This window comes from Streptomyces cadmiisoli, from assembly GCF_003261055.1.
Lineage (GTDB): Bacteria > Actinomycetota > Actinomycetes > Streptomycetales > Streptomycetaceae > Streptomyces > Streptomyces cadmiisoli.
In genome coordinates, this window is record NZ_CP030073.1 from 7,676,276 (window position 1) to 7,791,333 (window position 115,058).

At 72.6% G+C, this 115,058-nt stretch carries 100 protein-coding genes and 2 pseudogenes (2 of these 102 running past the window's edge); 69 read left to right on the plus strand and 33 right to left on the minus strand.

Translation table 11 applies throughout. From position 1 onward, the window contains the following. Window positions 1–1,242, minus strand: the 5' portion of a protein-coding gene (locus tag DN051_RS33845; protein WP_112442598.1) for an acetyl/propionyl/methylcrotonyl-CoA carboxylase subunit alpha. 531 nt of this gene lie to the left of the window's left edge; 1,242 of the gene's 1,773 nt are visible here — the first part of the coding sequence; it begins with the start codon at window positions 1,240–1,242; its stop codon lies off the left edge, out of view. 129 nt (window positions 1,243–1,371) lie between these two features. Next, on the minus strand, window positions 1,372–2,946 hold the full coding sequence (locus DN051_RS33850; protein WP_246040690.1) for an acyl-CoA carboxylase subunit beta: 1,575 nt from the start codon (window positions 2,944–2,946) through the stop codon (window positions 1,372–1,374). 190 nt (window positions 2,947–3,136) lie between these two features. On the opposite strand from DN051_RS33850, the gene DN051_RS33855 reads away from it, so the two are divergent. The 4 genes from DN051_RS33855 (at window position 3,137) to DN051_RS33870 (ending at window position 7,653) form a co-directional block, all read left to right on the plus strand. After that, window positions 3,137–3,820 (plus strand): TetR/AcrR family transcriptional regulator, encoded by a 684-nt coding sequence (locus tag DN051_RS33855; RefSeq protein WP_053761726.1) that lies wholly within the window; start codon window positions 3,137–3,139, stop codon window positions 3,818–3,820. 207 nt (window positions 3,821–4,027) lie between these two features. Continuing rightward, window positions 4,028–4,471: a helix-turn-helix transcriptional regulator gene (locus DN051_RS33860; protein ID WP_112440470.1), complete on the plus strand. Its 444-nt coding sequence runs from the start codon at window positions 4,028–4,030 to the stop codon at window positions 4,469–4,471. A 10-nt stretch (window positions 4,472–4,481) separates the two neighbouring features. Beyond that, window positions 4,482–4,892 (plus strand): VOC family protein, encoded by a 411-nt coding sequence (locus tag DN051_RS33865; RefSeq protein ID WP_053761896.1) that lies wholly within the window; start codon window positions 4,482–4,484, stop codon window positions 4,890–4,892. A 367-nt stretch (window positions 4,893–5,259) separates the two neighbouring features. Next, on the plus strand, window positions 5,260–7,653 hold the full coding sequence (locus DN051_RS33870) for an ATP-binding cassette domain-containing protein (RefSeq protein ID WP_112440472.1): 2,394 nt from the start codon (window positions 5,260–5,262) through the stop codon (window positions 7,651–7,653). 84 nt (window positions 7,654–7,737) lie between these two features. Here DN051_RS33870 and ppk2 read toward each other — a convergent pair whose 3' ends face one another. The 3 genes from ppk2 to DN051_RS33885 form a co-directional block, all read right to left on the minus strand. Then, the gene (ppk2, locus tag DN051_RS33875) at window positions 7,738–8,550 is read right to left on the minus strand and encodes a polyphosphate kinase 2 (protein WP_053761729.1); all 813 of its coding nucleotides are present in this window, start codon (window positions 8,548–8,550) and stop codon (window positions 7,738–7,740) included. A gap of 174 nt (window positions 8,551–8,724) precedes the next feature. Next, the gene (locus DN051_RS33880) at window positions 8,725–10,152 is read right to left on the minus strand and encodes a nitrosuccinate lyase (protein ID WP_112440474.1); all 1,428 of its coding nucleotides are present in this window, start codon (window positions 10,150–10,152) and stop codon (window positions 8,725–8,727) included. Further along, window positions 10,149–12,134: an FAD/NAD(P)-binding protein gene (locus DN051_RS33885; RefSeq protein ID WP_112440476.1), complete on the minus strand. Its 1,986-nt coding sequence runs from the start codon at window positions 12,132–12,134 to the stop codon at window positions 10,149–10,151. The genes DN051_RS33880 and DN051_RS33885 overlap by 4 nt, the downstream gene beginning before the upstream one ends. 577 nt (window positions 12,135–12,711) lie before the next feature. On the opposite strand from DN051_RS33885, the gene DN051_RS33890 reads away from it, so the two are divergent. The 22 genes from DN051_RS33890 (at window position 12,712) to DN051_RS33990 (ending at window position 35,894) form a co-directional block, all read left to right on the plus strand. Next, the gene (locus DN051_RS33890) at window positions 12,712–13,806 is read left to right on the plus strand and encodes a ParB/RepB/Spo0J family partition protein (protein ID WP_246040691.1); all 1,095 of its coding nucleotides are present in this window, start codon (window positions 12,712–12,714) and stop codon (window positions 13,804–13,806) included. Window positions 13,807–13,899: 93 nt separating this feature from the next. Further along, window positions 13,900–15,882, plus strand: coding sequence for an anthranilate synthase family protein (locus DN051_RS33895; RefSeq protein WP_112440478.1), 1,983 nt, complete (start codon window positions 13,900–13,902; stop codon window positions 15,880–15,882). Between the two features lie 181 nt (window positions 15,883–16,063). Next, on the plus strand, window positions 16,064–16,867 hold the full coding sequence (locus tag DN051_RS33900) for a 2,3-dihydro-2,3-dihydroxybenzoate dehydrogenase (RefSeq protein WP_246040692.1): 804 nt from the start codon (window positions 16,064–16,066) through the stop codon (window positions 16,865–16,867). Window positions 16,868–16,876: 9 nt separating this feature from the next. Further along, a complete protein-coding gene (locus DN051_RS33905) occupies window positions 16,877–17,527 on the plus strand; it encodes an isochorismatase family protein (protein ID WP_053761734.1) in 651 nt (216 codons plus the stop codon). A gap of 7 nt (window positions 17,528–17,534) precedes the next feature. After that, window positions 17,535–18,065, plus strand: coding sequence for an SRPBCC family protein (locus DN051_RS33910; RefSeq protein WP_112440480.1), 531 nt, complete (start codon window positions 17,535–17,537; stop codon window positions 18,063–18,065). 57 nt (window positions 18,066–18,122) lie between these two features. After that, window positions 18,123–19,706 (plus strand): class I adenylate-forming enzyme family protein, encoded by a 1,584-nt coding sequence (locus tag DN051_RS33915; protein ID WP_199314736.1) that lies wholly within the window; start codon window positions 18,123–18,125, stop codon window positions 19,704–19,706. Window positions 19,707–19,720: 14 nt separating this feature from the next. Further along, complete coding sequence (locus tag DN051_RS33920) at window positions 19,721–21,400, plus strand: AMP-binding protein (protein WP_053761736.1); 1,680 nt, start codon at window positions 19,721–19,723, stop codon at window positions 21,398–21,400. Then, window positions 21,397–22,623: an acyl-CoA dehydrogenase family protein gene (locus DN051_RS33925; RefSeq protein WP_053761737.1), complete on the plus strand. Its 1,227-nt coding sequence runs from the start codon at window positions 21,397–21,399 to the stop codon at window positions 22,621–22,623. Before DN051_RS33920 ends, DN051_RS33925 begins: the two co-directional genes overlap by 4 nt. Beyond that, a complete protein-coding gene (locus tag DN051_RS33930) occupies window positions 22,620–23,738 on the plus strand; it encodes an SDR family oxidoreductase (RefSeq protein ID WP_053761738.1) in 1,119 nt (372 codons plus the stop codon). Before DN051_RS33925 ends, DN051_RS33930 begins: the two co-directional genes overlap by 4 nt. Further along, window positions 23,735–24,718 carry an SDR family oxidoreductase gene (locus DN051_RS33935; RefSeq protein WP_162625023.1) on the plus strand — a complete coding sequence of 328 codons (984 nt, stop codon included), beginning with the start codon at window positions 23,735–23,737 and terminating at the stop codon, window positions 24,716–24,718. The genes DN051_RS33930 and DN051_RS33935 overlap by 4 nt, the downstream gene beginning before the upstream one ends. Continuing rightward, window positions 24,715–26,223: a PEP-utilizing enzyme gene (locus DN051_RS33940; RefSeq protein ID WP_112440482.1), complete on the plus strand. Its 1,509-nt coding sequence runs from the start codon at window positions 24,715–24,717 to the stop codon at window positions 26,221–26,223. Before DN051_RS33935 ends, DN051_RS33940 begins: the two co-directional genes overlap by 4 nt. Next, complete coding sequence (locus tag DN051_RS33945; RefSeq protein ID WP_053761741.1) at window positions 26,210–26,485, plus strand: acyl carrier protein; 276 nt, start codon at window positions 26,210–26,212, stop codon at window positions 26,483–26,485. The genes DN051_RS33940 and DN051_RS33945 overlap by 14 nt, the downstream gene beginning before the upstream one ends. A gap of 45 nt (window positions 26,486–26,530) precedes the next feature. Beyond that, window positions 26,531–27,157: a hypothetical protein gene (locus DN051_RS45230; RefSeq protein WP_053761742.1), complete on the plus strand. Its 627-nt coding sequence runs from the start codon at window positions 26,531–26,533 to the stop codon at window positions 27,155–27,157. Beyond that, window positions 27,154–28,215, plus strand: coding sequence for a PEP-utilizing enzyme (locus tag DN051_RS33950; RefSeq protein ID WP_053761743.1), 1,062 nt, complete (start codon window positions 27,154–27,156; stop codon window positions 28,213–28,215). The genes DN051_RS45230 and DN051_RS33950 overlap by 4 nt, the downstream gene beginning before the upstream one ends. Beyond that, complete coding sequence (locus DN051_RS33955; RefSeq protein WP_053761744.1) at window positions 28,212–28,964, plus strand: maleylpyruvate isomerase family mycothiol-dependent enzyme; 753 nt, start codon at window positions 28,212–28,214, stop codon at window positions 28,962–28,964. The genes DN051_RS33950 and DN051_RS33955 overlap by 4 nt, the downstream gene beginning before the upstream one ends. 58 nt (window positions 28,965–29,022) lie before the next feature. Beyond that, on the plus strand, window positions 29,023–29,493 hold the full coding sequence (locus DN051_RS33960; RefSeq protein ID WP_053761745.1) for an SRPBCC family protein: 471 nt from the start codon (window positions 29,023–29,025) through the stop codon (window positions 29,491–29,493). 45 nt (window positions 29,494–29,538) lie between these two features. Continuing rightward, window positions 29,539–31,041, plus strand: a complete 1,503-nt coding sequence (locus DN051_RS33965; protein ID WP_112440486.1) for a flavin-containing monooxygenase — start codon at window positions 29,539–29,541, stop codon at window positions 31,039–31,041. Then, complete coding sequence (locus tag DN051_RS33970; protein ID WP_112440488.1) at window positions 31,042–31,719, plus strand: methyltransferase domain-containing protein; 678 nt, start codon at window positions 31,042–31,044, stop codon at window positions 31,717–31,719. A 57-nt stretch (window positions 31,720–31,776) separates the two neighbouring features. Beyond that, window positions 31,777–33,324, plus strand: a complete 1,548-nt coding sequence (locus tag DN051_RS33975; RefSeq protein WP_112440490.1) for a class I adenylate-forming enzyme family protein — start codon at window positions 31,777–31,779, stop codon at window positions 33,322–33,324. A 12-nt stretch (window positions 33,325–33,336) separates the two neighbouring features. After that, the gene (locus DN051_RS33980) at window positions 33,337–34,287 is read left to right on the plus strand and encodes a UbiA family prenyltransferase (protein WP_112440492.1); all 951 of its coding nucleotides are present in this window, start codon (window positions 33,337–33,339) and stop codon (window positions 34,285–34,287) included. Further along, complete coding sequence (locus tag DN051_RS33985; RefSeq protein ID WP_246040693.1) at window positions 34,284–35,315, plus strand: NADPH:quinone reductase; 1,032 nt, start codon at window positions 34,284–34,286, stop codon at window positions 35,313–35,315. Before DN051_RS33980 ends, DN051_RS33985 begins: the two co-directional genes overlap by 4 nt. Window positions 35,316–35,360: 45 nt before the next feature. After that, a complete protein-coding gene (locus DN051_RS33990) occupies window positions 35,361–35,894 on the plus strand; it encodes a PPOX class F420-dependent oxidoreductase (protein WP_053761751.1) in 534 nt (177 codons plus the stop codon). A gap of 85 nt (window positions 35,895–35,979) precedes the next feature. Here the strand turns inward: DN051_RS33990 and DN051_RS33995 are convergent, their stop codons facing one another. Together DN051_RS33995 and DN051_RS34000 are read right to left on the minus strand one after the other, a co-directional pair. Next, window positions 35,980–38,178, minus strand: coding sequence for an MMPL family transporter (locus DN051_RS33995; protein ID WP_199314737.1), 2,199 nt, complete (start codon window positions 38,176–38,178; stop codon window positions 35,980–35,982). Window positions 38,179–38,183: 5 nt separating this feature from the next. Further along, complete coding sequence (locus DN051_RS34000) at window positions 38,184–39,611, minus strand: FAD-dependent oxidoreductase (protein ID WP_053761752.1); 1,428 nt, start codon at window positions 39,609–39,611, stop codon at window positions 38,184–38,186. 566 nt (window positions 39,612–40,177) lie between these two features. On the opposite strand from DN051_RS34000, the gene proP reads away from it, so the two are divergent. Continuing rightward, a complete protein-coding gene (gene proP, locus DN051_RS34005; RefSeq protein WP_112440496.1) occupies window positions 40,178–41,686 on the plus strand; it encodes a glycine betaine/L-proline transporter ProP in 1,509 nt (502 codons plus the stop codon). Window positions 41,687–41,791: 105 nt separating this feature from the next. On the opposite strand, the gene DN051_RS34010 is transcribed toward proP, so the two are convergent. Beyond that, complete coding sequence (locus tag DN051_RS34010) at window positions 41,792–43,456, minus strand: PucR family transcriptional regulator (RefSeq protein ID WP_112440498.1); 1,665 nt, start codon at window positions 43,454–43,456, stop codon at window positions 41,792–41,794. A 225-nt stretch (window positions 43,457–43,681) separates the two neighbouring features. On the opposite strand from DN051_RS34010, the gene DN051_RS34015 reads away from it, so the two are divergent. Beyond that, complete coding sequence (locus DN051_RS34015; RefSeq protein ID WP_112440500.1) at window positions 43,682–44,950, plus strand: aspartate aminotransferase family protein; 1,269 nt, start codon at window positions 43,682–43,684, stop codon at window positions 44,948–44,950. A gap of 169 nt (window positions 44,951–45,119) precedes the next feature. Continuing rightward, window positions 45,120–46,580 carry an NAD-dependent succinate-semialdehyde dehydrogenase gene (locus DN051_RS34020; protein WP_112442608.1) on the plus strand — a complete coding sequence of 487 codons (1,461 nt, stop codon included), beginning with the start codon at window positions 45,120–45,122 and terminating at the stop codon, window positions 46,578–46,580. Between the two features lie 27 nt (window positions 46,581–46,607). Here DN051_RS34020 and DN051_RS34025 read toward each other — a convergent pair whose 3' ends face one another. Beyond that, window positions 46,608–47,246, minus strand: coding sequence for a LysE family translocator (locus tag DN051_RS34025; protein ID WP_112442610.1), 639 nt, complete (start codon window positions 47,244–47,246; stop codon window positions 46,608–46,610). A 174-nt stretch (window positions 47,247–47,420) separates the two neighbouring features. Here DN051_RS34025 and DN051_RS34030 point away from each other — a divergent pair, with 174 nt between their 5' ends. Beyond that, window positions 47,421–47,825 (plus strand): SseB family protein, encoded by a 405-nt coding sequence (locus DN051_RS34030; protein WP_112440502.1) that lies wholly within the window; start codon window positions 47,421–47,423, stop codon window positions 47,823–47,825. A gap of 78 nt (window positions 47,826–47,903) precedes the next feature. Here the strand turns inward: DN051_RS34030 and DN051_RS34035 are convergent, their stop codons facing one another. Beyond that, window positions 47,904–48,293 (minus strand): MarR family winged helix-turn-helix transcriptional regulator, encoded by a 390-nt coding sequence (locus DN051_RS34035; RefSeq protein WP_053761758.1) that lies wholly within the window; start codon window positions 48,291–48,293, stop codon window positions 47,904–47,906. 320 nt (window positions 48,294–48,613) lie between these two features. On the opposite strand from DN051_RS34035, the gene DN051_RS34040 reads away from it, so the two are divergent. The 9 genes from DN051_RS34040 to DN051_RS46700 all read left to right on the plus strand — a co-directional run bounded on the left by DN051_RS34040 (window position 48,614) and on the right by DN051_RS46700 (window position 56,992). Then, window positions 48,614–48,901, plus strand: coding sequence for a helix-turn-helix domain-containing protein (locus DN051_RS34040; RefSeq protein ID WP_053761900.1), 288 nt, complete (start codon window positions 48,614–48,616; stop codon window positions 48,899–48,901). A gap of 66 nt (window positions 48,902–48,967) precedes the next feature. Then, the gene (locus tag DN051_RS34045; RefSeq protein WP_112442612.1) at window positions 48,968–49,951 is read left to right on the plus strand and encodes an SMP-30/gluconolactonase/LRE family protein; all 984 of its coding nucleotides are present in this window, start codon (window positions 48,968–48,970) and stop codon (window positions 49,949–49,951) included. Between the two features lie 166 nt (window positions 49,952–50,117). Beyond that, window positions 50,118–50,597, plus strand: coding sequence for a fluoride efflux transporter CrcB (crcB, locus tag DN051_RS34050; RefSeq protein ID WP_112440503.1), 480 nt, complete (start codon window positions 50,118–50,120; stop codon window positions 50,595–50,597). Continuing rightward, on the plus strand, window positions 50,594–50,965 hold the full coding sequence (gene crcB / locus DN051_RS34055; RefSeq protein WP_053761760.1) for a fluoride efflux transporter CrcB: 372 nt from the start codon (window positions 50,594–50,596) through the stop codon (window positions 50,963–50,965). Before crcB (DN051_RS34050) ends, crcB (DN051_RS34055) begins: the two co-directional genes overlap by 4 nt. 138 nt (window positions 50,966–51,103) lie before the next feature. Beyond that, a complete protein-coding gene (locus tag DN051_RS34060; RefSeq protein ID WP_053761761.1) occupies window positions 51,104–51,781 on the plus strand; it encodes a FadR/GntR family transcriptional regulator in 678 nt (225 codons plus the stop codon). 93 nt (window positions 51,782–51,874) lie between these two features. Beyond that, window positions 51,875–52,885: an asparaginase gene (locus tag DN051_RS34065; RefSeq protein WP_112440504.1), complete on the plus strand. Its 1,011-nt coding sequence runs from the start codon at window positions 51,875–51,877 to the stop codon at window positions 52,883–52,885. Window positions 52,886–53,222: 337 nt separating this feature from the next. Further along, entirely contained in the window at window positions 53,223–54,155 is a 933-nt protein-coding gene (locus DN051_RS34070; RefSeq protein WP_053761763.1) for a glutaminase, read from the plus strand. A gap of 90 nt (window positions 54,156–54,245) precedes the next feature. Further along, on the plus strand, window positions 54,246–55,640 hold the full coding sequence (mptB, locus tag DN051_RS34075) for a polyprenol phosphomannose-dependent alpha 1,6 mannosyltransferase MptB (RefSeq protein WP_112440505.1): 1,395 nt from the start codon (window positions 54,246–54,248) through the stop codon (window positions 55,638–55,640). After that, on the plus strand, window positions 55,637–56,992 hold the full coding sequence (locus tag DN051_RS46700) for a glycosyltransferase family 87 protein (protein WP_112440507.1): 1,356 nt from the start codon (window positions 55,637–55,639) through the stop codon (window positions 56,990–56,992). The genes mptB and DN051_RS46700 overlap by 4 nt, the downstream gene beginning before the upstream one ends. Window positions 56,993–57,075: 83 nt before the next feature. On the opposite strand, the pseudogene DN051_RS34085 reads toward DN051_RS46700, so the two are convergent. Beyond that, window positions 57,076–57,912, minus strand: a pseudogene (locus DN051_RS34085) (D-alanyl-D-alanine carboxypeptidase family protein); the annotation flags it as partial. 136 nt (window positions 57,913–58,048) lie between these two features. Further along, a complete protein-coding gene (rho, locus tag DN051_RS34090; RefSeq protein WP_053761766.1) occupies window positions 58,049–59,194 on the minus strand; it encodes a transcription termination factor Rho in 1,146 nt (381 codons plus the stop codon). 377 nt (window positions 59,195–59,571) lie between these two features. On the opposite strand from rho, the gene DN051_RS34095 reads away from it, so the two are divergent. Continuing rightward, window positions 59,572–60,297, plus strand: a complete 726-nt coding sequence (locus tag DN051_RS34095; RefSeq protein ID WP_053761902.1) for a class I SAM-dependent methyltransferase — start codon at window positions 59,572–59,574, stop codon at window positions 60,295–60,297. A gap of 16 nt (window positions 60,298–60,313) precedes the next feature. Here DN051_RS34095 and DN051_RS34100 read toward each other — a convergent pair whose 3' ends face one another. The 7 genes from DN051_RS34100 to DN051_RS34130 all read right to left on the minus strand — a co-directional run bounded on the left by DN051_RS34100 (window position 60,314) and on the right by DN051_RS34130 (window position 66,481). Next, a complete protein-coding gene (locus DN051_RS34100; protein WP_112440509.1) occupies window positions 60,314–61,063 on the minus strand; it encodes a GntR family transcriptional regulator in 750 nt (249 codons plus the stop codon). Window positions 61,064–61,194: 131 nt separating this feature from the next. Beyond that, window positions 61,195–62,361, minus strand: a complete 1,167-nt coding sequence (locus tag DN051_RS34105; protein WP_053761903.1) for a serine hydrolase domain-containing protein — start codon at window positions 62,359–62,361, stop codon at window positions 61,195–61,197. A gap of 125 nt (window positions 62,362–62,486) precedes the next feature. After that, window positions 62,487–63,455, minus strand: coding sequence for an acetylxylan esterase (locus DN051_RS34110; RefSeq protein ID WP_112440511.1), 969 nt, complete (start codon window positions 63,453–63,455; stop codon window positions 62,487–62,489). Window positions 63,456–63,793: 338 nt separating this feature from the next. Then, on the minus strand, window positions 63,794–64,378 hold the full coding sequence (locus DN051_RS34115) for an Rv1733c family protein (RefSeq protein WP_053761769.1): 585 nt from the start codon (window positions 64,376–64,378) through the stop codon (window positions 63,794–63,796). 160 nt (window positions 64,379–64,538) lie between these two features. Continuing rightward, window positions 64,539–65,294, minus strand: coding sequence for a ferredoxin reductase (locus DN051_RS34120; RefSeq protein WP_112440513.1), 756 nt, complete (start codon window positions 65,292–65,294; stop codon window positions 64,539–64,541). Beyond that, window positions 65,287–65,892: a sulfite oxidase-like oxidoreductase gene (locus DN051_RS34125; RefSeq protein ID WP_112440515.1), complete on the minus strand. Its 606-nt coding sequence runs from the start codon at window positions 65,890–65,892 to the stop codon at window positions 65,287–65,289. Before DN051_RS34125 ends, DN051_RS34120 begins: the two co-directional genes overlap by 8 nt. 97 nt (window positions 65,893–65,989) lie before the next feature. Then, window positions 65,990–66,481 carry a MarR family winged helix-turn-helix transcriptional regulator gene (locus DN051_RS34130; RefSeq protein ID WP_053761772.1) on the minus strand — a complete coding sequence of 164 codons (492 nt, stop codon included), beginning with the start codon at window positions 66,479–66,481 and terminating at the stop codon, window positions 65,990–65,992. Window positions 66,482–66,648: 167 nt separating this feature from the next. On the opposite strand from DN051_RS34130, the gene DN051_RS34135 reads away from it, so the two are divergent. Further along, the gene (locus DN051_RS34135; RefSeq protein WP_079001498.1) at window positions 66,649–67,530 is read left to right on the plus strand and encodes a putative protein N(5)-glutamine methyltransferase; all 882 of its coding nucleotides are present in this window, start codon (window positions 66,649–66,651) and stop codon (window positions 67,528–67,530) included. 133 nt (window positions 67,531–67,663) lie between these two features. Next, window positions 67,664–68,680, plus strand: coding sequence for a hypothetical protein (locus DN051_RS34140; protein ID WP_234388976.1), 1,017 nt, complete (start codon window positions 67,664–67,666; stop codon window positions 68,678–68,680). Window positions 68,681–68,693: 13 nt separating this feature from the next. Here DN051_RS34140 and DN051_RS34145 read toward each other — a convergent pair whose 3' ends face one another. Beyond that, window positions 68,694–70,772: a SpoIIE family protein phosphatase gene (locus DN051_RS34145; RefSeq protein WP_107094054.1), complete on the minus strand. Its 2,079-nt coding sequence runs from the start codon at window positions 70,770–70,772 to the stop codon at window positions 68,694–68,696. A gap of 389 nt (window positions 70,773–71,161) precedes the next feature. Here DN051_RS34145 and DN051_RS34150 point away from each other — a divergent pair, with 389 nt between their 5' ends. The 3 genes from DN051_RS34150 (at window position 71,162) to DN051_RS34160 (ending at window position 74,218) form a co-directional block, all read left to right on the plus strand. Further along, the gene (locus tag DN051_RS34150; RefSeq protein ID WP_053761774.1) at window positions 71,162–71,533 is read left to right on the plus strand and encodes a hypothetical protein; all 372 of its coding nucleotides are present in this window, start codon (window positions 71,162–71,164) and stop codon (window positions 71,531–71,533) included. Window positions 71,534–71,621: 88 nt separating this feature from the next. Further along, on the plus strand, window positions 71,622–73,637 hold the full coding sequence (locus DN051_RS34155) for an NADPH-dependent 2,4-dienoyl-CoA reductase (protein ID WP_112440517.1): 2,016 nt from the start codon (window positions 71,622–71,624) through the stop codon (window positions 73,635–73,637). Window positions 73,638–73,666: 29 nt separating this feature from the next. Beyond that, window positions 73,667–74,218: a PadR family transcriptional regulator gene (locus tag DN051_RS34160; protein ID WP_053761776.1), complete on the plus strand. Its 552-nt coding sequence runs from the start codon at window positions 73,667–73,669 to the stop codon at window positions 74,216–74,218. Window positions 74,219–74,243: 25 nt separating this feature from the next. On the opposite strand, the gene DN051_RS34165 is transcribed toward DN051_RS34160, so the two are convergent. Together DN051_RS34165 and DN051_RS34170 are read right to left on the minus strand one after the other, a co-directional pair. Then, entirely contained in the window at window positions 74,244–74,777 is a 534-nt protein-coding gene (locus tag DN051_RS34165; protein ID WP_053761777.1) for a hypothetical protein, read from the minus strand. A 168-nt stretch (window positions 74,778–74,945) separates the two neighbouring features. Further along, window positions 74,946–75,926, minus strand: a complete 981-nt coding sequence (locus tag DN051_RS34170) for a fibronectin type III domain-containing protein (RefSeq protein ID WP_112440519.1) — start codon at window positions 75,924–75,926, stop codon at window positions 74,946–74,948. Window positions 75,927–76,293: 367 nt separating this feature from the next. Here DN051_RS34170 and DN051_RS34175 point away from each other — a divergent pair, with 367 nt between their 5' ends. Further along, a complete protein-coding gene (locus DN051_RS34175; protein WP_053761779.1) occupies window positions 76,294–77,010 on the plus strand; it encodes a glycoside hydrolase family 75 protein in 717 nt (238 codons plus the stop codon). A gap of 84 nt (window positions 77,011–77,094) precedes the next feature. Here the strand turns inward: DN051_RS34175 and DN051_RS34180 are convergent, their stop codons facing one another. From DN051_RS34180 to DN051_RS34195, 4 genes are all read right to left on the minus strand, one after another. Continuing rightward, window positions 77,095–77,505: a PTS-dependent dihydroxyacetone kinase phosphotransferase subunit DhaM gene (locus DN051_RS34180; protein WP_053761780.1), complete on the minus strand. Its 411-nt coding sequence runs from the start codon at window positions 77,503–77,505 to the stop codon at window positions 77,095–77,097. Beyond that, a complete protein-coding gene (gene dhaL / locus DN051_RS34185; RefSeq protein ID WP_053761781.1) occupies window positions 77,498–78,097 on the minus strand; it encodes a dihydroxyacetone kinase subunit DhaL in 600 nt (199 codons plus the stop codon). The genes DN051_RS34180 and dhaL overlap by 8 nt, the downstream gene beginning before the upstream one ends. A gap of 45 nt (window positions 78,098–78,142) precedes the next feature. Further along, entirely contained in the window at window positions 78,143–79,135 is a 993-nt protein-coding gene (gene dhaK / locus DN051_RS34190; RefSeq protein ID WP_053761782.1) for a dihydroxyacetone kinase subunit DhaK, read from the minus strand. 137 nt (window positions 79,136–79,272) lie between these two features. Then, complete coding sequence (locus DN051_RS34195; protein WP_053761783.1) at window positions 79,273–79,665, minus strand: nuclear transport factor 2 family protein; 393 nt, start codon at window positions 79,663–79,665, stop codon at window positions 79,273–79,275. Window positions 79,666–79,822: 157 nt separating this feature from the next. Between DN051_RS34195 and DN051_RS34200 the strand changes: the two genes are divergently transcribed. Next, window positions 79,823–80,407 (plus strand): PadR family transcriptional regulator, encoded by a 585-nt coding sequence (locus DN051_RS34200; protein WP_112440521.1) that lies wholly within the window; start codon window positions 79,823–79,825, stop codon window positions 80,405–80,407. A 101-nt stretch (window positions 80,408–80,508) separates the two neighbouring features. Here the strand turns inward: DN051_RS34200 and DN051_RS34205 are convergent, their stop codons facing one another. Then, the gene (locus DN051_RS34205) at window positions 80,509–81,879 is read right to left on the minus strand and encodes a chloride channel protein (RefSeq protein ID WP_112440523.1); all 1,371 of its coding nucleotides are present in this window, start codon (window positions 81,877–81,879) and stop codon (window positions 80,509–80,511) included. Beyond that, window positions 81,869–82,375, minus strand: coding sequence for a DUF6069 family protein (locus DN051_RS34210; protein WP_199314738.1), 507 nt, complete (start codon window positions 82,373–82,375; stop codon window positions 81,869–81,871). The genes DN051_RS34205 and DN051_RS34210 overlap by 11 nt, the downstream gene beginning before the upstream one ends. Before the next feature lie 165 nt (window positions 82,376–82,540). Here DN051_RS34210 and DN051_RS34215 point away from each other — a divergent pair, with 165 nt between their 5' ends. From DN051_RS34215 to DN051_RS34245, 7 genes are all read left to right on the plus strand, one after another. Beyond that, a complete protein-coding gene (locus DN051_RS34215) occupies window positions 82,541–83,380 on the plus strand; it encodes an aldo/keto reductase (protein ID WP_112440525.1) in 840 nt (279 codons plus the stop codon). A 295-nt stretch (window positions 83,381–83,675) separates the two neighbouring features. Next, window positions 83,676–84,644, plus strand: a complete 969-nt coding sequence (locus tag DN051_RS34220; RefSeq protein ID WP_053761786.1) for an ATP-grasp domain-containing protein — start codon at window positions 83,676–83,678, stop codon at window positions 84,642–84,644. Between the two features lie 70 nt (window positions 84,645–84,714). Then, window positions 84,715–85,116, plus strand: a complete 402-nt coding sequence (locus DN051_RS34225) for a luciferase domain-containing protein (RefSeq protein WP_112440527.1) — start codon at window positions 84,715–84,717, stop codon at window positions 85,114–85,116. Between the two features lie 132 nt (window positions 85,117–85,248). Further along, window positions 85,249–87,618, plus strand: a complete 2,370-nt coding sequence (locus DN051_RS34230; protein ID WP_112440529.1) for a glycoside hydrolase family 65 protein — start codon at window positions 85,249–85,251, stop codon at window positions 87,616–87,618. A 64-nt stretch (window positions 87,619–87,682) separates the two neighbouring features. Beyond that, entirely contained in the window at window positions 87,683–88,201 is a 519-nt protein-coding gene (locus DN051_RS34235) for an SRPBCC family protein (protein WP_112440531.1), read from the plus strand. A gap of 147 nt (window positions 88,202–88,348) precedes the next feature. Continuing rightward, a complete protein-coding gene (locus DN051_RS34240; protein WP_112440533.1) occupies window positions 88,349–89,242 on the plus strand; it encodes an NAD(P)-dependent oxidoreductase in 894 nt (297 codons plus the stop codon). 15 nt (window positions 89,243–89,257) lie between these two features. Then, window positions 89,258–89,704 carry an RpiB/LacA/LacB family sugar-phosphate isomerase gene (locus DN051_RS34245; protein WP_053761791.1) on the plus strand — a complete coding sequence of 149 codons (447 nt, stop codon included), beginning with the start codon at window positions 89,258–89,260 and terminating at the stop codon, window positions 89,702–89,704. 48 nt (window positions 89,705–89,752) lie between these two features. On the opposite strand, the gene DN051_RS34250 is transcribed toward DN051_RS34245, so the two are convergent. Next, window positions 89,753–90,118 (minus strand): DUF6479 family protein, encoded by a 366-nt coding sequence (locus DN051_RS34250; RefSeq protein ID WP_199314739.1) that lies wholly within the window; start codon window positions 90,116–90,118, stop codon window positions 89,753–89,755. A gap of 146 nt (window positions 90,119–90,264) precedes the next feature. On the opposite strand from DN051_RS34250, the gene DN051_RS34255 reads away from it, so the two are divergent. From DN051_RS34255 to DN051_RS34270, 4 genes are all read left to right on the plus strand, one after another. Beyond that, window positions 90,265–90,633 carry a four-helix bundle copper-binding protein gene (locus tag DN051_RS34255; RefSeq protein ID WP_112440535.1) on the plus strand — a complete coding sequence of 123 codons (369 nt, stop codon included), beginning with the start codon at window positions 90,265–90,267 and terminating at the stop codon, window positions 90,631–90,633. Window positions 90,634–90,739: 106 nt separating this feature from the next. Next, the gene (locus DN051_RS34260) at window positions 90,740–91,927 is read left to right on the plus strand and encodes an acyl-CoA dehydrogenase family protein (protein ID WP_053761794.1); all 1,188 of its coding nucleotides are present in this window, start codon (window positions 90,740–90,742) and stop codon (window positions 91,925–91,927) included. A 9-nt stretch (window positions 91,928–91,936) separates the two neighbouring features. Further along, window positions 91,937–92,875, plus strand: a complete 939-nt coding sequence (locus DN051_RS34265; RefSeq protein WP_053761795.1) for an oxygenase MpaB family protein — start codon at window positions 91,937–91,939, stop codon at window positions 92,873–92,875. After that, on the plus strand, window positions 92,857–95,085 hold the full coding sequence (locus DN051_RS34270) for a serine/threonine-protein kinase (RefSeq protein ID WP_053761796.1): 2,229 nt from the start codon (window positions 92,857–92,859) through the stop codon (window positions 95,083–95,085). The genes DN051_RS34265 and DN051_RS34270 overlap by 19 nt, the downstream gene beginning before the upstream one ends. 164 nt (window positions 95,086–95,249) lie before the next feature. Here the strand turns inward: DN051_RS34270 and DN051_RS34275 are convergent, their stop codons facing one another. Further along, window positions 95,250–97,025: a serine hydrolase domain-containing protein gene (locus DN051_RS34275; RefSeq protein WP_112440537.1), complete on the minus strand. Its 1,776-nt coding sequence runs from the start codon at window positions 97,023–97,025 to the stop codon at window positions 95,250–95,252. Window positions 97,026–97,205: 180 nt separating this feature from the next. On the opposite strand from DN051_RS34275, the gene DN051_RS34280 reads away from it, so the two are divergent. The 3 genes from DN051_RS34280 (at window position 97,206) to DN051_RS34290 (ending at window position 101,218) form a co-directional block, all read left to right on the plus strand. Further along, window positions 97,206–98,318: an NAD(P)H-dependent flavin oxidoreductase gene (locus tag DN051_RS34280; protein ID WP_053761798.1), complete on the plus strand. Its 1,113-nt coding sequence runs from the start codon at window positions 97,206–97,208 to the stop codon at window positions 98,316–98,318. Further along, on the plus strand, window positions 98,315–99,856 hold the full coding sequence (locus DN051_RS34285; RefSeq protein ID WP_112440539.1) for an acyl-CoA synthetase: 1,542 nt from the start codon (window positions 98,315–98,317) through the stop codon (window positions 99,854–99,856). Before DN051_RS34280 ends, DN051_RS34285 begins: the two co-directional genes overlap by 4 nt. Window positions 99,857–99,970: 114 nt before the next feature. Next, window positions 99,971–101,218, plus strand: coding sequence for a DUF418 domain-containing protein (locus DN051_RS34290; protein ID WP_112442614.1), 1,248 nt, complete (start codon window positions 99,971–99,973; stop codon window positions 101,216–101,218). Window positions 101,219–101,365: 147 nt separating this feature from the next. Here the strand turns inward: DN051_RS34290 and DN051_RS34295 are convergent, their stop codons facing one another. Beyond that, a complete protein-coding gene (locus DN051_RS34295; RefSeq protein WP_112440541.1) occupies window positions 101,366–103,789 on the minus strand; it encodes a penicillin acylase family protein in 2,424 nt (807 codons plus the stop codon). A 54-nt stretch (window positions 103,790–103,843) separates the two neighbouring features. Here DN051_RS34295 and DN051_RS34300 point away from each other — a divergent pair, with 54 nt between their 5' ends. The 3 genes and pseudogenes from DN051_RS34300 to DN051_RS34310 all read left to right on the plus strand — a co-directional run. After that, window positions 103,844–105,019 carry an SNF2-related protein gene (locus DN051_RS34300; protein ID WP_053761801.1) on the plus strand — a complete coding sequence of 392 codons (1,176 nt, stop codon included), beginning with the start codon at window positions 103,844–103,846 and terminating at the stop codon, window positions 105,017–105,019. A 151-nt stretch (window positions 105,020–105,170) separates the two neighbouring features. Continuing rightward, complete coding sequence (locus DN051_RS34305) at window positions 105,171–107,117, plus strand: recombinase family protein (protein WP_246041151.1); 1,947 nt, start codon at window positions 105,171–105,173, stop codon at window positions 107,115–107,117. Continuing rightward, window positions 107,102–108,097 (plus strand): annotated as a pseudogene (locus tag DN051_RS34310) (AMP-binding protein); the annotation flags it as partial. The gene DN051_RS34305 and the pseudogene DN051_RS34310, both read left to right, overlap by 16 nt. Here the strand turns inward: DN051_RS34310 and paaK are convergent. Further along, window positions 108,066–109,400 (minus strand): phenylacetate--CoA ligase PaaK, encoded by a 1,335-nt coding sequence (gene paaK, locus DN051_RS34315; protein ID WP_112440544.1) that lies wholly within the window; start codon window positions 109,398–109,400, stop codon window positions 108,066–108,068. The pseudogene DN051_RS34310 and the gene paaK sit on opposite strands and share 32 nt — an antisense overlap. Window positions 109,401–109,574: 174 nt before the next feature. Here paaK and DN051_RS34320 point away from each other — a divergent pair, with 174 nt between their 5' ends. Continuing rightward, window positions 109,575–110,414 (plus strand): alpha/beta fold hydrolase, encoded by an 840-nt coding sequence (locus DN051_RS34320; RefSeq protein ID WP_112440546.1) that lies wholly within the window; start codon window positions 109,575–109,577, stop codon window positions 110,412–110,414. A gap of 4 nt (window positions 110,415–110,418) precedes the next feature. Here the strand turns inward: DN051_RS34320 and DN051_RS34325 are convergent, their stop codons facing one another. Then, a complete protein-coding gene (locus DN051_RS34325; RefSeq protein WP_112440548.1) occupies window positions 110,419–112,038 on the minus strand; it encodes an acyl-CoA synthetase in 1,620 nt (539 codons plus the stop codon). Between the two features lie 164 nt (window positions 112,039–112,202). On the opposite strand from DN051_RS34325, the gene DN051_RS34330 reads away from it, so the two are divergent. The 4 genes in view from DN051_RS34330 to DN051_RS34345 are tightly spaced (at most 56 nt apart) and all read left to right on the plus strand, a layout consistent with a single transcriptional unit that may run on beyond the window. Then, window positions 112,203–113,003 (plus strand): crotonase/enoyl-CoA hydratase family protein, encoded by an 801-nt coding sequence (locus DN051_RS34330; RefSeq protein WP_053761806.1) that lies wholly within the window; start codon window positions 112,203–112,205, stop codon window positions 113,001–113,003. A 56-nt stretch (window positions 113,004–113,059) separates the two neighbouring features. Beyond that, entirely contained in the window at window positions 113,060–114,001 is a 942-nt protein-coding gene (locus DN051_RS34335; protein WP_053761807.1) for a Zn-ribbon domain-containing OB-fold protein, read from the plus strand. Then, a complete protein-coding gene (locus tag DN051_RS34340; protein ID WP_053761808.1) occupies window positions 113,998–115,047 on the plus strand; it encodes a thiolase domain-containing protein in 1,050 nt (349 codons plus the stop codon). The genes DN051_RS34335 and DN051_RS34340 overlap by 4 nt, the downstream gene beginning before the upstream one ends. After that, window positions 115,044–115,058, plus strand: partial view of a thiolase domain-containing protein gene (locus DN051_RS34345; protein ID WP_053761809.1) — the 5' end (the start) only. It continues 1,152 nt past the right edge of the window; only the first 15 of its 1,167 coding nucleotides appear in the window; the start codon lies at window positions 115,044–115,046; the stop codon falls past the right edge of the window. The genes DN051_RS34340 and DN051_RS34345 overlap by 4 nt, the downstream gene beginning before the upstream one ends.

Sequence of the window (115,058 nt, forward strand, 5' to 3'; positions counted from 1 at the left end):
GGTGGCCATGCCCTCGACCTGGAACTCCGCGAGCGCCCGGGAGGCGCGCTGGAGTGCTTCGGCGCGGGTGCGGCCGGTCACGATCAGTTTGGCGAGCAGGGAGTCCCAGGCCGGGCCGATCACGCTGCCGGACTCGACTCCTGCGTCCAGGCGGACTCCGGGGCCGGTGGGCGGGGTGAAGGCGGTGACGGTGCCGGGGGCGGGCAGGAAGTTGCGGCCGGGGTCCTCGCCGTTGATGCGGAACTCGAAGGAGTGTCCGCGCAGCGGCGGGTCGTCGTAGCCGAGTTCCTCGCCGTCGGCGATCCGGAACATCTCACGGACCAGGTCGATCCCGGCGACTTCCTCGGTGACCGGGTGCTCGACCTGGAGGCGGGTGTTGACCTCGAGGAAGGAGATGGTGCCGTCGGTGCCGACGAGGAACTCCACGGTGCCGGCACCGACGTAGCCGGCCTCCTTCAGGATCGCCTTCGAGGCCCGGTACAGCTCCTGGACCTGCGCCGGCGACAGGAACGGCGCGGGGGCTTCCTCGACCAGTTTCTGGTGGCGGCGCTGCAGCGAGCAGTCACGCGTGGAGACCACCACGACGTTGCCGTGGCGGTCGGCCAGGCACTGGGTCTCCACGTGCCGGGGCTTGTCGAGGTACCGCTCGACGAAGCACTCGCCCCGGCCGAACGCGGCCACCGCCTCACGTACCGCCGACTCGTACAGCTCCGGCACTTCCTCCAGCGTGCGGGCCACCTTCAGACCGCGCCCGCCACCACCGAACGCCGCCTTGATCGCGATCGGCAGACCGTGCTCCTCGGCGAACGCCACCACCTCGGGCGCACCCGAGACCGGATCCGGCGTCCCCGCCACCAGCGGCGCCCCGGCCCGCTGCGCGATGTGCCGGGCGGCGACCTTGTCCCCCAGATCCCGGATCGCCTGCGGCGGCGGACCGATCCACACCAGCCCTGCGTCCAGCACCGCCTGCGCGAACTCCGCGTTCTCCGACAAGAAGCCGTACCCCGGATGGACCGCGTCCGCACCCGACTCCCGCGCCGCCCGCAACACCTTCTCGAAATCGAGGTAGCTGCTCGCCGGGGTGTCACCGCCCAGAGCGAACGCCTCATCCGCGGCGCGGACATGCAGAGCGTCCCGGTCCGGGTCGGCGTAGACGGCCACGCTCGCGATGCCGGCATCCCGGCACGCCCGGGCCACGCGGACAGCGATTTCGCCACGATTGGCGATGAGCACCTTGGTCAGCATGCCGACTCCCCGGCGTCAGGAAGCAGGGCCGCCTCGCGGACGGTGTTCATGGTCTCTCCGATCGGATCTTCGCGGTGCGGGTGCGCGGGAACGGGGGCCGGGCTCCGGTGATGGGTGGCTCCGGGGTCACAGGGGGATGTTGCCGTGTTTCTTCGGGGGCAGGGTGGCGCGTTTGGTGCGGAGTTGGCGTAGGCCGCGGACGATGTGGCGGCGGGTGTCGGAGGGCATGATGACGGCGTCGACGTAGCCGCGTTCGGCGGCGATGTAGGGGTTGAGGAGGGTGTCTTCGTATTCGGTGATGAGGCGGGTGCGGGTGGTGTCGGGGTCGTCGGCGTCGGTGATGGTGCGGCGGTGGAGGATGTTGACGGCGCCCTGGGCGCCCATGACGGCGATCTGGGCGGTGGGCCAGGCGAGGTTGAGGTCGGCGCCGAGGTGTTTGGAGCCCATGACGTCGTAGGCGCCGCCGAAGGCTTTGCGGGTGATGACGGTGATCAGGGGGACGGTGGCTTCGGCGTAGGCGTAGATGAGTTTGGCGCCGCGGCGGATGATGCCGTCGTGTTCCTGGCCGACGCCGGGCAGGAAGCCGGGGACGTCGACGAAGGTCAGGACGGGGACGTTGAAGGCGTCGCAGGTGCGGACGAAGCGTGCGGCTTTTTCGCTGGCGGTGATGTCGAGGCAGCCGGCGAACTGCATGGGCTGGTTGGCGACGATGCCGACGGGGCGGCCTTCGACGCGGCCGAAGCCGGTGAGGATGTTGGGGGCGAACAGGGGCTGGGTCTCGAAGAATTCGGTGTCGTCCAGGATGTGTTCGATCACCGTGTGCATGTCGTAGGGCTGGTTGGCGCTGTCGGGGACGAGGGTGTCGAGTGCGTGGTCCTCGTCGGTGGGGGTGAGGTCGGCTTCCTCGGGGAAGGCGGGGGGTTCGGTGAGGTTGTTGGACGGCAGGTAGGACAGGAGCTGTTTGACGTATTCGATGGCGTCCTTCTCGTCGCCGGCCATGTGGTGGGCGACGCCGGAGGTGGTGTTGTGGGTGCGGGCGCCGCCGAGTTCTTCGAAGCCGACGTCTTCGCCGGTGACGGTCTTGATGACGTCGGGGCCGGTGATGAACATGTGGGAGGTCTGGTCGACCATGACGGTGAAGTCGGTGATGGCGGGGGAGTAGACGGCTCCGCCGGCGCAGGGTCCGACGACGAGGCTGATCTGGGGGATGACGCCGGAGGCGTGGGTGTTGCGGCGGAAGATCTCGCCGTAGGCGCCGAGGGAGGCGACGCCTTCCTGGATGCGGGCGCCGCCGGAGTCGTTGATGCCGATGACGGGGCAGCCGGTCTTGAGGGCGAAGTCCATGACTTTGACGATCTTCTGGCCGTAGACCTCGCCGAGGGCGCCGCCGAAGACGGTGAAGTCCTGGGAGAAGACGGCGACGGGGCGGCCGTCGACGGTGCCGTAGCCGGTGACGACGCCGTCGCCGTAGGGGCGGTTGTGTTCCAGGCCGAAGTTGGTGGAGCGGTGCCGGGCGAACTCGTCGAGTTCGACGAAGGATCCCTCGTCCATCAGGAGATCGATCCGCTCACGGGCCGTCAGTTTGCCCTTGGCGTGCTGTTTGTCGACCGCGCGTTCCGAACCGGCGTGCGTCGCCTCCTGGATGCGGCGCTGAAGGTCCGCGAGCTTGCCCGCGGTCGTACGAATGTCGATCTCGGTCACTCGTCGCTCCACCCGGATGCGGTCCGTGGGAGCCGCCCGCCGTGGAGCGCCGGATCGTGGTCCGGACCCGCTCCGTGCCGCGGAATCCGCACGGACCTGCTCTGGTACTGAATCTCTGGCTTACGGTACTCAGTACCGTTGTAAGGAGCAAGTGTTTCCGGGTGGCCGGGACGGGAGAGGATGAGCGGTCATGAGCAAGACACCCGCGCGGATCCGACTGGCGGACGCCGCCTTCGCCCTCTTCGACGAGCGCGGATACGAGCAGACCACCGTCGACGACATCGCCGAACGGGCCGGTGTGGGGCGTACCACGTTCTTCCGGCACTACCGGTCCAAGGAAGCGGTCATCTTCCCCGACCACGACCGGCTGCTGGAACTGATCAGGGACCGGCTGGCGACCTCCAGCAACAGCACCGCCCTGGTCGCGGTGTCGGACGCGGTTCGCCTGGTGCTCCTGCACTACCTCGAAGAGGGCGACCTGGCGCGCCGGCGCTACGCCCTGACCAGCAAGGTGGCGGCCCTGCGGGATCGCGAGATCGCGAGCGGGGCGCGCTACCAGCGGCTGTTCCGCGAGTTCATCGCGGAGTGGATGGGCGATCCCACGCAGTCGGCGTCCCTGCGGGCCGAGCTGATGTCGGCGTCCGTCGTCGCCGCCCACAACCATGTGCTGCGCCGGTGGCTGCGGGGCGAGTCCTCGGACCCGGTGACGGAGGTCGACGAGGCGATGAGCGAGGTGCTCGCGCTGTTCCCGGCCCCCTCCGCCCAGCAGAGCACGGGCGACGGCACCACCGTGGTCGCCTTCCGGACGGGGCAGGACCTCGACGCGCTGCTGCCCTCCCTGCGGCGTCTGGTGGAGGGCGGCTCCGGGCGCTGAGCGGCTGCCCGGCCGCGGACCGCCGTGCCGGGAAGCCGTGGGAGGCGCGGGAGGCGCGGGAGGCGCGGGAGCCGCCCAGGACAACGCCACCCGGGCAACCGGTTCCGCACCGCGCGAGGACCCGCCCGACGTGCCGGCCGTACCCGACCGATGATCCCCGTGCCGGTACCCGACCGTCCGCCCGCGCGCTGTGGCACGATTTCACGGGTGACCAGCAGAACCTCCCCGGCCCGGAATCTGCGCGACCTGGCGCGGCTGCGCCGCGTGCGCGACCGGATCGACCGCGAGTACACGCAGCCGCTGGACGTCGAGGCGCTCGCCCGCGGGGTGAACATGTCGGCCGGGCACCTCAGCCGCCAGTTCCGGCTCGCCTACGGCGAGTCGCCGTACGCCTACCTCATGACCCGGCGCATCGAGCGGGCCATGGCCCTGCTGCGCCGGGGTGACCTCAGCGTCACCGAGGTCTGCTTCGAGGTCGGCTGCTCGTCGCTGGGCACCTTCAGCACGCGCTTCACCGAACTCGTCGGCATGCCGCCCAGCACCTATCGGCAGCAGGCGGCACAGGCGACGCAGGGCCTGCCGTCCTGTGTGGCGAAGCAGGTCACCAGACCGGTCAGGAATCGAGAAGCGCCGCTGCCGGGCCGCCCCTAGCGTGACGGCCATGAACCTCACCATCCACGCGAGCTTCCTCCCCCACGACGACCCCGAGGCCGCCCTGGCCTTCTACCGCGACGCCCTCGGCTTCGAGGTCCGCAACGACGTCGGATACGACGGGATGCGCTGGATCACCGTCGGCCCGTCCGGCCAGCCCGGCACATCGATCGTGCTGACCCCGCCCAGTGCCGACCCCGGCGTCACCGACGACGAGCGCCGCGTCATCACCGAGATGATGGCCAAGGGCACCTACGCCGGGATCGTCCTGGCCACCGCCGACCTGGACGGCGCCTTCGAGCGGCTTCAGGCCGGCGACGCCGAGGTCGTCCAGGAGCCGACCGATCAGCCCTACGGTGTGCGCGACTTCGCCGTGCGTGATCCGGCCGGGAACCTGATCCGCGTCCAGCAGCCGCGCTGAGCACTTCGGCGAGCGCGGCGCGGACCGCCCGCTGCGCGCGCCACCGACCGGACCCGCCCGGTACCGGTGCCTGCGGACCGGTGGCCGCCGCGTGCACGGCACCCACGGCGTCCCGCGTCGCAGCGGGGTTCGCCGGGAGACGAACAAGCTTGCCCGACCGCGGGCTAGTATGCGCCACGGTCGCCGACCGGTCCGACGCCGCGGCCGTGAGCGCCGCGCGGCCCCGCAGATCAGGCGGACGGCGGACCGTCGCCGTGACGGCGCCGACGAAGACAGACCAGCCCCACCGCGTGACGCCGCTCGCGACGAGCCGGGGCGACGCCGAGGAAGGCCGTGCAGGCGGCCCCGCGCAACAGATGGAGACACGATGAGCATGGCCACGACGCCGGAGCCGCAGCCGCCTGCGCCGCACGCTGCCGACAGCCACGACCTGATCCGTGTGCACGGCGCGCGCGAGAACAACCTCAAGGACGTCAGCATCGAGATCCCGAAGCGCCGGCTGACGGTGTTCACCGGCGTCTCCGGCTCGGGCAAGAGCTCCCTGGTGTTCGACACGATCGCCGCCGAGTCGCAGCGGCTGATCAACGAGACCTACAGCGCCTTCCTGCAGGGCTTCATGCCGAACCGGGCCCGGCCCGAGGTCGACGTGCTCGACGGTCTGACGACGGCGATCAGCGTCGACCAGCAGCGGATGGGCGGCGACCCCCGTTCCACCGTCGGTACCGCCACCGACGCCAACGCGATGCTGCGCATCCTGTTCAGCCGGCTCGGGCAGCCGCACATCGGCCCGCCCAGCGCGTACTCCTTCAACACGGCCACGGTCCGGGCGAGCGGCGCGATCACCGTGGAGCGCGGTGCCAAGACCAAGGCGGAGAAGGCGACCTTCACCCGCACCGGCGGCATGTGCACCCGCTGCGAAGGCCGCGGCAAGGTCTCCGACATCGACCTCACCCAGCTCTACGACGACTCCAAGTCGATCGCCGAGGGCGCGTTCACCATCCCCGGCTGGAAGTCGGACAACGTGTGGACGGTGGGGATCTACGCCGAGTCGGGCTTCCTCGACCCGAACAAGCCGATCCGCCGGTTCACCAAGAAGGAGATGCACGACTTCCTCTACCGTGAGCCGACCAAGGTGAAGGTCAACGGCGTCAACCTCACCTACGAAGGGCTGATCCCCAAGATCCAGAAGTCGTTCCTGTCCAAGGACAAGGAGGCGATGCAGCCGCACATCCGGGCGTTCGTGGAGCGGGCCGTGACCTTCACCACCTGCCCCGAGTGCGACGGCACCCGGCTCAGCGAGGGCGCCCGCTCGTCGAAGATCGCCGGGATCAGCATCGCCGACGCGTGCGGGATGGAGATCCGCGACCTGGCCGAGTGGGTCCGCGGGGTCCACGAGCCGTCGGTGACGCCGCTGCTCACCGCGCTCCAGGGCACCCTCGACTCGTTCACCGAGATCGGCCTCGGCTACCTCTCGCTCGACCGGTCGGCCGGCACCCTCTCCGGCGGCGAGGCCCAGCGCGTGAAGATGATCCGCCACCTCGGCTCCTCGCTCACCGATGTCACCTACGTCTTCGACGAGCCGACCATCGGTCTGCACCCGCACGACATCCAGCGGATGAACGACCTGCTGCTGCGGCTGCGCGACAAGGGCAACACGGTGCTGGTCGTGGAGCACAAGCCGGAGGCCATCGCGATCGCCGACCACGTCGTGGACCTCGGCCCCGGTGCCGGCACGGCGGGCGGCACCGTCTGCTTCGAGGGCACCGTCGACGGTCTGCGGGCCAGCGACACCGTCACCGGCCGCCATCTCGACGACCGGGCCACCGTCAAGGAGTCGGTGCGCAAGCCCACCGGCGCGCTGGAGATCCGCGGCGCGACCGCGAACAACCTCCAGGGCGTCGACGTCGACATCCCGCTCGGGGTGCTCTGCGTGATCACCGGCGTCGCGGGCTCCGGCAAGAGCTCGCTGGTGCACGGCTCCGTCCCCGCCGAAGAGGGCGTCGTGTCGGTCGACCAGAGCCCGATCCGCGGCTCGCGGCGCAGCAACCCGGCGACCTACACCGGACTGCTCGACCCGATCCGCAAGGCCTTCGCCAAGGCCAACGGGGTGAAGCCGGCCCTGTTCAGCGCCAACTCCGAGGGCGCATGCCCGACGTGCAACGGCGCCGGTGTGATCTACACCGACCTGGCGATGATGGCCGGCGTCGCCACCACCTGCGAGGACTGCGAGGGCAAGCGGTTCCAGGCCTCGGTGCTGGACTACCACCTCGGCGGACGCGACATCAGCGAGGTGCTCGCGATGTCGGTGACCGAGGCCGAGGAGTTCTTCGCCGACGGCGAGGCGCGCACCCCGGCCGCGCACAAGATCCTGGAACGGCTCATGGACGTCGGCCTCGGCTACCTGAGCCTCGGCCAGCCGCTGACCACGCTGTCCGGCGGTGAGCGGCAGCGCCTCAAGCTGGCCACGCACATGGCGGAGAAGGGCGGTGTCTACGTCCTGGACGAGCCGACCACGGGCCTCCACCTCGCCGACGTCGAGCAGCTGCTCGGCCTGCTCGACCGGCTCGTCGAATCCGGCAAGTCGGTGATCGTCATCGAGCACCACCAGGCCGTCATGGCCCACGCCGACTGGATCATCGACCTCGGCCCGGGCGCCGGCCACGACGGCGGCAGGATCGTCTTCGAGGGCACGCCCGCCGACCTGGTCGCCGACCGTTCGACCCTCACCGGGGAGCACCTCGCGGCCTACGTCGGAGCCTGACCGGGGCCCGCCCGCGTCCGAGCCGCTGCCCGGCACCGGGGAGCGGCTCGGACGTCGGCCCGGGGCTCCGGCGCACGGGGCCGCTCACAGACCGGCGGCGTGGTCGGGGACGTAGGTCTGCAGGTCCCGCGGCGGGCGCTGGTAGCCGGTGGAGGGCGGGCGCGGCGGCAGCGCGAGGATCGACGGCGCCTCCTCGGGCCGGCGGTAGGGCACCGAGTCCAGCAGGTGGGCGATCATGTTCACCCGGGCCCGCCGCTTGTCGTCGCTCTCCACGACGAACCAGGGCGCCTCGGTGATGTCGGTATGGACGAACATCTCGTCCTTGGCCCGCGAATACGCCTCCCAGCGGGTGACCGACTCCAGGTCCATCGGCGACAGCTTCCAGCGCCGCAGCGGGTCGTCCAGCCGGCGCCGGAACCGGTCGAGCTGCTCGTCGTCGCTGACCGAGAACCAGTACTTGCGCAGCAGGATCCCGTCCTCCACCAGCATCCGTTCGAAGATCGGGCACTGGCGCAGGAAGAGCCGGTACTCCTCATGCGTGCAGAAGCCCATCACGTGCTCGACACCGGCCCGGTTGTACCAGGACCGGTCGAACAGCACGATCTCCCCGCCCGCCGGCAGCTGCTCGACGTAGCGCTGGAAGTACCACTGGGTGCGTTCGCGCTCGGTCGGTGTGGGCAGCGCGGCGATCCGGGCGACACGGGGGTTGAGGTGCTCGGTGACCCGCTTGATGGTGCCGCCCTTGCCGGCCGCGTCCCGCCCCTCGAAGACGACGACCAGCCGGGCGCCCTCCGCCCGTACCCACTCCTGGAGCTTGACCAGTTCCGTCTGGAGGCGCAGCAACTCCTTCTCGTACGTCCTCCGGGGCAGCCTCCGCGCCTTGCCCTCCTCGGTCATGCCGCCTCCCCGCTCCACAGCGCGCCCGCACGCGCGGGTCCGAACACCCGGGACAGCACGCTAACGGGGACGGGGGAGTCGCGCACGGCATGCTCCGCCCGGCGCCGACGCCCCGGGCGGGGTGCGCCGCGCGCCGGACGGGCCGCGCACGGCCCCGGGCGCGTCGTCAGCGGGCTACGGCCGGCTCAACGCGCGGTCCACCAGCGCGCCGGCCGCACCCGTGTAGTGCGCCGGATCGCACAGGCGCGCCAGCTCGTCCGGATCGAACGCGCCGGTCAGCTCCGGCAGCTCCGCCAGCACCTTTGGCAGCGGGCGATCCGACCCGGCGGCCAGTTCCGTGGCCGAGGTCAGGAGTCGCTTCGCGGCCGCCTTGCCGAGCCGCGGCGCCAGTACGGCGGCCAGCCGCTCCGAGACCAGCGCGCTGCCGGTGAGGGCCACGTTGCGCCGCATCCGCTCCGGTCGCACCTGGAGGCCCGCGGCGAGTTCCACGGCGGTGTGCGCGGCGCCGCCGGTCAGCCGCAGGCACTCCCGCAGCAGCAGCCACTCCGCATGCCACGCGCCGGCGGACCTCTCGTCCTCCGCGACCAGGCACTGCGTCAGGCCCGCCGCCAGCACCGGCACCTGGAGCGCGGCACTGCGCATCAGCGTCGCCAGCACCGGATTCCGCTTCTGTGGCATGGCCGAGGAGGCGCCGCGGCCGGCGACGGTGGGTTCGGCGACCTCGCCGACCTCCGTCCGGGCCAGCGACTGCACGTCCACCGCCATCTTCCCCAGGGCGCCGGCGGTGAAGGCGAGTGCCGCCGCGAGGTCCGCGACCGGGCTGCGCAACGCGTGCCACGGCAGCGCCGGGCCGGCCGAGAGCCCGGTCTCCGCGGCGAACGCCTCCGTCAGCACGGCCACATGGCGGGCGGCGTCGACGTGCGTGTCCGTTCCGGCGCGGCCGTCGATCCTGGCGTACTCCAGGTAGCCGGCCAGTGTCCCGGCCGCGCCGCCGAGCGACACCGGGAGTCCGTCCAGCACCTGCCCCAGCCGGGCGTCGGCGTCCTGGAGCAACTGGCGCCAGCCCGCGGCCTTCAGCCCGAAGGTGGTCGGTACCGCGTGCAGCGTCAGCGTCCGGCCCGCCATCAGGGTGTCACGGTGGTCCCGGGCCAGCCCGGCCAGTGCGGCCGCCGCCCGCGCCAGATCGGAGCGGATGATGCGCAGGGTCCGGGCGGCCACCAGCATCGTCCCGGTGTCCAGTACGTCCTGGCTGGTCGAACCCCGGTGCACGTACTCCGCCGCGGCCGGGTCCTCCTTCTCCACCAGCCTGCTCAGCGCCTGCACCAGGCCGACCACCGGGTTGGCCGTCTCCCGGGCCGTCAGGGCGACGGCCCGCGGGTCCAGCAGCTCGCCGCGGGCCAGCCGGGTGATCGTCCGCGCGGCCTCCGGCGGTACCAGCCCGAGCCCCGCCTGCGCCCGCGTCAGCGCCGCTTCGGCGTCCAGCATGGCCTGGAGCCAGGCCTCGTCGGACACCGCCGCCTCCGCGGGCGTGCCGGCCCGTACCGGTGAGAGCAGACCGGTGTCCCGCAGCGGGCCCGCGGACCCGCCGTTCAGCACGCTCATACGATCACTCCCGTGAGGTCGGTGTCCGTGGTGGTCCGCCGTACCGAGGGCGGCACATGGGCCACCGGCCGCAGCCCCGTCACCGCCCGCGCGATGGCGTCCGAGTCGCTGATCGTCACCGAGTCCACGCCCGGCCGCACGCCCGCCGCGGTCACCCAGTGCACCCCCTCGGTCGGCACACCGAACGCGAACCGCCGCGGATGGGGACGGCCGCGCGCGTCCAGCAGGTGATAGGGCCGCTCGGTCACGGCCAGACCGCCGGTCTCGTAGGCGGCACCACGGCTGCTGCGGACCAGGTACGGCCCTATCTGCTCCGTGGCCAGCAGGTGCCGCAGCAGCGGGTCGTGGGTACGGCGCAGGTCGGGCTCGGGGAGACGGGCCTCGATCAGCACCCGGCTCCTGACCGGCGGCCCCGGTACGACGGCCGACTCCGCCACGAACGACGGGTTCGCGGTGTCGAAGCGGATCTCCGTTCCCGGCCCGGTCAGCTCCAGCAGCCCCGCCTCGATCAGCGCGATCATCTCCTCGACCCGTGAGGCGGGCGGACCGATGGACAGATACGCGTTCAGCGGGGTGTACCACCCCTCCAGGTCGTCGCGGTGCGAATCGCCCTCCAGGCCCGCGTGGTCCACGGCCAGCCGGATCTCGTTGCGCAGGTCCCGCAGGACGTCGAGGGCCGCCTTCAGGGGCCCTTGCACGTTCCCGGCCCGCGCCGCGGCGAGATCGTCGCGCAGGTGGTCCAGCAGCCAGCGGCGGAACTCCGTCCGGTCCGCGAACCGCTGTCCGCGGCACGGCTGGGCGATGCGCTCCCAGTCCCAGCGGTCCGCGGCGGAGAAGCGGAACTCGTCGAGCACGGCCGACGTGTCGCCGTCCCCGGGTACGGCCAGGAAGCGCTCGGTGAACGCGTCGCACTCCGCGCCCCGGCCGTGTGCGTGCAGGAGCGCGGCGTAGTAGACGCTCTCCACCTCGCGGCAGACCAGCGGCCACAGGTCGGTGCCGAAGTGCACCCGCCGCTCGTCCCCGTCGCGGGCCCGCAACTCGGCCGCGTGCTCGGCGGTCAGCAGCCGGGGCCGGTACCGGCCGAACGGTCCCTTCTGGTTCTCGCCCCGCGCGTGGTAGGGCACGCCGCGCCGCGAGCTGGCGTAGAGCGCGGGCTCCCGCCCGGACGGCCGGTACGCCAGCCGGCCGTCCTTCCGGTGGAAGGAACCGCCGCGCCCCAGCGTCAACAGCGCCATGTAGTCGCAGAAGTTGAGTCCCAGCCCGCGCAGGAGGACCGGTTCGCCCGGACCGATGCCGCGCAGGTCGACGTCCGCCGGATTGGCGGGGGTGACGTACGTCAGGTAGTGAATCCGCGCGAGTGTCGCGGTACGCTCCTGCCGCGGAGTGAGCCCGCTCGGCACATGTCCCTGCGCCAGCACGATGGCGTCCAGCTCGTTCAACCGCGTACCGTTCGCCAGTCGAACACCCTGAGGCCCACCGGGAATCCCGTGGGTGTCGGCCATCGCCACCGCTCGTGAGGTGTGCACCCGTACGCTGACGTGTTCCGGCGCGCCCGCGACGATGCGGCGGAAGCAGTCGTTGAGGTAGTGGCCGTAGAAGGCGCGGGTCGGGTAGGAGTCCGGGCCGAGCGTCCTCGCCTCCGCCAGTGTCTCCTCGCCGTAGCCCTCGCGGTCGTCGAGCGGTCCCAGCAGCGCCAGTTGCTTCGCCCACTCGTACAGGCCGGGGCCTGGCTCGACGGGACCGGCGATGCGGGTGCTCTCGTCGGAGTAGACGGTCACCTGCGAGGCCACCGTGTTCATCAGCAGATGGCGGGACTGGTCCGTCCGCCACACCTGTCCGGCGCCCGGCGGCCAGGGGTCGACGAGATGCACGAGAACGGCCGGCGACGACGGTGCCGCCCGCTCGTTCGCACACAGTCGCTCCAGCACCGACAATCCACGCGGGCCCGCACCGACAATGCAGACCTCCATGTCGCCGTTCATGCGGATTCTCCATCCTTGTTCCGGGACCGGGCGGGTGCCGTCCCGGACGCCGAGGGGGCGGGACGGATGAACGCGACGGTGGCGGAATTCAATGTTCCGCAAGCTGTTCAACACCTTCTCAGGTGTGGCGAACAAGCATTTCACATTTCGCGGGTATTCGGTGGGCGCCACCGGTCGCAGAAGAGTCCTGACATATCCTCGGGTGAGGTCTTGACAGCGATGGGGCAGTACCGGTTGGGTGCGGCGACCTCGCAGGGCGCCTGCGGTTCCGGGCAATGCAATGCGTTCATAACGTTTCGGTTGCGTGGCGTGTCCGGCGGCTGATAGGTTCCAAATGCCTTGGAACTGATGTTCACCACGATGCGAAATGTGGACTTTGACGGACGGCGCCGGCCGGGCGGGCGCGGGAAGCTCCGGAAGTCGTGTGCCGTATTCGTGCGGGTCGGCATTTCGCGAGGTAGAGGGTCAGGCGGAAGTCCACGGGGGTGGCCTTGAGTCCGAAGTTCATTCACCTGCGCGTCGGTGTGGTCGGGCCGGCCCGTCGGAGTCCGGCCCCGTACGGGTAGTACGCCTCCTTTTGTCGCTGTCTTCGCATGGAGCCACGAATCAACAGGGGGACACGCTCATGAAAGGTCAGCTGCTGGCTGACACCGGAGAACTCACCGAAGTACTCACCGAAGAAATCCTCGGACAACAACGCATTGAATTAGTGTCGCTCGGCGAATTAACGCATTTCGATTCTCCCCGGATTTCGGGTGCGGACCGGGAGCATGTACGTCTCCTGGCCGATTCGGATGCCGAACTCCCGCCCATTCTCGTGAACCGCAGGACGATGCATGTCATCGACGGTATGCATCGGGTGCACGCCGCGGAACTCCGCGGTCAGAGCAAAATCAAGGCGATCTTCTGCGATTGCGATGACGACGAAGCGTTTGTACTCGCGGTAAAGGCGAATGTCTCCCACGGTCTTCCGCTGCCGCGTTCCGACAGGAATGCCGCCGCCGAACGTATCATCAACACCCACCCGGAGTGGTCCGACCGGCGGATCGCCTCGATCACCGGCCTTTCCCACAAGACCGTCGGCGCGATCCGGCGCCGGGCAAGTGGGGAAATTCCCCAGTCGCCCACCCGGCTCGGGCGCGACGGCCGGGAACGCCCGGTCGACGCCGCGGAGGGGCGCGTCCTGGCCGGCCGCATCCTCACCGAGCGTCCCGGCGTCTCGCTGCGCGCCGTCGCCCGGGAGGCGGGGGTCAGCCCGGCGACCGTGCGCGACGTCCGGGACCGGATGCGGCGCGGCGAGGCGCTCGCCGGACCCGCACGGCCCGACCCGGCCCCCGCCGACACGCTCCCGGGCGACACGGTGAGCGGGGCGCCGCCGGAACCGCGGCAGGTGTCCCGGATCGACCCCGGCCCCCACCAGGGCCCCGACCTCGCCGAACTGGTCAACAGCCTGCGCAAGGACCCCTCCCTGCGGTTCTCCGAGTCCGGCCGCACCTTGCTGCGTCTGCTGGACGCCTGCACGGTGGGGCCGCAAGAGTGGACCCGGATCAGCGACAACGTCCCGCTGCACCGGGTGGAGTGCATCGCCATCGCCGCTCGTGAGTGCAGCCGGGCGTGGCAGGGCTTCGTGACGGAACTGGAGCAGCGCACCCGCGATCAGGCGTCGGGCTGACGCCGCGACCGTCCGACACCCGCTCGCCCCGTGCCACTCGCCCGTGTCCATCGCCTCGTGCGGTCAACGTCTCGGCGCCCAGGGAAGGCAGGAATGACGATCAGCATCGTGAGGGGCTCCCGTGAGCCGGACGCCCAGGACCTCCTCGAATCCCTGCTGACGCCCGACCCACCCCCGTTCGCCCTGCTGCGCAGAGCGGGGGAGGGCCCGTCCCAGGTGGAGGTGCTGACCGGACCGGTGTCCGAAGTCGGGTCGCTGGCCGACCTGCCGTCCCCCGGGCACGGGGGACGGGGACCGGCCGGCGTCCTGGCGGTCATCCCCTTCCGGCAGGTCACCGAACGCGGTTACGCGTGCAACGACGACGGGGAACCGATCCTCGCGCTGACCGTGGACCGGCATGCCGCGCTGTCCGCCGAGGATGCGGCGAAGCTGCTGCCGGACACCGAGGTCGACCTGTGCGACGGCGCGTTCGACATCGGTGACGACGACTACGAGAAGGTCGTCCAGCAGATCATCGACGAGGAGATCCGGTCCGGCGAGGGATCCAACTTCGTCATCCGGCGGTCCTTCCGGGCGACCCTGCGCGACTACCGGCCCGAGGCCGCCCTGACCGTCTTCCGGCGGCTGCTCGCCATGGAACCGGGCGCCTACTGGACGTTCGTGGTGCACACCGGCGACCGCACCTTCGTCGGCGCCTCGCCGGAACTGCACGTCCGGGTGGCCGACGGCACCGCGCGGATGAACCCCATCAGCGGCACCTACCGCTACCCGCCCACCGGCCCGGACCTGACGGGCGTCATGGAGTTCCTCGGCGACCAGAAGGAGACCGACGAACTGTTCATGGTCGTGGACGAGGAGCTGAAGATGCTCGCCCGCGTCTGTGAGGGCGGGGCCCGCGCACACGGCCCCTACCTGCGGGAGATGGCGAGGCTGGCACACACCGAGTACCTGCTGGAGGGGCCCAGTTCGCTGGACGTCCGCGAGGTGCTGCGCGAGACCATGTTCGCGCCCACCGTCACCGGCAGCCCCCTGGAGAACGCGTGCAGGGTGATCGCCCGGCACGAGCAGACCGGCCGCGGGTACTACGGCGGCGCCCTGGCCCTGCTCGGCCGGGACCCGGCCGGCCGGGCCACCCTGGACTCCGCGATCCTGATCCGCACCGCCGAGATCCGCCCGGAGGGCACCGTGCGGATCGATGTGGGCGCCACCCTGGTACGGGACTCCGAGCCCGCCGCCGAGGTCGCCGAGACCTGGGCCAAGGTGGACGCGCTGCTGTCCGCCACCGGCCTGGAGCGGCACCCGGGACACGTCCCGCCGCCCGGCCCGGCGGCAGGTGAACCGCGCTTGTCGCACACCCCGGAGGTGTCCGCCGCGCTCGAACGCCGCAACACGGGACTGTCCGCCTTCTGGCTCGGCAAGGAGGACGAGGACCACGCAGCGACCCGCGCACCGGCGGACGCGGGACGGGTGCTCATCGTGGACGCGGAGGACATGTTCACCGGCATGCTCGGCCACCAGGCCCGGGCCCTCGGCCTGGACGCCGTCGTCCGCTCCTGGCACTCGGTGCGCCCCGGCGACCTCGGCGCGTACGACTGCGTCCTGCTGGGCCCCGGCCCGGGCGACCCCCGGGCGGCCGACGACCCCAAGGTCCGCAGGATCGCCGACCTGATCACCCGTCTGCTGGCCGACGACATCCCCTTCGTCGGGGAATGCCTCAGCCATCAGGTGCTGTGCGCCCTGCTCGGGCTGCCGCTGCACCGCCGCGAGCGGCCCAACCAGGGCACCCGACGCCGGATCGACCTGTTCGGGCACCCGGAGCAGGTCGGCTTCTACAACTCCTACGCGGCCGGCCACCACCAGGACCTGCTGCGTTCGCCGTCGGCCGGCGGACCCGTGGAGCTGTGCCGTGACCCCGCGACCGGTGAGGTGCACGCGCTGCGCGGACCGCGGTTCGCCGCCACCCAGTTCCATGTGGAGTCGGTGCTGACCGAACACGGCACCGACCTGCTGTCCGGTCTGCTGGGCTGGGCGCTGCGGGGCCCGGCGCTGCCGGGCGGTGGCGCGGCCGACCGCTGACCGCGGCCGGGGCCGAAACCGCTGATCGGGAGAGCGGCGTCGTACGGTCTCGGCGCCGCATGCCTGAATTCCGTTCGGGTCGTGCGGAATACCGGCGCCTGGATTCAGGCGTGGGAATCCGTAGACTCGGTGGCACCCCCGCCGCTGTCATTCGCCGATCTCCGGCGGCCACCCTTCTTCAGTGGAAGGTGAGAACGTGATCGAGGACAAGGAATTCGGTTGCCGGGTAGCCCTGGTGACCGGCGCGGCCGGCGGGATAGGAAGCGCGGTGGTCCGGGCCCTCGCCGAGCGGGGAACGACGGTGGCGGCCGTGGACAAGGATCCGCGGCGATTGACCGGTCTGGTGGAGGAACTCGCCGAGGACGGCCTGAAAGCCGTCGCATTCCCGGCCGATGTCACCGACAGCGTGCTGGTCGAAGAGATCGTCGACCGCACGGAGAACGAACTCGGCGCCGTCGACCTGCTGGTGAACGCCGCCGGAGTGATCCGCTCGGGATCCATGCTGGGAATGTCCGACGTCGACTGGCGGGCCGTGTTCTCGGTCAATCTCGACGGGGTCTTCCACTGTTCCCGGGCCGTCGCCGCACGCATGCGGGAACGCCGCGCGGGAACCATTGTGACGATCTCCTCCAACGCGGCCCGGATTCCCCGCATGCAGATGGGGGCATACGGTGCCTCCAAAGCCGCGGCCACCCTCTACACCAAGTCCCTCGGGCTGGAACTCGCCGAACACGGAATCCGGTGCAACGTCGTATCGCCCGGCTCGACGGAGACCGACATGCTGCGCTCCCTCTGGTCGGCGGAGAACGACCGGCAAGTGACGATCGACGGTTCTCCGGCCGCTTACCGGACCGGAATTCCGCTGCGCCGCATAGCCGAGCCCCAGGACATCGCGGACGCCGTGCTCTTCCTCGCCTCCGACCGGGCCCGGCACATCACCATGCAGGACCTGTGCGTCGACGGCGGCGCCATTCTGGGAGTGTGAGGAGACACCATGGGCATACCCCCCATCGCCCCCTATCCGATGCCCACCGCCTCCGAACTGCCGAAGAACCGCGTCGACTGGCTGCCCGACCCGGACCGCTGCGTCCTGTTCCTGCACGACATGCAGGCCTACTTCCTCGCGGCCTACGACACGGACAGCGCCCCGTACGGTGAGCTGCTGGCCAACACCCGTGCCCTGCGGGAACGCGCGGTGGCGCTCGGGATGCCGGTGGTCTACTCGGCCCAGCCCGGCGACATGGACCGCGAACAGCGGGGCCTGCTGCACGACTTCTGGGGTCCCGGCATGTCGGCTCGGGCGCACGACACCGCGATCGTCGAGGAACTGCGGCCGGCCGACGGCGATCTGGTGCTCACCAAATGGCGCTACAGCGCATTCGTCCGGTCCGAACTCAGGGACGTCATCCGGAATTCGGGACGGGATCAGCTGATCATCGGTGGTGTGTACGCCCACGTGGGCTGTCTGATGACCGCGGTCGACGCCTTCAGTCTCGACATCGAGCCGTTCCTCGTGGCGGACGCGGTCGCCGATTTCACCGCGGAACACCATGGCTCCGCACTCGACTACGCCGCCCAGTGCTGCGCCGCCGTCCTCACCACCGCGCAGGTGCTCGACCATCTGACCGTCCCGTTCAAGGGGTGATACATCCATGAGTTCCACGGAGACCTTCCGTGTCGACGCCTCGATCGCCGTCGCCGCCGATCCGGTGACCGTGTTCGGCTATGTCAGCGACCTGACCAGAAGCGGCGAATGGAGTCCCGAATGCCAGGGCGGTGAGTGGACCGAGGGAGAACCGGCCGCCGTCGGTTCCGTTTTCACCGCCGTCAACCACCGAAAAGCGGAGGTGGTTGCTTGGGCACCCGTCGTGCGGGGCGAATGGACCACCGAATGCGAGATCGTGCGGTCGACGCCGCCCGAGGTGTTCAGCTGGGCCATGCGCGACAGCGGCGGCCGACCGCAGGAGAGCGTATGGTCGTTCACGGTCACGCCGGCGGACGAGGGAAGTACGCTGACCCACACCTTCTGGATGGGTGAACTGACCGAAGGAATGCGAGGAATCCTCGCCGACCTGGACGACGGTGCAGCACAGAAATTCATCGTCGAATGGGCTGAGAAACTCCACGGCGACATGCGGCACTCCCTCGCCCGTATCAAAGCACAGCTGGAATCCGACTCCTGACGGCAGAGAACGCATACACAGGGCGGCGCGCGGACGCACGCGGAAGGTGACACCACCGTGATTCTGCAACGCATCGGGAACAGGGGACTGTTCCTGGGGGCTTTCTTCGACGACGCCGCCAAGAAGCGGCCGTACCAGAGAATCACCCTCGACCACGAACTCGACATCGCGCCCGAGCTGGGCAGTGACCTCACCGTCCACGCCTGCGCGAACCTGGTCGGCGAAATGGCATCGGCGCTGCGCGACGTGGGGGTGCGCCCGGGTGACAGGGTCGCCGTCCACAAACGGGACTGCTTCGACATCTTCCTGCTGACCTGCGCGGTCGCCCGCGTCGGCGCGGTCCCCGTCGCCCTGTCTCCGACCCTCCGGGGCGACACCGTCGCGCAGTTGCTGGAGCGCTGCGACCGGCCCCACCTGATCACCGACGAGCAGACGCTGGTGGACGGGCTGCCGCCCGACGTGGTCAAGCGCTGCGCCGGCGTCCTGCTCGTCACCGGCGAGGCCGACGGCACCACCCCGCTGCGGCGCGATCCCGAGGCGCGTCCCCGCCCGTTCACCCGGCCGCGCGCCGACCGTCCGGCCCTGCTCACCCACACCTCCGGCACCACGGACACACCCAAACTCGTGGTGCACACGTCCCGTTCGCTGCGCGCCCGCTACCGGCCGCAGGCGCTCGGCGCCCGGCTGCTGATACGCGACCGCGAGACCCTCGCCGTACGGGTCTCGTTCGTCCATTCCCGTCTGGTCACCGCGCTCGCCATCGCGCTGGAGCGCGGCTTCCCGATCGTCGTCCTCAAGGACGCCCCGCCCGAGCGGGTCGCCGACCTGTTCGCCGAGGTCAAACCCGGCATCCTGGAGGCCCACCCCAACACCTTCGTGGAGTGGGAGCCGCTGGCCGACGACCCGCGCGGGCCGCTGTCCAACGTGCTGGCGCTGAGCTCCACGTTCGACGCCATCCACCCGCGGACGGTACGGAAGATCCTGGGCGCCTCCCACCGCAGGCGCCCCTTCCACCTCCAGTTGTACGGCCAGAGCGAGATCGGCCCCACCGTGGGCCGGGCCACCTCGCGGCGGCGCGCGATGTCCGTCGACGGCCGGTGCGTCGGCTTCCCGTTCCCCGGGATGACGGCGGTCCGAGTCGTCGACCGCGACGGCCTCACCCCCGGCCCCGGCACCCCCGGTTTCATCGAGGTCCGCTCCGACGGCCGGGCGCTCACCTACGTCGGTGAGGAGGCCCGCTTCCAGCGTCAGCTCGACGACGGCTGGTGGCGGATGGGCGACGTCGGATACCGCACACGCTGGGGCTGTCTGCACGTCTCCGACCGCGAGGTCGACGTCATCCCCGGCTTCGGCAGCGCCCTGGAGGCCGAGGACGTACTGATGTCACGGCTCGACGCGCTCCTGGAGGTCGTGGTCGTGCCCGGTCGGGAGGGCGCGCCGACCCCGGTCGTGGTGACCCGCGACGGCGCCCCGCTGGACCCCGACCGCTGGGCGAAGGCCACCGCGGGACTGCCCGCCATGCGCCCGCCCGTACAGCTCAGCCTCGACGAACTGCCGCGCACCGCGACCGCCAAGGTGCAACGGCTGGAACTGGCCAAGCGGTTGCTCGCCGCCGACCCGGCCGGCCGGCCGGCCACGTGAAGGGGGAAGTCACCTTGTCGCAGCGCGACACCGCCGACCACGACCGTCTGGTCGGCTGGCTGGAGAATCCGTCCGCGACACGCGGCATACGGTTCAAGCTGGACGACGGCTCCTGGCAGCGGCGCACCTACCAGGAACTGGCCCGCCGCTCCCTGGGCGCCGGCGCCGCCCTCGCCGACCTCGGCGTGCGCCCCGGCGACGTGGTGCCGCTCGTGGTGCCGGGCGGCGAGGACTTCGTCACCCAGTTCTTCGGCGTCCTCGCGATCGGCGCCACCCCGTCCGTACTGCCCCTGCCGCTCGCCCTGCGCGCGGGGGAGGGCTACCAGACGCAGCTGAAGGCCGTCACCGCGCGCATCCATCCGCGCCATGTCGTCGCCGACCCGCGCTACCACGACATCGTGGCCGAGAGCGTCGCACGGATCGGCGGCGGCACCGAGGTGGTGGCGCCGCAGTACTCCGACCGCGTCGAGGACGCGCCGCGTGCCCGGAGCGACCTGGCCGTGCTCCAGTTCACCTCCGGCTCCCGAGGGTCGCCCCGAGGACTGCGCATCTCGATGGCCAACATGGCCACCAATCTGCGGATGATCCAGAACTGGATCGATCCCGTGGGCCACGGCGCCGTCACCTGGCTGCCGCTGTACCACGACATGGGGCTGGTCGGCGGTCTGCTGGGCGCGCTGACCCTCCAGGTGGAACACGCGCTGATGCGTCCCGAGCAGTTCATCAGGGACACCCCGGGCTGGCTCGCCGAGTACGGCCGCGCCCCGTACACCTCCATGTGCATGCCCAACTTCGGGTTCGAACGCGTGCTGGCCACGGTCCGCGCCGACCACCTCGACGGCATGGACTTCTCCGCGGTGACCGGGGTGATCAGCGGTGCCGAGCGGATCGACCCCGCGGTCATCGCCCGGTTCGCCGGTCTGCTCGCCCCGCACGGGTTCGCCGTACACGCCCTGATGCCGGCCTACGGACTGGCCGAGGGCACCCTCGCGGTCACCGGTGTCGGCAAGGGCGACGTGCCGCGGCTCGCGCGGGTGGGCGGCCTGGAGCGGCGCCTGGGCGAGAAGCTGGAGGTGAGCGAGGTCGTCGACCTCGGTACCGAGCCGGTAGCCGAACCCTGGAACTGGCAGGTCAGCTGCGGTCCGCCGCTGGCACCCGCTCGCGTGGAGATCCTGGACGAGGACGGCGCACCGCAACCCGAGGGCGTGCTCGGCGAGATCTTCGTCGAGGGTCCCTCCGTCGCGGAGGGCTATGTGGACGCCGCGCCGGAGGACCTGGCCCGGCTGAACGGCGGCCGGCTCCTCACCGGAGACGCCGGATTCATGCTCGACGGCGAGCTCTATGTGGTCGGCCGGCTCGGCGACAGCGTGAAGATCAACGGTCAGAGCGTGTTCGTCGAGGACATCGAGATGGAACTCGCGGCCTCCGGGATCATCTCCCGCCGCCACGCGACCGTCGTGGCCGGAGTGGTGCGCGGCGAGCCGAAGGTGCTGATCGTCACCGAACGGCCGCTGGGCGACCGGCTGGACGACGCGCTGTCCGCCGTCACCTCGTTCACCGGTGCCGCGGGCCGGGCCGAGGTGCTGAACGTCAAGCGGGGGACGATCCCGCTGACCTCCAGCCGCAAGCCGCGCCGCCGCTCGCTGTGGCTGGCGTATCTGGAAGGTCGACTGAAGGAGCGTAAGGACTCGTGAGTGCTGTGGCCGCTCCGGCGGAGACCTCCCGCCTCTTCACCGCCGGGCCGTTCGGCGAGCGGGTGGAGGAGGCGCGCAAACGGGTCGGGGGACTGCTGCGGCAGACCTTCGAACCGGTCGCGGAACGGGCCGAGACCGAGGGCCTGTTCCCCCGTGACGTGCTGGCCCGGCTGGGCGCGGCCGGACTGTTCGAGGAGCGCTGGGCCGGGGCGGACCCCCGCGACCCGTACGGCGACACCGGGCTGGCCGTGATCATCGCCGAGGAGAGCGGCCGGCTGGGGCGCGCGAGCCTGTCGGTCGGGCTCAGCCTGCACTGCGAGACGGTGCTGTCCGTCCTCACCCGCTTCGGCGACACCCCGCTGCTGGCCGGGTACCGGGAACGGGCCCTGCGAGGAAGCCTCGTGGGCTGCCTCGGGGCGTCGGAGCCGTCCGGCGGCTCCGACCTCAACGGAGTGGCGACCGTCGCGCGCAGGACCTCGGACGGCTGGCACGTGACCGGTGAGAAGAAGTACCTGTCCCTCGGCCTGGTCTGCGACATCGCCCTGGTGCTGTGCCGCCTGGACGAGGGCTCGGGACCGGTCGCCGGACGGCTCGGCCTGCTCGCCGTACCCGCCCACGGCCTCACACCCCGCAAGCGCCACAACAAGGCCGGGACATCGGGCCTGGACACCACCTGGATGGCGATCGACGCCCGTGTCCCCGAGCAGGCCCTGGTCGGCCGGCCCGGCGGCGGGCTGCTGACCGCGACCTACGGGCTCAACCACGAACGGCTCTCCATCGCCGCCCAGGCCGTCGGCGGCGCCGCCCGCGCCATCGGACTGGCCACCGCCCACCTCCAGCGCCGCGAACAGTTCGGCAGGCCGCTCATCGAGCAGCAGGCGCTGCGCCTGCGGCTGGCCGAGATGTCCTCCCGGCTCGTGGCGCTGCGCTACGCGGTGTACACAGCGGCCCAGGGCGTGCCCGTGCCGGGCGCCTGCGGCACCCGCGAGATCGCCGCGCTCAAGACCACCGCGGCCCGGTTCGTCGAGGAGGTCACCAGCGAGTGCATGCACCTGTTCGGCGGCCCCGGCTACCTCCCGGACGAGACACCGATGTCCCGGCTGTGGCGCGACTCCCGGCTGGCCCGGATAGGCGGCGGCACCGACGAGATGATGTGGGAGCTGGTGGCCGGCGGACTGGTCCCCGACTTCGCCGCCTACGACGAGAGTGTCGATCTCGGATGAAGCTGCTGCTGACCGGTACGACCGGCCAACTCGGAACGGCGGTCGCCGAGATCGCCCCCCAGCGCGGTGTGCGGATCGTGCCCCTGGTGCGACGCGCCCGGCCGGGCCAGATCCCCTTCGGGCGCGCCTTCCCGTCACTGGCCTCCGCCCAGGTCACCGGAGACGTCCGCGAACCCCTCTGGGGCCTCGCGGAGGCCGACCTCGACGAGCTGGCCGGCAGCGTCGACGCCGTCGTCAACCTCGCCGGGGACACCAACTGGGCGGGCAGCGGACGCGACCTGTACGCCGTCAACGTGCTGGGCGCGCGAGGCGGTCACGAGGTGGCCCGCGAACTGCAGCGCCGCTCCGGCCGCCGTATCGTCCACGTCTACGCCTCCTCGATCTTCGCCGCGGGCGGAACCCTCGGCCGGATCGCCGAGAACCCGCTGGGCCCCGACCGCCACCGCACCGCCTACGAACACAGCAAATGGCTCGCCGAACGGGAGCTGGAGCGGATGCACACGCCCGGCGACCCCGACGTCCTCATCAGCAGGGTCGCCGCCCTGCTCGGCGACTCGCGCACCGGCGCGACCCGCCGGCGCAACTCGCTGTACCTGCTGGCCGAACGGTGGGACGAGCTGCCGGGCCGGGTGCTGCCCGCCATGCGCGGTGCCAAGGTCGACGTCCTGCCCCGCGACACCGCGGCCGGGACGCTGCTCGACGCGGTCGCCGGGCTGCTCCGCTCGGGACCCCGCCGCGAACCCGTCATCACCCATCTGTCGGCCGGCGAGCGGGCCCCGACCATCCGCGGTCTGCTGGAGGTGGCCCGCGCCCTGTCGCCGCAGTCCTTCGGCAAGTGGCTGCGGATCGTGCCGGCCTCCGCCGAGCAGGTGCTGTGGCTCTCCGGCAACGCCGAACGCTATCTGCCGCTGTCCCCGGCATGGCGCAACAGCATCATCGGGCTGCGCTACATCGGGCTCGACCGGGTGATGGAACGCGGGCGGCTGGCCGAACTGGTCGACGGGCCGCTGCCCGATCCCTCCACCGAACTCCTCGCCCGGCTGCTGTTCGACCTCCCCGAGCCGCAGCGGCCGACGGCTCCCGCCGACAGCGGATTGTCGAGGTTCCTGGCATGAACGTATTGATCCTGGGCGGCACCGGCTTCCTGGGCACGGCCGTGGCACAGGCGTGCGAGCGGTCCGGTGCCACGGTCAGGGTGCTGTCGCGCGGCGGCACGTCCACGGTGGGCGAGGGGGTGCGCGGTGACGTGAGGATGCCGAGGCTCGGACTGTCCGCCGCCGACCTGGCCCGGATCCGCGCGGACACCACCCATGTCGTGTTCTGCTTCGGATCGGTCTCCTGGACCTCCGGCCCCGGTGAGGTGCTGGAGACCCACGGCAACGGGATGCGCTCCGCCCTGGCCTTCCTGCACGACCTGCCCGAGCTGCGACAGGCCGTGCACGTCTCCTCGCTGCTCGCGCTCGGCCGGGCCGAGGGACGGATCACCAACCGCGAGCTGTACACCGGCCAGCGGTTCCGCAACTGGTACGAGTACGGCAAGTACTGCGCCGAACGACTGGTGCGCGACGCCCTGGAACTGCCCGTCGGCGTCGTCCGCTTCGGCCCGGTGCTGGGCCCCGATCCGCGCGGCGGCCGGCCGGACACCCGGCACGGGCTGCCGGTGGCGTTCCCGCACCTGCTCGCCGGCTACCCGGTGCATCTGGCCCGGCGCGGCGACTTCCCGTGCTGGGTCACCGACGCCTCCTCGGCGGCGGAGATCGTCGTCAAGGCCCTGACCACCCCGATCGGCCGGGCGACCTGGACCTGGTTCGACCCGGCGCTGCCCACCCTCGCGGAGGTCTTCGCCGAGGTGTGCCGGCCCTGGGGCGTGGTCCCCAGGATCGTGGAGGCCCGCCCGTTGGGCCGGTTCACCCGGCTGCTCGGCGAACGCGTCGGCACCCCGCGGGAACTGGCCGAGTACACCGAGCCCTGGTTCGACCTGGACGTGGACGTGCTCGAGGAGATCCCCGGGCCCTGGCCGGTCCCCGACCCCGACTACCTGGGCGCGACCGGCCGGGCGCTGCGCGACGGCGCGGAAAGGAAGGCCCTGACGTGACCGAGCGTCCCGTCTCCGTGGACACCGACCCGCATCCGCACTTCCGCATCTACTCGGCGGGCAACTTCGGCGAGGTGGCGCCCCAGCGGCTGTCGCCGATGTCGTGGTCGCTGGTGGGCGACCCGATGGAGCGCGGCACCCGTGCCCTGGCGCAGCGGCTGTGGGGCCGGCCCGCCTGGGCCGAGGGCGGCCACTACGTCTTCGTCGGCTACTTCGGCTGCCGGCCCTACCACAACCTCGCCGCGTACTGTCATCTCTCCGCCTCCATCCCCGGGCTGCGCCCGAGCGACGTCACCGACGCCTACTTCGAGGGCATCGACTCCCCGGAGGAACTGACCGCGCTGCGCTCCGGACGGGTCCGGCAGTGGGCCGGCAGCACCAGGCTGCTCGGCGAACTGCGCGACGTCGGACCGCGGCTGCGCGCCCTGGAGGAGCGGGTCGCGGAACTGGAGTGGGCGCTGCGCGCCGCGACCACCACGAACAGCCCGATCGCCCTGTCGGGAGTCCTGCGGGACGCGCTTCCGGTGCTGGAGGAGGCGTGGGCGGCGCACATCCTGACGACCGCCGGCCTGGTGCCGGTACGCGCGCTCCAGCGCCGCGTCTACGGCAGGCTGCTGCGGCACGGCGACGAGATCGCGCACTGGCTGACCCGGCCCCGGGAACTGGTCTGGGACCGGCTGCACACCGCCGCGTCGACCCTGGACCCGTACGGTCCGGGCGACTTCCTGGCCTCCTCGTTCTACGAGGTCGCGGACGGGCAGGCACCGTGGAAGGACTACGCGGTCCGGCACAAGCAGGTGGCGAGCGGCAGCAGCGAGTCCGCCGTGGCCCCGGTCGATCCGGCCGAGGCGCTGTCCGGGATGGTCTCGCCGTGGCGCAGCCGCACCGTGCGGTCGCTGGCGGTCGCGGTCGGCGAGATGATGGCCGGCCGCGAGCACTCCAAGTCGCTCGCCATGCGCACCCTGCACGTCTACCGGCGGCTGCTGCCGGCCCTGGCCGCCCAGCTGGGCGAGGACGCCGAGCTGTGGCCGTATCTGACGATCCGCGAGTTCACGGATCTCTCGACCCGGCCGGGCCTGGTCGAGCGCGCCGGGCCGCGGATCGAGGCGTGCCGGACGGCGCTCGGCACGCCGATGCCCGAACACCTCGACCTCAGCGGCGACGACGGCGTCATACGCCCGTGGCTCAGCCGGACACCGCAGGTCCAGCGGGGTGTCGCCCCGGGCATCGGGGCCGGCACGGTGATGGCGCCGGAGGGGGAACTGCCCGACGAACCCGTCGTCATCATCTGCGCGTCGGCGGACGCCGACATCGCCCCGCTGCTCCCGTTCGCCGAGGGAGTGCTCAGCGAACGCGGCAGCGACCTGTCGCACATCGCCATCCTCGCCCGCGAGTACGGCATTCCGTGCGTCGTGGGATACCCGGGCGCGGCCTCGTTGCCCCCGGGCACGACCGTGTCCATCAACGGCAGTACCGGAGAGGTGAACATCCTTGACCAGTCCTGACAACACCACGACGTCCCCCGAGACGCTCAGGGCACTGGAGGAGGTCTACGCCGCGGTGAAACGGGTCCGGCGGGACCTGCGGCCGTCGGACCGGATCGTCCAGGACCTGGAGATCGACTCGCTCGCCACGCTGGAGATCCTGCTCGGTCTGGAGGAGCGCTTCCAGGTGTCCTTGGTGGACAACGTCCGGGCGGCCGGGGTGACGACGGTGGGCGACCTGGTCGCACTGCTGGACGAACTGCGCGCCGGCCGCCCCTCCTGACCCGCCGCGCCCGACGACCCGCCCCCCATGACGACGGGAGATCCCTTGCTTCCCGACACCATCTCGTTCGACGTCCTGCACCTGCTGGTCCTCAAGGGCATGGCATCCGCCGACCTCCTGGTGGCGGGCACCGGGCACGAACGTGACGACGTACTCGCCGAACTGGAGAAGCTGCGGGCCGACGGGCTCGTCACCCACATGGAGCGGCGCGGACTGTGGCGCGTCGCGCCCGAGGGCCGGCAGCGGCACGCCGCGCTGATGGACGACGACCTGGCGGACGACGCCCGGGACCGGATCCGGCGGGAGTACGAGCGCTTCCTCCCGCTGAACGACCGGTTCAAGGAGCTGTGCACCCGCTGGCAGTTGCGCGACGGCGCGACCAACGACCACCGCGACGCCGCCTACGACGGGGCACGGGTGAGCGAACTCGGCGCGGTGCACGAGCAGGTCGTGCCGATCCTCGCCCACCTGGCCGCCGTACGCCCCCGGTTCGGGCGCTGTGCGGACCGGCTGGCCCGCGCGCTGACCGACCTGCGGGCCGGGCAGCACAAGGCGTTCACCGGCGTCCTGTGCGACTCGTACCACGACGTCTGGATGGAACTCCACCGCGACCTGCTGCTCACGCTGGGGATCGAGCGGGAGGACGAGGAGCGCGCGAGGACGCCCCGGTGAGCGCCACCGGGGCGGTGCTCCGGCTCACCGGCGCGCTCGGCGACGGTGACCGGGGCACGGTCGGCGGCAAGGCCGTCGGACTCGCCGCGCTGCTGCGGGCGGGTGCGGCGATCCCCGACACCTGGGTGGTCCCGGTCGGCGCCGAACCCGCCGACGCGGACCTCGCGCGGTGCGCGGCTGCCGCACCTCGCTGGGCCGTACGCAGCTCCGCCACGGTCGAGGACGGCACGGGCCTGAGCTACGCGGGCATGTTCCGCAGCGAACTCGACGTCCCCGCCGGGGGACTGGCCGAGGCGGTCGCCGCCGTGCGCGCCTCCGCGCGCAGCGACCGGGTCGCCGCCTACCGGGGCAGGCTGGCGGAGGGCCACCACGACGTGGGTATGGCGGTGCTGCTCCAGCCGTTCCGCGCCCCGGAGCGCAGCGGCCTGTGGCTGGGCCGCGGGCCCGGACGGGGACGGCTGGAGTGGACCTCGGGCAGCGGCGACGCGCTGGTCTCCGGTGCCGTCACCCCGGCCTGGGAGGAGTGGACCCAGCAGGGGCGGGCCGACGGGTCCGAGCGGGAGGCGCTGGAGAGCGGCGGACGGCCGGTCGGGGCGGCCTGTCTCGCGCTCCAGGAGACGCTGGGCGTGCCCGCCGACCTGGAGTTCGCCCTCCTCGACACCGGACCGGTGTGGCTCCAGTTCCGGCCGATGACCGCCGAGTTGGGCGACGCCGCCGGACCGCGGGCCGGGGCCGGCGGGGGCGTCGTGCACGGCACCGCGGCCTCCGGCGGGCTGGTCACCGCGCGCGGACTGCGGCTGCGGGACGTGGACGATCCCGGCTGGCAGCCGGGCGCGGTCCTGCTGACGGAGCAGACCGATCCGGACTGGGTGCCGCTGATGGCGCAGGCCGCCGCACTGGTCACCGCCGAGGGAGGCATGCTGTGCCACGCCGCCATCGTCGCCCGTGAGCTGGGGGTGCCCTGTGTCACCGGGGTGGGCGCGGCGGCACTGGCGCGGCTGGCGTCGGGCGGTCCGCTCAGGGTCGACGGCTCGGCCGGAACGGTGGCGATGCTGTGACCCCGGAACGGCCGGAGGCGGCCGATCTGGCCGACGAGCAGCGGGACTTCGCCGCGCTGCTCGCAACCCTGGGGGAGCCGGACTGGCGACGGCCCTCCGCCGCGCCGGGCTGGACCGTCGCCGACCAGGTGGCGCATCTGGCCGACACCGAGGAGGTCGCCGCGGACACGCTGGCGGGCGGGCCGCGCGCGTTCGCCGAGGCCGTGTCCGCGTACGCGACGGCCGAGGACTTCACCGCGGCCGGCTGCCGGCGGGGCGAAGGGCTGCCGCCCGGCGAGCTGACCGCCTGGTGGGACCGGGCCGCCACGCGCACCCGCCGGCTGCTGGCCGAGCGCGCCCCCGAGGACCGTGTGGCCTGGGGCTTCGGCATGCCCTCGAAGACCTTCGCCACCGCGCGCCTGATGGAGCACTGGGCGCACGGTCTGGACATCCGCGACGCGCTGGACCTGCCGGTGGAGGAGCCGGCGCGGCTGCGCGGGATCGCCGCCCTGGGCCACGCCACACTCCGCTACGCACTGGCCCGCGCACGGGTGCAGCCTCCTCAGGGCCGCACGCTGCGGCTGGAGTTGACCGCGCGGGACGGCACCGGGCTGTCGATCGGTCCGCCCGATGCCTCGGACGTGCTGAACGGATCGCTGCTCGATTGGTGCCGGGCCGCGACCAGGCGAGTGCGCGGCGCCCCGCTCGCGCTGCAGGCCGACGGGCCTCTGGCCGAACTGGCACTGCTGCACGCGCGGGCCTATCTGTGACGTGAACCGATCGGTCGCCGAACGCTGAAAGGACGTGCCGAGACGATAGGGTGACGCAATGGTCAAGGTGGAAAAAGAACTGACTATCTCCTGTACACCGGAAGCCTTCCTCGACTTCGTCATGGACATCGAACGGTACATTCAGGTCGATGACAAGATCAGAGCGATCTCCTGGGTGCGGCGGGACGGGAATCTGACCGAGTTCAAATTCCAACCCAGGCTGCCCGGACTGTCCTTGCCCGAACCGAAAGCCGTGGCACAGATGCGGCTCACCCCCGGACGGTGCATCGACATCCGGCTGGCCCCACCGCCGCTCAACAAGTTCAACCACCGCATGGCCGACTTCGCCGCCCGATTCTCCTGCGCCCCGGTCGACGGCGGAATCCGCGCCACCCGCATGATCTCCTTCCGGTTCAATCCACTGACCCGGTGGATGCTCGACCCGGTCCTCACCCGCACGCTGCCCGGATCGGTCGAGCGGGAACTGCGCCTGAGCAAGCAGATTCTGGAAAGCGGGGAAAGCGGCTAGCCTCTGGGGCGTGAGCCACCCGAAGTCCGACGACGGGGGAAACCCATGGCGATATCGGCGCACCACGGCACCCCGGACACGACCGGGGAACGGTACGCCCATGTCATCGTGATCGGCGCGGGATTATCGGGAATCGCCGCCGCGGTGAAACTGCGCCGCGCCGGAATCACGGATCTGCTGGTACTGGAGAAGGCCGACCGGGTCGGCGGGACCTGGCGGGAGAACACCTATCCGGGCTGCGCCGTCGACATTCCCTCACCGATCTACTCGTTCTCCTTCAACCCCAATCCGGAATGGAGCAGGAACTTCGTCGGCCAGGCCGAGCTGCTGTCCTACATCGAGGACACGGTGGAGAAGTTCCGGCTCACCGCGGCGCTGCGTCCGAACACCGAACTCCTGGAGGCCGCCTGGTCCGAGGAACGCCGGCGCTGGGTGCTGGAGACCAGCCGGGGACGGTTCGTGGCCCAGCACGTCGTCTTCGCCTCCGGACTGCTGCACGAGCCGGTCGTCCCCGCCCTTCCCGGCCTCGCGGACTTCCCCGGCGAGACCTTCCACTCCGCCCGCTGGAACCACGACGTCGACCTGACCGGCAAGCGGGTGGCCGTGATAGGCACCGGCTGCTCGGCCGTCCAGATCGTGCCGGAGATCCAGCCGCTGGTCGACCGCCTGTACGTCTTCCAGCGCACGCCCGCCTGGGTCCTGCCCCGGCTCGACTTCCGCGTGCCGCGGCCGGTGCGTCGGCTGTTCCGCGCCGTGCCGCCCGCCCAGCGGCTGTTCCGGGGTGCCTGCGACGTCTCCCTGAGGCTGCTCGGGCTCGTCATGCGCCGTGCGAGGGTGGCGCGACTGCTCACCCCCGTCGGCAAACGGTTCCTCGAACTGCAGGTGCCCGACCCGGAGCTGCGGGCGCGGCTCACCCCGGACTTCACCATCGGCTGCAAACGGCTGCTGCTGTCCAACACGTATCTGCGCGCCGTGTCGCGGCTCAATGTCCGGCTCGTACCGAGCGCTCTCGCGGCGTTCGACGGCGGTGAGCTGATCGCGGCGAACGGCGAACGCGTCGAGGCGGACGTCGTCGTCTTCGGCTCCGGTTTCGAAATGCGGCACCCGCCGATCGCCGAACGCATTCGCGGGCGCGACGGCCGGCTGCTGTCCGAGGTCTGGTCGGTCGACAGCCCCGAGGCCTATCGGGCCACCACCCTGCCCGCCATTCCCAACGCGTATCTGCTGCTCGGGCCCAATATCGTGATGTACCACTCGCTGCTCTCCCTCGCCGAGGCACAACTCGACTACATCGCCGACGCGATCCGGACCGCACGCACCCGGGACATCGAGGTCCTGGAGATACGCCCGGAGCCGTTCCGCGCGTTCAACGACGAGGTCCAACGAGGCCTTTCCTCGACCGTCTACAACACCGGCGGATGCAGCAGCGTCTACCTCGACGAAAAAGGCAAGAACTTCGTCACCTGGCCCTGGTCGGCCAGACGGCTGCGCGGCGAACTGGCCCGCTTCGACATCGAAAACTACGAGATCACCGCCGGGGAGCGCTGAATGTACGACTACACCCAGTCCCTGATACGCAGTGAGACCAGCCGGGGCAAAGTGCGGCAGCAGACGGACATCACGCTGCGCGGCCAGGTGTGGACCCTGCTGCCGGACGTGTTCTCGCCGGCGGACTCGAAATCCAGCCTGGCACATCTGGGCCTGCTGGAATTCCCCGTCGGGGGCGCCTTCCTGGAAGTCGGTTCCGGCATCGGGCTGATCGCGGTCAGCGCCGGGCTCGCCGGCTGCCGCGCGGTCTGGGCCACCGATCTCAACGCTGCGGCGGTCAAGAACACCGCGCTCAACGCGGAGCGATTCGGCGTCGCGGACCGGATGACCTGCGTCCAGGGCGACCTCTTCGAAGGACTCCACGAAGCGCCCCTGTTCGACGTCGTCTACTGGCACTCCAACAATGTGTGGGCGCCGCCGGAGATCGACATCAATGTGCACGAGCTGGCCTACGTCGACCCCGGATACGAGGCGCACCAGCGGTACTTCCGTGAGGCGCAGCGCCATGTGGTCCCCGGCGGGCGGGTGCTGATCGCGCTGAGCAGCCGGGCCGGCCGCGCCGAGCTGGCGCAGCTGGCGGCGGCGGAGCGGCAGCGCCTGATCACCGTCGACTCCGCCGTCGTGGAGGAGCCCGAGGGACCGGTGGTCTACGAACTCCTCGAGGTCGTTCCGCTGTGAGGCCCCGGCCGGGACCCCGCCACCCATCACGATGAACCGTCCGAGAAGAGGCCCCCGTTGATTTTCGACAAGCTGCTCGCGCTGCCGAGCGACGCCGAGCCCTGGATCGTCGATCACCAGCCGATCATCGTCGCCGCCGAGGACGAGAAGATCCCGCCGAGCGAGATCGCGGACGCCGCCGCCCGGACCGCGACCGCCCTGCGCGCCCACGGCGTCGTCCCCGGGGAGCGATGTGTCGTCTGGCTGGAGTCACCGACCGACATCATCGTCGCCTACGCGGCCGTCACCGCCCTCGGCGCGGTGCCCATCCTGCTCAGCCCGACCCTCTCCGGTCCGGTCGCCGCCGCCATGGTGGAGAACGTCACCGGCATCACCGGCGTCATCGCCACCGACGACCGGCTCGCCATCGGCGTGGAGACCTTCGGGGACGTCGGCCGCTTCATCGACTGGCGCGACATCGCCGCCGAACTGCCCCGCCACAAGCGCATATCGCGGCGCCGCGAGGTCGCCTCCGACGCCGCCTACGTCGTCGTCCACACCTCCGGGACCACCGGCATCCCCAAGCTGGCCGAGTGCTCGGGCGCCAGCATCCGGTTCAACGCACGGGTGCAGGCGGTCATCCACCGGCTGTCCCGGCTGGAGGGGCACCTGGCGCTGGTCATCTCGCCGGTGCACGGCCGGACCGTCGTCGGGATCCTCGCCGCGCTGATGCGCAGGGCACCGCTGATGCTGCTGCAGGACGACTCACCGGAGAACGTGGACCGGATGCTGAAGCGGCACCGCCCCACCTATCTGGAGACCCACCCGAACACCTTCCGTGCCTGGCAGCATCTGTCGCCGGGCGGCGCGTTCCGCTCCGTGCGCTTCTTCGGCGCCGGATTCGACGTCATCCACCCCGACACCGTCAGCGCCCTGCTCGCGGGTTCGGACCACCGGTTCGCCGTCTGCGTCGAGGTCTACGGCCAGAACGAGACCGGCCCCATCGCCATCCGCAGCCATCTGAAGGGGATGCAGAAGCCGCTGCGCGCACTGCGCCGGCTGCGCCGCTCCCACCTGCTGAACGGCCATCCCGCCGGGCCCCGCTTCCCGTTCTGCCGGGTCCGTATCGTCGACGACTCCGGGCGGCCGGTACCGGCCGGCACCCCCGGGCGCATGGTGGTGAAGACGCCGGGAGTCTTCTCCGGGTACATCAACCGGCCCGACCTGTCGTCCCGGGACTACCCCGACAACCGCTGGTGGGACACCGGCGACTGGGGAGCGAAGTCGCGCACCGGGCGCATCACCCTGGTGGACCGCCAGGTCGACAAGGTCTCCGGCGCAGTCAGCGGCATCGCCATCGAGGACATCCTGCTGGAGCGGTTCCCCGAGTTCCTGGAGTTCGTGGTCCTCGAGATGAACGGCGACCTCCAGCCGGTGCTCTCCCTGCGGCCCGGCACCGAGTTCCGCAAGGAGGCCTGGCGGTCCGCGACCGGCAGGCTGCCGAGGATGGCCGAGCCCGTCGTCATCCCCGACGGTGACTTCCCCCGGACCGTCACCGGCAAGATCCAGCGGGAGCGGCTGAAGAAGACGCTGGCCGGCCGGCCCCTCTCCGCCACACGTCACTGAGGGAGCATACGCATGACCGTCACCAGCGCGTCCCGGGCCGCCCGGACCCCGGCCCTGGCGAAGTTCATCGGATACGTCCAGCTCGGCAAGGTCCGGATCTACCACCATGCCTACGGCTGGATCCTCGCACTGCTCCTGCTCCGCCTGGACGGCCGGGCCGGCGCCGACACCGCGGCGCCGCTGGCGCTGACCCTGCTGATGGTGCTCGCCACCCAGTGGAGCGGCGGTGCCGCGGACGACCTCGGCGGCTTCCGGGACGGCAGCGACGCCCGCAACTACGCGGGCCGGCCCGCCGCGACCGTGGCCAAGAAGCCGCTGCTCACCGGCGTCCTGACGGAGCGGGAGGCGGTCCGCTTCGGCATCGTGATGTGGCTGGTCGCCATCGCGGCGGGGCTCGTGGCGGTACTCACCCTGGACGGCACGGCACCGCTCGCGGCCGTGCTGGTGATGCTCGTGGGCCAGATCGCCTCGGTGCAGTACTCGATCGGCATGAAGCTCAGCTATCTGCCGGGCGGTCTGGAAGCCACCATCTTCTACGTCATCGGCTGCATCGGCCTGGTGCCGTACTGGCTGATCGCCGGACATGTCACGGCCGAAGCACTGATCACCAGCGCCCTGGTGGCCGTGTGGTTCCTGCTGATCGTCTCCTACGGCAACGCCTCCGACCGGCAGGGCGACTCCGAGGTGTCCCGCCGCACCATGGCGGTCCTGCTGCCGCCGGGTCCGTTCAAGGTGTTCCTGTTCCTCCTCTTCGCCACCAGCGTCACCCTGCTCACCCTGCTGTTCACCACCACGCGCTTCGACACGGTGCTCGCCCTCACCGTGGTACCGGTCGTCGCCCTGCACGCCGTACAGCTCTACTACGGCGCGGCGAAGGAGGAGTGGCGCAAGGCGCGGTTCATCGGGCTCAGCTCGGTCGACCTGGGCTGCGTCGGGCTGGCCGTCGCCTTCCTCCTCGCATGACGGCGTGGCGGCAGGGGGCGGGCGGCACCGTGGCGAACGGGCACATGAGGGCGGCGTACATCACCCGCTTCGGCGGGGCGGACGACATCCGGACGGGGCGACTGCCGCTGCCCGTGCCGGGCCCGGACGAGGTGCTCGTCCGGGTCGACGCGGTGGCGGCCAACCACGTCGACACCTTCGTCCGCTCCGGCGCCTACGCGACCGACGTGCGCTTCCCGTTCGTCGTCGGACGGGACCTCGTCGGCACCGTGGCCGCGTCAGCCGGACGGTTCGCCGCGGGGGACCGGGTGTGGTGCAACAGCCTCGGCCACGCCGGACGGCAGGGCTCGTTCGCCGAGTACGCGGCCGTCCCGGCGGACCGCCTCTACCCGCTGCCCGCCGGGGTCGACCCGGGGCAGGCGGTGGCCGTGCTGCACACGGCGGCCACCGCGCACATCGGCCTGTTCCGCACCGCCGGGCTCCGGCCGGGGGAGACCATCCTCCTGCGGGGCGCGGGCGGCGGCGTCGGCAGCGCCGCCGTGCAACTGGCCCGCGCGGCGGGCGCCCGGGTCGTCGCGGTCGACCGCGCCGAGAACGCCGAGTGGTGCCGCCGCTGCGGGGCGCACGAGGTGCTCGACCGCGCCGATCCGGGCACGCCCGCGGCCGTGCGCGACCTGGCGCCCGACGGGGTGGACGTCCTGTGGGACTGCTCCGGGCACCACGACTTCGACGCGACGGTCCCGCTGCTGGCACGGGGCGGCCGGGTCGTCCTGGCGGCCGGGATGGGGGCCCGCGCGGTCCTGCCGGTCGGTGCCGTGTACACCCGCGACATCAGCCTGCGGGGCTTCGTCATCAGCAACGCGTCGGCGGCCGACCTCGCCGCGTCCGCCGAGGGCATCAACCGCGAGCTGGCCCGGGGCCGTCTGACGGGCCGGGTGCGAGCACGGCTCCCGCTGACCGAGGCCGCCCGCGCCCATCGGCTGCTGGAAGGCCGCGAGAGCACGGCCGCGCCGGGCCGCGTCGTGCTGTTTCCCGGTGGTCCGCTGTGAGTCACGGCCCGAGTGAAGGGCCTGAGTGAAAGGGAGGACGGCGCAGTGCCGCGTCTGCTGAGCAAGGAATGGTGGGAAGAGCGGGTCCTGCGGATGTACGACTCGTGGCGCGACCCCGTGACCTGGCACGTCACGGAGACCCCGGACGGCCCCGGCGACCTGCGCCAGTTCGGACGGCGCCGGTTCGCCCTGCTCGTGACCCACAAGCGCAACGGCGAGTCCGTACCGTCGGCGATGTGGTTCGGGATGAAGGACGGCCGCGCCTATCTGCGCACCGGCGCCAACTCCTGGAAGGTGCGCCGCATACGGAACAACCCGCAGGTGCTGTTCGCGCCGTCCAACATCAGGGGCCGGCCGAGGGGCGCGGTCATCGCGTGCACGGCGCGCATCCTGCCGGACGACGAGAAGCCGCGCGCCGCGCGCATCATCGTGGACGCCTACGGCAAGGGCCGCAGGCTGTACGACCGTACGGTCGCCACGGTCTACGAGGAGGCGGCCTACCTGGAGATCACCCCCAACGCCCTGCTGGAGGCCGAGGCCGCCGAGCGGGCGAGGTGGGCGCGCCGGGCGGCGGACTGAGCCGCAGGTACGCACGTGTGGCGGGCGGGTCCCGGGAAACTCCCGGGACCCGCCCGCCACCTGTGTGCGGACGCACGGTGCGTCCTCACTTCTCGCCGGGGCTCTCGCGCAGCCCCACCTTGGCGTGCAGGGCCCGCAGCGGCCTCGGCGCCCACCAGTTGCCCCTGCCGACCAGCCGCATGTACGCCGGCACCAGGGCGCCGCGGACCAGGGTCGCGTCCATCAGGACCGCGAGGGCCAGCCCGATGCCGATCGCCTTGAGGTAGACGATGCCGGAGATGAGGAAACCCAGGAACACGATGGCGATCAGCAACGCGGCGGACGAGATCACCGACCCGGTGCGGGCGAGGCCGAGCGCCACCGACTCCTCGTTGTCGCCGGTCCTGTCGTACTCCTCCTTGATCCGGGACAGCAGGAACACCTCGTAGTCCATGGACAGCCCGAACGCGATGCAGAACAGCAGCACCGGCACGGTCCAGGTGATCGAGTCCGTGACGACGAAGTCCCCGACGAGGCCCTGGAGATGCCCTTCCTGGAACCCCCACACGAGCACGCCCAGCGTGGCGCTCAGGCTCAGGCAGTTGAGGATCAGTGCCTTCAGCGGCAGCAGAAGACTGCCGGTGAACAGGAACAGCACCACGAAGGAACTGGCGGCGATCACACCGAGCGCCAGGGGCAGCCGGGCGTTCATCGAGTCGATGGAGTCGGTCAGTTCGGCCGCCGGACCGCCGACCGCGCGATCGTACGGCGCGGGGACGCTCCTGAGCCGTTCCACGAGGTCCCGGCCCTCCTGCGACAGCGACTGGTCGCGCGGCACGACGGACAGATAGGTGCTGTCCTCGGTGCCGAACCGGGCCGACAGGTCCGTCGGGCGCTGCACGAGCCGTCCCCCGGCGAAGGACCCGGCCTCGCTGTCCACCCGCGACACCCCGTCGAGAGCGGAGAGCCGTCCGGCGTACGGCGCCACCTGGCGGGCGCCGCGCTCGGGGGTGTCGCTGAGCACCACACTGAGCGCCTGCGTCTCCTGGGCCCGGAAGCCGTCGCGGATGTCGGCGCCGACCTGCCGGGCCTGGCTGTCGGCCGGCAGCACCCGCTCGTCCGGCAGACTGAGCCGCAGATCCAGGAAGGGCGCGCCGAGCAGCAGCAGGAGCGCGGTGACGACGCCCGCGACGGGCAGCGGCACCCGCATGACGCCCCGGGCCAGGCGGTGCCAGAAGCCGCCTTCGGCCCGCGGCGGCGACGTCCTCACGGACCGGCGGCCGAACAGGCGCCCCTTCTCGATGCGGTGGTCCAGCGCCTTGAGCAGCGCGGGCAGGAAGGTGAGCGAGGTGACGGCGGCGAGCAGGGCGGTCGGGATCCCGGCGTACGCGAACGAGCGCAGGAAGTAGAACGGGAACACCAGCAGCGCGCCCAGCGCCAGCGTGACCGTGACGGCCGAGAACAGCACGGTGCGGCCCGCGGTGCGCAACGTCGTCGCGATCGCCTCGTCGGTGCCCGCGCCCTGGCCCCTCTCCTCCCGGTACCGCTTGATCAGGATCAGGCTGTAGTCGATCGCCAGGCCCAGCCCGAGACCGGTGGCGACATTGCCGGCCAGCGCGGAGACCTCGGTGAACACCGTGAGGACGCGCAGCACCAGCAGCACCGAGAGGATCGTCAGGGCGCTGACCAGCAGCGGTACCAGGGCGGCGACGACACTGCGGAACACGAACAGCATCACGATCAGCAGGACCGGGAAGGTCACCGCCTCGATCCTGACGAGGTCCTCCTCCGTGGTCGCGGACATCTCCTGGTCCGCCAGGGCGCTGCCGCCCACCCGGACGTCCAGCCCCTCGGGCCGGTGGGCGTAGCGCTCCTCCAGACGGTCGAACGTCTCCTGCACCCGGTCCTCGTCACCGGAGATCCGCGCCATCAGCAGCGCCCGGTCGCCGTCCTTCGAGCGCAGCGGCTCGGACCCGCCCGGCGACCAGTAGGAGACGGCGTGCTCGACGCCGGGTTCCCGGCCGACCCGCTCGGTGAGCCGGGTGCCCGCGGCGACGACGGCGGCGGCGTCCACGCCCCGCTCGTCGGAGACCAGCAGGACGAAGTCCGGTGCGCCGGCCCGGAACTCCTCGGCCAGTACTTTCGCGGTCCTGGCCGATTCGGTGGATTCGTCGACATAGCCGCCGACGGACATCTCCCGGAACACGCTGCCGCCGAGGGCACCCGCGACCACCAGCAGCGCTCCGGACAGGTACAGCACGAGCCGGCTGCGACGGCAGACGAACCGGGCCAGTGAGGCGAACACTGCGGCTAACCCCTCTCCCGCTGCGGCTTCCCGGACGTCAGGTTCACGCGCAGCGCGCGCAGCAGTGTGGACGGCGCCGCCAGGGAACTCGGGTGGCTGCGCATGTACGTCACCGAGTTGAACCGCACGGCCACGTCGCGGTCGGTGATCGAGGCGCGGGCCATCTGCTCGGCGAGCCAGGTCGTGAGGCGATGGCCGCGCGGATACGGCCCGTCGACGTCGGGACGGGCCAGATCGGCGGAGCCGGAGATCTGCCAGGCGGCGTCCACCACCACACGTTGCAGGGCGAGGAAGTCGCGGGCCGGTGCGCGCAGATCGGGGGCGGACCGCAGGTACTCCGACAGTGCCGAGGCCTGGAGAGCGGCCGACGACATGCCCTGGCCGTAGACCGGGTTGAACGACGCGACCGCGTCACCGATCGCGATCAGCCGGGCCGGAAAGCGCTTCAGCAGGTGGTAGTCGCGGCGACGGCTGTCGGCCTGGTGGTAGGTGAGGATGTCCTCCAGCGCTTCGCCCGAGACGGCCTCGCGGTACACCGGCGGCAGTTCGCCGCAGAGTTTCCGGAACTCCTCCAGGGTCCGGATCGGCGGCTGCTTCCCGTAGTTGGCCAGGGTGATCAGCCAGCGGTCGTCCTCTATGGCGGTGATGGCGCCGCTCGCCACCCGGGGCGGGGTCGCGGTGGGGGTGCGGTAGGCGATGGCCGCCGCCAGCTCCGGGGTGCTCGTGGTGCGGCGGAAGTATCCGGTGGCGTAGTCGATGTCGATCAGCATCCGGCGCATCGCGGGCCGTTCCCAGCCGGCCGCCTCCAGCCAGTCACCCAGTTTGCTCGCCCGTCCCGTCGCGTCGACCACGAAGTCCGCGTCCTCGACCCACTCCGCCGCGGCGGCGCCCGCACCCTCGCCGGAGCCCGGAACCGGCCCGCACCGTACGCCGGTGACGGCTCCGTCCCGGAACTGAAGCCCCTTCACCCGGCAGGTGAGGACCTTCACATTGGGCAGGGCCAGGGTCCGGCGGCGGACCAGCGCCTCCAGGAACGGTCTGCTGCTCGACAACAGCCCCATCGTCCCGTCGCTGACCTTCGGCACACCGTCGGCGTAGGCCCGGATGTTGTACGGCGACGAGACGATCGCGCCGCCCGCCTCGGCCTCGTCCTCGAATCCCGGGAAGAACCGCCGGAGTTGCATCCGGCCGCCGTGCATCAGCGTGTGCAGCTGACCGGCGTGCGGGGTGCCCGGCCGGCGGGCCGCGGTCGAGGGCAGGGCGTCCCGTTCGACGATCACCACGCTCTCGGCGTGATCGGAGAGCACCCGTGCGGCCAGCAGCCCGGCGAGACTCCCGCCGAGGACCACGGCCCGCCCCACGACGACCTCGGTGCCGGTGATCGGCTCGTCGGTACCGAGCCGGGCGAAAACACGAGCGGCAGACTCGAACACGGGGCCTCCAGACCGGTTGCTTGCATCGTCCAGCCACTGCTGGGAAAGCGCGCGGATCTGTCGGCCGAAGAGGGGCGCACGTCCAAGGCCCCCGGTTGCCGCCGCCCACCTCAGCCCGGCACCCCATGCTCCAACGGTGCCGCAGGCGGTGCAAGGACGGTCCGGCCGGCGCGGACTCCCGCCGGACGCGGGGGAGTTGGCCGAAACGAACGGTGCGACGAGGGGCGGTGCCCGGCGCTCCGGCACCCGCCCCGCGGGCGGGCGGCGGAGATCCTGTCGACCGACGGCGCGGGCCGGACCTGCTCCACGCGCGGTCGCGCAGTGTGGTGCGCGCACGCTCAGGATTCAAGGACGGCGCGGTGAGCAGACCGACCACTCGTCGGTTCCCGGCCATGTCCTCGTCGGGGAGACGCCCGGATCACCGCCCCGGGCGGCCGAACCTCGCCGTACGGCGCGGGGAGCGACGAGTGACGAAAGTCCCTCTCGCCGGGTCGTTCGTTTGCAGATCCCGGTCGCGAGCAGAGGAGCTGGTGGAAGATTCGCTCCCCGGACCGAAAGGACACGCCGTGACGGGCATCGAGAACCCACCCGTCGAGGCCTCGGCCGACCCCCAGGCCGTCAGGCGGCACCCGAGGCTCTTCAGGGCCCGTGACCGCCGCAGGAACCCTCCCCTGCGGCGCACCGACATCACGGTCTCCGACGAGGCCGCGGTCAAACGCGCCGTGAAGGCCGCCTCCCTGGGCAATGCCATGGAGTGGTTCGACTTCGGCATCTACAGCTATCTCGCCGTGACCATCGGCCATGTGTTCTTCCCGTCCGGGAACAGCACCGTGCAGCTCCTCGCCTCGTTCGCTGCGTTCGCCGTGTCGTTCCTGGTACGCCCGCTCGGCGGTCTCGTCTTCGGGCCGATGGGGGACAGGATCGGCCGGAAGAAGGTCCTGTCCCTCACCATGATCCTGATGGCGGTCGGTACCTTCGCCATCGGCCTGATCCCCTCGTACGCGGTGATCGGCTTCTGGGCACCGGTCCTGCTGGTCCTCTTCCGCCTCGTGCAGGGCTTCTCCACCGGCGGCGAGTACGGCGGTGCCTCCACCTTCATCGCCGAGTACGCGCCCGACCGGCGTCGCGGCTTCTTCGGCAGCTTCCTGGAGCTCGGCACCCTCGCCGGATACGTGGGCGCGGCCGGACTGGTGACGGCGCTGACCACCGTGCTGGGCAGCGACGGCATGGAGTCGTGGGGATGGCGGGTGCCGTTCCTGGTCGCCGGTCCGATCGGCGTCGTCGGCCTCTACCTGCGGCTGCGGCTGGACGAGACGCCGGCGTTCCGCAGGCTGGAGGACGACTCCGCCCACCAGGCGCCGGACGCGGTCTCGGCGGTGGAGACCGCGGCCAAGGGCGACATCGCCCGGATCTTCCGGCACCACGGGCCGATGCTGATCCTGTGCGTCGGCCTGGTCGCGGCCTACAACATCACCGACTACATGCTGCTGTCGTACATGCCGACCTATCTCTCGGACACGATGGGCTATTCCGAGACCCACGGCCTGCTCGCCCTGATCGCCACCATGGTGGCGCTGATGCTGGTCATCACACAGGTCGGGCGGCTGTCGGACCGAGTCGGCCGGAAGCCGCTGCTGATGGCCGGCATGCTCGGCTTCCTCTTTCTGTCCGTCCCGGCGTTCCTGCTGGTCAAACAGGGCAGCGGGATCGCCGTCGCGGCCGGGATGCTGATCCTCGGTCTGTCGCTGGTCTGCCTGCTCGGCACGATGTCCGCGGTCCTGCCGGCGCTCTTCCCGACCCAGGTCCGCTACGGCGCCCTGTCCATCGGATACAACGTCTCCACCTCGCTGTTCGGCGGTACGACCCCGCTGGTGATCACCTGGCTGATCTCCACGACCGGCAGCGACCTGATGCCGGCCTACTACGCGATGGGCGCCGCCCTCGTCGGTGTCATCGCCGTGGCCTGCATGAAGGAGACCGCCCGCAAGCCGCTGGCCGGGTCCCCGCCGTCCGTGTCGACCGCAGAGGAGGCGGCCGAGATCGTGACGAGCCGGGCGGCCACTCCGACGTTCTGACCGTGCCGGGCGGGCCCGGCGACGGGGACCGCGCGGCCGTGGCCGGCTGGTGCGGTCCCCCTCGCGGTCGGGTGCCGGACGCGGTCGGCACGTGGGCCCCCGTCGTCAGTCGCTGTCGCGTGTGGTGCCCGGTGCCCGCAGGACGTCCAGGGCCGTGAGCGCCACGTGCAGGGCGGTGCGCTGCTCGCCGGACTCCAGGTCGCAGTCCACCAGCCGCTCGACCGCCCGCAGTCGCTGGTAGAGCGTCTCGCGTGACACGCCGCCCAGGCGCGCCGCGGCGGTCTTGCTGCCCGCGGCGTCCAGGTAGTGGCGCAGGGTTGCCAACAGCTCCGTGCCGTGCCGGGTGTCGTGGTCGACGAGCCGGCCGAGGCGGCGTTCGGCGTACTCCTGGACCCGGATGTCATCGCGCAGCGCGTACAGCAGCCCGCGCAGTCCGATGTCGGCCACCTCGTGGAAGGTGCGGCCGGCCGGGGGCGCCAGGCCCGGCGGGGTCGCCTCGGCGACGCGGGCCGCCTCCCGGAACGAGCGGGCGGCGTCGCAGAGGTCGGTGACCTGCGAGCCGACGCTGAGGACGGCGCGCGGGTCCACCGCGAGCGCGGTGCCGGCCAGCCGTTCGACGACGGTCCGCCACGGCCGGGAGGCGCGCAGGGCGAGCAGGACCCCGACCCGGCCGGGCGTCAGCGCGCCGATCAGTGCCGGAACCCCGGCGGCCCGCAGTTCCTCGGTGAGGCGGATCTCCTGCCGCTCCGTGTCGTCCTGCGCGGGCGTCTCCACCAGGACGGCGAGGAAGCCGCCGGGCCCGGTGGGCAGGCCCAGGGCCCCGAAGCGGGCGCGGGCCTCGTCCGGGGAGCGGTGGCGCCGCTCGGCCAGGTCCCGCAGCACGCTCCGGTGCGCGCTGCGCTCCCACGGCGCACCGCGGATGAGCCGGGCGATGGTCAGGGCCATCGCCGTCCGCTCCAGCACGGTGACGTGCTCGGGTGCGAAGGGGCCGCTGCCGCCCGCCCGGCCCGGCAGCATGGCCACCCGCCCCCAGCGTTCGCCCTGGTACTCCACCGGCGCCACGAGCCAGCCCTCCGGTCCGCGCATTCCCGCCCCGTCGCCGGACGGGGTCGCCCTGGAACGCCGCTCCCAGCCGTTGAGCGCCTCCTCGACCGTGCCGCCGGACGGCTCGCAGACCAGCGCCTGGTGCACGAGGTTCTCCAGTACGACCGTGCGGCCGCTCATCTCCGCGCCCGCCCGCACCACGTCCTCCGGGCCGGCGCCGCGCAGCGTCAGCGCGGTGAACGCCTCGTGGATGCGTTGCGTGCGGCGCAGGGCGTCGGTCCGGTTGCCGAGGAGGAGCGAGTGGACGACCTGGGTGACCTCCAGGAAGTTGACGTCGTGGGCGAGGGTGACGAGGGGGAGGCCGCGGTTGCGGCAGGCCCGCACGAGCGTGTCGGGCGGGCGGTGGTAGCGGCGTACGAGTTCGATGACCAGGGCCGCCGCCTCGACGTCGGCGAGTTCGTCGACGTAGCGGCGCACCTGGGCCGGCTCGTCGGGGAGCGGCATGCCGGTGGTCAGGACGAGTTCCCCGCCCTTGAGGAACGAGGCCGGGTCCGTCAGCTCGGTGATGTGCACCCAGCGGACCTGCCGGTCCAGGCGGGCCGCGCCGGTGACCACCTCGGGCCGGCCCGCGGCCAGGACGGGCAGGGCCAGCACATCGGCCACGGTCAGCGGGCCGCACAGCCCGCCGTCCACCGGGCCGTCCGCCCTCCGCCGGTTCTCACGCACGGTGCCTCCCCGCCTGCCCGGACACTGTGACAAGCCGCGCTGACCTGAGCAAGAGCGCCCCCGAGGGCCCGTGCGGGGCCGCGGGCGGCGGCCCGCGCGCGGTCCGGTTGACACAACGTCCGAACCCGGTGTCCCCACTGGACAGATCGGCGTCGTGGCGGCGCGCCGCCCGGGGGATGCTCGCGGTGCCGAAGCCCGTCACGACGTCATCGCCGGGAGACGACCATGACCGCACTGTCACCGCACCTGCGCCAGGCGACACCCGTCGTCGCGGTCCGGGGCGAGGGTGTCCACCTGCACGGGGAGGACGGCCGCCGCTATCTGGACTTCACCGCCGGCATCGGGGTCACCAGCACCGGTCACTGCCACCCGGCCGTGGTGGCCGCCGCGCGGGAACAGGTCGGCACGCTCGTCCACGGCCAGTACACGACCGTCATGCACCCGCCGCTGCGCACGCTCGTCGAGAAGCTCGGCGAGGTACTGCCGGCCGGACTGGACAGCCTGTTCTTCACCAACTCCGGCAGCGAGGCCGTGGAGGCCGCGCTGCGGCTCGCCCGGCAGGCCACCGGCCGCCCCAACGTGCTGGTCTGCCACGGCGGCTTCCACGGCCGTACCGTGGCGGCCGCGGCCATGACCACCAGCGGGATCCGCTTCCGTTCCGGGTTCTCGCCGCTGATGAGCGGGGTGGTCGTCACCCCGTTCCCGACGGCCTACCGCTACGGCTGGGACGAGGACACCGCGACCCGCTTCGCGCTGAAGGAGCTGGACTACACGCTCCAGACGATCTCCTCGCCCGCCGACACCGCCGCCGTCGTCGTCGAACCCGTGCTGGGCGAGGGCGGCTACGTGCCCGCGACCCGCGCCTTCCTGGAGGGCCTGCGCGAGCGGGCGGACCGGCACGGCTTCCTGCTCGTCCTCGACGAGGTGCAGACCGGCGTCGGGCGCACCGGCCGCTTCTGGGGCCACGAGCACTTCGGGGTCACCCCGGACGTCCTCGTCACCGCCAAGGGCCTGGCCAGCGGCTTCCCGCTGTCCGGGATCGCCGCGCCGCGGGACTTGATGAGCAAGGCGTGGCCCGGCTCCCAGGGCGGCACCTACGGCGCCAATGCCGTGGCGTGCGCGGCCGCCTGCGCGACGCTGGACGTCGTACGCGAGGAGAAGCTCGTCGAGAACGCCGAGGCGATGGGCGCCCGGCTGCGGGCCGGCCTGAAGGCCGTCGCCGACCGGACCCCGGCCATCGGGGACGTCCGCGGACTCGGGCTGATGCTCGCCAGCGAGTTCGTCACCGCGGACGGCGACCCCGACCCCGAGACCGCCGCCCGGGTGCAGCGGGCCGCCGTGGACGAGGGCCTGCTCCTGCTGCCGTGCGGCGCCTGGAACCAGGTGGTGCGCATGATTCCGGCGCTGGTGATCGACGAGACCGCGGTGGACGACGGGCTCAGGGCCTGGGCCGCGGCTGTGCGGAGGGGTACGACGGACGCGGCGGAGGGATGACGGCCGCGAGGCCCGCACCGGAACGGGCGGGTCGCCCGCGCACAGACACCGGCCGCACACGGCCTGCGTCCCGGGCGTGGAGTGCGTCCGGGGCGTGTACGGCGTCCCGCGCGTGGTCACCGTCCCACACTCCACTGACCCGACCGCCGACCCGACCGGGAGGAACGCCATGATCGATGTACCCAAGCAGTTGCTCATCGCCGGCACCTGGCAGGACGCCGCCGACGGCGGCACCCTGCCGATCGATGATCCGGCGACCGGCGAGATCCTCTGCCGGGTCGCCGACGCCGGCCCGAAGGACGCGCGGCTCGCGGAGGACGCGGCCGTGGCGGCGCAGTCGCAGTGGGGCGGTACGGCGCCCCGGGCACGGGGCGAGATCCTGCGCCGCGCGTACGAGATCGTGCTGTCCCGGGTCGACGAACTTGCTCTCCTGATGACCTCGGAGATGGGCAAACCGCTGGCCGAGGCCAGGGGCGAGGTGACGTACGCGGCGGAGTTCCTGCGTTGGTTCTCGGAGGAGGCGGTCCGGATCGAGGGAGGCTGGGGCACCCTGCCGGACGGCAGCGCCCGCATGCTGCTCATGCGCCGCCCGGTGGGGCCGTCCCTGCTGATCACCCCCTGGAACTTCCCGCTCGCGATGGGAGCCCGAAAGGTCGGCCCGGCGATCGCGGCGGGCTGCACGATGATCCTGAAGCCGGCCCCGCAGACCCCGCTGTCGACGCTCGCGCTCGCCGCGATCCTGAAGGAGGCGGGCCTGCCGGACGGTGTGCTGAACGTCGTCACCACCTCGCGGGCGGGTGAGGTGTGCGAGCCCCTCCTGACCGGCGGGCGGATCCGCAAACTGTCCTTCACCGGCTCCACGGAGGTCGGGCGGCTGTTGCTCGCCCAGTGCGCCCGCACCGTGGTGCGCACCTCGATGGAGCTCGGCGGCAACGCGCCGTTCGTGGTCTTCGACGATGCCGACCTGGACCGCGCCGTGGACGGCGCGATGACCGCCAAGATGCGCAACATGGGGGAGGCGTGCACCGCGGCGAACCGCTTCTTCGTGCACCGGTCGACGGCGGAGGAGTTCGCGCGGCGGCTCGCCCGGCGCATGGGCGCGCTCGTCGTGGGCCCCGGCACCCGGGAGGGGGTCGAGGTGGGGCCGCTGATCGACGCGGCGGGCCGCGCCAAGGTCGAGGAACTGGTCGCCGACGCCGTGGAGCGAGGTGCCCGGGTGCTGGTGGGAGGCCGCACTCCGGAGGGAACCGGCTGGTTCTACCCGCCCACCGTGCTGACCGACGTGGACCCGGCCAGCCGCCTGATGGACACCGAGATCTTCGGGCCGGTGGCGGCGGTCCTGCCCTTCGACGACGAGGACGAGGCCGTGCGCCGGGCCAACGACACGGCCTGGGGACTGGTCGGCTACGTCTTCACCGAGGTCCTCGACCGGGCGCTGCGGGTCTGTGAACGGCTGGAGGTGGGCATGGTGGGCCTGAACACCGGACTGGTGTCCAACCCGGCGGCGCCGTTCGGTGGCGTCAAGCAGTCGGGCCTCGGCCGCGAGGGCGGCCGGGTCGGGATCGAGGAGTTCCTCGACTACCGGTACGTGGCGGTGCCGGTGCGCCGGGGCGGGTCGGACAGGCCGTGAAAGGGGCGGGCCGCCGCCCCGGCGGGCTCAGTCCTTGCGGCCCGTGACGGCGACCGTGACACCGAGACCGATCATGCTCAGCCCGCCGATGCCGCCGACCATCGAGAGCCGCCGAGGCGAGCTGGCGAACCAGTCCCGCGCGGTGGCCGCGGTCATCCCCCACAGGCTGTCGAACACCACCGCGATGACGTTGAAGATCAGGCCGAGCAGCAGCATCTGCGCCACCACGTGTCCCTGAGCGCGGTCCACGAACTGGGGCAGCACGGCGGCGAAGAAGACGATGGTCTTCGGGTTGGCCACGCCGACCGCGAACCCCTCCCACAAGGTCCGCAGCCCGTCCCGGCTCTCGTGGTCCGGCGCGAACGACGCCCGGAGTGCTCCGCGCTGCCGCCAGGCCCTGATCCCGAGGTGGACGAGGTAGGCGGCGCCGGCCAGCTTCAGCACGGTGAACACGAGGACGGACCGCTCGACCACGGACCCGACGCCCAGCGCCACGGCGACGACCAGCACATACGCGCCCAGCGTGTTCCCGACGACGGTGGTGAGCGCGGCCCGCCGGCCCAGGGCGAGCGCCCGGCCTATCACGAACAGCACGCTGGGCCCGGGGATGACGATCAGCACGAAGGACATGGCCGCGAAGGCCAGCAGACGGTCGGTGGACGGCATGCCGTTCATACAACCACCGGGGCGCCGCCGCCCTCATGTCATTTTTCCCGGCCGCGGCACCGGGGGACATGCGGAGGGTTGGCTTCCGCCTGGTCGGGTATTCGAGGGGTGCCGCGCCCGGGGCGAGCAAGTGCCGGGCATGCCCTACGACCCACCGCTACCAGGGGATCTGCCATGGAGACACCCGCGAACGACAACAACGCCACCCCGGCTCAGCGGGCGCTCGACGCACTCGTGGAGAACACCGACGACACGGCGGCGCTGGACACGCTCGCGAACAGTGAGGTGCTCGTCCCCGTGCCCGACGACGCGCTCGAAGAGGAGGCGGCCGATCCGTCCGCGGTGGCGCTGCCGGTGCTGGAGGAGCCCGACGGACGCCCGGTGGTGCCCGTGTTCACCTCGGAACTGGAGATGACCGAGCTGCTGCCGTTCGTCTCCCGCTACCGCCTCGTACCGCTCGGCGCACTCGCCTCGCAGTGGCCGTCCGACGACCTTTCGCTGACCATCGACGGCAGCTCGGCGCACGGTCTGACCCTCACCTCGGACGGCGTACGCACCCTGCTGGCCCGGCCCCGGTGACAAGCACCGGCGTTCCTCGCGTTCACTCCGGGTGAGCCCTCACCTCGCGTTCCGTGGCGTCGAAAGCCGCCCGGCCGGTCAGAGCGTCAGCGCACGCGCGAGTGCCGCTCGCTGAAGCGGCAGGACCTCGCCGTGCAGTTCGCGGCCCTTGACGGTCAGGGCGACCCACACCCCGCGCCGGTCCTCGGCGCACACGGAGCGCTCGACGAGGCCGTCCTTCTCGAGTCGGCCGATCAGGCGGGACAGCGCGCTCTGGCTGAGATGCACCCGTCCGACCAGGTTCTGCACCCGGCACTGGGCGCCCTCGGCGGCCGACTCGGTGGCGAGGATGTCGAGCACCTCGAAGTCGCTGGCCCCCAGGCCGTGCGGGTGCAGCGCGCGGTCGATCTCGCACATCGTGCGCGCGTGCGCCGACAGGATGTCCCGCCACCGTTGCTCCAGGCCGGCCTCGGCCGTGTTCGCTGCCATGTCCGCACGGTAACACCGAATGAGCCACTTGTTGAGTGTGCAACTAGTGCATGTGCAAGCGACGCCCGTGCGCTGCCCCTGAGCGGAGTCCTCGGACCGTGCGGGAGCGGCCGGACCGTCCCGGAGCCGATCTCCCGGTGAGTGCGAGGAGCTCGCCTGTCGGGGTGCCCCGCGGCCGGGGCGGCCGGCACCGGTTTCCCCCACATTCAGTCGAAGGCCCGTTCGATCCCGGACAAGTCCGGCGGAGCGCCGGACACGGCCGCTTGCCCGGCTCCACAGTGGGCAAGCACCACATGAGCGCCCGGATCGAGGGGGACGAGATGCCGAGGACTCCCGTCAACGTCACGCGCCTGAACATCCTGGAGTGGCTGAAGGACCCGGTCGCCCATTTTCCCGAACAGCGGCACGGTGATCCCGTCGAGGACGGCGTGACGGCCGACGCGGTCGCGGCCAAGCTCGGTGTCAGCCGCGCCGTCGCCGGCACCCATCTCACCCTCCTCGCCGACCTCGGACTGCTGCGCACCCGGCGCGTTCGGCGCCGCGTCCACTACCGGCGCGACGACATCCGCATCGCCGAGGTGGCCAGGATGTTCGAGAAGGGCTGGTGACCGGGCGGCGGCGCCGGGCATACGCAGATGTGGACGACGACCTCCGACCGCGAAGGGCGGCCGCGCATGCTCCCTCCCACCTCTCTCGTGCCGCTGCGCTACATCGACATCGGCGGCCGGGGCCCGGAGGACGTCGTCGCCGACGCCCGCGGCCGCGTCCTGACCGGGGTCGAGGACGGACGGATCCTGCGCCTCGACGGTCTGGCCGACCCCGTCGCCACCCGCGTGGAGACCCTTGCCACCACCGGTGGCCGGCCGCTGGGCCTGGAACTCCTGCCCGACGACGCCCTGTTGGTCTGCGACGCCGAGCGCGGAGTGCTGCGCGTCGACCTCGCCACCGGAACCGTCCGCGTCCTCGCGGACTCGGTCGCGGGGGAGCGGCTGCGGTTCTGCAGCAACGTGGTCGCCCTCTCGGACGGCAGCGTCTGCTTCACCGTCTCCAGCCGCCGCTATCCGCTCCGGCACTGGATCGGCGACGTGGTCGAACACACCCGCACGGGCCGGCTGCTGCGTCTGGAGCCGGGCGGTGACCGCCCCGAAGTGCTGCTGGACGGGCTCCGGTTCGCGAACGGTGTCGCGGTGAGCCGGGACGAGTCGTTCCTGGTCGTCGCCGAGACGACCGCGTACCGGCTCACCCGGTACTGGCTGACCGGCCCGAAGGCCGGGCAGCACGAGGTCTTCGCGGAACTGCCGGGGATGCCGGACAACATCTGGCGCGAAGGGCCCGAAGGCCCGATCTGGGTGGCGCTGGCCGGGCCCCGCGTCCCCGCCCTGGACCTGTTGCACAAGGCCCCGCGGGCGGTACGCCGTTCGGCGGCGCGGGCGGCGGTGCGCGCGCCCTTCCGGCCGACCGGAACCGTCGGCGTGACGGCGGTCGACGACGACGGGGCCATCGTGCGCCGTCTGACCCGCCGGCGGTCCGGCTTCCGCATGGTCACCAGCGTCTGCGCGGTCGGCGACCGGCTCGTCCTCGGCAGTGTCCAGGAGCGCGGCGTCGCGGTCTGCGAGGCGCCCCGCTCCCCGCTGATCCCGTCACCGCCCCTGCGCTAGGCTCACCTTCCGCCGCGGTCCCCGCGCGGCGCGGCGGCGGTGCGGCCCGGCGTACCGGAACCGCGGCACCGCGAGCAAACTGGCTATCGCGGGTGCCGCCGACGGTCCGTGCCTGCGACGACAGGCGCCCGCACACCCGGGCCGCGGCGAGTGGGAGACATACGGCATGACCGCCCAGGACACCGGCGCCGCCGCGCGGCAGTCGCCGCCCACCACGATCCGGCCGCCCCGCCGGTCCGTCGTCCTGACCGTGGTCGCCCTCGGCGGCGGAATCGGCGCGGCGGCCCGCTACGCCGCCTCGCTGCGCTGGCCGATACCGGGCGGAGTCTTCCCCTGGACGACGTTCTGGGTGAACGCAGCCGGCTGCGCGGTGATCGGCGTGTTCCTGGCCGCCGTCACCGAGGCACGGGCCGCCCCTCCACTGCTGCGGCCCTTCTTCGGCACCGGGGTGCTCGGCGGCTTCACCACCTTCTCCACGTACGCCGTCGACATCGAGAGGCTGATCGAGGCGGGCCACCCGCGAGCCGCGCTGGCCTACCTCGCCGCCACCCTGGTGGCCGCGGGCGCGGCGGTGTGGTGCGCGGTCGCCGCGACCCGAAAGCTGATCAAGCGACGGCGCCGTGTCCGCGCGGGCGGGCCGTTGTGAACTGGCTTCTCGTCGTCGGCGGCGGCATGATCGGCGCCGCGCTGCGGCATCTCACCGACCGGGCGGTGCGGTCCCGGCACAGGTCGGTCTTCCCCTGGGGCACCTTCGTGGTGAACGTCACGGGCTGCCTCGTCCTCGGCCTGCTGACCGGAGCGATCGCGGAAGGAGCCGTAGATTCCCGGCTGCGACTGTTCCTGGGCACCGGCCTGTGCGGGGCGCTGACCACCTACTCGACCTTCTCCTACGAGACACTTCGCCTGTTCGAAGAAGGGGAGCGGCGCTACGCCGTGATGAACGTGATCGCCGGAGTGGCGGTCGGACTCGCGGCAGCCTTCGCGGGGGTGACGGCTGCGGAGGCGCTGCTGTGACGACGGCCCGGCGCGCACTGCCTGTCTGAAACGTCCCGTCCGGACGCCTTGACAGCCTCGCCCGATTCTTCGGATCATCGACCCGTGAACCTGTCAGACAGCCAGACAGGTGGTGCGGGTACGCGGCGCGTCAGCGCGATGGAAGCGGTACTCACCCATCTGCGCGGCGCCATCGAGCGCGGCGAGTACGCCGTGGGCGACAAGCTCCCCTCCGAGGCCGAGCTCTGCCGCACCCGGGAGGTGTCCCGCCCGGTACTGCGGGAGGCCCTGCGCGCCCTCCAGACGATGGGCCTGACGGTGGCCAAGACCGGAAAGGGCACCTTCGTCGTCGCCAACAGCGTGGAGGACCCCACCTTCGGCGACTACTCCGCCAGCGACCTGCTCGAGGTGCGCCGCCACGTCGAGATCCCGGTCGCCGGGTACGCGGCCTCGCGCCGTACCCCCGAGAACCTGGATCACCTGGCGCACCTGCTGGAGCGGATGGAGCGCGAGGCCGACACCACCGCGTGGGTGGCGATGGACACCCTGTTCCATCTCGCCGTCGCGGAGGCCGCCCAGAACCCGGTGTTCCGCCGGGTCATCGAGGAGATCCGCGACGCGCTCGCCCGTCAGTCGGCCTTCCTCACGGAGCTGGGCGGTCGCCGGGAGCAGTCCAACCGCGAGCACCGGGCGATCGTCGAGGCGCTGATCGACGGTTCCGAGCACGACGCGATCGAGGCCATGTCCCATCACCTCGACCGGGTCGAGACCACCCTCACCGACATCGTGCGCCCCGCGCGCACGCAGACCGCCGCCGACGCCGGGCACGACACCTGAGCGGCCGGACCCCACGGCACCCCGAGTCCACCCCGGACCGGGCCGCGTGACCCGCGGCCCGGTCCGCCCAACTCCCCAGTGAGCCAGGCAGTCATGCACAGCATCTCCGTCGCGGACACACCCCTCGTCCGCGAGCCCCTCCACGCCCCCGTCGCCCACCTCGTACGCGGCGGGATCGTCGAGGGCATCCACTACGGCTCCGTCGTCGTGATCGGCGAGGACGGCGCGGTCCGGTTCCGGCTCGGCGACATCGAGGCCGCGTTTCATCCCCGGTCGGCCCTCAAGCCCGTGCAGGCGGTCGCCATGGTCCGGGCCGGGCTCCCGCTGGACGGCGAACTGCTCTCGCTCGCCGCCGCCAGCCACTCCGGCGAGGAACGCCATCTGGCCGGCACCCGGCGCATCCTGGAACTGGCCGGACTCACGAAGGACGACCTGCGCAACGTCCCCGACCTGCCGTTCGACCCGGCCGTCCGGGACGCCTGGGTGCGCGAGGGCCGCGTGCCGTCCCGCCTGGCCCAGAACTGCTCGGGCAAGCACGCCGCGATGCTCTGCACCGCCGCGCTCAACGGCTGGTCCCTCGACGACTACCTCGACCCCGCGCACCCGCTCCAACGAGCCGTCGCGGCGACCGTCGAGGACCTCACCGGCCAGCGGATCGCCGGAGTGACCGTCGACGGCTGCGGAGCGCCGCTGTTCGCCGTGTCACTGCACGGTCTCGCCCGCGCCGCCGCCCGGATCGCCACCGCCGGGCCCGGTACCGCCGAGGCACGCGTCGCCGACGCGATGCGCCGGCACCCCGAGATGGCCTCCGGCTCCGGCCGGGACGTGGCCGCCCTGATGCGGGCCGTGCCGGGGCTGCTCACCAAGGACGGCTTCGAGGGTGTGCAGGTCGCCGCGCTGCCGGACGGCCGGGCCGTCGCCGTGAAGATCGCCGACGGAGCGGGCCGGGCCAGGATCCCGGTCACCGCCGCCGCGCTCGCCCGCGCGGGTGTCGCCCCGGATCTGCTGACCGGGTTCGCGGGTGAGCAGCTGCTCGGCGGCGGACGGCCCGTCGGAAGCGTCCGACCGGTACCGGCGCTCGATCCGCTGCCCTGCGCCTCGTAGGCCCGACCCGCCCGCCTCCGAGGAACGCGGAGGCGCCTGACTTCCGGCCGCAGCGCCTGACGACCGTCCGCGGCGTCCGACAGCAGGCCGAGGCGCGGCCGGGACGGCGCGCGACCGGCCCGGCGGCTGACGCTCGGCCGGGGAGGCGCGCCACCGGCCGAGCGTCCGACGACCGGCCGAGGCTCCTCACCGGCGGCCGAAGGTTCTGACGGCGGACCGAGGCGTCCGGCGACCGTCCCAGCGGTCGACGACCGGTCGCGGGGCCTCGCGGCCGGCCCGGGGCCCTCCGGGCCGGCGCCACGCGCAGCGAGGACGATCGGCTCGGCGACGGGGCACACTGGTGATCATGACGTCCTCGCTGACCTTCGAACCGGTCCTGGAACGCATCGCCGAGGAGATCGAGCACACCCCCGGTCGCGGGCGGCCCGCCGACTACATCCCGGCGCTGGCCGCCGGCGACCCGCGACGGTTCGGCATGGCCGTCGCGGAAGTGGACGGCACGGTGTACGGCGTGGGGGACTGGCGCGAGCCGTTCTCCACGCAGTCCGTCACCAAGGTCTTCACCCTCGCCCTCGATCTGGCCCGCGAGGGCGACGAACTCTGGGCGCACGTCGGCCGCGAACCCTCCGGCAACGCCTTCAACTCACTGGTGCAGCTGGAGTACGAGGACGGCATCCCGCGCAATCCGTTCATCAACGCCGGGGCGCTCGTCGTCACCGACCGCCTGCTGACCCGTACCGGCGACGCGGCGGGCACCCTGCTGGACTTCCTGCGTACCGAGAGCGGCAACGGCGCACTGGACTTCGATCTCGAAGTGGCTGCCTCGGAGACGGCGCACGGCGACCGCAACGCCGCCCTGGCCCACTTCATGGCCTCCTACGGCAACATCCACAACCCCGTGCCGCTCCTGCTCGACCAGTACTTCAAGCAGTGCTCCGTCCGGGCCTCCTGCGCCGACCTCGCCCTCGCCACCGCCTTCCTCGCCCGGCACGGCGTGCGCGCGGACGGCTCACGGCTGTTCACCCGCAGCCAGGCCAAACAGGTCAATGCCGTGATGCTGACCTGCGGGACGTACGACGCCGCGGGCGACTTCGCCTATCGCGTGGGCCTGCCGGGCAAGAGCGGGGTCGGCGGAGGAATCGTCGCGGTGGTGCCCGGGCGCTGCACGTTGTGCGTGTGGAGCCCCGGGCTCGACGATCGCGGCAACTCCGTCGCCGGGGTCGCCGCGCTGGACCGTTTCACGACGCTGACCGGGCTGTCGGTGTTCTGATCACGCGGCGGCCATGCACAGGCCGCCCACCGGAAGGGGAAGCGTCGCTTTCCCGCCACCCGGCGTTGACACGCTGACCGAGTGTTGGCCATGGCTTCCTCCGTCGATCTCCGTCGCTGCCAGGTCCTGGGCCTGGCCGGAACCGCCTTTCTCGCACTGGGCGGTGAGACGGCCGGAGCCCTGCCCGTCCGCGAACTGCTGGCGCCGTCCTCGGCGGGCGCCGCGCTCGGGCTGGTCGGCGTGTATTTCGGCGTCGTCCTGCTGATCGCGGCCTGGGCCATGCTCGGCCGGCTGCTCCGCGGACCCGAACCACCCTCCCCGCGCGCCCTGTTGCTGGTCCTCGCCGTCTGGGCGGCCCCGCTGCTGCTGGCCCCGCCGCTGTTCAGCAGGGACGTCTACAGCTACCTCGCCCAGGGCGCCATGGTGGACGCCCGGATCGACGTCTACACCCATGGGCCGTCCCGGCTCGGCGGCCCGCTCGCCGACGAGGTCGCCCCGGTGTGGCAGCACACCGCGGCCCCCTACGGGCCGGTGTTCCTCGCCGCCGCCTCCGCCCTGTCCGGACTGACCCGCGGCGAACTCCCCGCCGGCCTCGTGGGAATGCGGCTGCTGGCCCTGGCCGGCCTCGGCCTGATGGTGGCGGCCCTGCCCCGCCTGGCCCGGCACAGCGGGGCCGACCCGGCCGCCGCGCTGTGGCTCGGCGCCCTCAACCCGCTGGTGCTGCTGCATCTGGTGGCCGGCGCCCACAACGACGCCATGATGCTGGGACTCCTCGGGGTCGGCCTGGTCGCGGCACTCGGCCGCCGCCCGGTCCTGGGCGCCGTCCTCGTCACGCTCGCCGCGCTGGTCAAAGCGCCCGCGCTGCTCGGCCTCGCCGCGATCGTCGTCCTCCAGATGCGCGGTGGCCGTCACCCCGCACGGGCGGCGCTGACGACCGCCGCGGCGTCGGCGGCCACCACGGTCGCCGTGACGACCGTGGCCGGCACCGGATACGGCTGGATCGCCGCGCTCAACACCCCCGTCTCACCGCACAACTGGGCGCTGACCAGTCTGCTGGGCCGCGCCACCGGTGCCCTGCTGGAGCGGCTCGGCAGCGATCTGGCGCCGCTGGCCGTCCCGGTCTGGCACGCGGTGGGGCTCGCGATCACCGCGGTCGCGCTGCTCATGATCTGGCTGCGGCTGCGCCCCCGCCCGGTGTACGCGCTGGGACTCAGCCTCGCGGCGGTCGCGGCCTTCGGCCCCGCCATCCGGCCCTGGTACGCGCTGTGGGGCCTGTTCCTCATCGCGGCCGCGGCGCCGGACACCTCCGTGCGGCACCGGGTCGCGGCCGTCACCTGCGTCCTCGCGCTCGCCGTCCTGCCCAGCGGCGGCCCCGCGGATCTCGGACAACTGCTGCTGGCCGTCTCCGGCGGGGTCCTCGCGGTGGTCGTGCTGTGGCAGGCCCGCCAGGCGGCGCAGGCCCCGGTCCTGGGACGTACCGCGTGAGGGCGCCCGGCACCGACCGCGGACGGCTGCTGCTGGTGCTCGTCCTCGCCGCGGCCGTGACCGTGTTCACCGCGACCGTGCCACTGCTGCGGGACTGGTTCGACCTGCGGGTCTACCACGGGACCGTGCACAGCTGGGTCCACGACGGCGGGCGCATCTACGACTACCGGGTGCCGGGTACGACGTACGGTTTCACCTATCCGCCGTTCGCCGCGGTCGTGATGCTGCCGATGGCCCTCGTGGGTGTGCACATCGCGGTCGCGGTCGCGCTGCTGCTCAATCTGGTGGCCACGGCGGTGTCGCTGCGGGTGCTCACCGGCCGGGCGTGGCGCCGTCACGGCTGGTACGGCTGTGCCCTGGCCGCCTGCGCGCTCGCCCTGTACGAACCCCTCCGCGACACCTTCAGCTTCGGTCAGGTCAATCTGCTGCTGCTCGCCCTGGTCCTGGTCGACGCCTGGCTGCTGACCACCGGGCGGGAGCGCTGGGCGGGCATCGGCATCGGCCTCGCGGCGGCCGTCAAACTCACCCCGGCGGTCTTCATCGCCCTGTTGCTGCTCGCCCGGCGCGGGCGGGCGGCCGCCGTCGCGACGGCCGTCGCCGTCGGGGCGACGGGGCTGGCGGCGTGGGTGACCCCCGAGGCGTCACGCTTCTACTGGACGCACGCGCTGTGGGACACCACCCGGGTGGGACGTCTGGAGTACGTCTCCAACCAGTCGCTCCAGGGCGTCCTGGCCCGCCTGGGCGTGGAGGGAAAGCCCGTCTGGGCGGTGGTGGTCCTGCTGGTCATGGGCGTGTGGGCGTGGCGGGCGCGCCGGGCGGTGGCGGCTGGGGACTGGTACGGGGCCTTCGCCCTGACGGGACTGACGTCGTGTCTGGTGAGCCCGATCACCTGGGTGCACCACCTGGTGTGGCTGCTGCCGTCCTTCGTCCTGCTGGTCCGGGCCGGGCAGCAGCGGGTCGCGGCCGTGCTGTACGCGGTGCTGTGCACCAGCGTGGTGTGGCTGTGGTTCGACGACGCTTCGGGCGTCGACGGGTTCCTGGGCGGCAACACGTACGCCTGGATCACCCTCGGGCTGTTGCTGTGGCTGCCGGTCGGTCACCCCGCGGCCGAGCGCTCGCCCTTCAGTCGCAGTGCGAGCGCGACGGCGCCCGCGCCGAGGCAGGCCGCCGCGGCGATCGCCGCGGTCTCCGGCCAGCCGGGCCGCGGGCCCGGTGCGACCGGCTCGGCGGCGGCGAGCGGGACGTCCGGTCCGGGCCGCGCGCTGCTGCGCAGGGCGTCCAGCGAACCCACCGGTTCGACCCGGCCGGCTGCGGCGAAGCCCCAGTCGAGCAGCGACCGCGCCTCCTCGTAGACGTCGAACGGGCCGTCCGACTGAGGGTTCATCACCGTCACGACGAGGGTGCGTCCGTCGCGGCGCGCGGCGGCGACGAGCGTGTGTCCGGCATTGCTGGTGTAGCCGTTCTTGATGCCGATCACACCCCGGTAGGGCTCCACCCCGTCGTCTCCGCTGAGCAGCCGGTTGGTGTTGCGGATCGGGTACGGCCAGCCGTTCTCGCCGGGGAACTCGGCCTCCACGGTGCGGCAGTACCGCGAGAAGTCCGTGCTGCGCAGTCCCGCGCGGCCGAACACGGCGAGGTCGTAGGCCGACGACACCTGGCCCTCCGCGTCGTATCCGTCGGGCGAGCGCACATGGGTGTCGTGCGCGCCCAGCAGCCGGGCCTTGGCCTCCATCCGGGCGGCCGTGGTGAGCCAGCCCCCGTTGAGCTCGGCCAGGACCCGCGCCGCGTCGTTGCCGGAGCTGAGGAACACCCCGTGCCACAGATCGGTGACCGTGTAGGCGTGTCCTTCGGAGACTCCCACCAGGCTGCTGCCCGACCCGACGCCCTTCAGTTCGTCGTGAGTGACCCGGTGCCGGGTTCCGCCGGGCAGGACCGGCAGCACCGTGAGTGCGAACAGGGTCTTGAGGGTGCTGGCGGGCGGCAGTTGGCGATGGGCGTTGTGCCCCGCGAGCACCTCGCCCGTCCGGGCGTCGGCCACCAGCCAGGACAGGGCCGTGACGTCGGGGACCGCGGGTGCCCCGGCCCGCGGCCGGACCTGCGTTCCGGAGCGGTGGAGCAGGGCGGGCGGGGGAATCGCGGCGTGCGGCCCGCCCGGAGTACCGGGGTCCGCCCCGGTCGGCGCGGCTGCCGCCACGGGCGCGAGCGCCAGGACGCCCGCGAGGCAGAAGCCACAGGTCGACACTGCTGCCCGGGAAGAGAGTCCGATCTTCATATGAGCAACCTAGGAAGGGTGGCGCGCCACGCCGAGTCGTGAGGGCCGAATGCGGCACTCCTGCACCCGTATGCCGCAAGCGGTCGGCGTGTCGGCGGCCGGTTCGGGGGACGGCGGGCCCTCGTGTGATCGGGCGTCAGCCTTCCCGGCCGCCGGGCAGTGTCGGCTGGATCCGGCGCAGGAAGGTCGCGTTGTCGGGGGTCGCGCGCAGCCGTTCCAGCAGGGTTTCCAGGCCGGTGTCACCGTCCCGGGTGCGCAGGGCGCGCCGCAGTCCGTGCACGGCGGACGACTCGGGCGGGGTCAGGAGGAGTTCTTCGCGGCGGGTACCGGATCCGGTGATGTCGACGGCCGGGAAGAGCCGGCGCCCGGCGAGGTCGCGGCTGAGGCGCAGCTCCATGTTGCCGGTGCTCTTGAGCTCCTCGAAGAAGTAGTCGTCGGCGCGGGACCCGGTCTCGACCAGCGCGGTCGCGAGGACGGTCAGCGAACCGCCCTCCTCGGCCAGACGCGCCGCGCCGAAGAACCGTTTGGGCCCGTGCACCGCCGCCGCGTCGACGCCACCGCTGAGGGTGCGGCCGCCGGAGGCGGCGGCGTTGTTGTGCGCCCGGCACAGCCGGGTCAGGGAGTCGAGGAGGATCACGACGTCCTCACCGGCCTCGACCAGCCGCATGGCCCGCTCGATCACCAGGTCGGCGAGCGCGATGTGCTGCTTCGGCGTCCGGTCGAAGGTGGACGCGTAGACCTCGCCCCGTACGGAGCGGCGCATGTCCGTGACCTCCTCGGGGCGTTCGTCGAGCAGGAGGACCATCAGCCGGCACTCGGGGTGGTTCCCGGTGACGGCGGCGGCGATCTGCTGGAGCAGCACGGTCTTGCCGGTCTTGGGCGGGGCCACGACGAGGCCGCGCTGCCCCTTGCCGACCGGCGAGACGAGGTCCACGACCCGTCCGGCGAGCCCGGCCGCCGGGTGTTCGAGGCGGATCCGCTCGCGCGGGTGAAGGGGTGTGAGATCCCGGAAGTGGCGACGGCCCCGCATCTCTCCGGGTGTGCGGCCGTTGACCAGCGCGACCTCGGTCAGGGTGCGCCGGGCGTCGCGGACGCCCTCGACGAGGTCGCCCTTGCGCAGCCCGTGGCGGCGCACCAGCGCGGCGGGGAGCTGTGGATCGTCCGGCGCGGGCAGCAGACCGGCGGCGCGCAGGTGTCCCCTGCCGCTCGCGTCGAGGTCCACGAAACCGGAGACGGCCTGGGACTGCTGACGGCGGGGAGGGTGTTCGAGAGTGGTGGTCACGACGGTGGGTCCTTTCGAGGACGGATCCGGTGCGCGGACATGCGGGGGAAGGGAGAGGAAGCCGCGCGGGAGGGCGTGCTCGCATGCCTCCGGGCGGTGGAGAACAGCACCTCGGACGGCGGACCTGAGGCCTGCTGGTGAGGTGGTGCTGGAAGCCCTGTGCCGGCCGGGAGAACGGCGGGCGGTTCAGCGGGCTGAGAAGGGAACTGGCACCGGCGCCCCGGACGGGCGTACACAAGTGCTGCGAACAGACTATCACTCGGCGTGGGTCCGGCGCTGTGACGTACACCTCGTGCCGGTGCTCGGTGCGGCGGACGACGGAATGCGGAGGTCCGCCGCCCGGCGCCTCGGGAGGCGACCCGACTAAGCTGATGGCGATGTTCAGCCCCGAAGGTCCCAGCCTCCGCGAACTCGCCGTGCAGGCGCTGTCGTCCGTCGAGCGCGGCTACGACCTGCTCGCCCCGAAGTTCGACCACACCCCGTTCCGTACGCCGGACTCGGTGCTGGACTCCGTCGCGTCGGCGCTGCGGGGGATCGGGCCGTTCGACGACGGACTGGACCTGTGCTGCGGCACGGGGGCGGCCGTCGGCGCGCTGGCGGGTGTGTGCCGGCGCAGCGTGACCGGGGTGGACTTCAGCGCGGGCATGCTGGACGTGGCCCGGCGACGCCACCGAGGGGCCGCGCCGCGTGTCTCCTGGGTGCGTGCCGACGCGCGCGCCCTGCCGTTCGGGCCCGCCTTCGATCTGGTGGTCAGCTTCGGCGCGTTCGGCCACTTTCTGCCGCGTGAACTGCCCGGGCTGTTCACCCAGGTCCGCTCCGTGCTCCGGCCCGGCGGATGCTTCGCCTTCCCGGTCGTGGCCCCGCCCCGTCCCGGATCGGCCGCCTACTGGATGCTGGGCGGCTTCGACGCGGTGATGCGGGTCCGCAACGCCGTGTGGCGGCCGCCGTTCGTCATGTACTACCGGGCCGTCCGGTTCGGGGAGGTCCTGCGCGAGTTGGAGCGTGCCGGATTCCGGGTGGAGCTCCATGCCCTGCCCGAGTTCGGGTCGCGCGGTGACGGCAGTCCCCGGGTGCGGATGGTGGCGGCCCGACGGCTCCGGTGAACCGTGCGGGGCGGGCTCAGACCGCCGCCGGCAGGGTGAACTCGTAGACCAGGGCGTCCTGTTGGGCGTCCACGACGAGGTCGGTGTACTCCAGCGGACGGTGGTACTGGTCGTGCACCAGCCGGGTCACCCGCACCGACGGGGCGTCCGGCAGCGGCGTGATGGCGTCGCGGTGGTGCAGCGTCAGCCCCGAACGGCGCATCCAGTCGTAGGCGCGGCGCAACTGGGCCGCGGCGGTGCCGTCGGCGCGGTCCCGGTACCGGGCCAGTTCCTCGACCTCGGCCAGCGCGACTGCGGAGAACGACGTCACGGCCCTGCGCAGTCCGCGGCCGTCGGCGGCGGCGGACACATAGCGGTGCATCAGGGTCGGCAGGTGCGGAGCGAGGCTCAGGGCCTCGGCGTGTTCGGGCGGCGGGGTCTCCCAGGTGACGGTGGCGCGGTCGGCGGTGTGCGGTTCGGCGTCGCGCCTGATGCCCAGCGGGAAGGCGAGCGATGTCGGGCGCTCCACCCGTCGCCCGGACAGGGTGGCGTGGCTGCCGCGCCGGTCGGTGGCGACCAGCCCCTCGTGGCGGAGCACTTCGAGCGCCTGCCGTACGGTCTCCCGGCTGACGCCGTAGCGCTCCGCCAGCCGCCGTTCGGCCGGAAGCCGTTCACCGGGCGGGACGGTGCCGTCGCGCAGTTCGCCCAGCAGTCGCGTGGCGATCCGCCAGTAGAGGGGCTGTTCGCCGGTGGTCTGCGCGTGGTGGTGCGGGGTGGTGCGGGCCATGCCGCGCCCTCCTGTTGGTGACGTGCCGTAGCCGTGCGGGCTCATTGCGCCACCAGATCTAGCATTGGTCTAAACCACCAGGGAAGGGCGAACGGACGGTTCGGCCGAAACGGAACGGGTCGCCCCGGCCGTCACAGCGCGCTGTACAGGGCCTCGACGAGTGCCATCTTGCGCGGGTCGTCGGCGATGCGCGTGCCCATCCGGTTCATCACGTAGCCGAGCGACACGCCCGCCTCCGGATCCGCCAGACCGCAGGACCCGCCGAAGCCGTCGTGGCCGAAGGCCCGCGGGTTGGGCCCGTAGGACCCGTTCGGTCCGCTGAGCCACAGACCGAGGCCGATCTCCGTCTCCCCGGCGAACCCGGCCCCGAGCACCAGGTCCCGGCAGGCGCCCTGCCCCTCGCGCACCCGCTCGGCGGCCTCGCGGGACAGGACGCGGTGGCCGTCGTGCGCACCCCGGCCCGAGAAGATCCCGTACAGCGCGGCGACCGCCCGTGCGGTGCCGTGGCCGTTGGCGGCCGGGATCTCGGCGGCCCGCCACGCGGCGGTGTTGGCCTCGTCGGCACCCACCGCGGGATTGGTCAGCGCGGCCAGCGCGGCAGGCGTCAACTGGCTGAAGACCGCTGCCTGCTCACTGCTCGACGTGGTGCGGGCGTGCACGAGTTCCGCCGCTCGCCCCGCGTCCTTCTCCGGCAGTCCGATGCCGAAGTCAACGCCGAGCGGACCGGTCACCTCACGTTCCAGGAACGCGCCCGGCAGCAGCCCGGAGACCCGCCGGACGACCTCGCCGACCAGGTGGCCGTACGTCAGCGCGTGATAGCCGGAGCGGGTGCCGGGCTCCCACCAGGGCTCCGTCGCCGCCAGCCGGCTTGTCGTCGTCTCCCAGTCGCAGAGGTCGGCGAAGGAATGCGGTTCGCGCAGTCCGCACAGACCCGCGCGGTGCGACAGCAGATGCCGTACGAGGACCTTCTCCTTGCCGGCCGCGGCGAACTCCGGCCAGTACACGGCCACCGGGGCGTCCAGGTCGAGCAGTCCCCGGTCGGCGAGGATGTGCGCGCACAGGGCCACCGGCCCCTTCGACGTCGACCAGACGTTCACCGGCGTGTCGCGCTCCCACGCCCGGGTGCGGTCCGGGTCCGCCCAGCCGCCCCACAGGTCCACCACGGTCGCGCCGTCGACCGTGACGGCGACGGCGGCCCCCAGCTCGTCCCGCTCACGGAAGTTCTCCTCGAAGGCCGTGCGCACCGCGGCGAACCGGGTGTCGCAGTGCCCGTGGATGTCTGGCGCGCGCTCGGGCATGGCCCCTCCGTCGTCGTCCGAAGCCCGGTCCGCGGCCCTGCGCCCGGGCTCCCCGAACATACCGACTGGTCGGACCAAGGGGAAGCGGGCGACTTCCCGCGGACCGCGGGGGCCGGGGACCGGTGTCAGAGGTAGGAACGCAGCCAGCGCAGTTTGACGGCCTCCTGGAAGGGACCGCCGCCCTCGTGGTCGTTGAAGTCGTACACCTCGATCGTCCTGTCCTCGTGCGCCCAGGCGTTGAAGGCGGCGAAGACGGTGGAGGGCGGGCAGGTCTGGTCCTCCAGGGCCGCCGAGAACAGGGCGGGCGCCCGGCCGCGGGCGGCGAAGTGCACCCCGTCGAAGTAGGAGAGCGTGCGCAGCGCGTCGGCACCGCGACCGCGGTGCGTCTTCAGGTAGAGGCCGATCTCCCGGTAGGGGTGGCGGTCCGTGAGGGTGGCCGCGCGCGGGTAGTCGCACAGGAACGGCACGTCGGGGGCGATCGCGACCAGGTCCGGGACCAGGCCGCCCACGGCCACGGTGATGCCGCCGCCCTGACTGGCGCCGATCGCGACGGTCCGGGCCGCGTCGGTGGCCGGGTGCGAGCGGGCCGCCTCCACGGCGCGCACCGCGTCGGTGAACACCCGGCGGTAGTAGTAGTTCTCCGGCGCGTCGATGCCGCGGGTCATGAAACCGGGGTAGGCGGGCGCGCCGCCGACCGGGTCGGGGGTGCCGCCGCCCGCTCCCCAGGCGCTGCCCTGGCCTCGGGTGTCCATGACGAAGTGGGCACGACCCGTGGACGCCCACAGCAGATGCTCGTGCGGCAGCCCGCGTCCCCCGCCGTAGCCGATGAACTCCACGATCAGCGGCAGCGGTTCCACCGCCCCGGCGGGCAGGGTCAGCCAGCCCTTCACCGGGTGCCCGCCGAAACCGGCGAAGGTGACGTCGTACACGGTCACCGTCGACAGTCCGGTGTCGACCGCTTCGAACCGGGCGTCCAGGTCGTACTCGCGTGCCTCCTGGAGCGTCTTGGACCAGAACGCGTCGAAGTCCTCGGGCTCGACGGAGGCGCTGCGGTACGCGCGGAGCTCGTCGAGAGGGAGGTCGAACAGGGCCATGCAGGACCACCTTGGGTGAAGAGGACGATGATGATCACACCGTACGCGGCGGTTCGTCCCCCTCGCCAGATCGCCTCACCGGCGTCGATCCAGGTCCGCCGCAGGTCGTGGGGACAGGGTGCCCGGCGGCCCGGCCGAGCAGGCGCCGCGCCGGCCGACCGCCCGGCAGGCGTCCGTCCGGCGGGCGGCCCGAACCGAGGGCTCCCGGCCCGGCCCGCGACGGGTCCGCCGGTTTTCGCCGCCCCGGGCCGGTGTGCCGCACACCCCGGAACCGGGTCCCTGGGCCGCGCCCGGGGCTCTGCCGACGGATTCGACGGTTCCTCGCCGCCGGCGGCCGGTCAGACGCCGCGCCGGGTCCACTCGGGCTCGGTGCGGGCCCAGTCGCGTTCCCACTCGGCCATCCGGTGCCGGTTCGCCCCGCGGCGCACGGCCGCGTGGCCGAGGAAGACCGCGACGGCGGCGCCGCCCGCGGCGCAGGTACCGATCGAGAGCGTGTGCTGCCAGACCACCGTGCCGTCCGGCGGCGGCGGCACGTTGCGCCCCCGCGAGTCGAACCACACGTCCACCGCCTCGCCGGGCCGTGTGCCCGTCGGGACCCGAGCCGTGGCCGTCCGGGGACCGTCACCGGGGTCGGTCCACTTCACGGTCGCCCGGTAGGTGTACTCCCTGCCGCCCTGGAGCGCGGTCAGGTCGCCGGTCGACGGGCCCACGACCTCGGCCCGCACGTGCCGGCGGTCGGCCCGCTGCGCCGCGGCGGTCGTCTGCGCCTCGTCGTGCGCCCACCACGCGGCCGCGGCCCCGGCGAGCGGCGCGCCCAGGAAGAGGAGCAGGGCGACGGCCAGCACCGTCCACGCCTCGACGACATCCGACCGGCGCCGCAGTGGATTGCGCCGCCAGCGCCAGCCGCGCACCCGGGTTCCCATGTCCGCCTCCTCGCCCTCACCCGGAGGCCCTGGGAGCGGTCGTCGCTCCCGCGGCCCCGTGCACGCGTGCGAGTGCCACATGGAATTCGTACCCCGTATGGGGGCATTCGTTCACCTCGGGCGGCCGAACACGCGGCTCGGGTCCCGGGGAGCCCGCCGGTCAGCCGAAACGTTCGATCCGGATGCGGTCCACGGGCTGGCCGGCCGCGACGAGCAGCCGCGAGGCGTGCTCGGCGAAGGCGTTCGAGCCGCACACGTAGGCCTCCCACCCGCCGGGCGGCCCGTCGTCCAGCAGCGGCGCCAGGTGCGCGGCCGTCATGCGGCCCACCGGGGCACCCGGCGGGCCGCTGCGCGTGAACACGGGCGTCGTCTCCGCGCCGTACTCGCGCGCGTAGATCAGCTCCGCCGGGCTGCGCGCGGACACCAGCAGCCTCAGCGGCACCGACAGGCCCCGCGCCCGGTGGTGGCGCACCATCGACATCAGCGGTACGACCCCGGATCCCGCGCCGATCAGCAGGGCGGCCCGGTCGCCCGGCCAGGCGAAGAAGCCGCTCACTGGGCCGCGCACGTCGACCCGGTCGCCCGGACGGGCCTCGGAGTGGAACCAGCCGGACACCTCGCCGCCGTCGACGCGGTCCAAGGTCAGCTCGATGTGGCCGGAGTCGTCCGGCGCGGACGCCAGCGAGTAGTGGCGCTGCGCCGTGTAGCCGTCCGGGGCGCTCAGCTGCAGCATCAGGTGCTGGCCCGGCAGGTGCCCCGCCCAGCCGGGCACCGCCAACCGGAAGCTCGCGGCACGCGGGGTCTCCCGGCGGATCCCGGTCAGGGTGGCGGTCTGCCACTGGTTCCCGGTCCCGGCGCCGACGGCGATGCGCCCCGGCACGGCGAACCGGGTCGGGGGAGTGAAGGCCTCAGTCACCGGAGTACCGCTGTTCCGCCCAGGGGTTGCCGCGCGCGTGGTAGCCGTTGCGCTCCCAGAAGCCGGGTTCGTCGTGGTCGAGCAGCCGCAGTCCGGCGATCCACTTGGCGCTCTTCCAGAAGTACAGGTGCGGCACCAGCAGCCGCGCCGGACCGCCGTGCTCGGCGGGCAGCGGGCGGCCGTCGTACTCCCAGGCGATCCAGGCCCGGCCGTCCCTCAGGTCGGCCAGCGGGAGGTTCGTGGTGTACCCGGTGTGCGCGTACGCGACGACATGGGTGGCGGACGGCAGCGGGCGCACCCGCTCCCAGAACGCGTCCAGGGACACGCCCGCGAACCGCACCCCGAACTTCGACCAGCCCGTCACGCAGTGGATGTCGCCCTCGTGGACCGAGGCCGGCAGCTCGTGTGCCGTCGCCCAGTCCCAGGTGCGCGGTTCCTCGACGAGCCCGTCGATGCGGAAGGTCCAGTCGGCGGGGGAGAGGTCCGGTGTGACCTCGGCGGACAGCACGGGCCAGTCGTCGCGCGCGTCGTACTGGCCGGGCGGCAGTCCCGGGTTGTGGACGCGCGGGCGCCCGGAGAAGCCTCGGGTGACGTTCATACGGTGGTGCCTCCAGGCAGCCGCTGCGGGCGGCCCGCGGGTTTCGGCGTGATCGGTGCGCGGGCGGTCAACCCTACGCGGTACGCGCGGGTGCCCCTCAGCCGTCCGTGGGCGCCGGTCCGGGCCCCGCGTTGTAGCGCTCCAGATACCCGGCGAAGCGCACCAGGTCCTCCTCCGGCCAGTCCGCCAGCCGTTCCCGGACAGCGGTGCGGCGGCTCTCGCCGGCCTGTGCCAGGACGTGCCGTCCGGCGTCGGTCAGGTGGAGCACATGGACGCGATGGTCCCGCGGGTCCAGCCGCCGCTCGATCAGTCCGGCCCGTTCCAGCGTGGCGATCTGGCGGCTGACGGTGGACTTGTCCAGGGCGTGGCGCTCGGCCAGGTCGGTGGCCCGGCTCGGTGCGCCCTCCTCCAGCTGCCTGAGCAGCGAGTACGAGACCAGGGACAGCTCCGGGTGCAGGCGCCCCGCGAAGGTGCGGGCGCGTCGGGCGAAGGCCGTCATCTCCCGCTGGATCGTCTCCACGGCGGCGTCCGCGACGCAGCCGCCGAGGTCGGCGAAGGCCCTGTCCTCGGCTGTCCGGGCTGCCGTCATGGGTACCCGCCTCCCTTCCGGTCGTACTAGTTGCATCGTACAACTTGAAGGGGGTCCGGCCCGCAGGGGCGGGTCCCCGGGGGAGCGGTCGGCCTGCGGCCGTTGGGGTACCGTGATCGTCCGGATGCGAGCCGTCCCAGCCTTGCGGAACCGAGGGGGTGAGTCCCATGAGCGCCGTGCCCGCGCCCCCGGCCCCCTCCGTTCCCCCCACCCCCTTTTCCGCTTCTCCTGCTCCCGGGTCCGCCACCGCGCGGTCGGGCGAGACCCGTTCGTCCGTCGTCTCGTCCGTCGCCGCCGCGTTGCGTGCCGCCGGCTGCGTCTTCGCCGAGGAGGAGGCGGAACTGATCGTCGGTGCCGCCGGTACGCCCGCCGGCCTCGCCGCCGCGGTGGACCGCCGCGTCGCCGGCGAGCCCCTAGAACTCGTCGTCGGCTGGGCCGGGTTCGACGGCTTGCGGATCGCCGTGGAACCGGGGGTCTTCGTGCCCCGCCGGCGTACCGAGTTCCTGGTCGAACAGGCCCTCGCGCAGGCACCGGACGCAACCGTCGTCGTCGACCTGTGCTGCGGCTCGGGAGCGGTCGGCGCGGCGCTGGCCGCCCGCCTCGGCGGGGTCGAACTGCACGCCGCGGACATCGACCCGGCCGCGGTGCGCTGCGCGCGGCGCAACGTCGAGGACCGGGGCGGCCGGGTGTACGAGGGCGACCTGTACGCCGCGCTGCCGGGCGGGCTGCGGGGCCGGGTCGACGTCCTGGCCGCGAACGTGCCCTACGTCCCCACGGCGGAGGTCGGCCTGCTGCCCGCCGAGGCGCGCGACCACGAACCTCTGGTCGCCCTCGACGGGGGCGCGGACGGCCTCGCGGTGCTCCGCAGGGTCGCCGCCGAGGCGGGCCGATGGCTCGCGCCGGGAGGCTGCCTGCTGGTCGAGACGAGCGAGCACCAGGCCGCGTCGGCCGTCGCCGCCTTCGGCCGCGCCGGGCTGACGACCCGGCTGGCGGTCTGCGGCGAACGGGACGCGCACGTGGTGATCGGGGTCGCCCCCCGGGCGGACTGACCCCGACCGGCCGCCGACGGGCGGAATCGCGCGCGATCGTGGTGAACGCCGGGCCCGGTCCGGGCGTCACAGGAGCGGTGCGGTCCACGGCCCGTGCCCCACCGCCTCCATCCCTCCGTCCCGGGGAACGATCATGAGTACACAGCCCCTGCGTACGACGCTCGTGCAGACGACCTCCGAGCGAGCGGTCACCGCGCGGACCCGCACCACGGGTGCGGGCCCCCGGCGCTCTCTCCGCTTCCCCCGCCACCCCCGCCTGCTCGGCCTCCTCGCCGTGTTCGCCGCCGGAACCGGTGTCCTGGCGGGCTGTGGACAGGCGGGGACGGCAGGCTCGGGAAGCGACCCCACCCAGGCGCCGCAAGCCGCGGCGCGGGCCCGGCAGGTGGCCGCCGCCTGGGACGGTTCGAAGGCCGCCGAGGCCTGGCGGGCCGGCTACCACCCGATGGGCGACGCGGTGCAGTTGCCCGAGGGCGGCCTGCGCGGCGAGGACGAACACGCCTACCTCACCCAGAACCTCGTCCTCGACGGCCGGCTGCCCGCCGCACCGGACGAGGAAGGCCGCGTGACGTGGGGGAGCGGTGGCTCGCTGACCCGGCCGCTGATGGACGCGCGTAAGGCCTACGAGACCTTCGGCCGCACCGGCGGCGGCAGCCGCGACGAACCCCGCCTGACCGTGACAGGTGCGCGTCTCGGCGAGATGACGCTGGCCACCACCCGCGGTCCGGCGACCGTCCCCGCCTGGCTGTTCACCCTGGACGGCTACGACACCCCGCTCAAGCGCGTCGCGGTGAGCCCGTCGAAGCTGCCCGCATCGCCGATCCGGTCGGCCGAGGAGTCCTCCGGCGACGGTCCGGCGTCGCTGCAGGGTCTGGTCGAGCTGTCCGAGGACGGCCGGTCGGCCACGGTGATCGGCCTGCACGGCGGCTGTGACGACGGACCGTTCGTGCACGTGCTGGAGACGGACGGCAGCGTGGTGCTGTCCGCGTCCGTCGTAGGACGGCGGGACGGCCCCTGCACCGCGCAACTGGAGGGCAGCGAAGTGACCGTGAAGCTGGCCGGGCCGGTCGGCGACCGTGTCCTGCTGGACGCGGCCACGGGACTCCCGGTGCCGTACGCCGGCACGGTCGGATCCTCGCCGAGCTGGAGCTGACGCCGGGCCGGTCTCAGGCCTCCGTCTGCGCGCGGGCGATGAGCAGGGCCACGTCGTCGTGGTTGTCGGGGTGGTGCAGTGTGCGGACGAGCAGGTCGCAGACCTCGTCCAGCGGGCGGGCCGGATCGTCGAGGAGGTCCAGCATGGCGTCCAGGCGTTCGTCGAGGGAGTGCCGGCGGGTCTCGACCAGGCCGTCGGTGTAGAAGACGAGTTCGTCGCCGGGGGAGAGGTCGAAGACGGTCGTGGAGAACTCGACACCGCCCACTCCGAGCGGCGCCCCGGTCGGCAGGTCGAGCAGTTCCGGCCGCTGCCCGACCCGGATGCGGGCGGGCGGCAGATGCCCGGCGTTGGCGATCCGGCACTGCCGCAGGCGGGGGTCGTGGACGGCGTACACGCAGGTGGCGATGGAGTGGTCGAGTCCGTCGGTGATCCGGTCCAGGTGCTCCAGTAGCCGGGCCGGATCGAGGTCCAGCGAGGCCAGCGTGTTGGTGGCGGTCCGCAGCCGCCCCATCGTCGCGGCGGCGTTGATGCCGCTGCCCATCACGTCGCCCACGACGAGCGCGGTCTTCCCGCCCTCCAGCGGGATGACGTCGAACCAGTCACCGCCGACCTCCGTGGTGGCGCCGGCGGGCTGATAGCGGGAGGCCACCTCCAGGCCGCCGGTGACGGACGGGTGGCTGGGCAGCAGACTGCGCTGGAGGGTCAGGGCGGTGTCGCGGGCGTTCTGGTACCAGCGGGCGTTGTCGATCTGCACGGCCGCGCGGGCGGCCAGCTCACGGGCGAGCAGGAGGTCGTCGTCGCTGAAGGGCACCGGGTTGCGGGTGCGTTTGAGGTCGAGCGCGCCCAGCACCTCGCCGCGCGCGATCAGCGGGACGGCCAGATAGGAGTGCACGCCGGCCTTGGCGAGCAGGGCCGCCGCCTCCGGTGAGCGGGCGATACGCGGCAGGTCCGCCGCCCCGACCTCCGCGATCATCACCGGCCGGCCGGTGCGGACGCACTCGGTGACCAGCCGGTCGGGGCCGTAGCGGGCCACCTGTCCGGGCGGGTCGGCCGCGCGCAGGGCGTCCGGTGCGTCGTCCGCCTTGACGGCCAGGGCGCGGATCACCGCCGACTGGGTGGGGCCGAGGCTGCTGCGCCGGCCGCCCACGACCGAGTCCAGCAGGTCCACCGCCGCCACGTCGGCCAGCTCCGGGACCGCGACGTCGGCGAGCTCGCGGGCGGTGCGGTCCAGGTCGAGCGTGGTGCCGATCCGGGCCGACGCGTCGGCGATGAGCGCCAGCCGGTGCCGGGCCGCCTCGGCCTCGACGCCGGCCCGGTGGGGTTCGGTGACGTCCATGACCGACACGACCACGCCGAGCACGGTGCCGATGGCGTCCTCCAGCCGGTACAGCGAAACCGACCAGGTGTGGTCCTCGAACGGGTCGGCCGGGGTCCGGCCGACCGTGGAGTGCTCGACCAGCGGCAGGCCGGTCTCCAGCACGCGGCGCGCGCCGGACTCCAGGGTGTCGACGTCCAGCAGGGGCAGCACCTCGCGCATGGTCCGCCCGATGTGTGCCTCGACGGGAAAGCCGTTGATCCGCTCCAGCGCCGGGTTGACGGCCACGTACCGCAGCCGGGTGTCCAGCACGGCCAGCCCGTTCGGCGACTGCGCGACGATACGCGTGGACAGCGCCACGTCCTGCTCCAGTCGCCGCACGGTCGACTGGTCGGCGGCGAGCATCAGCGCGTAGATGTTGCCCCGGTCGTCCAGCAGCCGCATGTTGCGGAACTCCACCAGCCGGCTGCTGCCGTCCTTGAGCCGCACGGGGAACGCCCCGGCCCAGCCCCGGCCGGTCGCCAGGACGTCCGCGAACAGCTTCCTGACCAGCTCGATGTGCTCTTCGTGCACCATCACCCGGGCGGCGTACCGGCCGAGCGCCTCCTTGGCCCGGTAGCCGAACAGCTCCTCGGCCTGCGGGCTCCACAGGACGATGCGGCCCTTGGTGTCGAGCACCACCGAGGCCATGCCCAGCACGTCGATCAGGCCGCTGGGTCCCAACGACCCTCGGCCGGGCTCGGCCCCATCGGCCGCCGGAGGCCCGGATGCATCCATCGACTGCACCGCCTTCGCCCATGCTCCCGGCACGCTGTCCCCCGTGCCGACTTGCCGGTTGTACCGCCCTCAACCATCTCTCTTTACGCCACGACCGCCCTTCTCCACCATCCCTCAACCCGACCACAGTCGTCCGGTGAAGCGATCGGCGGCGGGATCGGAGGTGTCCCGGACCGCCCGGCAACGTTGTCACGCCGCCGTGCCCCGCCGTGCCCCGCCGTGCCCCGCCGGCCGTACCCGGCCGGCGAGGAGTGGCCCGCCGGTGGTCGCTGCCGGGCTCCTTTTGGGGCTGTACATCCTGGATTGTGGTGGTTTTCTTGGAGTGCGGCGCGGTGTCGCGGGGGAACCCGTCGGTGTGCCGCAGTGCGGCGACGAGAGGAGCGATCACCATGGCCAAGGAGCGACCGCACCCGGAATCCGTCTCGGTGGAGATCAGCGGATGCAGCAAGGAGGACGCCCGGATCGTGTTCGAGGCGCTGTGCGCCTACTTCGAGTCCGACCGGTGCTCCGACGACGTACCTCAGGACTGGCACGAGACCCGGCCGACCGTGTGGCTGGGCACCTTCGACGTCTCCGAATCCCGGGAGGGCGGCCGTCCGTCCGGCCGGCTGTCGTCCTTCGTGGAGGCCGACGTGCAGGGCGGCTACTGGGCGATCGACCGCTTCCGCACCACCCTGCACGACCTGTTCACGGTCCACGACCTCAGCACCGCGTCCGGTGACCAGGAGCGTGAGCTGCACGTCCGCCTGGAGAGCCGGTGAATCCGGGCCCCGGCCCGTTGTGCAACTAGTTGCATAAACCGTGCGCGGTCCTCTACAAAGGAGGCACCACACCGCGCACGGAGGGGCCATGAGCCGATACCCGCACCTGCTGAGCCCGCTCGACCTGGGCTTCACCACCCTGCCCAACCGCGTCCTGATGGGCTCCATGCACATCGGCCTGGAAGAGGCCGAGGGCGGCTTCGAGCGCATGGCGGAGTTCTACGCCGCCCGCGCACGCGGCGGAGTGGGGCTGATCGTCACCGGCGGCATCGCCCCCAATGACGAGGGGCGGCCCTACGAGGGCGGCGCGAAGCTCACCACCGAGGAGGAGGCCGGGCAGCACCGGCGGATCACCGAGGCCGTGCACCGCGAGGGCGGCCGGATCGCGATGCAGATCCTGCACTTCGGCCGGTACGCGTACCACCAGGGACTGGTCGCCCCGAGCCCGCTCCAGGCGCCGATCAGCCCCTTCCCGCCCCGGGAGCTCACCGACGCCGACGTCGAGCGGACCGTCGACGACTACGTCCGCGCCGCCCGCCTCGCGCGGCAGGCCGGATACGACGGTGTCGAGATCATGGGCTCCGAGGGCTACCTCATCAACGAGTTCGTCGCTGCGCAGACCAACCACCGCACCGACCGCTGGGGCGGCTCGTACCGGAACCGCATGCGCTTCCCCGTCGAGATCGTCCGACGGGTGCGCGAGGCGGTCGGTGCGGACTTCATCGTCATCTACCGGCTGTCCATGCTGGACCTGGTGCCCGGCGGGTCCACCCTCGACGAGGTCGTCACCCTGGCGAAGGCCGTCGAGGAGGCCGGGGCGACCATCATCAACACGGGCATCGGCTGGCACGAGGCGCGCATCCCGACCATCGCGACCTCCGTGCCGCGCGGCGCGTACACCTGGGTCACCGAGCGGCTCATGGGCGAGGTGTCGATCCCGCTCGTGACGACGAACCGCATCAACACCCCCGAACTCGCCGAGGAACTGCTCGCCGGCGGCAGTGCCGACATGGTGTCGATGGCACGCCCGATGCTCGCCGACCCCGACTTCGTGGCCAAGGCGGCGGCCGGCCGGCCCGAGGCCATCAACACCTGCATCGGCTGCAACCAGGCCTGCCTGGACCACACGTTCAGCGGTCGGATCACCTCCTGCCTGGTCAATCCGCGCGCCTGCCACGAGACGGAGCTCGTCCTCTCCCCGACCCGGCTGCGCAAGCGCGTCGCGGTGGTCGGAGCCGGACCCGCCGGGCTCGCCTGCGCGGTGAGCGCGGCCGAACGCGGCCACGACGTCACGCTGTACGACGCCGCGAGCGAGGTCGGGGGGCAGCTCAACGTCGCCCGACGGGTCCCCGGCAAGCAGGAGTTCGACGAGACGCTGCGCTACTTCCGCCACCAACTGGACGCGCACGCCGTGGACGTCCGCCTCGGCACCCACGTCACCGCCGACGACCTGGCCGGTCACGACGAGGTCGTCGTCGCCACCGGCGTCACCCCGCGCACCCCGGACATCCCCGGCGTCGACCACCCGAGCGTCGTCGGCTACCTCGACGTCCTGCGCGACGGCGCCCCCGTCGGCGACCGCGTCGCCGTCCTCGGCGCCGGCGGCATCGGCTTCGACGTGGCCGAGTTCCTCACCGACGGCGGCGACAAGGCGCACGAGGACCCGGCGGCCTACTTCCGCCAGTGGGGTGTCGACGTCGAGTACCGCGCGCCGGGCGGCCTCGGCCCGGCGGAGCGGCCCGCACCGCCGCGCACCGTCCACCTGCTCCAGCGCAAGACCACCAAGGTCGGCGCGGGACTGGGCAAGACCACCGGCTGGATCCACCGCGCCGAGCTGAAGCACCGCGGCGTCACGATGGTCCCGGGCGTGCGCTACGACCGCATCGACGACGCCGGTCTGCACATCACGGTCGACGGCACCAGCAGCGTCCTGGAGGTCGACACCATCGTGCTGTGCACCGGGCAGGAGCCGCGGCGCGACCTCTACCGGGACCTGCTCGCCGCCGGCCGCGAGCCGCACCTCATCGGCGGCGCCGACGTCGCGGCCGAACTGGACGCCAAGCGCGCCATCCAGCAGGGCACCGAGCTGGCGGCCACCCTCTAGGGGCGCCGGGCCGTCCCTAGGATGACCGCATGTCACTCCCGCACGCGATTCTCACCGCTCTGCTCGAAAGGCCGTCCTCGGGACTGGAACTGACGCGACGGTTCGACAAGTCGATCGGCTACTTCTGGTCGGCGACCCATCAGCAGATCTATCGCGAGCTGGGAAAACTGGAGGCCGACGGCCTGATCCGGGCGCTGCCGGCCGAGCAGCCGGTCCGCGGGCAGAAGAAGACCTACGAGGTCCTGCCCGCGGGCGGCGCCGAACTGGCCCGCTGGACGGCCGCGGCGCAGGACCCCAAGCCGCTGCGCGACACGCTCCTGCTGCGGCTGCGTGCCGCCGCGGTGGTCGGCACCGCGGGTCTGGAGGCCGACCTGCGCCGCCATCTCGACCTGCACCGGGGTCAGTTGGCCGAGTACGAGGAGATCGAGCGGCGCGACTTCCCGCCCGGCAGGGACAGTCCCCAGGACCGTCTCCAGCACCTCGTCCTGCGGGCGGGCATCGACCTGGAGACGTTCTGGACGCGCTGGCTCGAACACGCGCTGGCGGAGTTCGCCGAGCTGCCGGGCCTGGACGGTCGGTGAACGCGGCCGTCCCCGCGTGCCGGGCTCAGAGCCGGTACGGCTTCGAGCGGCGGCGCAGGAACCAGGCCGCGGCGATGACGCCGGTGCCCACCAGCGCCCCGCCCGCCACCATGGTGACGGTGCTGTAGTCCTTGTTCGTGCCGCCGACCCCGCCCAGCACACCGCGCGACGGTGTGGACGTCGCCGAGATGGTGGATTTGGACGGGGCGGAGACGATCACCGACTGGGTGCCGGCGGTGTTGTTGTTCGAGCACACGACGACGACGGTGTAGGTGCCGGGGGTCACGTTCGACCAGGCCGCCGTCTGAAGACCGCCCGATGCGGAGAGGGTCACCTGGCGGCCCTGGGCGAAGCTCGTCTGATTGCTGGTGAGCAGTGAGGCGACGCCCCAGCTGCCGTTGAGCTGGGCGCACGCGGTGGTGGTCACGGAGACCGTGGAACCGCTGGTGTTCACCGAGATCCCGCCGGCGGCACCAGCCGGTCCGGCGGCCAGGGTTATCGGCAGTGCGGCGGCGGCCAGGGTCAGTCCGGCTCGGAGAAATGGCTGAGAAGTAGTCATGGGCCTGTCCTCCGGCGGCACGGTTGGCGGTACATCCCTTGCGCCGCCTGGGTCGGGAACGCCCGTGCTGCCTCAGTGGCAGCCAACGTGCCCCCGGCCCGTCCCGCATGCGGACCGCACCCGAGCAGGTGACGCCTTCCCCCGTGCGGCGGCACCGGAGTGCGGGCGTCACCGATCTGTGGTGCCGCCGGTGGTGACCGTCCGTTCCGCCGAGAATCCGCCCCAGGTGCCGTCCGGGAGCCTGGCCCGGATCCGTACCCGGTGGCTCACGCCGCTTTCCGGGCCCAGGTAGAAGCTGTACGTCGCCCGGCCGCGGGGTGCCGTGCCGCCCCAGACGAGCGAGGTGGCCGGCCGTCCGTCGAGCTGGATCTGATACTCCGTGATCACCCCGTCGGCCTCGGGCGGCGTCCAGGACAGGTCGACGTGGTAGGCGCCGTCGGCGTGCCGGGTGCCCGCCCGGAACGCGGTGGGCGCGGTGCCCCGTCCGTCGTCGGTGCCCGGCGCGGTGGTGAGGCGGACGGCCCGGCCCGCGGGCGAGACGTTGTCCGCGGCGTCCCGCGCCCGGACGGTGAACGAATAGCGGGTGCCGGGGCGCAGCCCGGTCACCACGGTCGCCGTCTGCGCCCCGCCCACGCTGTGGATCTTCGTGCCGCCCTGATGGACGTCGTAGGAGGCCACGCCGCGGTCGTCCGCCGAGGCGGTCCAGGACAGCTGCACCGCCCGGCTGCCGACGACCCGTCCCCGCACGGCGCCCGGCCGCGACGGTGCCGAGCGGTCGGCCGCGCCCGCGGCGTGCGTCGTGGCCCGGACCTCGCGGCTGCGCGGCCCGAGCCGCCCCTCGGCGTCCCGCGCCCGCACGGTGAACACATAGGTCGTCGAGGGCGCCAAGCGGGTGATGTCGACCATGTGCTCCGAGGCGGGCACCTCCTCGACCTTGGTGGCGTCGCGGTACACCTCGTAGGCGCTGATCCGGGGGGACACGGCGTTCCACATCACATGGACGCTGGTCGCGCTGCCCGCCGCCGCGGTCACCCCCGTGGGCGCACCGGGCAGCGGGCCGTCGCCGGCCGCCGCGCCGCCCGTCGTGCACGAGGCGACCAGCAGGAGGGCGCCGCAGGCGAGCGCGGCGGGAGCGGGGACACGTCGCACTACTCGGCCTCCCGGACGGGATGACGGCAATGGTCCGGACCAATATGGCGCCCTTGATGCGTGCGCATCAAGGGGGCGGCGGGTGCGAGGCGTCCGGCGCGGTTACGTATGCTGAGGATCCTCACGGCCGAACTCTCCCTGCGCAGCGGGGAGTTCCGGCCGACGGCGCGGAACGCTGTCGTCGCTGAAACCGCGCCGGCACGGGTGGCCGGCGGCCCGAGCCCGCGTGTGCTCGGGCTTCCGGCCCCCGGCCTCTGATGGACGTTCCTTGGGTGCGCCGTCCGGCCCTTCGGGGTGGCCGCGTGATCTAGTCGGCAAGAGATTGGACGAGTGCCCGTCAAATGTCCCCGACAGAGAGTCCCTCATCGTGAGCGTCCGGTTCCTCACCCTGGCTGCGGCGAGCGTCGCCCTGCTCGCCCCGACCGTGCCCCCCACCGCCCCCGGTCAACCCGGCAAAGGCCACCTCCTCCGGCACCAGCCGACGGCCGTGCAGCACGAAGGCGCCGTGTCCGCCGCCGAGCTGCTGGCGAGGGTGCGCGACTGCGCCCCCGTCTCCGCCGGCCGCTACCGGACCGACGGCGGCACCCCGGCCACCGTCCCCGTCTGCGGCACGCCCGACGCCGTCTTCTGGCAGGCGGACATGGACATCGACTGCGACGGCCGCCCCGGCGACCGCTGCAACAGCAGCACCGACCCGTACTTCTCCGCCGGCACCGCCTTCCAGCAGTCCGACGGCCGTCACCTGGACGCGGAGACCCTGCCCTACGTCGTCGTGCCCGTGCCCAGCGCCGTCTGGGACCACCGCGACCACGGTGTGCGCGGCGGATCGGTGGTGGCCGTCGTGCACGGCGACCGGGTGCAGTACGCGGTCGTGGGCGACACCGGGCCGCACGACATCATCGGCGAGGCGTCCTACGCCACCGCCCAGGCCCTGGGCATCAACCCCGACCCGAAGGGCGGCGGCACCGACTCCGGTGTCACCTACATCGTCTTCAAGGACTCCCAGGCCGTGCCCATCGAGAGCCACGCGTCCGCCGTGCAGATCGGGGAGCGGCTGGCGAGAGGGTTCGTCGACGGCTCCTGAGCGACCGTCGGTCCGCCGGCCGGCCGTCACCGGCCGCCGCACGGCGCCTGCCGACGGGGCGTGCGCCGTACGGCGGTGTACGCGTCACACCTTCCGGTACGAGTAGGCGTCCCCGGCCGCCGCCTCCACCGCGTCGAGGTCCGCCCCCGTGGCCGCCGTGACGACCGCGGCGACGGCGCCCTCGACGAACGGCGCGTCGACCAGTCGGGTGCCGGCCGGGAGTTCGTCGCCCTCGGCGAGCAGCGCCTTCACGGTGAGCACGGCGCTGCCGAGGTCGGTGAGCACGGCGACGCCCGCGCCCCGGTCCACGGCCGCGGCGGCCGCGGCGATCAGTTCGGCGCTCGTCCCCAGGCCGCCGCCCTCGGTGCCGCCCGCCGGGACGACGGGCACCGGGGTGCCGCCGCCCGCGAGGCCCTTCGCCAGTTCGGCCACCGACTCGGCCACCTGCGCGCTGTGCGACACCAGCACGATCCCGACCACCTTGTCGTCACTCACCGGCCGCCTCCGCGAGCCCCGCGACGAGCAGTGCCGCCGAGGTGGCGCCCGGGTCCTGGTGGCCGATGCTCCGCTCGCCGAGGTAGCTCGCCCGGCCCTTGCGGGCCTGCATCGGAGTGGTGGCCAGGGCGCCCTGCTCGGCGGCGGTCCGCGCCGCCGTGAACGAGTCGCCGAGCGCCTCGACCGCCGGCACCAGCGCGTCGATCATCGTCTTGTCGCCGGGCGCGGCCCCGCCGAGCGCCATCACAGCGTCCACGCCCGCCCGCAGCGCTTCGGCGAGCTGCTCCTCGCCGACCTCCGCGTCGTCCCCGAGGGCCTTGCCGGTGCGGCGCAGCAGCGTTCCGTACAGCGGGCCGGAGGCTCCGCCGACCGTCGAGATGAGCTGCCGCCCGGCGAGCACCAGGACGGCGCCGGGCGTGTCCGGGTTCTCCTTCTGGAGCACCGCGGTCACGGCGGTGAAACCGCGCTGGAGATTGCTCCCGTGGTCCGCGTCCCCGATGGGGGAGTCGAGGGCGGTGAGCCGTTCCGCCTCGCGGTCCACGGACGCGGCGGTCGCCGTCATCCAACGGCGGAAGAAGTCGGCGTCGAGCACTGGTTCTCCTTGCCTGGTAGGTACGTTGATCGACTCGACCCGCCGTCACACACCCCAGCGCAGGCCGGGCGTGCGCACCGGTGCGTCCCACAGCCGCAGCACTTCCTCGTCGACCTGGCACAGGGTGACCGAGGCGCCGGCCATGTCGAGGGAGGTGACGTAGTTGCCGACGAGCGTGCGGGCCACGGCGACCCCGCGTTCGCCCAGCACCCGCTGCACCTCGGCGTTGAAGCCGTACAGCTCCAGCAGTGGGGTCGCCCCCATGCCGTTGACCAGGACCAGGACGGGGTTGCGGGGCTGGAGGTCCTCCAGTACGGCGTGCACCGCGAAGTCGGCGATCTCCCGCGAGGTCATCATCGCTCGACGCTCCCGCCCGGGTTCCCCGTGGATGCCGATGCCGAGCTCCAGCTCGCCGGGCGGCAGATCGAAGGTGGGGGAGCCCTTCGCGGGCGTGGTGACGGCGCTGAGGGCGACGCCGAAACTGCGGGAGCTCTCGTTGATCTGCCGGGCGACCGCCTCGACCCGCTCCAGCGGCTGCCCCTCCTCGGCGGCGGCCCCGGCGATCTTTTCCACGAACAGCGTCGCGCCCGTACCGCGCCGGCCCGCCGTGTAGAGGCTGTCGGTGACCGCCACGTCGTCGTTGACCAGGACCTTGGCGATCTGGATGCCCTCGTCCTCGGCGAGTTCGGCCGCCATGTCGAAGTTGAGCACGTCGCCGGTGTAGTTCTTCACGATGAACAGGACCCCGGCGCCGCTGTCCACGGCCGCCGCCGCCCGGAGCATCTGGTCCGGCACCGGGGAGGTGAAGACCTCGCCGGGGCAGGCGGCCGACAGCATGCCGGGTCCGACGAATCCGCCGTGCAGCGGCTCGTGCCCCGAGCCGCCGCCCGAGACCAGCGCGACCTTCCCGGCGACGGGGGCGTCCCGCCGTACGATCACGCGGTTGTCGACGTCGACGGTCAGCTCGGGGTGGGCGGCCGCCATGCCCCGCAGCGCGTCCGCTACGACGGTCTCCGGCACGTTGATCAGCATCTTCATGGATACCTCCTGGTGAGCGCGGCGGCCGAGCGCGATCCGGGTCGGCGGAGGTGGGTCGGCCGTGCGCGCCGCCGATGGATCCCGCACTGGGAAGTATCGACCTTGGAGCGGCGCTGGTCACGTGCACGGCACGGAGGTCATCGCCCGGCGGCCTCCGCGGCGATGCGGTCGAACTGCGCGCCCATCGCCTCGGCGAGGGCCTGGGCGGCCGACAGAGGGCGCACCATCACCATCAGGTCGTCGATCCGGCCGTCCTCGTCCATGTGCAGGAAGTCGCAGCCCTGGATCTGCTTGCCGGCGACCGTGGCGGTGAAGACGAGGGCGTGGTCGCGGCCGTCGGGGTCGCCGAACTCCCGCTGGTAGGTGAAGTCCTCGAAGACCCGGGTGACGCCGCGCAGGATCGCCGCGGTGATCGCCTTGCCGGTGTACGGCTTGAAGACGACGGGGCTGGTGAACACGACGTCGTCGGCCAGCAGGTCGTCCAGCGCTTCGAGGTCGTTGTTCTCGACCGCGCGGCGGAAGGGGTGCATGGGTCACCTCGGATACATAGTCAACGAATTGAATAGGTCGAAGGGAGGCTATGGGCGGCGCTCGCGCCTGTCCAGGCCCTCATGTTCAACTTGTGGATCGGTCAACTCATGGATCGGTCAACTCGTTGATTGATCAACGCGGTGCTACGTTGACGCGATGGCATTGCGCAACGCGGTGATGGCCGCCCTGCTCGAGGGCGAGGCCTCGGGCTACGACCTCGCGAAGGGCTTCGACGCCTCCGTGGCCAACTTCTGGACGGCCGCGCCCCAGCAGCTCTACCGGGAGCTGGAACGCATGGAGGCCGAGGGCCTGATCCGGGCCCGGGTCGTCGAACAGCGCCGCCGGCCCAACAAGCGGCTCTACGCGCTCACCGAGGCCGGCCTCGACGCCGTGCGCGCCTATGTCGCCGAACCGCCCTCGCGGCCCACCGCGATCAGGGACGAACTGCTGGTCAAGGTGCAGTGCGCGGACATCGGCGACATCGAGGCGGTGCGCACGGCGGTCACCGCGCACATGGACCGCGCCACCGCCAAGCTCGCCCGCTACGAACGGCTGCGGGAACGCCTGCTGGCCGGGCGCACCGAGGACGAGTACTTCGCCGGGGCCGAGCGGATCGGCCCTTATCTCACGCTGCTGCGGGGGATGTCCTTCGAACAGGAGAACCTCCGCTGGGGCGAGATCGCGCTGCGGCGGCTCGCCCACCGCACCGCGCCGGGCGGGGCCGGCGGCGAAGCCGGCTGACCGCGCCGGGCCGCCCGCCGAGAGCCCCGGACCCGTGCGGGAGGTCCCCTCCGCCGCGCGGCGGACCGCCGGAGCCCGACCGACCGATCGTGTCCGGCGGGTCAGTTGCGGCTGGGAGGGGCGTGGCGTCCCCCGACGAACTGCGTCACCATGAACGCCAGCACCGACGCGGTGACGATCAGCGGCATCTGGTTGTGCGCGTCCGGGCCGAGCAGCAGGATCGCGAGGATCGAGCTGGTCAGCGGCAGACCACTGACCGCGGCCGTCGCCGCCGCCGCGCCCACCGCGAGCGACGGCGCGGCGCCGAAGCCGGGCAGCCCGTTGCAGGCCAGTGCCGCAGCCGTACCGATGAGGACCGCCGGGAAGATCGGGCCGCCGCGCAGGCTGCCCAGTGCGATGCCGTAGGCCACCCCCTTGCACAGCACGAGGGCGAACAGGGCCGCCACGGACAGTTCGTGCGGGTCCGCGGCGAGAGTGCCGAGCATGATCTGACCGGACAGGGCCGCCTCCTGCGGCGAGCGGCCGGTGAGCAGCGCGTACGCGGTCAGGCAGCCGCCGACCGCCAGGGCGCACACGACGGTGCGCACGGCGGTGTGCCGCCCCGTCCACGCGGCGGTCCGGAAGCCGAGCCCCCGGGCCAGCGTGATCACGACCGCGACGAGCGCCGCGATCGGCAGGCCCCAGAGGAAGTCGCCCACGTCGGGGTAGGCGTCCGGCGGCACGGAGGTCAGCGACAGTCCGCCGGTCTTCAGACCGGTCCAGCGGCCGAATCCCTCGAACGTCAGGGCACCCGCGGCCGCCGCGAGCAGACAGGGCAGCAGCAGGACCACGAGCCGCGCGCCGCCGAGCGCGGCCGCCTCGACGACCAGCACCGCCGCCACCACCGGCCCGCCCAGGATGGTCGAGATGGCCGCGGTCGACCCCGCCGTGGCGACCAGGGCCGTCGTCGCCGGGTCCGGGGCCGAGCGCGCCCACCGCAGGGACAGCAGCGCCAGACCGCTGCCGAGCGCCATCAGCGGTGCCTCGGGGCCGAGCACCACACCGAGCGGCAGCGTCGCGAGGGCCGCCACCACCACACCGGGCAGCGCGCGCGGGCCGATCGGCGTACCGCCGAAGCCGTGCGCCGGCACGTGCCCGCCGGTGCCGGGCACCCGCGTGACGATCGGCGCCAGGATCAGCCCGGCGAGCAGCAGCGCGGGCAGGGGCCACCACCACGGCGCTTCGTCGTGGCCCAGCGTCCGGGGCAGCGACTGCCACACCCAGCGCTGGAGTTCGTGCTGGAAGCCGACGAAGAAGAAGCACGCCACCGCGATCGGGACGCCGAGCAGCACGCTGAACGACAGCAGGCCCACGTAGCGGCGGCTGAGCAGGATCGTCCGCAGCGCGGGTTCGGCCGCCGGTCCCGCGGCGGGCGCGGCTTCGGCCGGTCCGTGCCCGCCCGGCGGGTTCGACGGCCCGCGGTCAGACGGCACGCCGGCCGGCTCCCCGGCACACCGCCGACAGCAGGGTGCCGATGACGACGCCGATGGCCAGCCGGACGGCCCCGGTGCCCACCTTCGCCTCGGTGCTCACCGTCGTCGTGAACGGCATCAGCACCATTCCCGTCGTGCTCAGGGCGATGATCCAGGCGAAGAAGCGCCGGGGCCGCGCGGTGCTCAGCATCAGCAGGTGCAGCACCGCCGTCGCGGTCAGCGCGAGCACCGCCGAACCGGCGGCCAGCAGCCCCGTCGAGGCGTCCTCATGAGAGCCGTGGCCGTCCGCGGCGAGCACCGGAATGCCCATGAGTCCGCGCACCAGCAGGACGGTGGACACGGCGGTGAGGCCGGCGAACGCGGCGGTCATGATCCCGCCGGTCCACAACCGGGAGGCGTCGATCCGAGGCGCCGGCCGGCGCGCTTCGGCGGCGGCCTCGTCCGGGGTCTGCTTCGACGTCGGGGGTGGGCCAGACGGCTGGTTCGGCGGCTGCACGATCGGCCTCCTCGGTCGGGGCGGTGCGACATCCGTACCCCCGGACCGGCCCGCCGCTGCCGGACGCTGGCCCGTTCGGGGCAGGAGCACGCCGACGGCCGCCCCGCCCGGGCCCCGGCGGGCGCGCTGGTAGCGTGCCGACGCCACCGAGGGGGGAAACAGCGCATGGCTTCGCACACGTTTCGGATCGGCGGGGAACTGCTCGTGGGACGCCTCGGCTTCGGGGCGATGCATCTGCCGACCGAGCCGGCCGCGGACCGCGAGTCGGCCGTCGCCGTCGCCCGGCGCGCCGTCGAACTGGGCGTCACCCTGATCGACACCGCGCACCTCTACGGCGGCGGAGCCAACGAGGAACTCCTCGCCGAGGCGCTGTTCCCGTATCCGGCGGGGCTGCTGATCACCACCAAGGTCGGTGTGGCCCGCACCGGTCCCGGCGGCGACTGGCGGCTCGACGGCCGCCCGTCGGTCCTGCGCGACCAGGTCGACCAGGCCCTGAGGCGCCTGCGTGTCGACCGGGTGGAGCTGCTCCAGTTGCACCGCATCGACCCCGGGACGCCGCTCGCCGAGCAGCTCGGCACCCTGCGCGAGTTGCAGACCGAGGGCAAGATCGGCCGGATCGGCCTGTCGGAGGTCACGGTCGACGAACTCGACCGGGCGCGGACGATGGTCGACGTGGTGAGCGTGCAGAACCGCTACAACCTGCTCGACCGCGAGCACGAGCCGGTCCTCGAGGCCTGCGCCGCGGCGGACATCGCGTTCCTGCCCTGGCGGCCGGTCGCGCACGGGACGTCCGGCGCCCGCGAGGAGATCGGCGCCGTCGCCCGCGAACTCGGCGCCACACCGACCCAGGTCGCGCTGGCCTGGCTGCTCGCCCGGTCGCCGGTGGTCCTCCCCATCCCCGGAACCGCCCGGGCCGAGCACCTCGAGGAGAACCTCGCCGCGGCCCGCCTCAGGCTGACCCCCGCCCACCTCAGCCGGCTGGACGGCCTGGCCGAGCCGGGCTGAGCGCCGCCCGCGGCACCGGCCCGGCGCCCACGCACCGGCCCCAGGGCGCACGAACCGGGGCGGACGGCGCAGAGGCGGGAGCAGACGGCGGATCGGCGTGCGCCCTGTTACGGCCCCGCGCCGGACCCATACAGTGTGGCGCCCCACTCCGCGCCCGAACGTCCACCGGGCCGGAGCCCCGCAGCACCGGGCGGCGAGGGCCGCCCCCCGCGAAAGACACCACCCCGTGAGTTCGCTCGGGCCGCGACCGAGTGTGCGCGGCACCCGTGCGCGTCGAGAGCCGCTGGAGGCCGCCGTGTCCCGACCGTGCATCGCCCTGATCACCGATCCCACGTCGACCGAGGGCTGCGCCGACTACCTCGCCAGGGCCGTGGAACTGCTCACCGGCACGTCGCCGGTCCGTGTCGACGCGCGGCACTTCGCGACCGGCGGGTCCGGGCGCGGCGTCCCGGCCGGCGACCGCTTACGGCTGCAGGTCCCGCAGGAAGGGCTGGACCTGGTGCCCGACGTGATCGTGCTCTACGAGATACCCCCGCACCGCCGGCGCGCGCTCGCCGGTTTCCAGCGCCTCCTCGAGCACCACGACGTGGTGACCCTCGGCACCGGTGTGGCGGCCTGGCGCATCGCCACGCGGAAGGACCTGACCGTGGACCGGTTCCGCCGGGACGACATCGCCCACATGGAGACCGTGGTCCTGTCCCGGCCCGGCGTCGCCGAGGCGGCGGCCGCGTTCGACAAGCTCGGCCGGGACACCTGGGCCCGGCCCGTCGTCGGCACCGGAGGCGACGACACCTTCCACCTCACCACCGACGGCGAACTGGAGCGGGCGACCGCCTTCTACGCCGAGCGCGGCACCGACTGGCTGCTGTCCCGGGACGCGGGCAACATCACCGCCGACGGCCGGCGCCACCAGTTCCGCGTGTTCGTGCTCGGCGGCCGCGTCCTGCACGCCCGCGAGCACCTGCAGAGCGAACCCGACACCCCCTGCAACACCTGCCGGGGCGCCGTCCCCGTCCCCATCGCCCCGGCCGACCTGCATCCGCGCCTCGCCCGGCTCGCCGTCGCGGCCACCGCGTCCATGGGCCTGCCCTTCGCCGGCGTCGACCTCGCCGTGGAGAACGGCGGCGTCGTCTTCGAGGTCAACGTCCAGCCCGCCTTCGTGGACGGCGAACTCCCCACGGTGGCCGTGCCCTACATCGAGGCCCATCTGAACGCCTGGGCGGCCGGGCGCGGGTTCCGCCCCGACACGGCACTGCCCGCCTGAGAACCTCACGCCTGGGTTACAAAGGGCTCAACCTCTGGTGTCGGCGGAATGATCCGGTGACGATGGACCCATGACTCTGGCCCAGCGCGCCCTGGAGCGACTGCAGGCCTGGCCCGACCTCACGGCGGGACCGGCCAGTTGCGGCACAGGGCGGGCAGTTCGCTCCGTTCGCAGCGAGATCGCCCACTTCCACACCCCTCACGACGTGGACCTGTATCTGGCCGGCCGGGCGATCGGGCGTTTCGCCGACGACCTCAGGGAGTCCACGGCCATCCGTCTGGTGCCCGGCTCCCGGTGGGTCACGGTCCACCTCGACTGCGACACGGACGTCGACCTGCTGCTCAGCCTGGTGAGCGTGGCCCTCCAGGCCCACCAGGACCTGCCCGCGGAGGCGTCCGCCGGCGGCTGCAACTTCCGCCGGGTCACGGTGCTGCGCCGCGACCCGGCCGGAACGGCACACCCCGTGCCGTAGACCGCCATTCCCCCTCGTCACCGGCGTGGGCCGCACCGCCCGGCCCGCCCGCGGAGGGAGACTGCTTGCGCACGGTGCCGGGATCCGCGCCACGGACCCCGGCCGGCCGCCTGCTGCGTGAGGAGCACCGAGGTGACGGGCTGGACCTGGGAGTACGAGGGCTACGAAGCCGCGGACGAACGACTGCGGGAGTCGCTGTGCACGCTGGGCAACGGCTACTTCGCCACGCGCGGCGCGTTCCCCGAGTGCTCCGCGGACGACATCCACTACCCGGGCACGTACGTGGCGGGCTGCTACAACCGGCTCACCTCGGACGTCGCCGACCGCCGCGTCGAGAACGAGGACATGGTCAATGTCCCCAACTGGCTGTCGCTGCGCTTCCGGCTGAGCGGCCGGCCCTGGCTCACCCCCGACACCGCGACCGTGCTCGAGCACCGCCTGGTGCTGCATCTGTCCTCGGGTGTCCTGGAGCGGCTCACCCAGTACGGGCTCGGCAACGGCCGGGCGCTGACCGTGCGGCAGCAGCGGCTGGTGCACATGGCGGATCCGCACCTGGCCGCGCTGCGCACCGAGTTCACCGCCGACGGATTCAGCGGGGAACTGCATGTCGAGGCCGCCCTCGACGGCGGCGTCACCAACGCCGGAGTGCCCCGCTACCGGGACCTGGACGGCCTGCACCTGACCCACGAGCACGCCGGTACCGCCGAACACGACACGGTGTGGCTGCGCTGCCGCACCCGCACCTCCGACATCCGCATCGGCATGGCGTCCCGCCTCGGCGCCGACGCGCCCGTCACCGTACGGCACGCCCGCCCCCGTACCACGCAGCGGACCCGGCTGCGGCTGACGCCCGGCCGTACCGCCACCGTCGACAAGACCGTCGCCCTGCACACCTCGCGCGACCCCGCCATCAGCGACCCGCTGCACGCCGCCGTCGCCCGGGTCGGCCGGGCACCCGGCTTCGACGATCTGCTGCGGACCCACCGCACGGCCTGGGCGCAGCTGTGGCGCCGCGCCGACCTGGAGGTTCCGGGGGAGGCGGGCCGCATCCTGCGCCTGCACCTGTTCCACGTCCTGCAGACGCTGTCGCCGCACACCGCCGACCTGGACGTGGGCGTGCCCGCGCGCGGGCTGCACGGCGAGGCCTACCGCGGGCATGTCTTCTGGGACGAACTGTTCGTCCTGCCCTACCTCAATCTGCACTTCCCCGAGGTCTCCAGGGCCCTGCTGAACTACCGCCACCGCCGCCTGGAGCAGGCCTGCACCGCCGCCCGGGCCGCCGGCCGCCGGGGCGCGATGTTTCCCTGGCAGAGCGGCAGCGACGGCCGCGAGGAGACCCAGGAGGTGCACCTCAATCCGCGCTCGGGCCGCTGGCTGCCGGACCACTCCCGCCTCCAGTACCACGTCGGTTCGGCGATCGCCTACAACGTGTGGCAGTACTGCGAGGCGAGCGGCGACACCGAGTTCCTGCACACCAACGGCGCCGAGATGCTGCTCCAGATCGCCCGTTTCTGGGCGGACGCGGCCACCTACGACGAGCCGCTGGGACGGCACCGCATCAAGGGCGTGGTCGGACCCGACGAGTACCACGACGCCTACCCGGACGCCGCGAAACCCGGCCTTGACGACAACGCCTACACCAACGTCACCGCCTCCTGGGTGCTCACCCGCACCCTGGAACTGCTGCACGCGCTGCCCGAGCCCCGGCGCCGCGAACTCGCCGAGCGGACCGGGCTCGACGACGACGAACTCCAGCGGTGGGACGAGGTCTCCCGCACCCTGCACGTGCCCTTCCACCAAGGTGTCATCAGCCAGTTCGAGGGCTACGGCGACCTCGCCGAACTCGACTGGCACGGCTACCGCCGGCAGTACGGCGACATCCGGCGCCTCGACCGGATCCTGGAGGCGGAGGGCGACACCGTCAACCGCTACCAGGCCTCCAAGCAGGCCGACGTGCTGATGCTCGGCTACCTGTTCTCACCCGGCGAACTGCACAGCCTGTTCACCCGGCTCGGGCTGCGCCTGGACGACGAGACCTGGCGGCGCACCGTCGACCACTACCTGCACCGCACCAGCCACGGCTCCACGCTCAGCGGTCTGGTGCACGGCTGGATCCTGGCCCGGGCCCGGCGCGCCGAGGCCTGGCAGTTCTGCCAGGAGGCCCTGCGGGGCGACATCGCGGACGTGCAGGGCGGCACCACCGGCGAGGGCATCCACCTGGGAGCCATGGCCGGCACCCTCGACCTGGTCCAGCGCGGACTGACCGGCCTGGAGACCCGCCACGGAGCGCTGTGGCTCGACCCCGTCCCGCTCCCCGAGCTGTCCTCCTACGGCTTCAACCTGCTCTACCAGGGCAACTGGGGCGTGCGGCTGCAACTGCGGCACGGGCAGCTGGAGATCACGGTGCCGTCCTCGGACGTGCACCCCGTCGACGTACGGCTGCCGGGCCGTGCGGTGCGCCTCGCTCCGGGCGAGACCGGCCGGCTGAAGCTCCCGGACTGACCCCGACGCCGCCGCACCGCACGGCGACGCCCTCGCGGCCCGCCGAGATGTGAAGGACACCTCGATGACCACGCAGAACGCGATCAACTGGCCCGTGAAGTACCTGCCCGGCACCGGCGACAACTTCGTCTCCAACGAGGTGATCGTCAAGGACCTGAGAGCCGCGAGCGTCTGGCGCTACCTCGTCGACACGGGCAGCTGGGAGTCGTACTACGACAACGTCGCCGACATCGCCTTCCCGGACGGTGACGGTCCCGTGCTGAGGGACGGCGTCCGCTTCCGTTTCGCCACCTTCGGCCGGCCGCCCCTGGACGCCCGTGTCGTCGAGTTCCAGGTGCCCGCGGAAGGCCTCCCGGGACGGCTGTCCTGGACGGCCCGGCAGGGCGGCAGGCCCGAGGAGCGGCTCGACGTGCTGCACGCCTGGCTGGTGGAGGACCTGCCGGGCGACCGGGTGCGGGTCCTGACCCAGGAGTCGCAGATCGGCGAACCGGCCGCGGCGCTGGCGCTGGTGACGCCGAACCCGATGCTCAACGGCCACCAGGCCTGGCTGGACGGACTCGTCCGCGCGGCGGCGGGCCGCTGACCCGCCTGGTCGAGGCAGCCGACCCGACGCGCCGGGCGCACCCCGACGCGCGGGCCGCACCGTGCCGGTGGCATCGTCGGAACCGACCGCCTCGGGCACCTCCACCGGCGCGGCAACGGCATCGCAGAGCAAGAGGAGTTCGACGTCATGACCGACACGCTCACCGTCAGCGTCCTGGGCACCGGCATCATGGGCGCCGCCATGGCCCGCAACATCGCCGCCGCCGGACACACCGTCCGAGCCTGGAACCGGACCCGTGAGAAGGCCGAGCCGCTGGCCGCCGACGGCGCCCACATCGCGGACACCCCCGCCGAGGCCGTCGAGGGCGCGGACGTCGTCCTGACCATGCTGTACGACGGCCCCTCGGCCCTGGAGGTGATGCGAGAGGCCGCCCCGGCGCTGCGTCCCGGTACGGCGTGGGTGCAGTCGACCACCGCCGGCATCGAGGCCATCGGCGACCTGTCCGCCTTCGCGGCGGAGCACGGGCTGGTCCTCTACGACGCGCCGGTGCTCGGCACCCGGCAGCCGGCCGAGGCCGGACAGCTGCTGGTCATCGCCGCGGGTCCGAGCGAGGGCCGGCAGGTGGTCGAGCCGGTGTTCGACGCGGTCGGCGCCCGGACGCTGTGGACCGGTGAGGACGCCGCGGCCGCCAGTGCGACGCGGCTGAAGCTGGTAGCCAACAGCTGGGTCCTCGCGGCCACCAACGCGGTCGGCGAGGTCCTCGCCCTGGCGAAGGCGCTGGACGTGGCACCGCAGGGCTTCTTCGACGTCATCGCCGGCGGCCCGCTCGACATGGGCTACCTGCGGGCGAAGGCCGGGATCATCCTGGACGACAAGCTGACGCCGGCCTCGTTCGCGGTCAGCACCGCCGCGAAGGACGCCCGGCTGATCGTCGAGGCGGGGGAGGCCAACGGGGTCCGCCTGGACGTGGCGGCGGCGAGCCTCGAACGGTTCTCCCGCGCCGCCGCGCAGGGGCACGGCGAGGAGGACATGGCGGCCGCGTACTTCGCCAGCTTCGAGGGGGACCGCGCGAGCGGCTGACGTAGGCTCCGAGGCATGCGGATCTCGGTCTCCTCGGACATGGACGAGCCGGTGGCCCGCCGGCTCGTCGCGGAACTGCGCGACCGGGGCCACGACGTGCTCACCCACGGTGCGCTGCGGGCCGGCGACGACCCGCAGTGGGCGGCCTGCTCGGCGGCCGCCGCGCGGGACGTCGCCGACGGGACCTCGGAACAGGCGGTCGTGTGCTGCTGGACCGGCACGGGCGCGTCCATCGCCGCGAACAAGGTGCCCGGGGCGCGTGCCGCGCTGTGCACGGACGCCTACTCGGCCGACGGTGCCCGCCGCTGGAACGACGCCAACGTCCTCGCGCTCAGTCTCCGGCTGACCTCCGAGCCGCTTCTGACGGAGATCCTCGACGCGTGGTTCTCGGGGGAGCCCAGCGAGGACGCGGACGACCGGGAGAACATGGCCCGCGTCCTGCGCATGGACGAGCCTTCCTGACCGACCCCGTTACAGCGGGGCGACCGTCTCTACGGCGCGGCGACCTGCTCAGTGCGCGCCGAGGCCTCCGCCGCCGAACGAGCCGCTGCTGCCGCGGCTCCAGCGTGGTCGGTCCTTGGAATCACTGGGCCGGGTCTGCATATTGCTCAGCTCGTACGGGGTGAGCGCGCGACCGCCCTTGGGCACCTTGGGCACCTCGTCGGGCTCCCGGTTCTCCCGGATCTCGTACACCGGGCCGTCCAACGGCATCTTCGGCTGATCCTCGGGGCGGGGGCGCGGGGGCTCGCGCAGCTTGATCCGGTTGCCCATCCAGAAGCTGCCGGCCAGCAGTGCCAGCACGGCGATGGCGACCAGGAACAGCACCAGGCTGATCAGGCCGCTCGGCGCGGCTATCTGCATCGATGAGGTACTCATATCGGGAAAATACCCCCAAAAGCGGCGATCAACCCGTTCGGCCGCGTGCCGCGGGTGCGAAAGTCCCGCGGGTCCACGGGGGTGGATTTCGGCCCGGAAGCGCGCGCCGGGGGTTTGGTGGCTGCCGTCCCGGCAACCCGCGCAGTGTGACGGCATCGCAACAGGAGCTCATCCGCTTCCTGGAGGACCGCTTCGCCTGCGCGCAGGCATGCACGGAGTGTGCGCGGGTGTGCGCGCTGCGCGCGAGCCTGGTGGACTCGGACGGCGCCGGGGGTCAAGAGCTCGTACGACGCAAAGGGATCATGTGCGCGGAGGTCTGCGACGCGACCTGCCGGGTGCTCTCCGAGCAGAATCTCGTGGACGAGGACGGGATCCGGATCCAGCTGGAGTGGTGCCGGGCCCTGTGTCTGGAGTCCGCCCGCGTCTTCGACGGCCTGTCCGACGCCGAGGACGCCGCCGCGGCGTGCCGCGCCTGCGCTCGGGCCTGCACGGGCTTCCTGGACACGCTGGGGTGAGCTGAGCCCGGCGCCCGCCCGTCCCGTGCCACGGCCATTCCCTATTTCTGAAACACGTTCTACCGTGTGCGCCGTCAGGACCGGCCTTGGGGAGCCTGGAGGCGCCGTGCATCTCGACTACACACCCGAGCAGCAGCGGCTGCGCACCGAACTGCGCGCCTACTTCGCCGAGTTGGTACCGGACGACGCCCACCTGCGGCACGCCGACCGGACCGCGCAGAAGCGCTTCTACCGCGAGACCGTCCGCCGGCTCGGCGCGGACGGCTGGCTGGGCGTGGGCTGGCCCGAGGAGTACGGCGGGCGCGGACTCACCCCGACCGAGCAGTTCGTCTTCTTCGACGAGGCCGCGCAGGCGGGCGTACCGCTGCCGCTGATGGCCCTCAACACGGTCGGTCCGACGATCATGCAGTTCGGCACGGAGGAGCAGAAGGCGTACTTCCTGCCGCGGATCCTCTCCGGTGAGATCGACTTCGCGATCGGCTACAGCGAGCCCGACGCCGGTACCGACCTGGCCTCCCTCAAGACACGCGCGGTGCGCGACGGCGACGAGTACGTCGTCGACGGGCACAAGATCTGGACCACCAACGGGGACACCGCGGACTGGGTGTGGCTGGCCGTCCGCACCGCCTTCGGCGATCCCGCCGCCCCACCGCACCGCGGCATCACGATGCTCCTGGTGCCGACCGGCGACCCCGGCTACTCCTGCACCGTCATCAACACCCTCGCCGGGCACGACACCACGGCCAGCTACTACGAGAACATCCGGGTGCCCGTCTCCCGCCGGGTCGGAGAGGAGAACCAGGGCTGGCGGCTGATCACCAACCAGCTCAACCACGAGCGCGTCACCCTCGCCGCGCACGGCACCATGGCCATCCGCGCCCTGCACGACGTCCAGCGCTGGGCGACGGAGACCAAGCTCACCGACGGCCGCCGGGTGATCGACCTGCCCTGGGTGCGCCGCCGGCTGGCGCAGACCCACACCCGACTGGACGCCCTCAAGCTGCTCAACTGGCGGATGGTCAGCGCCGTCCAGCACGGCACCCTGACTCCGCAGGACGCCTCGGCGGTCAAGGTGTACGGCTCCGAGGCCCGCCGGGACGCCTACGCGTGGCTGATGGAGATCGTGGGCTCCGTGGGCGCCCTCCAGGAGGGTTCGGCCGGCGCGGTCCTGCGCGGCGAACTGGAGCGCGGCTACCGCTCCGCGGTGATCTTCACCTTCGGCGGCGGGAACAACGAGATCCAGCGGGAGATCATCTCCTGGATCGGCCTGGGGATGCCGCGGGTACGGCGTTAGCCTTCCGGCATGGCGGCCATCCAGGCGGGCGACCCGGGACTGTTCGGCCCGGACTCCGTGACCTGGCAGATGCACGGCGACCCGATGATGTGGATCGCCGGCATCCGCGCGCTCTACCTCCAGGCCCTGCATCCGCGCGCGGTACGCGGCGTCATGCAGAACTCCGACTTCCGTCGCGACGCCTGGGGCCGGCTGATGCGCACCGCGAACTTCGTCGGCACCACGACCTACGGCACCACCGAGGCCGCCGAACGGGCCGGCGCCCGCGTCCGGAAGATCCACCGCATGCTGCGGGCGACCGACCCGGACACCGGCGAGGAGTACCCGATCGACGAACCCGCGCTGCTGCTGTGGGTGCACTGCGCGGAGATCGACTCGTATCTGCACGTCCTGCGCCGCTCGGGATTCCCGCTCACCGACGCCCACGCCGACCGTTACATCGGCGAACACCGGGCCGCCGCCCGTCTGGTCGGCCTCGACCCCGGGGCCGTTCCGGCGGACCGGGGCGAACTCGCCGCCTACTTCGAGACGGTGCGGCCCGGACTCGCCGCAGGGTCCGAGGCACGGGACGTCGACGACTTCCTGCGGAGCCCGCCGACGCACCCGCTGCTCGTACCGGCCCGCGGCACGCTGTGGCGGCGCGTCGCCGGACTCGCGTACGCCTCCCTGCCGCCGTACGCCCACGAGTTGTACGGCCGCCCGGCTCCCGGCCCTTCGACCGTCACCCGCCGGCTGCGGCTCACCGGCGCCCTGCTGCGCGGCGTCCCCGCCCGTGTGCGGTGGCAACTCCCGCCCCGGCACATCCTGCGCGCCATGGAACGACTCGGTCCCGGCAGCCGCCCGGCACCGTACAAACTCGAACCAAACGCCGCCATACTGGACGGGCCAGGGGAGGGCGCGGCGGACAGCGACGGGGGCGACGGCACGCGATGGGGGAGAGCAGGCTGATCCAGGGCCGGTACCGGCTGCTGGACCTGATCGGGCGCGGGGGCATGGGCGAGGTGTGGCGGGCGCGCGACGAGTCGCTCGGCCGGCACGTCGCCGTGAAGTGCCTCAAACCCCTCGGCGCGCACCACGACCAGTCCTTCACCCGTGTGCTGCGGGAGAGGTTCCGCCGTGAGGCCCGGGTGGCCGCCGCGCTCCAGCACCGCGGTGTGACCGTCGTCCACGACTTCGGTGAGTCCGAGGGCGTCCTGTTCCTCGTGATGGAACTGCTGGAGGGCCGCAACCTCAGCCAGTTGCTGGAGGACAACAAGCACCATCCGCTGCCCGTCCCCGACATCGTCGACATCGCCGACCAGGTGGCCGCGGCCCTCGCCTACACGCACCGCCAGGGCATCGTGCACCGGGACCTGAAGCCGGCCAACATCGTGCGGCTGAACGACGGCACGGTGAAGATATGCGACTTCGGCATCGCCCGCCTCGGCCACGACATCGGCTTCACCTCGCGGCTGACCGGCACCGGTATCGCCATGGGCACCCCGCACTACATGTCGCCGGAGCAGATCGGCGGGCACGAGGTCGACCAGCGCAGCGACCTGTACTCACTGGGGTGCGTGCTGTACGAACTCGCCACCGGCGTCCCGCCGTTCGACCTCGACGACGCCTGGGCGGTCCTCGTCGGCCACCGGGACACACCACCCGAACCGCCGCGCAGCCACCGCAGCGAGCTGCCCGCCCACCTGGAGCGGATCATCCTGGACCTGCTGGCCAAGCTGCCCGAACAACGCCCGCACGACGCAGCCGAGGTGGGCCGGCGGATCAACGCGGGCCGCACCGCGCCCGCGTACGTGCCGACGGTCGTCACCGGACCGCCGCCCGCGGCGGCCGTGCGCGAGCAGCGGCTGCCGTCCTGGACCCGCGGCATGACCACCGGTCACAAGGCGGCCGGCGCCGCGCTGCGCAGCACACCCCCGGACGCCGGGGCCGCGCTCACCAGCGAGTGGATCGCCCGTCCGGACACGGCCGCGGGACAGGGCCCGGCTCCGGTGCCGCCGCCGCCGGCGCCGTCGGCGGCGGTGCTCACGGCGCTGGCAGGGCGGCACAGCGCGGGCCTGAGCCTGGGGCGGCTGGGCCGGTGGACGGAGGCGGGCGAGGTGCATCGCGCGGTCGCCGCCGAACGCGAGCACCTTCTCGGCCCGGACCACCCCGACACCCTCGCCAGCCGCTACGAGATCGCCTACGCACTCGGCCGCACCGGCCGGCCGGCGGACGCGCTGCGCGGGTTCACGCAGGTCGCCGAGGCCAGGGAGCGCGCGTTGGGCGCCGACCACCCCGACAGCCTCGCCGCGCGGCAGGAGATGGCCTACGCGCTGGGCCGGCTGGGCCGGCCGTTCGACGCGCACCAGGAGTACACGCGGGTGCTCGCCGCCCGGGAGCGCACCATGGGGCCGGACCACCCCGACACCCTGCGCTGCCGGCACAACCTCGCCTTCAACCTGGGCCGGCTGGGGCGGCTGGAGGACTCGTACCGGATGGCGGCGCAGGTCGCCGAGGCCCGCGCCCGGGTACTGGGCGCCGGCCACCCGGACACGCTGGTCACACGGTACGAGGTCGCCTACGCACTGGGCCGGCTCGGCCGCTGGCCGCAGGCGCTGGACACCTACCGGGAGGTGGCCGAGGCGAGGGAGCGCGCGCTGGGCGCCGACCATCCCGACACCCTCGCCGCCCGCTACGAGGTCGGGATCAGCCTGGGCCGGCTGGGCCGCGGCGCGGAGGCGCTGACGCTGTACCGCGGTCTGGTCGGGGACCGCGCCCGGGTGCACGGCCCGGACCACCCGGAGACCCTGCGCGCCCGGCACGGCCTCGGCGTCAACCTGGGCCGGCTGGGCCGCTGGGAGGAGGCGCTGGCCGAGGCCCGAGACGTCGGCGCGATCCGCGAGCGGGTGCTGGGCCCGGACCATCCCGACACCCTGGTCAGCCGTCGTGAGGTCGCCGTCGGTCTGGGCTGGCTCGGCCGCTGGGCGGACGCGCTGACCGAGTACCGCGCGGTGGCCTCCGCCCGCGAACGCATCCTGGGCGCCGCCCATCCCGACACCCTCGCCGGCCGCAACGACGAGGCCCACTGCCTGGAGCAGCTCGGCCGCGCCCAGGAGGCCGTCGAGCTCTACCGCAAGGTGGCGACCCTGCGCCGGCAGCAGCCGTCCGGCCCGTCCTGACCGACGCCCACCGGGCCGCGCCCGGCAGGCCGGCGCTCGCGGGAGGACGGCTCGGGCAGCCACCGTGCCCGCAGCCGAGAGGAGACGGCCGGTCAGCCGCCCGCCGGCCCGGCGCCGCCGACCGCCCGCCGTCACACCGCACCGCTCCGGGAAGCCCGGCGTGTTCAGTCCGCCGAGGCCGTCCAGCCCGTCGCCGTGATGCGGGCCCCGTCGGCGGGGCGTGCCTCGTCGAAGAGCACCTTGCGGCCGGCCTCGACCCGCAGGGCGTCGACATACGCTCCGCGGCCGACGTACAGCCGGTCGGTGGTGTACCGCCAGCGCAGGGTGAGCCCCGCGGCCACCGGGAGTTCCGCCGTCAGCCGGTGCCAGACACGGCCCGAGTAGCCGGTGGCCAGGCCCGCCGGGTGTTCCTCGGGCGCCTCACCGCGGCGCTCCGTCGTGAACGGCACCGTCTGCCAGGTCTCCCCGCCGTCCGCCGAGGACTCCAGGAAGAGGCCGTCGGCCCGTGGCTCGGTGTCCCACCACAGCGCGCAGCGCAGCCGGGCCCCGCCGGCCGCCGTGTCGAGCGCGGGCAGCGTCAGGGTGGCCGTCGTCGCGCTCGCCGTCCCGGAGTACCAGGCGGTGCGCCCGCGTGCCGGACGGACCGGTACGGCGCGCGCCAGATGGGTGGCGGCCGCCACCCGGGGCGCGGAGCCCGAGCGCCAGCTGCGCACCGGGTGGACCGAGTTGCCGAGCACGACGAGGAAGGAGTCGGTCGTCGGATCGAGGACGAGCGAGGTGCCGGTGAAGCCGGTGTGCCCCGCGGTGCGCGGTGTGGCCATCGCCCCCATGTACCAGTGCTGGTACAGCTCGAAGCCCAGGCCGTGCTCGTCGCCCGGGAAGTCGGTGTTGAAGTCGGTGAACATCAGCTCCACCGACTCCGGCCGCAGGATGCGGGCCCGGCCGTAGGTGCCGCCGTTGAGCAGCGTGCGGCCGAGCACCGCCAGGTCCCAGGCGCACGAGAACACCCCCGCGTGGCCCGCGACACCGCCCAGGCTGAAGGCGTTCTCGTCGTGCACCTCGCCCCACACCAGTCCGCGGTCGAGCCCGGACCAGGGCTTGCGGGCGTCCTCCGTGGCGGCGATCCCCGGCCGCCAGGAGGCCGGCGGGTTGAACCGGGTGCGGCGCATGCCGAGCGGAGCGGTGATCTCGTCGTGGAGGAGCGTGTCCAGCGGGCGACCGGTGATCTTCTCCAGGACGAGCTGAAGGGAGATCAGGTTGAGGTCCGAGTAGAGGTAGGTGCTCCCCGGCGCGTTGAGCGGTGCCTCGTTGCAGATGAGGCGGAGCTTCTCCTCGTAGGTGGGGGCGTTGTACAGCGGGATCCAGGCACGGAAGCCCGAGGTGTGGGTGAGCAGTTGGCGGACGGTGACGTTCTCCTTGCCCGCGCCGGCGAACGGCGGCAGGTAGGAGGCGACCGTGGCCTCCAGGTCCAGCGTCCCTCGCTCGATCTGCTGGACGGCGAGGATCGAGGTGAACAGCTTGGACACCGAGGCGAGGTCGAAGACGGTGTCCTCGGCCATCGGTATCTGCTGGTCGGCGGGGAACTCGACGCCGGTGTCGGTCGTCTCGTCGTACGCCGCGTAGCGGACCGCCATGCCGATCGGCTCGTGCAGTGCCACGGTCGCGCCGCGTCCGGCGAGCAGCACGGCGCCCGAGTACCAGGGGTACTTGGGGGAGGGGCCGAGGAAGGCCCGCGCGTCGGTGACGAGCCGGTCGAGATGGGTGCCGAGCAGTCCGGCGCGCTCCGGGGAGCCGCGGCGCAGGGTCGTACGACGTGATCCGCGGGGCGCCGCCGCGGCCGGCCCCGCCGGCAGGGGGGCGAGGGCGAGCGCCCCGCCCAAGGCCATTGCACCGGCGCCCAGTTGACGGCGGGTGAACCCGGTCGCCATCTCTTCGCCCATCGAGGACCCTCCCGCACGCAGTCTATGAAAGTAATTTCCGAGATCGCCTTGCGGAGTGAAACTTTCCTGTCAGATGCGGAATGTGTCAATGGGGTGAGCGTTCCCGGTGGGACGGCAGAAATCTGACGCTGTGTCAGAAAACCTCTTCCGTCGTCGGGTCCGCTGCGGCATCCTGCGCCCATGCAGACGGAGCTGAGCGAGAAACTGGGAGTCGAGTACGCCGTCTTCGGCTTCACGCCGTTCCCCGCGGTCGCCGCGGCCATCAGCCGCGCCGGTGGATTCGGAGTGCTCGGCGCGGTCCGCTACACGGCCCCCGACGACCTCAAGCGCGACCTCGACTGGATCGAGGCGCACGTCGAGGGCCGGCCCTACGGCCTGGACGTCGTGATGCCCGCGAAGAAGGTCGAGGGCGTCACCGAGGCGGACGTCGAGGCGATGATCCCGCCGGAGCACCGGCGGTTCGTCCAGGACACCCTCGCCAAGTACGCCGTACCCGACCTCCCCCAAGGTGAGGCGTCCGGCTGGCGCATCACCGGCTGGATGGAGCAGGTCGCCCGCTCCCAGCTCGATGTCGCCTTCGACTATCCGATCGGACTGCTCGCCAACGCGCTCGGCTCACCGCCCGCCGACGTGGTCGCCCGCGCCCACGACCAAGGCGTCCTGGTCGCCGCGCTCGCGGGCAGCGCCCGGCACGCCCGCAAGCACAAGGAGGCGGGCATCGACATCGTGGTGGCCCAGGGGTACGAAGCGGGCGGCCACACCGGCGACATCGCCTCCATGGTGCTCACCCCCGAAGTCGTGGACGCCGTCGACCCGTTGCCCGTGCTGGCGGCCGGCGGGATCGGCAGCGGCCGGCAGGTGGCCGCGGCGCTCAGCCTCGGCGCCCAGGGCGTCTGGCTCGGCTCGCTGTGGCTCACCACCACCGAGGCCGATCTGCGCTCTCCCGCCCTGACCCGCAAACTGCTCGCCGCAGGATCCGGCGACACGGTCCGCTCCCGCGCCCTGACCGGCAAGCCCGCCCGGCAGCTGCGCACCGAGTGGACCGACGCCTGGGACGACCCGGCCGGCCCGGGCACCCTGCCCATGCCGCTCCAGGGCCTCCTGGTCGCCGACGCGGTGTCCCGTATCCAGCGGTACGAGGTCGAGCCGCTGCTCGGCACGCCCGTCGGCCAGATCGTCGGCCGGATGACCGGCATACGCAGTGTCCAGGCGGTCTTCGACGACCTGACGCGCGGCTTCGAGCAGGCCGTCGACCGCATCAACCGCATCGCCGCGAGGAGTGGCCGGTCATGACCACCGGATTCTGGGCCCAGGCCGTCGAACACCCCGACCGCACCGTCCTCGTCGCGCCCGACGGCACGTCATGGACCGCCGGACGTCTGCACGCCGACGCCAATCGGCTGGTGCACGGGCTGCGCGCCGCCGGCCTCGAACGGGGCGACGCCTTCGCGGTGGTCCTGCCCAACGGCCCCGAGTTCTTCACCGCGCACCTGGCCGCGACCCAGGCCGGTTTCTACCTCGTGCCGGTCAACCACCATCTCGTCGGCCCGGAGATCGCCTGGATCGTCGCGGACTCCGGGGCCAAGGTCCTCATCGCGCACGAGCGGTTCGCCGAGCCCGCCCGGCAGGCCGCCGACGAGGCCGGGCTGCCCGCCGCACGCCGCTACGCGGTCGGCGCGTCCCCGGGCTTTCGGCCGTACGCCGAACTCCTCGACGGGCTGCCGGAGTCGCCCCCCGACGGCCGCACCCTCGGCTGGGTGATGAACTACACCTCGGGCACCACCGGCCGCCCCCGCGGCATCCGGCGGCCGCTGCCCGGCGTCCGGCCGGAGGAGTCCAACCTCGGCGGCTTCCTCGGCATCTTCGGCATCAGGCCCTTCGACGACAACGTCCACCTCGTCTGTTCGCCGCTCTACCACACCGCCGTGCTCCAGTTCGCCGCCGCCTCCCTGCACATCGGCCACCGGCTGGTGCTGATGGACAAGTGGACCCCCGAGGAGATGCTCCGCCTCATCGACACCCACCGGTGCACCCACACCCACATGGTGCCGACCCAGTTCCATCGCCTCCTCGCCCTGCCGGACGGGGTGCGGGCGGCGTACGACGTCTCCTCCATGCGGCACGCCATCCACGGCGCCGCCCCCTGCCCCGACCATGTGAAACGCGCCATGATCGACTGGTGGGGGCACTGCGTGGAGGAGTACTACGCGGCCAGCGAGGGCGGCGGTGCCTTCGCCACCGCCGAGGACTGGCTCAAGAAGCCGGGCACGGTCGGCAAGGCATGGCCGATCAGCGAACTGGCGATCTTCGACGACGACGGCAACCGGCTGCCGCCCGGCGAACTCGGCACCGTGTACATGAAGATGAGCACCGGCGGCTTCAGCTACCACAAGGACGCCGCCAAGACCCGCAAGAACCGGATCGGCGACTTCTTCACCGTCGGTGACCTCGGCTGCCTCGACGCGGACGGCTACCTCTTCCTGCGCGACCGCAAGATCGACCTGATCATCTCCGGCGGGGTCAACATCTACCCGGCCGAGATCGAGTCCGTCCTGCTCGCCCACCCCGCGGTCGCCGACGCCGCGGCCTTCGGCATCCCGCACGACGACTGGGGCGAGGAGGTGAAGGCGGTCGTCGAACCGGCGGCCGGCCAGGAGCCGGGCCCCGAGCTCGCCGCCGCCCTGCTCGACCACTGCGCGGCGCACCTCGCCGGCTACAAGCGGCCCAGGACCGTCGACTTCATCACCGAGATGCCCCGCGACCCCAACGGCAAGCTGTACAAGCGACGTCTGCGCGAACCCCACTGGCAGCACCCGGCACAGACGGAGTGACACGTCGGCGCACATATGGTCGCCGAGGCCGGGTTCCGACGTCAGACTTCGGTCGGCCGCCCGTCGACCTCCGGCCGATCCCCCGGCGCGCCGCGCTCTCCCAGCGTACTGAGCATGACGATCACGAGCAGGGAGAGTGCGCTGCGGCGCGGCGCCGTACGGCCCGGGGAACGGGCGCTCGCCCCCGATCTCGCCCGCGGGGCCATGCTGCTGGGCATCGTGCTCTCGAACACCGCCTTCCACCTCTGGGCGGCCCGGCGCGGACCGTCCGGCTGGCAGCCCGTGGACGGTTCGTGGCTCGACCACGCGGTGCAGTTCACCATGATCATCGCGCTGGACCTGCGGGTCTATCCGCTGTTCGCCTTCCTCTTCGGCCACGGCATGATGCAGCTCCGGCTGCGCCAGACCGCCGCCGGCACCGAAGGCCGGGACGTCGCCCGGCTCCTGCGCAGGCGCAGCCTCTGGCTGATCGCCATCGGCCTGACGCACGCCGTGCTGCTGATGGCGGGCGACATCATCGGCTTCTACGGCGTGCTCAGCCTCGTCCTCGGGGCGGCCTTCCTGCGGCGCGGCGAGCGCGCGCTCGCGTGGTGGACGGGAATCGGAGTCGCCCTGCTGCTGCTCCTGTCGGCGGGGCCCGTGCTGAGCGCCCTGCTCCGGGGAGAGCTGGGCAGCCTGGGCGACGCGGGCGCCGATCCCGGACACCTCGCCTACGCGTCCGGCGAGGAGAGCTGGACGGCCTCGGCCGGCACACGTCTGACGACCGGCCTGTTCGTCACCTTCGTGGCTGCCCCGCTGGCCCTGGTCGGCGGCGGCTACGTCGTCTTCCTGCTGGGCTTCTCGGCCGCGCGCCGCCGCGTCCTGGAGGAGCCCGGCAGGCACCTCCCGCTGCTGCGGCGCACGGCCGTCGTCGGTGTCGCGGTCGGCTGGCTGGGCGCGCTGCCCGCCGCGCTCGCGCATGTCGGCGCCCTGGACGTGCCGCCCGACGCGCAGAGCGAGTCCGGAGCGCTCACCGTGCTCCGCGACGTCACCGGCAACGCCGCCGGACTCGGCTACGTGGCGGCCGTCGCCCTGTTCGCCCACTGGTGGACCGGCCGCGAACGGCGCCGCGGCGTCGTCGCGGTCGCGGCGGTCTCCGCCGTCGGCAGACGATCGCTGTCCTGCTACCTCGCCCACTCGCTGCTGTTCGCCCCGGTGCTGGCGGCCTGGGGACTGGGGCTCGGGGAGCATCTGGGCAGCGCGAGCACGGCGATCTACGCCACCGGTGTCTGGCTGGTCACGGTGGTCGGTGCGTTCACCCTCGAACGCACCGGCCGCCGAAGCCCCGCCGAGGCCCCGCCGAGGCGTTGCTGCGCCGGCTGATGTACGGGGCGAGGTCCGGCCGTCAGCCGGCTTCCTGCCGGTCCGGCCGCCGCCGGGACCGTCTCCCCGCCGCGGGGCCGCGGACGGCCCCGCCCGCGGCCCCGGACCGCCCCGGGGCCACGGCTCACCCGGCGCCGTGCCGACCGGTCAACGGCGCTCGCGCACCCGCACCACCCTGAGTTCGGGCGAGGACCGGATGTCCCTCTCGCAGAAACGGGAGGTCACCCACCGCTCCTCGGAGAACAGCCGCGTCTGGTCCGCGAAGTGCGCCGAGTCCGGGTCGGAGGACTGGGAGTACGTCAGCAGCACGCGCGCCACCGGGCAGCGGCTGCCGTCCCAGCCGACGGCCTGGATGAAACTGGAGCCGTGCGTCACCTCGGTGTAACCGCCCCGCCCGGGGTCCCACCGGGGCTGGAGCATGTTCCAGACGCCCAGCACGTGGGCACCGCCGCCGACCGGGATGCGCCGGCCGTCGCGGACCACGAACTGGTGGTTCCCGAGCCGCGCGCCGAGCGGGATCCCGGCCGCCCGGAGTTCGTTCACGGCGTCCGCCAGAGCGGCGGCGAAGCCCGGGTCCGCCGTGTTGAGGGTGTGCGGCGTACGGACCGGGTCCGCGGGCGAGAACGGCACCTTCCACAGCCGTCCGGCCGGCACCTCCGCCGACAGCCGCCGCCAGAACCGGTCGAACAGCAGCGCACCACGGCTGCCGGTGTCCACGGTGTGGTCCCACGCGGCGAGCACCCGGCAGGCCTCCCGCACGTCGACCGCGCCGCCGTCGCTGCCGGCCGCCGTGCCACCGGGCAGCGCGGCGCAGGCCCGCGCCGCGTCGGCGGCGGCCAGGTCCCCGGCGGGCACGCGGTTGGCGAACTGCTGCCGCTGGAGGTCCCGAACGGTCAGACCACCGCGGCGCGCCATCGCCGAGACGTCCTCGATCGCACCGCGGGTGCGCAGCGACCGCGGTGTGCCGACATCGCCGAAGATCCGCTCGTACCCGGTGAGCGGCCGGTCGGCGGCGGCCAGCCAGGCGCTGTCGTTGGAGTTCTCGACGTAGGGCGCGTCGGTCAGCGTCGGCATCCGCGCCGGTCCGAAGGTCCCCGGCTGCACGGCGTCCTGGTCGCGGCCGAGGGCGCAGTCGCCGCGTGAGCCGTCCAGGACCGCGAGGCCGGAGGCCGGGTAGGTGGCCCTGCCGAGCGGTGTCGAGCAGCGCTCGGCCAGCTCGTCGGTGATGCGGGGCAGCACCTGCGACTGGCTGAACAGGGTGCGGCCGCGGGAGTCGGCGGCGACGGTGTTCACCCAGGGCAGCCCCTGGGTGCGCCGCAGGGCGGTCAGCACGTCGCCGGTGCCGCGGGCGCGGCTGAAGCCGAGCCCGGTGTCGGAGGCGCGCAGGTTGACGGCGTTGGGGTCGTTCAGCGCGTACGCCGTCGTCGCCGTCCACGGCAGCGGCAGCGAGGCGCCCAGCGAGCTGACGACCGGCCCGAACCGGGTCCACCACTGGGACCGTGTCACCGCGGGCCCGTCCTTCACCGGCACGGTGACGGACCGTTTCGTCATCCGTTCGCGCCGGCCGTCCACCAGGTACACCGTCGGGTCGTCCGGGGCGAGCGCGAGCTGGTGGAGGTTGACCGGGACGCCCGTGGCGACGGTGTGGCTCCAGGCCACGTGCGCGTTGTGGCCGATGGACATCGTCCACGAGCCGAGCAGCGAGGCGCCCGCGACGTTCAGCTTGCCGGGGATGGTCTGCTGGGACTGCCAGAAGCGCCGCCCGCCCTGCCAGGGGTAGTGCGGATTGCCCAGCAGCAGACCGCGCTTGCCGGCCGTCGTGCCGGCGCCGAAGGCGACCGCGTTGGAGCCCATGGCGGCGCCGTCGGTGGCGAACAGTTCCCGGGCGGCCCGTGCGGTCGCCTCGGCGCCGGGTCCCGGGGCCGGCCGGGACCCGGCCGGCGGGGCGGCGGCCGTGATGCCGTCGACGGCCCGGCCCTGCCCGCCGAGCACGGACAGGGCCAGGCCGCCCGCCGCCACGTCCAGGGTCGTCACCGGCCGTACCCAGCCGGCCCCCCGGCACGCCGGGTCGGTGATCCGGTTCTGGGCCAGCCAGGCGTTGTAGCCGGCCGCGAAGCCGCGCATCATGTCCTTCGCCTCGCGGCTCGGACCCCGTGGCGCGGGCGTGCGCAGCACCTCCTCCACCGACCCCGCCGCGCGCACCCCGCGGAAGTAGAGATCGCTGGACAGGTTCGTGGCGGCCGAGGAGAGCGAGCCGTCGGGCGCCGCGTTTGGTCCGAAGAAGCGGGAACGCTCGCCCCGCACGGTCACGAATCCGTCGGCCAGGGTGCACACCTGGTCGGCGGCCTGCGCCCAGCCGGTGCCGAAGCCGAGGCTCGCGTGGTCCTCGGCGAGGATGTGCGGGATCCCGTACTCGGTGTACCGGATGTCGGCGGACAGGCCGCCGTGGGACGGGCGTTCGTGCCGGTCCGGTCGCTCGGACCGCTCGGCCGCGGACAGCGGCGACGCGGTCGCCGCGGTCAGCAGGGCGACGGCCGCCACGGCGAGCCGTCGCAGACGGCGGATTCGCATCGTGCCTCCCAACTTCGTTGAGCACAACGGGAGTTGCCGACCGTACCACCGGGTATGCGCGCACGGCGGGCGCACCGGCCGATCGCTCACCCGCCGCTGGCGGTGTGCCACCAGACGGTCGAAGAGGCCGCGCGGCTCGACACCGAGATCCGTTACGTGCGCAACGGAGACCAGGCGTTCGGCCCGGGGGTGTGGATCACGAACTATGAGATGGTCGAACGCTTCGACCGGGCTGGCCTCGATGCCGTGGTGCTGGACGAAGCGTCGATCCTGAAGAATCACATCGGCAAGACCCGCACGAAACTGATCAACCACTTCGCGAAGGTGCCGTACCGGCTCGCGTGCACCGCGACGCCCGCACCGAACGCCCCGCAGGAGCTGACCAGCCAGGCTGAGTTCCTTGGCGCGATGCGACGTACCGAGATGCTGGCGACGTACTTCATCAACGACGGCAAGGAATGGCGGCTCCAGCACCACGGCCGTCCGGCGATGTTCTATTGGATGGCGACGTGGGCGGCTGCGCTCCGGTCCCCGGTGGATATTGGCTGCCCGGCCGGCCGCTACAACCTTCCGCCGCTGTCGATCCGCACGCACCTCGTGGAGACGCGTGGTCTGTACGCTCTGGCCGGCGTGGCCGGGCGGGCGGAGACGCGCGCCGCGACAGTCGACGACCGCGTGGCGCACGCCCTGACGCTGGTTCATGCCGAACCTGGCGAACCCTGGCTTCTGTGGGCCGGACGGAACGACGAAGCCGACCGCCTGGCCGACGGCATCCCCGGGGCGGTCAACGTGCACGGCTCCCTGTCGCCCGAGGAGAAGGCGGATCACCTGCTCGCCTTCGCCCGCGGGGAGATTCAGCACCTGGTCACGAAGGCGTCCATCGCAGGCTTCGGCATGAACTGGCAGCGCTGCGCGCACGGTGTTCGTCGGTCTCAGCGCCTCGTGGGAGCAGTACTACCAGGCCATCCGCCGCTGCTGGCGGTACGGCCAGACCCGCCCTGTCACCGCGCGCATCGTGCTGTCCGACATCGAGCCGGGCATTGCCGACAACGTCAGCCGCAAGGACCGCGAGGCGTCAGTGATGGTTGCCGAGATGGTCGCTGCCACGGGAGTTGGCCGGGTCGCGGGATGTTCCGGCCGATGTGGCGCTTCGTGCACGGATCGTGTTGTGGTCCGGTGAGGGGCGGCGGCGGAAGGACATCGCCGAGCTCGCCGGTGTGGCGCCGCTGACGGGCGCCGGAGCGCCCCGACCCGGTGGCATTTTCCCGGCTGCTGGATTTCCTCTTCGCTCCCCGTGCGGACGGCGCCGACTCATAGAATGAGGCGGTTCGGCTAGGGGAGGGGAGGGCGCGTGAACGGCAGACTTCTCAGCGCCATCGAGGTGACGCGCCGTACAGCCAGTCAGCTCCGTGCAGTTGCCTACCTGCGGGTTTCAACGGAGGAGCAGAAGAAGGGCTTCGGGATCCGCTACACCGGCAAGAAGGTGTGTCGCCACATCGCCAAGAAGGATTGGCGCCTGGTCGAGACCTTCGCCGATGAAGGTTTCAGCGGCAGCCTCGAATGGCATGAACGCCCGGACCTGAAGCGACTGATGGAACTGGCCCGTACGACGCCTCGCCCCTTCGACGTTGTTGTGGTGCTCGAAGAACGCGCCATCGGGCGAGCCGGTCGTGCGTTCTGGCCATGGGTGTGGGAACTGGAAGACCTCGGGGTTTTCACGGCCATCGTCCGCGGTGACTACGACAACACCACGGACGAAGGCCGCAAACGCATGCGTGATGAAGCGGCCCGCGCGGAAGACGAACGCATTGCGATCCGCGACCGGACCCAGGGCGGAATTCAAGAGGCGGCCGAACAGCGAGCGGACGAAGCCGGCTACGTCGGCGGTCAATGCCCGTATGGCTGGCGCATCGAAAACCAGGGCAGGAAGGGCGAGTGCACATACGTCCTTGACGACGGCCCTGACGGTGAATGGCACACCCTGGATATGGCGCGCCGACTGGTCATCGAGCATAAGGGAGACATCGAGCGCGCGGCGGGCTCACTGAACGCGCAAGGAAAGCTGACCCGTTGGGGAAAGCTGTGGACGCGGCAGAATCTACAAGCCCGATTGCTGTCAGCTGCCGTGCTCGAATCCAGGGTGGTTTTCCGGGCCACCGAGAGTGCGGCGAACCGCGTCCAGACTGATGCCGATGGCAACCCCGTGTACGGCGAAACTGTCGTGATTCGCATTCCATCGGCATTCAGCGAAGTGGAAGTCGCTGAGTTGAAGGGTGCGGTCAAGGTCAGGAATTACGGGCCGAAGCGGGGTGATCGGACGTGCCCACTGTCCGAACGCATCCTGTCGACGTGCGGGGAGTATTACACAGGCTGCGCCCCTGGGGAGCGTGCCCGCAAATACCGCTGTGCTGGGAAGCGGCCCAAGTATGCCGGCGCGCCGGTGTGTACATGCCGTCAGATCCCCGCAGACGAAATCGAATTCTACGCGTGGGGAAGGCTGGTCAGGCTGCTGCGAGACCCGGAGGAATTGAAGCTACGGGCGGAACTATGGGTTGGTCTGAACGACCAGGCCAAAGTGAATTTCGTCCAGCGGCTCAAGGAACTTGAGGGTGAGATCGCGCAGAAGGACCGGGCGATCGGGGTCATCATGGCTGCCGCGGCGCAGGAGAGCGACAACCCGGAAGAGGCCATCCGCGCTGCGACAGCATCGCTGAAGGAACAGCGCACCGCGCTCGCCGAAGAGCGGGCGCGAGTGGCTGCCTGGCAGGCGGAGAGCGCTGCGGTCGAAGACCAGGCGCAGCAACTTCAGCAGCTGGCAAAGCTTGCGGCGAAGCGGCTGACGAACGTCACGCTGGATGATCAGGCGCTCGTGCTCGGGATGATGAACGCCCGGCTCGTACTGCTCGAACCAGTCGGCAACTTCGCGCGGTCCTGCCCAGTGACGACCTGGTTCCGTGAAGCCGGCCGACCGATCCCCGTTCTGACAGACGACACCTGGGCAGTGGTCGAGCCCGTCATTCGTGCGAGGCACCGGCCGGACAAGCGGCTGCCCCAACGCCAAGCCCTCGAAGGGCTGTTGCACAAGGCCCGCCATGAGGGGTCGTGGCACACGCTCACCGACTACGGCAATCCGGGAGCCATGCGGTCCGCATGGGACCGGTGGCGAACCTCTGGCGCCTGGTCGGAAGCCATCGGACTACTCGGCACGGCCGGCGCACAGCCGGTGCCGTCGCGACTGCCCCGGATGCGGCTGAAGTTCGAGGTCATCCCGGGCTTGATACTCAACGCAGGAAGTGACTCGATCACCCGCGACCCAAGGGCGCGATGATGACCCACCGGGCACTGGTCCACGAGTACCTGAGCGCCATCACGGCCCTCGATCTCACCCCGGGGGACCGGCCCGTGCACGCGCTGCCGCTCTACCACTCGGCGCAGATGCACGTCTTCCTGCTGCCCTACCTGGCGGTGGGCGCGACGAACATCATCCTCGACGCCCCCGACGGCGACCGTCTCTTCGACCTGATCGAGGCCGGACGCGCGGACAGCCTCTTCGCGCCGCCGACCGTGTGGATCGGCCTCGCCGACCGCCCCGACTTCGCCACCCGCGACCTCGGCGGTCTGCGCAAGGCCTTCTACGGTGCGTCGATCATGCCGGTGCCCGTACTGGAACGGCTGCGCGAGCGCCTGCCGCAACTGGCCTTCTACAACTGCTTCGGACAGAGCGAGATCGGCCCCCTCGCCACCGTCCTCGGGCCGGACGAGCACGACGGCCGGATGGACTCCTGCGGCCGGACCGTCCTGTGCGTCGACGCGCGTGTCGTCGACGAGGACGGCAAGGACGCGGCCGAGGGCACCCCCGGTGAGATCGTCTACCGCTCACCGCAACTGTGCGAGGGCTACTGGGAGAAGCCGGAGGAGACCGCCGAGGCGTTCGGCGGCGGCTGGTTCCGCTCCGGCGACCTCGCGGTGCGCGACGCGGACGGCTACTTCACGATCGTGGACCGGGTGAAGGACGTCATCAACTCCGGTGGTGTGCTCGTCGCCTCGCGTCAGGTCGAGGACGCCCTCTACACCCACGAGGCGGTCGCCGAGGCCGCCGTGATCGGCCTGCCCGACGAGCGGTGGATCGAGGCCGTCACGGCGGTCGTCGTCCCGCGCGGCGAGGTCACGGAGACGGACCTGATCGCCCATGTCCGTGACCGGCTGACCGGCTTCAAGGTGCCCAAGCGGGTGCTGTTCGTGGACGAACTGCCCCGCAACGCCAGCGGCAAGATCCTCAAGAGGGAGCTGAGAGACCGGCTGGCCTAGTGCTGCACTGGCGCGGGCGCTCGTCGACGATCCTGCGGATTTTGCCCACCGACCGCTCCAGCGACTCCGGGTCGAGGATCTCGACGGCCGCGGAGAGACCTGTGCCGTCCTTCACGGCCGTCGCCATCGAGCGCGCCGCCGCGGCGCGTACCTCGGCCGAGGCGTCGGGGCGCGCCTCGGCCCGCACCGTGAGGGCGTCCAGCCTGCCCTCGCGGGTCAGACGCAGCTGGAAGTGCGGTGCCACGCCGGGGGTGCGCAGCACGATCTCCTCGATCTGGGTGGGGAAGAGGTTCACGCCGCGCAGGATCACCATGTCGTCGCTGCGGCCGGTGACCTTCTCCATCCGGCGGAAGGTGCGGGCGGTGCCGGGGAGCAGCCGCGTCAGGTCCCGCGTCCGGTACCGGATCACGGGCATGGCCTCCTTGGTGAGCGATGTGAAGACCAGTTCGCCGCGCTCGCCGTCCGGCAGCACCTCGCCCGTGACCGGGTCCACGATCTCGGGGTAGAAGTGGTCCTCGTGCACATGCAGTCCGTCCTTGGTCTCCACGCACTCCTGGGCGACGCCGGGCCCGATCACCTCCGAGAGCCCGTAGATGTCGACCGCGTCTATCCCGCACCGCTCCTCGATCTCCTGCCGCATCCCCTCCGTCCACGGCTCGGCCCCGAAGACCCCCACCCGCAGGGACGTGCCGCGCGGATCGGCGCCCTGCCGCTCGAACTCGTCGAGCAGCGTCAGCATGTACGACGGGGTCACCATGATGACGCCGGGCCGCAGGTCCTGGATCAGCTGGACCTGACGGGAGGTCATGCCGCCGGAGGCGGGGACGACGGTGCAACCGAGCCGCTCGGCGCCGTAGTGGGCGCCCAGGCCGCCGGTGAACAGGCCGTAGCCGTAGGCCACATGCACCGTGTCGCCGGGCCGGGCGCCCGCGGCCCGAAGCGAACGGGCCACCATGTCGGCCCACATCGACAGATCGCCGTCCGTGTACCCGACGATCGTGGGGCGGCCGGTGGTGCCGCTCGACGCGTGGATGCGGCGGATCCGGTCCCGGGGCACGGCGAACATCCCGTCCGGGTAGTGCTCGCGCAGATCGTCCTTGGTGGTGAAGGGGAAGCGGGCCAGATCGGCGAGACCGCGGCAGTCGTCGGGCCGGACGCCGGCCTTGTCGAAGCGCTCGCGGTAGAAGGGCACGTTGTCGTAGGCGTGCCGCAGTTGGGCGCGGAGACGCTCCTCCTGGAGCGCCCGCAGTCCGGCCGCGTCGAGTCGTTCTCCCGCGTCCAGCAGGTCCGTCCTGTCCGACATGGGCAACTCCTAGGCAATCGTGCCAATTCGGGCGACCGATCATTCGGTCGTGCTGTGCGGGATCAAGTAATCCAGCCCGTCCGGCCCGGGGCAAGGGCCGTGCCCGCACTTTCCCGGACGGCCCGGCCGGAACCCCGTTGCGGACGAGAGCCGTACCCGGGGACGATCGGCCCCATGCCGACGTTCACCGCCTCCGACGGGACCCGACTCGCCTACCACCTGAGAGGCGCCGGCGACCCCGTCGTCGTCCTGCCGGGCGGCCCCATGCGGGCCGCCGACTACCTCGGGGACCTCGGCGGGCTCGGCGCGCATCACCGGCTGGTCCTGCTCGACCTGCGCGGCACCGGTGACTCCGCGGTGCCGGCCGATCCGGCGACGTACCGCTGCGACCGGCTGGTGGACGACGTCGAGGCGCTGCGCGTCCATCTCGGCCTGGAGCGCATGGACCTGCTCGGGCACTCGGCGGGCGGCAGCCTGGCGATGCTGTACGCGGCGCGGCATCCGCGGCGGGTGGCCCGGCTGGCGCTGATCACCGCCACACCATGGGCGCTGGGCATGCCGGCGACGACCGAGGACCGCCTGGCCGCGGCGCGGCTGCGCAGCGGCGAGCCCTGGTTCGACGAGGCGTTCGCGCTCTTTCGCCGCTGGCTCGCGGGCGAGGGCGACTTCGATCCGAGGATCATGCCGTTCTTCTACGGACGCTGGGACGGCCCGGCCGCCGCGCACTCCGCGCGGGACGAGGAGCAGAGCAACGACGAGGCCGCCGAACGGTACGGCTCCGAAGGCGCGTACGACCCGCCCGCGACCCGCGCCGCGCTGGCTGCGCTGAAGGCCCCGGTCCTGGTCCTGGCCGGTGGGCTCGACGGTGGTCCGCGGCCCGCGCTCGCCCGGCGGGCCGCCGCCGTCTTCGGGCGCGCGGAGGTCGTGGTGCAGCCCGGTGCCGGACACTACCCGTGGCTGGACGACCCCGAGTGGTTCGCCCGTCGTACGGCGGCCTTCTTCGCCGGCGCCTGAGCTCCTACCGGTCGGCCTCGGCGGCCACTTCGCGTGCCCACCGGTAGTCCGCCTTGCCGCTCGGTGAACGGCGGATCGACTCGGTGAGCACCAGTTGGCGCGGGATCTTGTATCCGGCCAGCCGGCCCCGGCAGTGGGTCTGGATGTCCTCCAGAGAGGGCGCCGGCGCTCCCGTGCGGAGCTGGACGACGGCCGCGACGTGGTTGCCCCACCGTGCGTCCGGCACCCCGGCCACCAGCGCGTCGTACACGTCCGGATGGGACTTCAGCGCCTGCTCGACCTCCTCGGGGTACACCTTCTCGCCCCCGGTGTTGATGCACTGCGAGCCGCGGCCGAGGACCGTCACGACGCCCTCCTCGTCGACCGTGGCCATGTCGCCGAGCAGCACCCAGCGTTCGCCGTCCTTCGCGAAGAAGGTCTCGGCGGTCTTCGCCGGGTCGTTGTAGTAGCCGAGGGGTACGTGGCCGCACTGGGCGATCCGTCCGACCTCACCGGCGGCCACCGGCTCGCGCGTGGCCGGATCGACCACCTGCGTACGGGAGTTGACGCGGATCCGGAAGCCCCGCTCGGGTCCGGAGTCCTCGGTCGCCGTGCCGTTGAAGCCGGACTCCGAGGAACCGAAGTTGTTCAGCAGCATCACATGCGGGACCAGAGCGAGGAACTGCCGCCGCACGGTCTCCGACATGATCGCGCCGGACGAGGACACGCTGAACACCGAGGAGCAGTCGGTGCCCTTCATCGGGCCCGCGAGCGCGTCGATCAGCGGGCGCAGCATCGCGTCGCCGACCAGGGAGATGCTGGAGACCTTCTCGCGCTCGACGGTCCGCAGCACCTCCTCGGGCACGAACCTGCGGTGCACCACGACGCGTTGCCCGAAGTTGAAGCCGATGAACGCGGTCAGGGTGGATGTGCCGTGCATCAGCGGGGGAGTGGGGAAGAAGGTGATGCCGAAGCCGCCCGCGGCCACCCGCTCGGCCAGTTCCTCCGGCTTCTTGACCGGCTCGCCCGTCGGCGCCCCGCCGCCGAGCCCGGAGAAGAACAGGTCCTCCTGGCGCCACATCACGCCCTTGGGCATCCCCGTCGTGCCGCCGGTGTAGATGATGAACTGGTCGTCCCCGGAACGGGCCGGGAAGCCCCGTTCCGGGGAGCCGGCCGCCTCGGCGTCCGTGAAGGCCGTGGCCGGCACGTCCGCCGCTCCGGGTTGCGCCGTCCGCACTCGCACCAGGTGCCTGAGCTTCTCCACCCGCGGCAGCGCAGCGGCCACCCGGTCGGTGAACTCGGCGTCGAAGACCAGGGCCGCCAGGTCGGCGTCGCGGTAGAGGTAGACCAGTTCCTCCTCCACGTAGCGGTAGTTGACGTTGACCGGGACGATCCGCGCCTTCAGACAGCCGAGCACCGTCTGCAGGTACTCGACACCGTTGTACAGGTGGAGCCCGAGGTGCTCGCCGGGGCGGATCCCGCTGTCGAGCAGGTGGTGGCCGATGCGGTTGGCGGCCGTGTCCAGCTCCGCGTAGGTCAGGCGGCGTTCCGCGCCGGTGCCGGGGTGGTCGACGTACACCAGCGCCTCACGGTCCGGCACCACGTCCACGATCGACTCGAACAGGTCGGCAAGGTTGTACTCCACCGCTCCTCCTGACCTCGCTGCCCCTCGGTTGCCGGTCATCAGAGCAAAGGGCGGCACAACTGTGAAGGGTCCTCGCAGAGAAATCTGACTGCGTGTCAGAAAACTCTTGAAGTGCTTCCCCGCCTCCTGCAACCTGTTCTCGTTCCCGCGGACGGAGGACACCCATGGGTGGCACCGAACACCTCACCGTGCAGCGCGAAGGCGCCACACTGGTGCTCACGCTCAACCGGCCCGACGCCAAGAACGCACTCTCCCTGCCCATGCTGGTCGGGCTCCACGACGGCTGGATCGAGGCCGACGAGGACGAAGCGATCCGCTCCATCGTGCTGACCGGGGCGGGCGGCGCGTTCTGCGCCGGCATGGATCTCAAGGCCCTGGCCGGCAACGGCATGGCCGGGCAGCAGTACCGGGAGCGGCTCACCGCCGACCCGGACCTGCACTGGAAGGCGATGCTGCGGCACCACCGCCCCCGCAAACCGGTGATCGCCGCCGTCGAGGGCCACTGCGTCGCGGGCGGCACCGAGATCCTCCAGGGCACCGACATCCGCCTCGCCGGCGAGTCGGCGACCTTCGGCCTGTACGAGGTCCGGCGCGGACTGTTCCCGATCGGCGGCTCCACGGTCCGGCTGCAACGCCAGATACCGCGCACCCACGCCCTGGAGATGCTGCTCACCGGACGCCCGTACAGCGCCCGGGAGGCGGCGGACATCGGGCTGATCGGCCATGTCGTCCCCGACGGCACCGCGCTCGGCAGGGCCCTGGAGATCGCCGAGCGGATCAACGCCTGCGGGCCGCTGGCCGTCGAGGCCGTCAAGGCCTCGGTGTACGAGACCGCCGAGATGACCGAGACGGACGGCCTCGCCGCGGAACTCGCCCGCGGCTGGCCGGTCTTCGACACGGCGGACGCCAAGGAGGGCGCCCGCGCCTTCGCCGAGAAACGCCCACCCGTCTACCGCCGCGCCTGAGCGGCGCGGGCACATTCCCGGACCGCCGCGCCCGAGCCGCAGAGGAGCCGTCCCCCATGCCCGAGGTCCTCAAAGCCCCCCTCGTCGTCGAGTTCCCCTTCACGCGCTCCCTCGGACCCGTCCAGAGCGCCTTCCTGACCGGACTGCGCGAACGCGTCGTCCTCGGCGTGCGCACCCGTGACGGACGCACCCTCGTCCCGCCCGTCGAGTACGACCCCGTCACCGCCGAGGAACTGGGCGACCTCGTCGAGGTCGCCCCCACCGGCACCGTCACCACCTGGGCCTGGAACCACGACCCGCGCCGCGGCCAGCCCCTCGACACCCCGTTCGCCTGGGTCCTGGTCCGCCTCGACGGCGCCGACACCGCCCTGCTGCACGCCCTCGACGCCCCCGGCCCCGAAGCCGTCCGCACCGGAATGCGCGTGCGCGTCCGCTGGGCGGCGGAACGCACCGGCGCGATCACCGACATCGCCTGCTTCGAGCCGTACACCGGCGCGACACCGCCGCTCACCGGGCACGACGGTCACTTCGACGACGCGGTCACCGGCATCGTCGCCCACGCCCGCCTCGACTACACCTACAGCCCCGGCCGCGCCCAGACCGCGTACATCGACGCGCTCCGCGGGCGGCGCACCGTCGGTGAACGCTGCCCCGCCTGCCGCAAGGTGTACGTGCCGCCCCGCGGCGCCTGCCCCACCTGCGGCCTGGCCACCAGCGAGCAGGTCGAGGTCGGCCCGCGCGGCACCGTCACCACCTTCTGCATCGTCAACATCAAAGCCAAGAACCTCGACATCGAGGTCCCCTACGTCTACGCCCACATCGCTCTCGACGGCGCCGATCTCGCCCTGCACGGCCGTATCGGCGGCATCCCCTACGACCAGGTGCGCATGGGGCTGCGGGTCGAACCGGTGTGGGCCGAGGGCGCCCGCCACCCCGACCACTACCGGCCCACCGGCGAGCCCGACGCGGACTACGACACCTACAGGGAGCTGCTGTGACCCGGGACATCGCCGTCGTCGCCTTCGCGCAGACCGACCACCGGCGCACCAGCGAGGACCTCTCCGAGGTGGAGATGCTGATGCCGGTCCTGCACGAGGTGCTGGACCGCACAGGACTGAAGACCGCCGACATCGGCTTCACCTGCTCCGGCTCCAGCGACTACCTCGCCGGCCGCGCCTTCTCCTTCACCCTCGCCCTCGACGGGGTCGGAGCCTGGCCGCCGATCTCCGAGTCGCACGTCGAGACGGACGGCGCCTGGGCGCTGTACGAGGCCTGGACCAAACTGCTCACCGGCGAGGCGGACACCGCGCTCGTCTACTCCTACGGCAAGTCCTCGCCCGGCTCCGTCCGCGACGTGCTCACCCGCCAGCTCGACCCCTACTACCTCGCCCCGCTGTGGCCGGACTCCGTGGCCCTCGCCGCTCTCCAGGCCCAGGCACTCATCGACGCGGGCCACACCGACGAACCGGCGCTCGCCGCGTTCGCCGCCCGCAGCCGCGAGGCGGCACGGGACAACCCGCACGCACAGCTCAGGGGGCCGGTGCCGCACGGGGACCACCTGGTACGGCCGCTGCGCACCGGTGACTGCCCGCCCATCGGCGACGGCGCCGCCGCGGTGATCCTCGCGGCGGGGGAGCGGGCCCGCACCCTGTGCCCGCGGCCCGCCTGGATCCGTGGCGTCGACCACCGCATCGAGGCCCACGGCCTCGGTGTGCGCGACCTGACCGACTCGCCCTCCACCCGGCTGGCAGCCGAACGGGCCGGCGCCTTCGAACGCCCGGTCGACACGGCCGAGCTGCACGCGCCGTTCACCGCGCAGGAGGTCGTCCTGCGCAGGGCGCTGCGGCTGGACGACACCGTGTGCGTCAACCCGTCCGGCGGCGCGCTCGCCGCCAACCCGATCATGGCCGCCGGGCTGATCCGCATCGGCGAGGCCGCCGCCCGCATCCACCGCGGCGAGTCCGACCGGGCACTCGCCCACGCCACGTCCGGACCCTGTCTGCAGCAGAACCTGGTCGCCGTCCTGGAGGGGGATCCGCGATGAGCAAGGAACCC

What these genes read in the sequence shown, in the direction of transcription:
- DN051_RS33930 (WP_053761738.1), top strand. Translation starts at nt 22,620, where the DNA reads ATGAAGCTGCTGCTGACCGGTACGACCGGCCAACTCGGAACGGCGGTC.
- DN051_RS33980 (WP_112440492.1), top strand. Translation starts at nt 33,337, where the DNA reads ATGACCGTCACCAGCGCGTCCCGGGCCGCCCGGACCCCGGCCCTGGCG.
- DN051_RS34030 (WP_112440502.1), top strand. Translation starts at nt 47,421, where the DNA reads ATGGAGACACCCGCGAACGACAACAACGCCACCCCGGCTCAGCGGGCG.
- DN051_RS33965 (WP_112440486.1), top strand. Translation starts at nt 29,539, where the DNA reads ATGGCGATATCGGCGCACCACGGCACCCCGGACACGACCGGGGAACGG.
- DN051_RS34140 (WP_234388976.1), top strand. Translation starts at nt 67,664, where the DNA reads ATGAGTACACAGCCCCTGCGTACGACGCTCGTGCAGACGACCTCCGAG.
- DN051_RS34105 (WP_053761903.1), bottom strand. Translation starts at nt 62,361, where the DNA reads ATGCCCGAGCGCGCGCCAGACATCCACGGGCACTGCGACACCCGGTTC.
- DN051_RS34125 (WP_112440515.1), bottom strand. Translation starts at nt 65,892, where the DNA reads ATGAACGTCACCCGAGGCTTCTCCGGGCGCCCGCGCGTCCACAACCCG.
- DN051_RS34095 (WP_053761902.1), top strand. Translation starts at nt 59,572, where the DNA reads ATGTTCAGCCCCGAAGGTCCCAGCCTCCGCGAACTCGCCGTGCAGGCG.
- DN051_RS34300 (WP_053761801.1), top strand. Translation starts at nt 103,844, where the DNA reads ATGCGCGCACGGCGGGCGCACCGGCCGATCGCTCACCCGCCGCTGGCG.
- DN051_RS34320 (WP_112440546.1), top strand. Translation starts at nt 109,575, where the DNA reads ATGCCGACGTTCACCGCCTCCGACGGGACCCGACTCGCCTACCACCTG.
- DN051_RS34285 (WP_112440539.1), top strand. Translation starts at nt 98,315, where the DNA reads ATGACCACCGGATTCTGGGCCCAGGCCGTCGAACACCCCGACCGCACC.
- DN051_RS33885 (WP_112440476.1), bottom strand. Translation starts at nt 12,134, where the DNA reads ATGAACGGCGACATGGAGGTCTGCATTGTCGGTGCGGGCCCGCGTGGA.
- DN051_RS34240 (WP_112440533.1), top strand. Translation starts at nt 88,349, where the DNA reads ATGACCGACACGCTCACCGTCAGCGTCCTGGGCACCGGCATCATGGGC.
- DN051_RS34155 (WP_112440517.1), top strand. Translation starts at nt 71,622, where the DNA reads ATGAGCCGATACCCGCACCTGCTGAGCCCGCTCGACCTGGGCTTCACC.
- ppk2 (WP_053761729.1), bottom strand. Translation starts at nt 8,550, where the DNA reads ATGACCGAGGAGGGCAAGGCGCGGAGGCTGCCCCGGAGGACGTACGAG.
- DN051_RS34035 (WP_053761758.1), bottom strand. Translation starts at nt 48,293, where the DNA reads ATGGCAGCGAACACGGCCGAGGCCGGCCTGGAGCAACGGTGGCGGGAC.
- crcB (WP_112440503.1), top strand. Translation starts at nt 50,118, where the DNA reads ATGACCGCCCAGGACACCGGCGCCGCCGCGCGGCAGTCGCCGCCCACC.
- DN051_RS34290 (WP_112442614.1), top strand. Translation starts at nt 99,971, where the DNA reads ATGACGATCACGAGCAGGGAGAGTGCGCTGCGGCGCGGCGCCGTACGG.
- DN051_RS34115 (WP_053761769.1), bottom strand. Translation starts at nt 64,378, where the DNA reads ATGGGAACCCGGGTGCGCGGCTGGCGCTGGCGGCGCAATCCACTGCGG.
- DN051_RS33895 (WP_112440478.1), top strand. Translation starts at nt 13,900, where the DNA reads ATGACGATCAGCATCGTGAGGGGCTCCCGTGAGCCGGACGCCCAGGAC.
- DN051_RS34065 (WP_112440504.1), top strand. Translation starts at nt 51,875, where the DNA reads ATGCACAGCATCTCCGTCGCGGACACACCCCTCGTCCGCGAGCCCCTC.
- DN051_RS34275 (WP_112440537.1), bottom strand. Translation starts at nt 97,025, where the DNA reads ATGGGCGAAGAGATGGCGACCGGGTTCACCCGCCGTCAACTGGGCGCC.
- dhaK (WP_053761782.1), bottom strand. Translation starts at nt 79,135, where the DNA reads ATGAAGATGCTGATCAACGTGCCGGAGACCGTCGTAGCGGACGCGCTG.
- DN051_RS33905 (WP_053761734.1), top strand. Translation starts at nt 16,877, where the DNA reads ATGGGCATACCCCCCATCGCCCCCTATCCGATGCCCACCGCCTCCGAA.
- paaK (WP_112440544.1), bottom strand. Translation starts at nt 109,400, where the DNA reads ATGTCGGACAGGACGGACCTGCTGGACGCGGGAGAACGACTCGACGCG.
- DN051_RS33870 (WP_112440472.1), top strand. Translation starts at nt 5,260, where the DNA reads ATGAGCATGGCCACGACGCCGGAGCCGCAGCCGCCTGCGCCGCACGCT.
- DN051_RS34235 (WP_112440531.1), top strand. Translation starts at nt 87,683, where the DNA reads ATGACCACGCAGAACGCGATCAACTGGCCCGTGAAGTACCTGCCCGGC.
- DN051_RS34135 (WP_079001498.1), top strand. Translation starts at nt 66,649, where the DNA reads ATGAGCGCCGTGCCCGCGCCCCCGGCCCCCTCCGTTCCCCCCACCCCC.
- DN051_RS34045 (WP_112442612.1), top strand. Translation starts at nt 48,968, where the DNA reads ATGCTCCCTCCCACCTCTCTCGTGCCGCTGCGCTACATCGACATCGGC.
- DN051_RS33880 (WP_112440474.1), bottom strand. Translation starts at nt 10,152, where the DNA reads ATGAGCGTGCTGAACGGCGGGTCCGCGGGCCCGCTGCGGGACACCGGT.
- DN051_RS34270 (WP_053761796.1), top strand. Translation starts at nt 92,857, where the DNA reads ATGGGGGAGAGCAGGCTGATCCAGGGCCGGTACCGGCTGCTGGACCTG.
- DN051_RS34295 (WP_112440541.1), bottom strand. Translation starts at nt 103,789, where the DNA reads ATGCGAATCCGCCGTCTGCGACGGCTCGCCGTGGCGGCCGTCGCCCTG.
- DN051_RS34200 (WP_112440521.1), top strand. Translation starts at nt 79,823, where the DNA reads ATGGCATTGCGCAACGCGGTGATGGCCGCCCTGCTCGAGGGCGAGGCC.
- DN051_RS34165 (WP_053761777.1), bottom strand. Translation starts at nt 74,777, where the DNA reads ATGACTACTTCTCAGCCATTTCTCCGAGCCGGACTGACCCTGGCCGCC.
- mptB (WP_112440505.1), top strand. Translation starts at nt 54,246, where the DNA reads ATGGCTTCCTCCGTCGATCTCCGTCGCTGCCAGGTCCTGGGCCTGGCC.
- DN051_RS34100 (WP_112440509.1), bottom strand. Translation starts at nt 61,063, where the DNA reads ATGGCCCGCACCACCCCGCACCACCACGCGCAGACCACCGGCGAACAG.
- DN051_RS34020 (WP_112442608.1), top strand. Translation starts at nt 45,120, where the DNA reads ATGATCGATGTACCCAAGCAGTTGCTCATCGCCGGCACCTGGCAGGAC.
- DN051_RS34250 (WP_199314739.1), bottom strand. Translation starts at nt 90,118, where the DNA reads ATGAGTACCTCATCGATGCAGATAGCCGCGCCGAGCGGCCTGATCAGC.
- DN051_RS34130 (WP_053761772.1), bottom strand. Translation starts at nt 66,481, where the DNA reads ATGACGGCAGCCCGGACAGCCGAGGACAGGGCCTTCGCCGACCTCGGC.
- DN051_RS33985 (WP_246040693.1), top strand. Translation starts at nt 34,284, where the DNA reads ATGACGGCGTGGCGGCAGGGGGCGGGCGGCACCGTGGCGAACGGGCAC.
- DN051_RS34145 (WP_107094054.1), bottom strand. Translation starts at nt 70,772, where the DNA reads ATGGATGCATCCGGGCCTCCGGCGGCCGATGGGGCCGAGCCCGGCCGA.
- DN051_RS34025 (WP_112442610.1), bottom strand. Translation starts at nt 47,246, where the DNA reads ATGCCGTCCACCGACCGTCTGCTGGCCTTCGCGGCCATGTCCTTCGTG.
- DN051_RS34245 (WP_053761791.1), top strand. Translation starts at nt 89,258, where the DNA reads ATGCGGATCTCGGTCTCCTCGGACATGGACGAGCCGGTGGCCCGCCGG.
- DN051_RS34040 (WP_053761900.1), top strand. Translation starts at nt 48,614, where the DNA reads ATGCCGAGGACTCCCGTCAACGTCACGCGCCTGAACATCCTGGAGTGG.
- DN051_RS34215 (WP_112440525.1), top strand. Translation starts at nt 82,541, where the DNA reads ATGGCTTCGCACACGTTTCGGATCGGCGGGGAACTGCTCGTGGGACGC.
- DN051_RS33935 (WP_162625023.1), top strand. Translation starts at nt 23,735, where the DNA reads ATGAACGTATTGATCCTGGGCGGCACCGGCTTCCTGGGCACGGCCGTG.
- DN051_RS34060 (WP_053761761.1), top strand. Translation starts at nt 51,104, where the DNA reads ATGGAAGCGGTACTCACCCATCTGCGCGGCGCCATCGAGCGCGGCGAG.
- DN051_RS33960 (WP_053761745.1), top strand. Translation starts at nt 29,023, where the DNA reads ATGGTCAAGGTGGAAAAAGAACTGACTATCTCCTGTACACCGGAAGCC.
- DN051_RS34265 (WP_053761795.1), top strand. Translation starts at nt 91,937, where the DNA reads ATGGCGGCCATCCAGGCGGGCGACCCGGGACTGTTCGGCCCGGACTCC.
- DN051_RS34335 (WP_053761807.1), top strand. Translation starts at nt 113,060, where the DNA reads ATGCCCGAGGTCCTCAAAGCCCCCCTCGTCGTCGAGTTCCCCTTCACG.
- DN051_RS34225 (WP_112440527.1), top strand. Translation starts at nt 84,715, where the DNA reads ATGACTCTGGCCCAGCGCGCCCTGGAGCGACTGCAGGCCTGGCCCGAC.
- DN051_RS33970 (WP_112440488.1), top strand. Translation starts at nt 31,042, where the DNA reads ATGTACGACTACACCCAGTCCCTGATACGCAGTGAGACCAGCCGGGGC.
- DN051_RS33855 (WP_053761726.1), top strand. Translation starts at nt 3,137, where the DNA reads ATGAGCAAGACACCCGCGCGGATCCGACTGGCGGACGCCGCCTTCGCC.
- DN051_RS34015 (WP_112440500.1), top strand. Translation starts at nt 43,682, where the DNA reads ATGACCGCACTGTCACCGCACCTGCGCCAGGCGACACCCGTCGTCGCG.
- DN051_RS34280 (WP_053761798.1), top strand. Translation starts at nt 97,206, where the DNA reads ATGCAGACGGAGCTGAGCGAGAAACTGGGAGTCGAGTACGCCGTCTTC.
- DN051_RS34195 (WP_053761783.1), bottom strand. Translation starts at nt 79,665, where the DNA reads ATGCACCCCTTCCGCCGCGCGGTCGAGAACAACGACCTCGAAGCGCTG.
- DN051_RS34110 (WP_112440511.1), bottom strand. Translation starts at nt 63,455, where the DNA reads ATGGCCCTGTTCGACCTCCCTCTCGACGAGCTCCGCGCGTACCGCAGC.
- DN051_RS33910 (WP_112440480.1), top strand. Translation starts at nt 17,535, where the DNA reads ATGAGTTCCACGGAGACCTTCCGTGTCGACGCCTCGATCGCCGTCGCC.
- DN051_RS33865 (WP_053761896.1), top strand. Translation starts at nt 4,482, where the DNA reads ATGAACCTCACCATCCACGCGAGCTTCCTCCCCCACGACGACCCCGAG.
- DN051_RS34150 (WP_053761774.1), top strand. Translation starts at nt 71,162, where the DNA reads ATGGCCAAGGAGCGACCGCACCCGGAATCCGTCTCGGTGGAGATCAGC.
- DN051_RS34330 (WP_053761806.1), top strand. Translation starts at nt 112,203, where the DNA reads ATGGGTGGCACCGAACACCTCACCGTGCAGCGCGAAGGCGCCACACTG.
- DN051_RS34160 (WP_053761776.1), top strand. Translation starts at nt 73,667, where the DNA reads ATGTCACTCCCGCACGCGATTCTCACCGCTCTGCTCGAAAGGCCGTCC.